Origin of the sequence: Variovorax sp. PDC80 (genome assembly GCF_900115375.1) — a bacterium.
In the GTDB taxonomy this organism is placed as follows: domain Bacteria; phylum Pseudomonadota; class Gammaproteobacteria; order Burkholderiales; family Burkholderiaceae_C; genus Variovorax.
Genome location: NZ_FOWG01000004.1, coordinates 57,672 through 167,108, shown reverse-complemented (window position 1 = coordinate 167,108; position 109,437 = coordinate 57,672). Strand labels below are relative to the sequence as shown.

Here is a 109,437-nt window from a genome sequence, read left to right as displayed (position 1 = left end):
GCGAAGGCCTGGCCCGATGCGAGGACCGCGGCGGCCGCGAGGATCAGCGATGACAGTTTCATGAGCGCTCCTTGTTGTGGATGAATGCGAACGACAGGGGCGACTGTAGTCCCTGCACGCCGCGTAAACCCTGCCCCCGAATGTCGTCGCGATGACTGAGTGCGCTGCCCGCGCCAAAAATAATGGCGCGCTCCACGAAGGACTCCAGGAACCCCGCCATGTCGAAGCGCAAAGTGATCGTGACCATCGCCCCCACCGGCGGCATGGCGCACAAGTCCCAGAACCCCCACCTCCCCACCCAGCCTGCCGAGATCGCGGCCGACGTGCTGCGCTGCTGGAACGCCGGCGCCAGCGTGGCGGCGATCCATGCGCGCCGCCCCGACGATGGCGCGACCTGCGACGCCGGGGTCTACCGCGAGATCAACAGCCGCATCCGCGCGGGCGGCTGCGACATCGTGCTCAACAACTCCACAGGCGGCGGCGTGCACGGCGACATGGTCAAGCCGCTGGCCGGCGACCGCTGGGAGATCGCGTGGGAGGAACGCATCAAGGGCATGGACGCGGGCGCCGAGATGTGCACGCTCGACGCCACCACGCTGAACCTCAGCTTCGAGGGCAGGCAGATCCTGATGGACACGCCGATCACGCGCGGGCGCGAGCTCGCCGCCGGCATGAAGGCGCGCGGCATCAAGCCCGAATGGGAGGTGTTCAGCCCCACGCACATCCTGCAGGACGCGACCACGCTGATCGGCGAGGGCCATGACGACGAGCCCTACTTCATCAACCTGGTGATGAACGTGCACCGCAACTTCCAGAACGCGATGCCCTACTCGCCACGCTTCCTGCAGATGATGGTCGACACGCTGCCCAAGGGCAGCATCTTCGGCGTCAGCGGCATCGGCACCTCGCAGCTCGAGGCCAACGTGGCCGCGCTGCTGCTGGGCGGCCATGCGCGCGTCGGCCTCGAGGACAACCTCTACTTCCGCCAGGGCGAGCTGGCCACCAACGTGCAGCTCACCGAGCGCATCGTGCGCGTGATCCGCGAGCTCGACATGGAAGTGGCGACGCCCGCCGAGGCACGCCAGCTCATGGGCCTGCCGCGCGTGGGCACGCCGCGGCCCGAGTTCGCGCTCGGCTGAACCGGCACCCGCCAGAACAACGAACGGAGACAGATCGAATGAACCTTTCCCGCACCGCCCTGGCCCTCGCGCTCGGCACCGCCCTGGCCGCGAGCGCATCGGCCCAGGTGTCCGACGACGTGATCCGCATCGGCTTCATCAGCGACATGTCGGGCCTGTACCGCGACTACGACGGCCCGGCCGGCGCCGAGGCGATCCGCATGGCGATCGCCGACATGGGCGGCGCCATCGGCGGCAAGAAGATCGAGCTGGTCACGGCCGACCACCAGAACAAGCCCGACATCGCCGCCGCCAAGGCGCGCGAGTGGTTCGACGTGCAGAAGGTCGACATGCTGATCGGCGGCGTCAACTCGGGCGCGGCCATCGCCATGGCCGGCGTGGCGGCGGACAAGAAGAAGCCCTACTTCGTGGTGGGTTCGGGCGCGTCGAGCCTCACCAACGAGTACTGCTCGCCCTACACGGTGCACTACGCCTACGACACGGTGGCGATGGCGCGCGGCACCGCGAGCGCGGTGGTCAAGGCCGGCGGCAAGAGCTGGTACTTCGTGGCGGCCGACTATGCCTTCGGCGCCGCGCTGCAGAACGACGCGACCAAGACGGTGCTGGCGAACGGCGGCACGGTGGCGGGCTCGGTCAAGCACCCGCTGGGCGCGAGCGACTTCTCGTCCTTCATGCTGCAGGCGCAGAGCTCGAAGGCGCAGGTGCTGGCGCTCGCCAACGCGGGCGGCGACACGGTCAACGCGATCAAGTCGGCGGCCGAGTTCGGCATCGCCAAGAACATGAAGCTGGCCGGCATGATCATCACCATCAACGACGTGCATGCGCTGGGCCTCAAGGCCTCGCAGGGCATGTACCTGACCGACAGCTGGTACTGGAACCAGAGCCCCGAGGCGCGCACCTGGGCGCGGCGCTTCTTCGACAAGCACAAGCGCATGCCCTCCTCGTTCCATGCCGGCGACTACTCGGCCGCGCTGCAGTACCTGCAGGCCGTGAAGGCCGCCGGCAGCGACGATGCCGACAAGGTGATGGCGCAGCTGCGCAGGACGAAGTTCGACGACATGTTCGTCAAGGGCGGCTGGCTGCGCGACGACGGCCTGATGGTGCACGACATGCACCTGATGCAGGTGAAGTCGCCCGAGGAATCGAAGGAGCCCTGGGACTACTACAAGGTGGTGGAAGCGATCCGCGGCGAAGCCGCCTGGACCACCAAGGCCGAGAGCCGCTGCGCGCGGTGGAAGTCATGAGCGCGGCGCACGGCGTACGGCGCGTTGCGGTGGTCGGCACCGGCGTGATCGGCGCGAGCTGGACCGCCTACTTCCTCGCGCAGGGCCTCGACGCCAACGCGACCGATCCCTCGCCCGGCGCCGAAGAAAGGCTGCGCCAGGCGGTGGCGCAGCACTGGCCCACGCTCGAGCGCTTCGGGCTGGCCGCGGGCGCCTCGGTCGACCGGCTGCGCTTCCACGACAGCCTGGAGGACGCGGTCTCGGTGGCCGACTTCGTGCAGGAGAACGGCCCCGAGCGCATGGACTTCAAGATCGAGCTGTTCCGCCGCATGGACGCGGCCGCGCCGCCCGACGCGATCCTGGCCTCGAGCTCATCGGGCCTGGCGATCAGCGGCGTGCAGTCGGGCTGCGCGCACCCGCAACGCGTGGTGCTCGGCCATCCGTTCAACCCGCCGCACCTGATCCCGCTGGTGGAAGTGATCGGCGGCGAGCGCACGTCGGCCGACACCATCGAGCGCACCCTGGCCTTCTACGCGGCCATCGGCAAGCGGCCGATCCACGTGAAGCGCGAGGTCAAGGGCCACATCGCGAACCGGCTGCAGGCCGCGCTGTGGCGCGAGGCCTTCCACCTGGTCGAGCAGGGCGTGGCCTCGGTGGCCGACATCGACACCGCGATCGCGCACGGCCCGGGCCTGCGCTGGGCCGTGATGGGACCGTTCATGAACCTGCACCTGTCGGGCGGCGCGGGCGGCATCGCGCACGTGCTCGCGCACCTGGGCGGGCCGATCGAGGACTGGTGGAAGGACCTGGGCGCGCCCTCGATGACGCCCGCGCTCCAGGCGCGGGTGAGCGAAGGCGTGGCGCAGGAGCTGGGCACGCGCCGCACGGACGAGCTCGAAGCCGCGCGCGACACCCTGCTGTTGAACCTGATTCGCGCCAAGGCCGACACCGGCACACTCGATTGACATGACCGACTTCCTCCAAGACGACAGCCTGATCGCCCCGCCCCGCACGGTGCGCATCGACTTCGACGACGGCTCCTTCGCGCTGCGCTCGCCGCAGGCGCTGAAGCCCTATGCGCGCTGCATCGGCGAATGGATCGAGCGCTGGGCGCGCGAGACGCCCGAGGCGCTGGCCTTCGCCGAGCGCGACGACGGCGGCGCGGACTGGCGCCGGCTCGACTACCGCGCGCTGCGCCAGGCCGTCGGCGCGGTGGCGCAGGGCCTGCTCGACCTCGACCTGCCGGCCGACGCGCCGGTCGTGATCCTGTCGGACAACGCGATCGACCACGCGGTGCTGATGCTGGCCACGATGCACATCGGCCGCGCGGCCTGCTCGCTGTCGAGCGCCTATTCGCGCATGGCCAAGGACCCCTCGCGGCTGCACGAGATGCTGCGCGCGCTGCGGCCGGGGCTGGTCTATGCCTCGGACGCCAGGGCCTACGGCGCCGCGCTCGCGGGCAGCGGCGTGGCGGCGGTCGCGGTGTTCAGCCGCAACGCCGAAGCGCACCCCGGCGCGCTGGCCTTCGCGCGGCTGCTCGCCAGCGCCGAGACGCCCGCCGTGATGCAGGCCTTCGAAGCGGTGCTGCCCGACACCCATGCCAAGTACCTGCTGACCTCGGGCTCGACCGGCAAGCCCAAGGTGGTGATCAACACCCACCGCATGCTGTGCGCCAACCAGCAGATGATGGCCCAGACCTGGCGCTTCCTCGCGCACGAGAAGCCGGTGCTGGTCGACTGGCTGCCCTGGAGCCATACCTTCGGCGCCAACCACGACCTGAACATGGTGCTGGCGAACGGCGGCGCGCTCTACATCGACGAGGGCCGGCCCGCGCCGGGACTGATCGAGAAGACGGTGCGCAACCTGCGCGAGGTGAAACCCACGCTGCTGTTCAACGTGCCGCGCGGCTACGACATGCTGCTGCCCTTCCTCGAGGCCGACGACGCGCTGGCCACCGAGGTGTTCTCGCGCCTGCGCCTGGCCTTCTACGCGGCCGCGGCGCTCGCGCCCTCGACCTGGCAGCGGCTCGAGGCGGTGGCGCGGCGCGTGCGGCCCGACCGGCCGCTGTGGCTCACCACCTCCTGGGGCGCCACCGAGACCTCGCCCGCGATCACCTCGGCGCACTGGAAGCTCGATGGCGCGGGCTGCATCGGCGCACCGCTGCCGGGGCTGGAGCTGAAGTTCGTGCCCAACGGCGAGAAGCTCGAGATGCGCGTGAAGGGCGTGTCGGTGTTCCCCGGCTACCGCGGCGCGCCGCGCGAGACCGCGCAGGCCTTCGACGCGGAGGGCTACTACCGGCTAGGCGACGCGGGCTTTCTCGCCGATGCCGCCGATCCGGCGCGCGGCGTGATCTTCAACGGCCGTGTGGCCGAGGACTTCAAGCTCTCGACCGGCACCTGGGTCTCGGTCGGCACGCTGCGCGTGAAGCTGGTGTCGCTGCTGGCGCCGCATGCGCAGGACGTGGTGCTCACGGGCCACGACCGCGACGAGATCGGCATGCTGGTGTTCGCGAGCCCGCAGGGCGCGGCGCTCGCGCCCGAGGCGCTGGCCGAGCGCATCGCGGGCGTGCTGCGCGCCTTGCGCGCGGAGGGCGCGGGCTCCTCGCAGTGCCCGGCCTGCGCGCTGGTGCTGAGCGAGCCGCCCAGCCTCGATGCGGGCGAGATCACCGACAAGGGCTACATCAACCAGCGCGCGGTGCTGGTGCGGCGCGCGGCCGAGGTGCAGCGGCTGCATGCGCGCGCGCCGGAGGATGCGCTGGTGGTGCGGCTGGGCTGAGCCTCAGGCCACCGGCAGCGCCAGCCACTGCCGCCACAGCAGCCGCGCCGTGTCCTGGTAGCGGCGCGTGACCGCGAGCAGCTCGGCACGCGGCTCGGGCGGCATCAGCTCGGCCGGCAGCAGCGGATCGCGGATCAGGTGCGCGATCACCGCGCGGCCCAGCAGCAGCGATTCGCGCACGGCCGTTTCGAGCGGCCGCGTGCGCAGGCGCTGTTCGCTGCGCTCGAGACCGGCCTGCAGGCGGCGGCATTGCGCGGCGAGCGCGCGCACGTCCCACAGCCGGCGCGCGCTCGCCTGCGCCGCCTCGTCGAGGTCGGCGAGCCGGAACACCGGCGCGCCCGGCGAGAGCCCCAGTTCCTTGAGCTTGCGGCGCTCGGCCTCGAGGCCGCCCGCGAGGTTGTCGGGCCGGATCTGCAGGCCGGGCCGCAGCGGCGCGAAGCCGCGCAGCGAGAGCGCGAGGCCGTGGCGGCGCCAGGCGGTCTTGTCGGCGCGCGCCACGCCGGCGTCGTGCACGGCCAGCCAGTCGCCGCGCCAGCCGACGGCCTGCGCCTGCTTGTGCAGCCAGCCGTCGACCGCGCGCGACAGCGCCGGGCCCTCGCGCTCGAGCCGGTAGTTGCCGCGCTCGCCGCGCGCGATCTTGCCCTCGGCCGCGAGCCGCGTGAGACCCACGCGCATCGTGGTCTCGCCGATGCCCAGCAGCGCGCCCGCGCGGCACAGCGCCTGCGAACTCAGCGTGCCGCCGTCGGCCACCAGCAGGTCGAGGATCAGGTCGGGCGCGCTCGGCAGGCTGACGGAGACATTACATATCTTGTCCATGTTTGCGAAATGATGAAATGTTTCCTACGATGACCGGGACCGATCCATTCCGTAATTTTGTGTCCGAAGGAGCCCCTCCATGGCATCCGAACAAACCCCCTGTGTACGCGCCGAATCCGATGGCGCCATCCTGACCGTCACCATCGACCGGCCTGCTCAGCGCAACGCGGTCGACGGCGCGGTGGCCGCCGAGCTGCGCGCGGCCTTCGAGCGCTTCGAGGCCGACGACGCCTTGCGCGTGGCGGTGCTGACCGGCGCGGGCGGCCACTTCTGCGCCGGCGCCGACCTCACGGCCGTCGGCGACCCCGCGCGGCGCAACGAGCTCGACCCCGAGGGCGGCGGCAGCGGCCCGATGGGGCCCACGCGAATGGCGCTGTCCAAGCCGCTGATCGCCGCGATCAACGGCTACGCGGTGGCCGGCGGGCTCGAGCTGGCGCTGCTGGCCGACCTGCGCGTGGCCGACGAGGACGCGGTGTTCGGCGTGTTCTGCCGCCGCTGGGGCGTGCCGCTGATCGACGGCGGCACGGTGCGGCTGCCGCGGCTGGTGGGCATGGGCCGCGCGCTCGACATGATCCTGACCGGCCGCCCCGTGGGCGCGGCCGAGGCGCTGGCCATGGGCCTCGCGAACCGCGTCGTGCCGCCCGGCGGCGCGCTGGCCGCGGCGCAGGAACTGGCGCGCCAGATCGCCGCCTTCCCGCAGCAATGCATGCTGGCCGACCGCCGCTCGGCCTTCGAGCAATGGGACCTGCCGCTGGCCGAGGCGCTGCGCCGCGAGGGCGCGCGCGGCGTGCCGATCGTCGCGGCCGAGGGCGAGGCGGGCGCCGCGCGCTTCGCGGGCGGCACGGGCCGCCACGGCGAATTCGGGCGCTGAGCGCGCCCCCATCGAAGAACACACAGGAGACACGGACTTGCACCCACCCACCTATCTCGAACTGATTCGCCGCGGCGCGCTGCAGCACGGCCCGCGCACCGCCATCGTGTTCGGCGAACGCAGCCTGAGCTTCACCGAGGTCGACCAGCTCAGCAGCCGGCTCGCGCAGGCGCTGCACGCGGCCGGCGCGGCGCCGCGCACGCGCGTGGCGCTGCTGCTCAACAACGGCCTGCACAGCGTGCCGCTGGACTTCGCCTGCGTGAAGGCCGGCATCAACCGCGTGCCGCTCAATGCGCGGCTCTCGCTGGCCGAGCATGCGCGCATGCTGGCCGACACCGGCTGCACCCACCTGGTGTTCGGCCCCGACCTGGCCGAGCGCGCGGCGGCGCTGCGCGAGGCGGCACCGGGCCTGGCCTGCCTGGGCCTCGGCGCGGCGCTCGAGGGCGCGCCCGACCTGCTCGCACGGGCGGCGACGCTGCCCGCCACGGCGCCCGACTTCGAGCCTTCGCCCGACGACGTGGTGCTCACGCTCTTCACCTCGGGCACCACCGGCACGCTGAAGGCCGCGCAGCACACGCAGGCCTCGTACGCGGCGATCTGCCGCAACGTGCTGCTGAACCTGCTGAACGCCACGCCCGAGGACGCGATGCTGCACGCGGCCTCGCTGATCCATGCCAGCGGCGTGTTCGTGCTGCCGTTCTGGCTGCGCGGCGGCCGCACCGTGATCCTGCCGGGCTTCGAGCCGGGCCTGTTCCTGCGCACGCTGCAGGCCGAGCGCATCACGGCGATCAACCTGGTGCCGACCATGCTGCAGATGCTGTTCGAGCACCCGGAACTGGCGGCCACCGACGTGAGCGCGCTGCGCTACGTGATCTACGGCGCCTCGCCGATGCCGCGCAGCGTGATCCAGCGCGCGATGGCGGCCTGGGGCCGGCACCGCTTCTGGCAGTACTACGGCCAGACCGAGGTGCCGCTGTGCCTCGCGGTGCTGCGGCCCGAGGACCATGTCGACGAACTGCTGGGCGCCTGCGGCCAGCCCGCGCTCGAGGTCGAGATGCGCCTGGTCGACGAGGCCGGCAACGAGGTGCCCGCCGGCACGCCGGGCGAGATCGCGGTGCGCGCGCCCTCGGCCGTGGCGGGCTACCACGATGCACCCGCGCTCAATGCCGAGACCTTCGTCGCGGGCGGCTGGGTGCGCACGCGCGACGTCGGCGTGTTCGACGCGCGCGGCTTCCTGCACCTGAAGGACCGCACCTCCGACATGATCATCAGCGGCGGCTACAACGTCTATCCGCGCGAGGTCGAGGATGCGCTGATGACGCACCCCGCGGTGCGCGAGTGCGCGGTGATCGGCCTGCCGCACGAGAAGTGGGTGGAGGTGGTCACGGCGGTGGTGGTGCTGCGCGCGGGCCAGGCCATCGACGAGGCGGCGCTGATCGCGCACGTGGCCGGGCGGCTCGCCTCGTACAAGAAGCCGCAGCGCGTGATCTTCGCCGAGGAGATTCCGAAGACCGCGGTCGGCAAGCTCAATCGGCGCGCGCTGCGAGAGCGCCACCGGGGCTGATCAGCCGCCCACGCGCTTGAGCGTGGCGCGCATCGCCTTCGCGAAGCGCGGGTCGGCCATGGCGCCGACGTTGAAGCGCGACCAGCGCGAGACCTGCGTCGAGTCGACGCTGAAGATGCGCCCCGGCGCCATCACGATGCGCCGCGGCAGCAGCTCCCTGGCGAAGGCCAGCGAATCGGCCACGCCCGGCAGCGCGGCCCAGACATAGAGCGACTGCGGACTGCGCGCGAACACCTCGGCGCCCACCGCATCGAAGAAGCGCAGCGCCTCGCGCGTGGCCTCGCCCAGGCGGTTCTGCAGCCGGTTCAGGTGACGCTGGTAGTGGCCCTCGCTGAGGATCACGTCGACCGTGCGCTCGGCGTACTCCGAGCTGCTCACGTGGATCAGCGCCTTGAGATCGGCGAGGTCGCTCGCGAGGTCGGCGCCGCAGGCGACGAAGCCCACGCGCAGCGCGGCCGAGAAGGACTTGGAGAAGCTGCCGATGTAGATCGTGCGCTCGAGCTGGTCGAGCGCCGCCAGCCGCGGCAGCGCGGTGGGCTTGAAGTCGGCCAGCGGATCGTTCTCGACGATCAGCAGGTCGTGCTTCTGCGCCAGCTGCAGCACGCGGAAGGCCTTGGCCGGCGAGATGTCGGAGCCGGTCGGGTTGTGGGCCAGCGACTGCGTGAAGAACAGGCGCGGCCGCTCGGCCACCAGCAGCTGCTCGAGCACCTCGAGGTCGGGCCCGTCGGCCAGCCGCGGCACCGCGAGCATCTGCGCGCCCGCGAGCTTGAGCTTGCCGAACAGCGGGTAGTAGCCGGGATCGTCGACCAGCACCTTGCCGCCGGGCGGCACGAAGTAGCGGATGACGATGTCCATGGCCTCGTTGGCGCCGTGCGTGAGCACGATCTGCCGCGGCTCGGCGCCGATGCCGAAGTCGGCCAGCTTGCGCACCAGGTGCTCGCGCAGCGGGCCGTAGCCGAAGCGGCTGCCGTAGCGGAACAGCGCGCCGAGCCCCGTGCGCACCACCTTCGGGTGGTACTTGTCCAGCCGCACGTCGGCCAGCCATTCGACCGGCGGGAAGCCGTCGCCCACGGCCACCGCGTCGGGCTCGGTCTTGAGCTGCTCGCGCATCAGCCACACGATGTCCATCGCGCGGCCCAGGCTGCCGGCATCGTCCTCGGGCGGCCTGGCGCTCGCGGGCTTCGGCTGCGCGCGCACGAAGTAGCCCGAGCCCCGGCGCGGCTCGACCAGGCCGCGCGAGACCAGGTTCTCGAAGGCCGCCACCACGGTGTTCTTGGCATAGCCGTGCAGCTGCGCGAGCTCGCGCAGCGAGGGCAGCTTGTCGCCGGCCTTGTAGGCGCCGCTGGCGATCTGGCGCGCGAGGGCCTCGGCGAGCGAATCGGCGATGGGAGCGGCGCGCGGGCCGCGGCTGGAAGATGCGCTCATGGCCGGCGACTGTGACACAGCGGGCACTGGACGCGCCGCACTGTCCCGACTGTCCCGCGAAACTGTGCCTGCCAAGGCTGGTACAGCGGGCCTAGATTCGCACGCTTTTGAATCCACCCCTTGCACGAACCGAAGCACGAACGATGGTCGCCGACGCCCGCCTCCCCAATTTCCGAGCCCTGACACCCGAGCAGCGCCTCGATCACATCGCGCAGGCCGCTGCGCTCACGCCCGAGGAGAAGGCGCTGCTCGCCGCGCCCGGCGCGCTCGGCATCGAGCGCGCCAACGGCATGGTCGAGAACGTGATCGGCACCTTCGAGCTGCCGCTGGGCGTGGCCGGCAACTTCACGGTCAACGGCCGCGAGTACCTGGTGCCGATGGCGGTGGAGGAACCCTCGGTGGTGGCCGCCGCCTCCTTCATGGCCAAGCTGGCGCGCGAGGGCGGCGGCTTCGAGGCCTCGAGCAGCGGGCCGCTGATGCGCGCGCAGGTCCAGCTGCTGGGCCTGGGCGATCCGCACGGCGCGCGGCTGGCGCTGCTGCGCGCGCGCGATCGCATCCTCGAGGTCGCGAACAGCCGCGACAAGGTGCTGATCGGCCTGGGCGGCGGCTGCCGCGACATCGAGGTGCAGGTGTTCGAGGACACGCCGCGCGGCGCGATGGTGGTGCTGCACCTGGTGGTCGACGTGCGCGACGCGATGGGCGCGAACACGGTCAACACCATGGCCGAGGCGGTGTCGCCGCTGGTCGAGCAGCTCACGGGCGGCACGGTGCGGCTGCGCATCCTCTCGAACCTGGCCGACCTGCGGCTGGCGCGCGCCCGCGTGCGGCTCACGCCCGCGGTGCTCAAGACCGCCGAGCGCAGCGGCGAGGAGATCGTCGAGGGCGTGCTCGACGCCTACACCTTCGCGGCCGTCGACCCCTACCGCGCGGCCACGCACAACAAGGGGATCATGAACGGCATCGACCCGGTGATCGTCGCCACCGGCAACGACTGGCGCGCGGTCGAGGCCGGTGCGCATGCCTATGCCTGCCGCCATGGCCGCTACGGCTCGCTCACGACCTGGGAGAAGGACAGCAGCGGCGCGCTGGTCGGCACCATCGAGATGCCGATGCCCGTGGGGCTGGTCGGCGGCGCCACCAAGACCCACCCGCTCGCGCGGCTGGCGCTCAAGATCCTCGGCGTGCAGTCGGCGCAGGAGCTCGGCGAGGTGGCGGTGGCCGTGGGCCTGGCGCAGAACCTCGGCGCGCTGCGCGCGCTCGCCACCGAAGGCATCCAGCGCGGCCACATGGCGCTGCATGCGCGAAACATCGCGCTGGTGGCCGGTGCCACGGGCGACGAGATCGACGCCGTCGCCAAACAGATGGCCACCGAGCACGACGTGCGCACCGACCGCGCGGTGGCGCTGCTCGAAGCCCTGCGCGCCAGGCACTGAAGCTCAGCCATCGCGGGAAGGGCCCGCACCACGGACCGCGGCCGATACCGCGGCGGCACGCGGGGCGCGTGCCGTCACACCAGCAAGAACGGAGACAAGCAATGAAGCCGAACGGCACGACGCAGGCGCGATGGCGCCTGGTGGAAATCTGGGGCGACACGGCGGACCTGCGCCATCTCGCGGGCGCGATCGCGATCGGCATCGCCGTGAGCCTGGCCGGCTTCCTGCTGGCCAACCGCCTGCTCGCGGGCGCCGTGCGTTCGCCCGAGCTGGCACGTGCCTACGCGATGCTGGCAGGCCTCGCGGGCTGCGTGATCGCGGGCCTGATCTGCGCGCTGCTGTTCGCGCCCAAGCGCGAGGTGGTGGAAGGCGGCGCGGCCGATCCGCGCTGGCGCGAGGAGGTGCTGGCCGAACTGGCCGGCGAGCATGGCGAACTCGGCGCGATGAGCGACCTGCCGCCCGCCGCGCTGCGCGAGCTCCAGGAGCTGGGCCTGCACGACCTGTTCGCCAACCACCGCCCGCGCACCCGCGCCGCCGCCGAAGGAGCCGCCTCGTGATCGACGCCGCACTGCTGAACCAGATCCTCGTCGCCACCGGCATGGGCCTCGTGGGCGCCGTGGTGTTCGCCGCCATCGGCCTGGTGTCGGGCACCGACGAGACCACCACGCTCGCGCCGTTGACCCTGCTGGTGGTGCTGCTGGGCGTGCCGCCCGAGGGCGTGTTCACCTTCTTCCTCGCGGCCGCGGTGGCCAAGCACATGACGCACGCGGTGCCGACCGCGCTGCTGGGCATCCCGGGCGACACCATGGCCACGCCGCTGCTGCAGGACGCCAACATGCTGCGCAACCTCGGCGTGCCGCACATCGCGCTGCGCAAGATGGTGTCGGGCGCGATCATCGCGGCCTTCGTCGCGGTGCCGCTGGCCGTGCTGTTCGCGGTGCTGCTCGCGCCCTACGGCGCGGCCATCACCAAGGCGGCGCCATGGATCTTCGTGGTGGCGGCCGTCGCCATCGCCTGGTTCTCGAGCGGACGCTGGGCCTCGGTGGCGACCCTGGTGCCGTTCGTGATCGTGATCGTGGCGCTGCAGTCGCTGACCGCCAAGTACGGCGTGAAGCTCAGCATCAGCTACTTCCTCGGCATCGCGATCGGGCCGCTGGTGGCCGACCTGTTCTCCGTGCTGTCGCCGACGGCCAGGGCGCGCATGGCGCGCGAGAAGGTGCGCACCTTCTCGCTGGCGCCCGACGTGAAGGGCTGGAGCGGCTACTTCCCGAATCCCTTCAAGGTGCTCGACCGCGGCCAGGTGAAATGGACGCTGGCCACCGCCACCATCTCGAGCGCCACCTTCGTGTTCAGCCCGGTCGCGATGACGGTGGTGCTCGGCGAGCTGGTCGGCTCGCGCATCAAGCATGCCTACCACCGGCTCACCACCACGCTGGCCGCGCGCAACGGCGTGACCGAGGCCACCTACGTGGCCGAGGCGCTGATCCCGCTGATCGCGATCGGCCTGCCGCTGAGCCCGGTGGCCGCGGGCCCGGCGGCGCCGCTGTTCAATGCGCCGCCGGTGTTCACCATCGACGCCGCCACCGGCCAGACCCACAACCTGCACAACCTGCTGAGCCACTGGGAGTTCCTGGGCTACGGGATGCTGGCGGTGATCCTCGCGGCGCTGGTGGCCTATCCCTTCACGATGAACTTCGCGCGCCGCGCGGCGCTGTTCGTCTCGCGCAAGGTCAGCCACGAGGCGATCATCGCCACCTTCGTCGGCCTGATCGTGGTGATCAGCGTCTGGGAAGGGCAGCTGCTGGGGCTGTTCGTGATCCTCACCATGGGCCTGCTCGGCGGGCTGCTGTCGCGCGCCATCGGCTTCAACACCGGGGTGCAGTTCATGGGCTATTACACGGCGGTGCTGACGGTGCCGGCGGTGCTGAAAGCGATCGGCTAGGGCTTGGGTTTCTTCTTCGAGCCGGGCGGCTCGTCGAGCCCGAACAGCCGCTCCACCTGCTGCCCCACGCGCGCGCCGATCGCGGTGCCCACGCCCGGCAGCACCGCGCTGCCGACGGCCGCGCCCGCGAGCGCGCCGCCGGTCAGCGAGAGCTCGGGATCGCTCAGGGTGCCGCCGATCTTCAGCGGCACGCCGACCACGCCGTCGATCAGGTCGACCGCGGCATCGCCCTGGATGCGCCGGTTGAACAGCCGCACGTTGCCGCTGGCGGTGAGCACGCCCGAACGCGCCTTGAGGTTGGTGTAGCGCAGCACGGTGCCGTCGGGCGTGGCCTCGGTGTCGAGCGTGCCGCTGAGCTCGTCGAGCGCGGTGCGCCCGCCGCGGCTGATGCCGGCGGTGCTCACGGCCTTGGCGAGGTCGAGCTTGGTCAGGGTGGCCGGGCTGACCGAGAACACGGTGCGCGTGCGCAGGCCGCGCATCAGGGCGCCGGCCTTGTCGGCCTCGGCCGTCAGCGTGGTCTGGCCGTGCAGCTTGCCGGCGACGAAGGTGCGGCGGCCGAAGGTCTGGACCAGCCCCTCGATGTCGACGTCGCGCGGCGCGAGCTCGGCCGACACGCGCAGGCGGCCGTTGTCCAGCGTCTCGAAGCGGCTGACGCCGTTCCAGCTGCCGCCCGCCACGTCGATGCGGGTCTGCCAGCGGTCGTTGCGGCCCTCGCGGTCCAGCCGCAGCCGGGCCGGTGGCGAGGCCTGCGTGCGCTCGGCCAGCGCATGGCGCGGGCGCCAGCCGGGGTCGAAGTCGATCTGGCCGTCGTAGGCCAGCTCGATGTCGCGCCGGTCGATCCAGCGCACGTCGCGCCAGCGCAGCCGCTCGAGTGGCGTCTCGGCCAGCGTCCAGGGCGCGGGCAGGGCGATCCGGCCTTTCTCGATGGTCTCGGGCGCGCGGCCGCGGAAGGCGCGGATCGATTCTCCGGGCAGCACCGCGCCCTCGACCTCGAGCGAGTCGGCCGCGACCACGCGCTTCCACAGCGGCGCGAGCTGCAGCCGCAGCGCGATGCGGTGCACGGTGACCGGGCGTGGCTGGTCGGTGGCGACGTCGGTCAGCACCAGCACCGGCATGGGCAGCAGCGACCAGTGGGCGCCGCCGATCCTGAGGCCGATGCCGTAGTGCTTCTCGAAGCCCTCGGCGATGCGTTGCGACACCTCGGCGTCGCTGGGCAGCAGCCAGCGCGCCGCCCCCCACAGCGCGAGGGCGCCCGCCAGCAGCACCAGGGCCGTGCCGGCGAGCCAGAACCGGACGCGCCGGGAGAGGGGTTTCATCCATGCAAGCTAGCACGCCTAGGCGACTGCCAGTGTCAGCCGCCGTCGCTATAGTTTCCGCCACCCTTTTTCAAGCACACCAAGACGAAAGACGAGCACGCCATGCGCATCTGGAAGAAAGACATCTCGGTCGAGGCCCTGACCCAAAGCCACGTCGGCACCACCGTGGAACACCTGGGCATCGAATTCCTCGAGGTCGGCGACGACTTCATCCGCGCCCGCTGCCCGGTCGACAACCGCACGCGCCAGCCCTACGGCATCCTGCACGGCGGCGTGTCGGTGGTGCTGGCCGAGACGCTGGGCTCGTGCGGCGCCCACTACTCGGCGCCCGACGGCGAGCGCGCCGTGGGCCTGGACATCAACGCCAACCACATCCGCTCGGCCTCGAGCGGCTGGGTGATCGGCACCGCCCGCCCGGTGCACCGCGGGCGCAGCACCCAGGTCTGGCAGATCGACCTGACCAACGAAGCGGGCGAGCTGACCTGCGTTTCGCGCATCACAATGGCGGTGCTCCAGCCCCGCGGCTGAGCACGACCGGCACCCTACAAGCCTGGACCACGACACGAGGAGACAAGCCATGAGCAATCCATTCACCTGGCGCGAAGTCGCCGCCACCGAGGGGCGCGTGGTCGCGCCCGACGAACGCCTGCCCTGGGTGCAGACCGGCTTCATGGGCGTGCAGCACGTGATCGCCATGTTCGGCGCCACCGTGCTGGCGCCGATCCTGATGGGCTTCAGCCCCAACATCGCGATCCTGATGAGCGGCATCGGCACGCTGATCTTCTTCCTGATCACGGGCGGCAAGGTGCCCAGCTACCTGGGCTCAAGCTTCGCCTTCATCGGCGTGGTGATCGCAGCCAGCGGCTACGCCGGCAAGGGGCCCAACGCCAACATCGCGGTGGCGCTGGGCGGCATCGTGGCCTGCGGCGTCGTCTACATCGTGATCGGCGCCATCGTGCAGGCCGTGGGCACGGGCTGGATCGAGCGCTTCATGCCGCCGGTGGTGACCGGCGCGGTGGTGGCGGTGATCGGGCTCAACCTCGCGAACGTGCCGATCAAGAACATGGCGGCCGGCAACTTCGACGCCTGGATGCAGGCCCTGACCTTCCTCTGCGTCGGCCTGGTGGCGGTGTTCACGCGCGGCATGGTGCAGCGGCTGCTGATCCTGGTGGGGCTGATCCTGGCCACCATCGTCTATGCCGTGCTGACCAACGGCATGGGCCTGGGCAAGCCGGTGGACCTCAGCGGCATCGCCAACGCGGCCTGGTTCGGCCTGCCGGCCTTCACCGCACCGGTGTTCACGGCCAACGCGATGCTGCTGATCGCGCCGGTGGCGATCATCCTGGTGGCCGAGAACCTGGGCCACCTGAAGGCGGTGACGGCCATGACCGGGCGCAACCTCGACGGCTACATGGGCCGCGCCTTCATCGGCGACGGCATCGCCACCGTGGTCAGCGGCGCGGCCGGCGGCACCGGCGTGACCACCTATGCCGAGAACATCGGCGTGATGGCCGCCACCCGCATCTATTCGACCGCGGTGTTCGTGGTGGCGGCGGTGATCGCGCTGGTGCTGGGCTTCAGCCCCAAGTTCGGCGCGCTGATCCAGGCCATCCCGCTGCCGGTGATGGGCGGCGTGAGCATCGTGGTGTTCGGCCTGATCGCGGTGGCGGGCGCCAAGATCTGGGTCGACAACAAGGTCGACTTCTCGCAGAACAAGAACCTGATCGTGGCGGCGATCACGCTGATCATCGGCACCGGCGACTTCACGCTGAAGTTCGGCGACTTCGCGCTCGGCGGCATCGGCACCGCCACCTTCGGGGCCATCATTCTTTACGCACTGCTGGGCCGCACGAAGAACTGAGGCGCTCCCGGGGGCGCCCGCCAAGCCCCCCAAAGTGAAACCTCGTGCAATAAATGTGCTTCCGGGGCGGCCCGGGCCGCGGCGCCGCACCGCCGCGCGCCCCGCGCCCGTTAGACTCCCAGGCTTTTCGCACCGACGTTTTCCAGACGTTTTCCAATGGCCGATGTTTCCGCCGCGCGCACCAGGGCGGTATTCGAATTCAAGAGCGCCACGCTGCCGCTGATCGCAGTCATCCTCAAGACGACCGATCTGGGCGTGCTGGCCGAGGCGCTCGACGCCCAGCTGGCGGATTCCCCCGATTTCTTCGAACAGGAACCGGTGGTCATCGATCTCTCGCAACTGCCGGAAGCCTCGGCCGAGGGCGGGGCGGGCGACGCGCTCGATTTCGAGGCCCTGCGCGGCCTGCTGGCGCGCCACCAGACCCAGCCGATCGCGGTGCGCGGCGGCAGCGAGGCCCAGCACGCCGCGGCCCGCGCCGCCGGCCTGGTGGTGACCGACATGCCCGCCGCCCCGGCCCCGCGCCCGGCCGAGCCGCCGCCGGCCACCCCGTCGCCCGCGCCGCAGATCGTGCGCGAGGTGCCGGTGCCGGCCAACGGCACGCTGCTGATCGACCGGCCGCTGCGCTCGGGCCAGCAGGTCTATGCCCGCGGCGGCGACGTGATCGTGACGGCCGTGGTGAGCCATGGCGCCGAGGTCATCGCCGACGGCAACGTGCACGTGTACGCGCCGCTGCGCGGCAAGGCGATCGCCGGCGCGCGCGGCAACACCGAGGCGCGGATCTTCTCGACCTGCCTCGAAGCCCAGCTGGTGGCGGTGGCCGGCATCTACCGGACCTCGGAAGTGCCGCTGCCCGACTCGGTGCTCGCGAAGGCGGCCCAGATCCGGCTCGATGGCAAGAAAATCGTGATCGAGCCCATTGCCTGACGGCAGGGCGGGACGACGCGGCAGCGATCCAGCAACAACCGAATCGAAACAAGAAGGAATGGCCATGGCCAAGATAGTGGTGGTGACCTCGGGCAAGGGCGGCGTCGGCAAGACGACCACGAGCGCCAGCTTCTCCTCGGGCCTCGCGCTCGCGGGCAAGAAGACGGCCGTGATCGACTTCGACGTGGGCCTGCGCAACCTCGACCTGATCATGGGTTGCGAACGCCGCGTGGTGTACGACCTGATCAACGTGATCCAGGGCGAGGCCAACCTGAGCCAGGCCCTGATCAAGGACAAGCAGTGCGAGAACCTGTTCGTTCTCGCCGCCTCGCAGACGCGCGACAAGGAAGCGCTGACGCAGGAAGGCGTGGAGAAGGTGCTCACCGACCTGGCGGCGATGGACTTCGACTACATCGTCTGCGACTCGCCCGCGGGCATCGAGACCGGCGCGATGATGGCCATGCACTTCGCCGACGAGGCGCTGGTGGTGACCAATCCCGAGGTCTCGTCGGTGCGCGACTCGGACCGCATCCTGGGCATGCTCAGCAGCAAGACCAAGCGCGCCAAGGACGGCGGCGACCCGGTCAAGGAACACCTGCTGATCACGCGCTACAACCCGAACCGGGTGGCGGGCGGCCAGATGCTCTCGCTGGAGGACATCCAGGACATCCTGCGCATTCCGCTGATCGGCGTGATCCCCGAGTCGGAGAGCGTGCTGCACGCCTCCAACCAGGGCGTGCCCGCGATCCACGACAAGGACACGGACGTGGCCCAGGCCTACAGCGACGTGGTGGCGCGCTTCCTCGGCGAGGACAGGCCGATGCGTTTCGTCGAGGCCGAGAAGCCGGGCTTCTTCAAGCGGATTTTCGGAGGCAGATAAGGCATGTCGTTCCTCTCGTTCCTCCTTGGCGAAAAGAAGAAGACTGCCAGCGTTGCCAAGGAACGCCTGCAGATCATCCTCGCCCACGAGCGTTCCAGCCTCAGCGGCAAGAGGCGGCCCGACTATCTGCCCGAACTCCAGCGCGAGCTGGTGGCGGTGATCTCGAAGTACGTGGCCATCAATCCCGAGGACATCAAGGTCCACCTGGAGACCCAGGACAACCTCGAGGTGCTCGACATCAAGATCGAGCTGCCCGACCCGGCGCCCACGCCGGCGCGCTGAGTCAGTCCGGCGCGAAGAAGCGGAAGCGGACCGTCGGGTCCGCGACCACGCGCGCCGACAGGGCGCGCTCCCACGCCAGGTAGTCGGCCCAGGCCGGGTCGCGCCGCGGCCCGAACACGCGCATCACCGAGCCCCAGTCGTCGTCGAACGGGGTCAGCAGGCGCGCCGCCTCGAGCGTGGTCGACAGCGCCCGCCCCGAGGCCTTCCAGGCCTGGGTGCCGCCCGCGAGCCAGCCGAAGCGCACGCCGGCCTCGGGCCAGCGGCGTTGCGCATCGCGCGCCGTGCGGCTCGCCGCGATGCCGTCGGGCGAGGTGAAGACCAGCGTGCGGCCCGGCACGATCCATGGAGCGAGCGGCGCCAGCGAGGCCGGCAGCAGGTAGAGCGCGCCCGGCAGGTGGCCGCGCTCGTATTCCAGGCTGGGGCCGACGTCGACCACCGTGGCGCCTTCGAGCGCCTCGGCCTCGATGGCGGGCGGGGCATCGGCGATCGCGGTGGAAGGGGCCGGCGGCAGGCCCTGGGAGGGCAGCGGGCCGTCGAACACATGCACCTCGGCCTGGCCGAGCTGCGTGAGCCAGAAGCTCGTGATGGCGGCGCGCAGCCGGTGGGCCGGGTCGTCGAACAGCACGATGCGCGCGCCGCGCGTGCCCACGAGGTTCTCGAAATGCATCAGCAACTGGCCGCCGGGCACCTGCTGCACGGCCGTGCCCGCGAAGGCCGGGTCGGGCTGCGGGCGCACGTCGAACAGGTAGAGGCTGCGCCGCGGGTCGGCCTGCCAGCGCGCGAGCTGCGCGGCATCGACCAACGGCAGGCGGTGGCGCGCGATCAGGCCGTCGGCCAGTTCGCGCAGCCGTTCGGGCGACTCGGCCGGCAGCAGGTCGGCGGGCGCGGCATTCTGCACCACGGGGCCGCCGTGCAGGCCCCAGTCCATCACGCCGTCCTCGACGAACACCGCATCGCGCGCGCGGCCCAGCAGCCTCAGGGTGGTGGCGCCGACGATGCCGCGCGTGCGGCTGAAGCAGTTGATGGCCCAGAGGTGGTCGGCAGCGGCGGGCGCATCGAAGCGCCGCAATGCGAGCTCGGTGCCGGGATGATTGCGCGCGCCCGGCAGCGAGAGGAATTCGAATTCGGCGCGCGGCCGTGCATCGACCAGCGTGGTGGGCCGCCCATCGCGCAGCCGCTCGCGCAGCGCCTCGACACCGACCGAGGGCGTGCCGAAGTGCAGCCGCGCGCGGTCGCCGAAAGCCTTGACCAGCGTGCCGTAGCCGTCGATGACCGGCAACCCCTGCGCGGCCCAGGCCTCGATGCCGCCGGCCAGCAGGCGCACATCGGTGTAGCCCAGCCGCTCGAGCACGGCCGCGGCCTCGTGCGCGGGGCCATCGGGCGCGGCGCGGTCGTCGTAGAGCACGATCGCCGTGGAACGGCGCGGCACCAGCGTGGCGATCTGCGGCTCGAGGCCGCTCAGCGGCGCATTGCGCGCGAGGTTCGGATGCCGCGCGACGTAGTGGCGGGTCTCGCGCACGTCGAGCAGCGCGAGCTCGGGGCCGTCGGCGGCCAGCAGCAGCGCATGCAGCGCCGCGGCATCGAGGGTGGGGCGGTCGTGCGCGCTCATGCTCAGTTCGGCTGGATGCCGGCCTGCTTCACCACCGCGGTCCACTTGACGGTCTCGGTCTGGATGAAGCGGGCGAACTCCTCGGGCGAGCTGCCGACCGTGAAGGCGCCGATGTCGTCGTAGCGCTTGCGGAAGTCGGCCGACTGCACGATCTCGCGCAGCTCGCGCGAGAGGCGCTGCACCAGCGGCGCGGGCGTGCCGCTGCGCACCACCACGCCGTACCACGAGGTGACCTCGAAGTCGCCGAGGCCAGCCTCGGCGGCGGTGGGCACCTCGGGCAGCCAGGGCGCGCGGCTGCGGTAGGCCACGGCCAGCGGCTTGAGCGTGCCGGCCTTGACGAAGGGGATCGCGGTCACGACCTCGTTGAAGATGAACTGGGTCTGGCCCGCGAGCAGGTCGTTGATGGCGGGCGCGCTGCCCTGGTAGGGGATGGGCGTGAAGTCGGCGCCGGTCTGGGACTTGAGCAGCTCGCCCGCGAGGTGCGAATAGGCGCCCACGCTGATGCCGTAGTTGACCTTGCCGGGGTTCTTCTTCGAATAGTCGATGAGCTCGCGCGGGCTGTTGACCGGCACCTTGGGATTGACCAGCAGCAGCTGCGGCGTCTGCACCAGCAGCGACACCGGCGTGAAGTCGCGCGCGAGGTCGTAGCTCAGCTGCTTGAACAGCGCTGGTTGCACCGTGAGGTTGGAGGCCGGCGCGAGCAGCAGCGTGTAGCCGTCGGCCGGCTGGCGCGCCACGTAGTCGAAGCCGATGTTGCCGGCCGCGCCGCTGCGGTTCTCGACCACCACGGGCTGCTTCAGGCGCTGCTGCAGCTGCTCAGCGACCTCGCGGCCGATCTTGTCGGCGATGCCGCCCGCGGGGTAGGGCACGACCACGCGCACGGTGCGCTGCGGATAGTCGTCGGGCGCGGCGGCCCGGGCCGGCAGCACGGTCGACAGGGCAAGCAGCAAGGCGGCGAGGCCGCGCGAGGGGAGGGTGTTCATGGGACGACGCAAAAAGCCAGCGAGCCTAGGGCGCGGGGGCGGCGGCGCGAACGAAGTTTCGCACCCTTGCTTATGCGGAATGGGCGCATGCGGCGCGGCCCAGGCTTCCTAGCATCGCAGGCCGGACCGCCTCCTCATGAACACCGCCGCCCGCACCTCCACCCAGCCGCTGCAACCCACGCCCGCCGTTGCGGTGGCCACCGCGCGCGGCCGCCGCCACTGGTGGTGGCATTACGAGGTGCCCACCCTGCTGCTCGCGGGCGCGCTCTACCTGGCCTGGGCCGCGCTGGTCTGGTGGCATGCGACGCTGCCGGGCTGGGCGCTGTTCGTCGCGGGCGGCTACCTCGCGCAGCTGCACTTCTCGCTGCAGCACGAGAGCATCCACGCGATGCGCCAGTTGCCGCAGTGGCTGCGCTGGGCCGTGGTGTGGCCGCCGCTCAACCTGTGGCTGCCGTACCCGTTCTACAACCGCGGCCACAGCGCGCACCACGTCAACTTCCACCTCACGCATCCCGAGCGCGACACCGAGAGCGCCTACCACTCGGCACCGGCCTGGGCCGGCTATGGACGCTTCTGGCGCTGGATCTACCTGGCGAACCAGACGGTGGCCTTCCGCGTCGTGCTGGGGCCCTTCCTGCGGCTGTGGAAGCTGGTGCGCTTCGAGACCGGCCGGGTCGCGGCCGGCGACTTCTCGCGCTTGCCGACCTGGGGCTGGCATGCGCTGAGCGTGGCGCCGGTGCTGTACTTCGTGATCGGCGTGGCCGGCATGAGCCTGGGCGAGTACCTGCTGTGCTTCGTCTACCCGGGGATGATGCTGGGCTCGCTGCGCACCTTCACCGAGCACCGCTGGGCCGACACGCCGCACGAGCGCGTGGCGATCGTCGAATCGAACGCGGTGTTCGGCCTGCTCTACCTCTTCAACAACCTGCACCACGTGCACCACCGCGCGCCGACCATGCCCTGGTACGAGATCCCGGTGTACTTCCGACGCCATCGCGCGGCGGTGCTGGCGGCCAACGGCCACTTCTACTACCGCGGCTATGGGCAGATCGTGCGGCGGCACCTGTTCCGGCCGGTGTTCGTGCCGGTGCATCCGGCTTGGTAACTGGCCCTAGCCTGCGACGAAGCCCAGCACGCGCTCGATCACCTCGGCCTCCTTGAGGATGCGGCGGTGCCCCAGCCCCTGCGTGGCGACGAGCCGCGCACCCGGGATCGCATCGCGGTAGGCCTCGCTGTCGGCGAAGCGGTTCACGCGGTCGTCGCGGTCGTGCACGATCAGGGTCGGCCGCGCGATGCGCGGGCCCACGGCGGGCGGCTCGAACTGCGGCATCAGGATGCCCTCGCGCGATTCGATGCGCCGCTGCATCGCGGCGCGCGTGCGTTCGCGCAGGCCGAACACGTGGGCGAAGTAGCGCGTGTATTCGCGCGGCGAGGCGGGCGGTGCCAGCAGCACCAGCCGGTCGGCCGGCAGTCCGCGCGCCGCCGCGTAGGCCAGTGCATTGCCGCCCATCGAGTGCGCGATGGCCGCGCGCAGCGCATGGCCCTCGGCCGCGAGCCGTGCCGCGACGTACTCGAGCGCGCGCGCGAACTGCGGCAGGTTGCTGGCCCAGCCCGCGCTGCGGCCATGTGCCGGCAGCTCGAGCAGCACCGGCCGCAGCCCCGCCGCGGCGATGGCCTGGGCCAGCGGCAGCATCTGGCCCGCATGGCCGCCCCAGCCGTGCATCAGCAGCACCACAGGCGTCTCGTCGACGGCCGAGGCCTGCGAGGCGAGGTGGTAGAGGCCGAGGCTGCCCTGCTCGAAGGCCCAGGTCTCGCGCCGCCACTCGGCGCCCGGCCCCTGGCCGCGGTAGAGCCACTTGGGTGGCAGCGGCGTGCGGAACACGCGGCTGGCCGCGCGCACGCCGAGCGCGGGCCAGAGGCGCTCGATGGCACCGAGCGTCCAGCGCACGGCACGCAGCCGGAGGCTGGCGCCGTAGTAGCCGGAACGCGCGGCGTGGGTGGAGGCCGAAGGCGTGGCGCTGCTCGTCATGCCGTGCGCCCTTCAGTACCAGACCCAGTCCTGGTTGCTGCCGGGCAGCGCACGCAGGGCTTCGCGCAGGGTTTCGACGCCGAGGGCCAGCGCGTAGACGGCCAGGCAGAGGGCGATGATCAGCATGGTGTTTCTCCTTTTTATCGCACGGTTGTGCGAAATTCAGATAAGCAAAGACGAAAGGCGTGCGCCCGGGACCTCCCTCAGGCGCGGTAATCGGAAAGGATGCGCCGCCAGCTGCGCGCGGCATGCTCGCCGGCCAGCGGGTCGCGCAGGAAGCGCGCGTCGTGCAGCAGGGTCATCACGAGGCCGTTGAGCTCGCTGACCAGCAGCGCGGCATCGGTGCCGGCCTTGAGCTCACCGCTGTCCACCGCCTGCAGCACGGTGCGGCGCAGCGCGGCGCGCCAGCGGGTGATCTCGGCGAGCAGCAGCTCGCGCAGCTCGCCCTCGCGGTCGTCGTACTCGAAGGCACCGGCCATGTAGAGGCAGCCGGTCTCGCTCTCGACGTCGCGCGTGCGCGCGATCCAGCGCTCGACGATGTCGGTCAGCCGCGCCAGGCCCTTGGGCTTCTGCATCGCGGGCACGAACACGTCGGCCAGGAAGCGGCGGCCGTATTCCTCGATGACGGCCTTCTGCAGCGCCTCGCGCGATCCCACGCGCGAGAACACGCCGCTCTTGGACAGGGCCAGCCGGCTCGCGATCGCCTGCAGCGTGATCGCCTCCAGGCCCTCGGCCAGCGCGAGATCCATCGCCGCGCCGACGATGGCGGTGCGGGTCAGCTCGCTTTTCTGGGTCTTGGCGTCCATGCGGCGCACTTTAGCACAGTCGTGCGAAATGGCAAACCAACGCGAAGGCCGCCTTGCCAGAGGGCCCAAAGATGATTTGCTCATGTGAAACCAACAAACGCATCGTTCCCCGCATAAGCCGTTGTGCAGAGAATTCCCGGTCCGTCCCGCTCCGGGACATGACCCTTCCGCGCCAGATGAACTTCCAACAACTGCGCTCGGTACGCGAGGCCGTTCGTTGCGGCTTCAACCTGACCGAGGTCGCCCATACCCTCCACACCTCGCAGCCCGGCGTGAGCCGGCAGATCCGCGAACTCGAGGAGGAGCTCGGCATCGAGCTCTTCGTGCGGGCCGGCAAGCGGCTCACCGGCCTCACCGAACCCGGCGGCCACGTGCTGCCGATCATCGAGCGCATGCTGCTCGAGAGCAGCAACCTGCGGCATGCCGGGCAGGAGTTCGTCGCGCAGCAGAGCGGCCTGCTGTCGGTGACGGCCACGCACTCGCAGGCGCGCTATGCGATGCCGGTGGCGGTGCAGGAATTCCGCGCCCAGTTTCCCAACGTGAAGCTGCACCTGCACCAGGGCTCGCCCAAGCAGATCGCGCAGATGCTGATCGACGGCGAGGCCGACGTGGGCATCGCCACCGAGGCGCTGGGCGACTACCCGCAGCTGGTCGCCCTGCCCTGCTACCGCTGGACCCATTCGGTGATCGTGCCGCCAGGCCATCCGCTGCTCGACGCACCGCTCACGCTCGATGCGCTCACGCGCTATCCGCTGATCACCTACGACACCGGCTTCACGGGCCGCTCGCGCATCGACGAGGCCTTCGCGCAGCGCGGGCTCACGCCCAACATCGTGCTGGCCGCGATGGATGCCGACGTGATCAAGACCTACGTGCAGCTCGGCATGGGCGTGGGCATCGTGGCCGGCGTGGCCTACGAGGCCGAGCGCGACACGCAGCTGCGCGCGATCGACGCGGGGCGCCACTTCGGCATCAACCTCACGAAGCTCGCGGTGCGGCGCGGCAACTACCTGCGCAAGTACGTCTACGCCTTCATCGAGTCCTTCGCGCCGACCCTCACGCGCGCTGTGGTGGAAAAGGCACTGACCGACGAAACCAGGGCTTCGCACTACGAAATCTGAAAAGCGTGGCCCGACAAGGGCTTGGCGCGCGGACTTCGCACGGCGGATGCGAGGCTTCGGTCACGATGTCGACCGAAGTGGCGAGACTTCCATACGAAAGCATGAAAAAGCTGCCAGTTGCTTCACACAAGGAGCGTACATTCGCATTCATCCCAGCTTTCCGGAACGGATCAGCAATGGCATCGATTTCGCAGCAGCACCCCACAGCGAAGGCCAAGGCCCTCAAGGCCGCCGAAGCCAGCGAACGGCGCGAACGCCTGCGACGAGGGCTGCCCGCCACGGTGGAACTGCTGCAGCAACGCCATGCCGACCGCATCGACGACAGCGACATCGATGCCTACGTGAACCTCAACTGGCTCGAATGGCACGGCGGCGGGCTGCGGCTCACGATCACGGGCCGCAACGTCTGCGCGCAGCTCGCGCCCACGGCACTCGTCTGAGACACCCCCAAGAGAAAGCCGCCGCGGCGTGAGGCCTGCGGCGGCTTTCGTGCGGGCTCCTCTCGGAGCCCTGCGGCAGTGGGCACTTGTCGTTATTGGCCAGCGATGATCTGCGAGATCACGCCCGTGGCGATCGCGGCCAGCACGAAGTCACCGCCCACGCCCATCCACTGGTAGCCGCGCGGCGGCGGCTGCAGGCGGTAGGCGCGGTAGTCGTTGACCACGTAGTTGCGCGTGCGGTACTCGCTCGGCACACGGCCGCCGCGGCGCCATTCGGCATGCGGCTGCGGGAAGCCGCGGCGATCGAACTGGCGTCCGTCGCGGAAGTCCTGGTTGCCCCAGTGGCCGGGCGGCGGGCCGCGGCGCTCCATGCGGTCATGGCCCGGAGGGCCGCCGCGATGACCGTCATGGCCGCGGCCCTGCGCGAAGGCGCTGCCCGCTGCCATGCACATGGCGAGTGCCGCGGCGGCCACGGCCATGCTCTTCGTCTTGTTGATGAACATCTGGAACTCCTTCGCGTGTTGTGATGACGAGTCCATTGTGGGCGGCCTGTGTGTCGGTCAGCCGGCGCTCAGGTAGGCGCGAAGTGAAACAAGGTAAGCGGCGGTATCCGCGCCTCCTGCACTCCTACAGCCGCGCGGCGCCATGGTGCCGTTTCAGGGCAGCCCGGGCACGTAGCGGTTGACGACGATGCCGCATTCGTAGGCGTCGGAGCGCAGCAGCGCGAGCCGGTGGCCCTTGCTGCGGTCGTTGAACACCGACAGCCCGCCGCCCACCGCGGCCGGATTGACGAAGAACTGGAACTCGTCGACCACGCCGGCCTCGACCAGCGCCGACGCGAAGCCCACGCCGCCGATCGAGAGGATGTCGCCGCCCTCCTGGCGCTTGAGCGTCTCGACCGCCTCGGCCAGGTCGCCATGGACCACCGCGGTGCGCTCCCAGCGAGAGGCCTCGAGCTTGTTCGAGAGCACCACCTTGTCGGCATTGACGATCTTCTGGGCGAAGGCGTAGTGGCGATCGGCCGGAAAGCGCTGCGCGGCGCGGCCCCAGTGGTCGAGGTAACCCTCCTCCGCGATCTTGCGGCTCAGGAGGATGGTGCCCACGCTGTCGAACACGGTGTTGAAGTCCTGCTTGAGGCGCTCGTCCCAGGGCCAGGGATCGCCCCAGCCCCAGAGCTGCCAGTCGAGGTGGGCGTGGGCCGCCGACACGTAGCCGTCGACGGACATCTGCATCTGAAGGATCAGCTTTCTCATGCGCGTTCTCCTGGTGGATCTGGAAGGGATCGAAGCGCCCTGCTTTCCGCTTGCGAATTGCAATCGGTTTCCGGCGAGCGGTTGCAGTGTCTTCCGACCGATGCAAGAATGCAAGCGGTTCCGAAAGAAAAGCGTAGGAGCGCGCCCCATGGCATCCCAGGAAAAATCCCTCTGCCCGATCAACCTCGCGCTGGAAGTCTTCGGCGACCGCTGGAGCCTGCTGATCGTGCGCGACATGATGTTCGCGGGCAAGCGCCACTTCCGCGAGTTCCTGCAGTCCGACGAAGGCATCTCGACCAACATCCTCACCGAGCGGCTCGGCAAGCTCGTCGAGCAGGGCGTGCTGCGCAAGAGCGACGATCCCACGCACAGGCAGAAGGCGCTCTACAGCCTCACGCCCATGGGCATCGACCTGCTGCCGGTGGTGGCGCAGATCGGCATCTGGGGCCGCAAGCACACGGCGGTCACGAAGGACAGCGCCGCCGATGCCGCCGCGCTCGACAAGGGCGGGCCCGCGCTCTGGAAGAAGCTGCAGGCGGAGCTGCGGCGCGCGCATGCCGAGGGCCGCGCGGCCTGAAAGACACGCGTCACGTCCGGTCACCAGACTCGCGCGGGAGCGCTGGCAGAATGCCGCCCGGCACCCAGCCAAACCCGAACGCAGCAACCACACACCGAGGGGTCCGATGACCGAACACACCGTCGCGGCAGCCGTCGTCTACGCCAAGGACGTGACGCGCCTGAGCACGTTCTACACGCGCGTCGCCGGCCTGTCGCTCGCCCATGCCGAAGGCGGATTCAGCACCCTCGAATCGCCCGCGCTGCAGCTGTTCGTGGTCGCGATGCATGGCGACATCGCGGCCCGGGTCCATGTGTCGCAGCCGCCGGTGCGGCGCGAGAACACGGCGCTGAAGTTCGTCTTTCCGGTCGAGAGCCTGCGCGATGCGCGGCGCGCGGCCGCCGAGCACGGCGGCGCATTGAAGCCGGCCGAGGCCGAATGGGCGTTCGGCGGTCATCGCTATTGCGACGGGCACGACACCGAGGGCAATGTGTTCCAGCTGCGCGAGCGCGCGGTGGCGACGGGCGACGAGGCGAACGATTGAGCGAGGCCGCACTGCCGCCCGCGGACAGCGCCGTCTGCGCGCGCGTGCGCCTGCACCCGGGCTCGCTCGAGCGCGTGCGCGCATGGGCCCGCTACATCGCCGAGCACCGCGAAGACGCACTGCGAACGCTCGCCGCGGAAGGCGTCACCATCGAGTCGGTGTTCCTCGACAGCGGGAGCGAGGGCGACTTCCTCGTCTATTACATGCGCGCCGCCTCGCACGAGAAGGCGCGGCAGGTCGCGACGCAGTCGACCGAGGCCATCGATCGCTATCACCAGGCCTTCAAGCGCGAGACCTGGGCTGAAGTGAAGCGGCTCGAGGCGCTGGTGGACCTGCGTCGCTGACCGCCCTCCTACCCTGCCCGGTTGCCGCCAGACCCGGTACGGTCTTTCAGGCGCGCGCGAAATGCGCCGCTATGCTGGCGCCCGCCTTCACTTTCGCCTACCCACGCATGAACCGACGCCACCTGCTGCAGCTCCTCGCCGGCGGCATCGCCGCCTCCACGCTCGCCGCCTGCGGCCGGCGCAAGGCCTCGGAGCCGGCCCTGAAGTCCGATGCCAAGCTGCTCGCGCTGGGCGACAGCCTGACCTTCGGCTACGGCGCGCCGCCCGGCGAGGACTGGCCCGCGAGGCTCGCGACGCTCACGGGCTGGCAGGTGGTCAACGAAGGCATCAACGGCGACACCTCGGCGGGCGCGCTGAAGCGGCTCGACGCGCTGCTCGCGGCCGACAGCTACGACGCGGTGCTGGTGGGCATCGGCGGCAACGACATGCTGCGCGGCGTGCCGCTGCAGACCACGCGCGACAACATCGCGGCGATCGTGCGCCAGGCGCGCACGCACACGCCGCGCGTGGCGCTGATCGCCACGCCCGCGCCCGAACTGCTGCGCGCGACCATCGGCGCGCTCAGCGATGCACCGCTCTACGAAGAGGTCGCGACCGCCGAGCAGGCGCTGCTGATCCCGGCGGTGTATGCGGGCGTGCTGTCCGATCCCGCGCTGCGCTCCGACCGCATCCATGCGAATGCGCAGGGCTACGAGAAGATCGCGCAGCAGATCGCCGAGCAGTTGCAGAAGGCCGGCTGGCGCTGAACGGCCCCGACGCGCCTCAGGGCGCGTTGCCCTGCGGTCCGACCGGCGGCGGTGCGGTGCGGCCGCTGGAGCCCGGCGCGAGCTTGCGGCCGAAGGCCTCGCCCACGTTGCGCACCGGGCGGCTCGCGCGCTGCGACACGTTGTCGACGCCGCGGCGCGTGGCATCGTCGGCGCGATCGATGCCGCGGCCCGCTGCATTGGTGCCGCGCTGCACGCCGCCGATCACCTTGCTGTCGCGCGGCGGCGGCTTGAGCGTGTGGGCGCGCTGCGCGCGCGGCGGGTTGTCGGCGCTCTGGGCCTGCACGGCGGCGGCCGGCAGCAGCAGCAGCAGCAGCGCGGCGAGCGACGCGGCGGCCGCAAAGCGGAAGTGAGGACGAAGGGTCATCGGAGATCTCCTCGAAACGTCGGGTTCATCGTCACGCGGGCTCGTCGCCCGCGGCCGCGGCGCGCGCCATGCGCTCGCTCTTCCAGTAGACGTCGTCGCCGCCATCGACGCGGTTGAGCACGCGCGCGAGCACGAACAGCAGGTCGCTCAGGCGGTTGAGGTACTGGCGCAGCGTGTCGTTGACCGTGGCCGTGGCGCCGAGCGCGACCACGGCCCGTTCCGCGCGGCGCGCGATGGTGCGGCACACATGGGCCTGCGCCGCGCCGCGGGTGCCGGCCGGCAGAATGAATTCGGCCAGCCGCGGCAGCGTGGCATTGTGGTCGGCCAGCGCGTTGTCGAGCTGCAGCAGGGCCTCGGGCTTGAGCAACGCATAGCCGGGCATCGAGAGCTCGCCGCCGAGGTTGAACAGCTGGTGCTGCACGTCCACCAGCAGCTCGCGCACCGCCTCGGGCAGCGGCTCGCACAGCAGCAGGCCGATGTGCGAGTTGAGCTCGTCGACGTCGCCCATGGCGTGCACGCGCAGGTGGTCCTTGGGCACGCGCGTGTTGTCGCCGAGGCCGGTGGTGCCGTCGTCGCCGGTGCGCGTGGCGATCTGCGAGAGTCGGTTGCCCATGGTGTGTCGTTCCTATGCCGAAGTGGTGGAGGCGGTCTGCGCCTCGATCTTGCCGCGCAGCCATTGCAGGCCCGCGAGGTGCTGCTGGTCATGGCTGCACAGATAGTGCACCAGGCTGCGCAGCGTGAGCGGACCATAGCCTTCGAACACCGCGGTGCGCGCGAACTGCGCGGCATCGAGCGTGCCCAGCAGCGCCAGCGTGTGGGCGCGCGCGGCGCGGAACTCGACCAGCGCGCGCTCGGCATCGGCCGCGCCGTAGGGGCGCTGCGCGTTCACGGCCTCGCTGTCGATCGAGGCCAGCACCGGGCCCTCTTCGTCGAGCGTGCGGCGAAAGCGCAGGTGGTAGCCCTCGACCTCGATGTCGCGCACATGGCAGACCTGCTGCAGCGGCGTGAAGGGCTCGCTCGGCACGCCCTCCCACGAGGCCGGCGCGAAGTCGCGCGAAGCGGCGGGGATCGCGGCGTAGTGGGCTTCGAGCTGGGCCGGAAAGGCGGCCAGTGCCTGCAGGGTCGTGGGATCGATGGTCATCGCGGCACGCGGCCCGTGCATCGCGGGCCGCGGAGAAAAGCGGGAGGAGGATTTTGCGGCATCGGCGTCCCGGGCACGGCCGCTTAACCCCCTCGGCCGACTGCCGTACGGGGATCGGCCCGATGCCGATTCGCGCCCCGCTTCGTAGAATGGTCCGTTCGCCCCCGCCCCTCTTTTCCCCCTCTTCCACAGCCAGGAGACCTCCGATGAACGCCCCGACCTCGACCTCGCATCTGCTGCCGGAGCTTCATCTGCGCGAGGTGCCGGCAGTGCTGATCGATGCGCTCAAGGCCCGCTTCGGCGAACGCTGTTCCACGGCGCTCGCGGTGCGCACGCAGCACGGTCGCGACGAGTCCTCGTTCGATGCACCGCCGCCCTCGGCCGTGGTGTTCGCCGAGAGCACGCAGGACGTGGCCGATGCCGTGAAGCTCGCGAGCGAGTACAGCGTGCCCGTCATCCCCTTCGGCGTGGGCTCCTCGCTCGAAGGCCACCTGCTCGCGGTGCAGGGCGGCATCAGCATCGACGTGTCGCGCATGAACCGCGTGCTGTCGGTCAATGCCGACGACCTCACGGTCACGGTGCAGCCGGGCGTCACGCGCAAGCAGCTCAACGAGGAGATCAAGAGCACCGGCCTGTTCTTCCCGATCGACCCGGGCGCCGATGCCTCCATCGGCGGCATGACGGCCACGCGCGCCAGCGGCACGAACGCGGTGCGCTACGGCACGATGCGCGAGAACGTGCTGGCGCTCGAGGTGGTGACGGCCGCCGGCGACACGATCCGTACCGGCACGCGCGCGAAGAAGTCCTCGGCCGGCTACGATCTCACGCGCCTGATGGTGGGCAGCGAGGGCACGCTGGGCGTGGTCACCGAGATCACGCTGCGCATCTATCCGCTGCCCGAGGCGGTGTCGGCCGCGATCTGTTCGTTCCCGAGCATCGAGGCCGCCGTGCGCACCACCATCGAGACCATCCAGCTCGGCGTGCCGATCGCGCGCGTGGAACTGATCGACGTGAACACGGTGCGCATGGTGAATGCCTACGCCAAGCTGAACCTGCGCGAGGAACCGATGCTGCTGATGGAGTTCCACGGCTCGCCCGCGGGCGTGAAGGAGCAGGCCGAGACGGTGCAGGAACTCGCGAGCGGCCATGGCGGCAATGCCTTCGAATGGGCCAGCACGCCGGAAGAACGCACGCGCCTGTGGACCGCGCGGCACAACAGCTACTTCGCCGCGGTGCAGTCGCGCCCGGGCTGCCGCGTGATCTCGACCGACACCTGCGTGCCGATCTCGCGCCTGGCCGACTGCCTGCTCGACTCGGTGGCCGAGGCCGATGCCAGCGGCATCCCCTACTTCCTGGTCGGCCACGTGGGCGACGGCAACTTCCACTTCGGCTACCTGCTCGATCCGAACGTGCCCGAGGAGCGCGTGAAGGCCGAGGCGCTCAACCACGCGCTGGTGAGCCGCGCGCTCGCGCTCGAGGGCACCTGCACCGGCGAGCACGGCGTGGGCCTGCACAAGATGGACTTCCTGGTGACCGAGGCCGGTGCCGGCGCGATCGACATGATGCGCACGATCAAGCGCGCGCTCGATCCGAAGAACATCATGAATCCGGGCAAGATCTTCCAGCTCTGAGCGCGCGTCCCGCGCGTCTGAAAAAAAACCCGGCAGCTTCGCGAGAAGCCCCGGGTTTTTTGCTGGGCGGACCCGAAGGCCCTGCACTCGATTATTTGCGGCGGCGCGCCGGCTGCTGCGGCTGCTCGGCCGGCACGTAGGTCTGCGACGGTGCCGCGCCGCCGTCCACGCCGAGGCGTCCACCGCCGCCCAGGCCCTGGCCGCGCACCGTCTGCGCCTTGTAGTTGCGCAGCGAACGGACCATCTGGTTGAACGCGTCCATGAAGGCCGCCGCGATCACCTTGCCCTGCGCGGTGTTGGTGTAGCCGCCGAGGCCGCCGCCGGCGCTGCGGCCGACGATGGAGCCGAAGGCGCCGAAGTCGGTCTTGGAGGCGCTGCCTTCGGAAGCCGCGACCTGCACGCCCGAGCGGTTGTCGATCAGGGTCAGCAGCGCCGAGGCTTCCTTGGTCTGCATGCTGCCGCCGATCGCGGCCAGCGCGCGGCCGCGGTTGCCGCCCACCAGGCCGCCGAGCGAGCCGCCGAGGCCGCCCGCATCGCTGTTGCTGAACACGATCTCGGGCGACAGGCCGTAGTCCGACGCCACCATCTGGCCGCGGCCGAAGTTGCTGCCGCCGCGCATCTCGCCCGACTGCTGCAGCGCACGCTCGCGCGTCATCGCGTTCATGCCGGCCGCGCCGCGCTCGACCACCACGAAGCAGTTCGACTGCTGCACCAGCAAACGCAACAGGTTTGCAGTAGGCGGCAGGCGGTATTCGCCCGTGAGGATGGTGTACCAGCCCGCGTTGACGTTCTCGATCAGCGAGACGGTGCCCAGCGGCGATTCGCAGCGCTCGAGCTGGCTGCTCTCGCCCGAGGTGGCGCCGCCGGCGGCACTGCCGGTGGCCATGGTCTTGGCCGACTGGCTGCCCATCTGCATGTCGGTGGTGGCGCAGCCCGTGAGCAGCAACGCGCCCACGGCCACGGCCGCGAAAGGGAAACGGGTGGTGATGAACTTCATGGAGAGCTCCCTCTGGCGAGATCGGGTGGAAAAAAGCTGCGGCGAGGATACGCGCAATGGATGACTGGAACAATCAAGCGGACGTCGGAGGACGCCGCGAAGCGGCTTAGGCCGTTCGGCGGATCCGCTCGATCAGTCCGTTGAGCGCATCGATCGAGCCGAAGTGGATCGCGAGCTCGCCGCTCTCCTCGATCTTGCCGCCGCGCTTGCTGCGCTTCTTGATCCGCACCTCGACCTCGGCGGTCAGCAGGTCGGCCAGTTCTTCCTCGACCCGCTCGAGGTCGCGCGATTTCTCGCCGGTCTGGCCGCTGCGCCGCGGCGTGGCCGTGAGGCTGAATTCGGCCGCGAGCTTCTTCACCAGCGCCTCGGCCTCGCGCACCGACATCTTCTTGGCGGCGATCTGGTTGGCCGCCGTGATCTGGGTGCCGCGGTCCAGCGACAGCAGCGCGCGTGCGTGGCCCATGTCGATGTCGCCGGCCATCAGCATCGCCTGCGCGGGCTCGGCCAGGTTGAGCAGGCGCAGCAGGTTGCTGGCGGCGCTGCGCGAGCGGCCCACGGCCTGGGCGGCGGCCTCGTGCGTGAGGCCGAACTCGCTGACCAGGCGCTGCAAGCCCTGGGCCTCTTCGAGCGGGTTCAGGTCCTCGCGCTGGATGTTCTCGATCAGCGACATCGCCGCGGCGGCCTCGTTGGGCACGTCGCGCACCAGCACCGGCACGCTCTCGAGGCCGGCCAGCCTGGCGGCACGGAAGCGGCGTTCGCCCGCGATGATTTCGAACTCGGCGTTCTTGGCGGCCGCGGACTCCTCGTCGAGGCGGCGCACCAGGATCGGCTGCATGATCCCCTGCGCCTTGATGCTCTCGGCCAGCTCGTAGAGCGCGCCCTCGTCCATGCGGGTGCGCGGCTGGTAGACGCCGGCCACCATCTGGTCGAGCCGCAGGCTGTTGGGGTTCTGCGGCGCGCCGTTCTCGCCGGAGCTGCCGTCGCCGGCGTTGTCGCTGGAAGGGGCGGCCGTCGGGCCGAGCAGCGCTTCGAGGCCGCGGCCCAGGCCCTTGGGTTTCTTGGTCGCCATCAGTTCTTTTCTTTCGACACGTCGTTCAGGAGTTGCCGGCCCTCGGGCCAGTCGCCCAGGCCGGATTCGGCATTGAGGTGGCCGCGCGCGCCAGCGTCGACGAAGCGCGCGCCCCAGTCGCTCGCCATCTGGCGCGAGCGGGCGGCCTCGCAATACGGGTCGTCGTTGGCCGCGATCAGCACGGCGGGAAAAGGCAGCGGCTGGCGCACGATCGGGGCCCAGCCCGGGATCATCTGGCGCACGTCCTCGCGCTCGAGGTCGCCGGGCGCGACCAGCAGCGCGCCGCGTACCCGCGCGGTGTGGCGCGAATGAGCGGCCCAGGCCGCCACCAGGATGCAGCCCAGGCTGTGGGCGGCGAAGACCACGTCGCCGGGCGAAGCCAGCACTTCCTCCTCGAGCCGCGCCGACCAGTCGCCGCGCAGCGGCCGCATCCATTCATGCTGTTCCACGCGGTGGTCGTGGTGCTTTTCTTCCCAGAGGGTCTGCCAGTGGCCGGGGCCGCTGTTCTGCCAGCCAGGCAGCAGGAGGACGCGGGGTTCAACGCTCATTTGCTATTATTTTTATAGCTAGCTATATAGACTGGATAAGGGTCAGACGTTGTTTTCGCTGCTGGACTTGGGTTCGCCGACCGGTGCCAGCACGTCCTCGGGAATCGGCAGGTCGGGCGAGGTACGGCCCGGTGCCGGCGGCGTGCTGGGCGCCACCGCGCCCGAAGCGAAGGCGCTCGCGGGCGGCATCTTCGCGATCAGCTCTTCGGCGAAGGCGATGAAGGCCTGGCTGCCGCGCGCCGCCGGATCGAAGACCACGCCCGGCAGTCCGTAGCTCGGCGCTTCGGCCAGCCGCACATTGCGCGGGATCACGGTGTCGAACACCTTGTCGCCGAAGTGGGCCTTGAGCTGCTCGCTGACCTGCTGCTGCAGCGTGATGCGCGGATCGAACATCACGCGCAGCAGGCCGATGATCTGCAGGTTCTTGTTGAGGTTGGCGTGCACCTGCTTGATGGTGTTGACCAGGTCGGTCAGGCCCTCGAGCGCGAAGTACTCGCACTGCATCGGCACGATCACGCCATGCGCCGCGCACAGGCCGTTGAGCGTCAGCAGGCTCAGGCTCGGCGGGCAATCGATCAGCACGAAGTCGTACTCGGCACCGACCGCGGCCAACGCGGTGCGCAGGCGTTTCTCGCGGCGGTCGAGCGCGACCATCTCGACCTCGGCACCGGCCAGTTCGCGGTTGGCGCCGAGCACGTCGTAGGCGTAACCGCCCTCCGCCAGCTTGTCGGCCTTGACCCGCGCCTCGGCCACCGAGGCCGACTCGAGCAACACGTCGTACACCGTGGTCTCGAGCTGGCGCTTGTCGATGCCCGAACCCATGGTGGCATTGCCCTGCGGGTCGAGGTCGATCATCAGCACGCGCTGGCCCACCTTGGCCAGGCCGGCGGCGAGGTTGACGGTGGTGGTGGTCTTGCCGACGCCGCCCTTCTGGTTGGCGATGCAGAAAATCTTGGCCATGGAGGAGGATCAGTTCGAGGCGGCGAGCTTGACGCCGAAGGCGATCAGGAAGACACCGGCCAGCTTCTCGAGCACGCCCGAGATCCGCGGATTGGCGCGGATGCGCTCGGCCAGGAAGTGGGTCAGCAAGGTGGAGGTCAGGCCGTAGAGGAAGGTCAGCGCCGCGATCGTGACCGCCATCGCGCCGAAGGTGACCACGCCCTGGTGGCTGGCCGGGTCGACGAACAGCGGGAAGAAGGCCATGTAGAACACGATCGCCTTGGGGTTCAGCAAGGTGATCATCAGCGCCTGCCGCATGAAGTGGCGCGGGCGGATGTTGAGGATGGGCGCGGCACCGGGCTTGGCGCGCAGCATCTTGAAGCCCAGCCAGGCCAGGTAGCCGGCGCCGAGCCACTGCACCGCCTTGAAGGCGGTCGGATAGGTGGCCAGCACGGCCGACACGCCCGCCACCGCGGCCCACATCAACACCTGGTCGCCGGCAATCACGCCCAGGGTCGCCGCCAGGCCGCCGCGAATTCCGCCTTTGCTGGTCGACGTGATCAGCGCCAGGTTGCCCGGGCCGGGAATCAGGAGGAACAGGATGATGGCGACGACGAACGCGCCGTAGTCAGCGATGCCGAACATGGGAATTGCCTCGTGGAAAGAGGGAAAGGGGAGCCGTCGAGTCTAAGCGAGGCAGGTGGCGCGGCGATTGGCCGAACGGCCGGTTTTGCGCGGCCCGCGCGTTTCTTTTGGCAAGACGACGGGTGCCGCCGTCTTGCCGGGCACGGATCAGGCCTGTTTTCGTGCCCAGACGATGCAACGTTCGGCGTCGAGGCCGGGCACGGTCAGTTGTTCCACGTGAAACACCGCGACTTCGGCGGGCAGTCCGACGAGTTCGTCGGCCGGATTCTTGCCCTTCATTGCGAGCCACTTGCCACCCTCGGCCAGCAGGTGCGAGGAGCCCGAGAAGAAATCGGGCAGCGACGCGAAGGCGCGCGAGCTGATCAGGTCGAAGCGGCCTTCGAGCTTTTCGACCCGGGCGTGAAGCCCGCGCAGGTTGGGCAGCACCAGCTCGCCGGCCACCTGCTGCACGAAAGCCATCTTCTTCGCGACCGCATCGAGGCAGGTCACGTCGAGATCAGGCCGCAGGATCGCGATGACCACGCCCGGCAATCCTGCCCCCGATCCCACGTCGAGCAGCTCGCCCTGCCCTGCCCACTCGCGCTGCAGCGGCGGAATCACGGCGAGGCTGTCGAGCAGGTGGTGGGTCAGCACGCTGTCGGGGTCGCGCAGCGCCGTGAGGTTGTAGACCTTGTTCCACTTGAGCATCAGCGCGCCGTAGGCCGTGAGTTGCTCGGTTTGGCGCTCGGACAAGGCCACGCCCAGCGTCTCTGCGCCCACGCGCAGCCGTTCGATCGTCGCCGTCATTCGGCCGACTGCGGCTCGGTGGCTGCTTCCTTGGTCGCGGAAAAGGCCTTGTGGCCGCCTTTGCGCAGGTGGATCAGCAGCAGCGAGATGGCCGCCGGCGTCACGCCCGAGATGCGCGAGGCCAGGCCCAAGGTCTCGGGCTTGTGCTTCGCGAGCTTCTGGCGCACCTCGAAACTCAGGGCCTTGACCTGGCCGTAGTCGAAATCGGCCGGCATCTTGAGGCTCTCGAAGTGGGCGGCGCGCTCCACTTCGTCGTTCTGGCGCTCGATGTAGCCCGAATACTTGGCCGAGATCTCGATCTGCTCGATCTCGGTTTCGCTGAGCTGAGCCTCAGCGCCGTACTTGCCGCCGTCCAGCGACATCAGGGTCTGGTAGTTCACATCGGGCCGGCGCAGCAGGTCGGCGAGGTTGTATTCGTGCTCGATCGCCTTGCCGAGCACCCGCACCGACTCGGTCGCCGGCAGGTTGCGCGGGTTCACCCAGATCGACTTGAGCCGCTCTGTTTCACGTGAAACAGCGTCGCGCTTGCGGCTGAAAGCATCCCAGCGCACGTCGTCGACCAGGCCCAGCTTGCGCCCTGCTTCGGTCAGGCGCATGTCGGCGTTGTCCTCGCGCAGCTGCAGCCGGAACTCGGCGCGGCTCGTGAACATGCGGTAGGGCTCGGTCACGCCCTTGGTGATCAGGTCGTCGACAAGCACACCAAGGTAGGCTTCGTCGCGGCGCGGCAGCCAGGCATCCTCGCCCCGACATTGCAGTGCGGCGTTGATGCCGGCGAACAGGCCCTGGGCCGCCGCCTCTTCGTAGCCCGTGGTGCCGTTGATCTGCCCGGCGAAGAACAGGCCCTGGATCGCGCGGGACTCGAAGCTGCTCTTGAGCTCGCGCGGATCGAAGTAGTCGTACTCGATCGCGTAGCCGGGACGCAGGATGTGGGCGTTTTCCAGCCCGGGCATCGAGCGCACCAGCTGGTACTGGATGTCGAAAGGCAGGCTGGTCGAGATGCCGTTCGGGTAGTACTCGTTGGTGGTCAGGCCCTCGGGCTCGAGGAAGATCTGGTGGCTGTCCTTGTCGGCGAAGCGGTTGATCTTGTCCTCGACGCTCGGGCAATAGCGCGGACCGACACCGTCGATCTTGCCGGTGAACATCGGGCTGCGGTCGAAGCCCGAGCGGATGATCTCGTGCGTGCGCGCATTGGTGTGCGTGATCCAGCACGGCATCTGTTGCGGATGCATCTCGACCTTGCCGAGGAAGCTGAACACCGGCATCGGCCCTGCCCCACCGGGCATGCCGTCGCCGGGCTGCTCGGTGCACTTCGAGAAGTCGATGCTGCGGCCGTCGAGCCGCGGCGGCGTGCCGGTCTTGAGCCGGCCCTGCGGCAGCTTGAGCTCCTTGAGACGCGCCGACAGGCTCACGGCCGGCGGGTCGCCCGCGCGGCCGGCCTGGTAGTTGTCGAGGCCGACGTGGATGCGGCCATCGAGGAAGGTGCCCGCGGTCAGCACCACGGTGCGCGCGCGGAAGGCGATGCCGACCTGCGTGACTGCGCCCACCACGCGATCGCCCTCGACCATCAGGTCGTCGACCGCCTGCTGGAACAGGCTCAGGTTCGGCTGGTTCTCGAGCCGGCGGCGGATCGCCGCCTTGTAGAGCACGCGGTCGGCCTGGGCGCGCGTGGCGCGCACGGCCGGGCCCTTGCTCGAGTTGAGGATGCGGAACTGGATGCCGGCCTCGTCGGTGGCGATCGCCATCGCACCACCGAGCGCGTCGACCTCCTTCACCAGGTGGCCCTTGCCGATGCCGCCGATCGAGGGGTTGCAGCTCATCTGGCCCAGCGTCTCGATGTTGTGGGACAGCAGCAGCGTCTTCGCGCCCATGCGGGCGGCAGCGAGCGCGGCTTCGGTGCCGGCATGGCCGCCACCGACGACGATCACGTCGAATTCTTCGGGATAAAGCATGAGAGGGGGCGCACTGACGCATGCGCGGCGCAAAGGAGGGCCATGATTTTAATCGGCCCACCCTGCTCGCGCCCACTGTGGGGGCAAGCTGGTCGTGCGACTCTAAAAGTCCGCCAAGCCTCTATGGGACTCGATAGTTTGCTATGTTTTTAATAGCAAACTATCTGGGGTCAAGCGGAGGTGGCCAGCTCCACCACCGGCACCGGCTTCTCGATGCCCACGAGCGCGCCGCTGGCCGGCGGTTCCACGGGCGGCGCCACGCTCTGGTCCTGCAGCTCGGTCACCACGATCTGCTTGTCGCGCATGCTCACGCTGCCGAAGATGGTGCAGAAGGCCACGTCCTTCGCATCGCGCCCGGTGCCCACGCGCACCAGGCGGTCGACCGGCGCCATGCGCGTGGCGTCGAACAACACCCAGCGCCCGCCGAGCCAGGCCTCGAACACGGCATGGAAATCCTGCGGCGGTTCCTCGAAGGCCACGTAGCCCACGACCAGCCGCGCCGGGATGTTGAGCGCGCGGCAGAAAGTGATGCCCAGGTGCGCGAAGTCGCGGCACACGCCGGCGCGCTGCACGAAGACCTCGCGTGCCGTGGTGGTCGAGTCGGTGCTGCCCGACTCGTAGGTGATGCTGTCGTGAATCCAGTCGACGATCGCCTGCACGCGGCCGATGCCCGGCGGCAGGTCGCCGAAGAGCTGGTAGGCGCAGCGCGCCATCAGGTCCGACTCGCAGTAGCGCGTCGGCATCATGTAGTGCAGCACCTCGTCGGGCACTTCGTTGACCGGCACTTCGGGCAGGTCGTGCGGCACGTCGACCTGGGTGCGCTGCACGGTCGCGGTGTAGGCGATCTTCAGCGGGCCCGGCGCCACGTCGAAGCGCAGGAAACGGTTGCCGCTGGCCTCGTCGCAGAAGACCTGCACCTCGGCCGCCGGCTCGATCGTGAGGGACTCGCGGATCACCGCCTGCGCGCCCGCTCGGGCCGCCTCGATGTTCAGCAGCAGATGGGCCGGCGCGCTGACTTCGTAGTCCAGCTGCGCCTCGATGTGCGAGATGTGCATGTGGCTTCCCTTCCCTTCTTCGCCTGGCTCAGGCGCGCCTTCGGCGCGAACGGTGCTCGGGCAACTGCCAGTGCGTCTGCGTCACCAGCAGCACCCGCAGGACGCAATGCGCGGGGCTCTGCAGCAGCAGGCGCAGCGAGCGCGTGCGCGGCCAGCGCACCGACCGGTGCCGGTGCATCAGTCGAGCGCCTTCTTCACCGCGCCCACGCCCAGCGCGGCAAGCACGATGAAGATCACGGCCAGAATGAGGAACAGGCCGAACAGCACCTTGGCAATGCCCGCGGCGCCCGCCGCGATGCCGCCGAAACCCAGCAGGCCGGCCACCAGGGAGATGACCGCAAAGATGATGGCGTACTTCAACATCGAGTGACTCCTTTGCCGCGGGTCGCAGCCCTCGGTGCCCGAAGAATAAAAAAGGGTGCGCTACGCCCCGATAGTCACCGAGCCCAAGCACCCGTAGGACAAACCCGCGCCGCCCAAACCCGCTAGCATCCGGTGCGTTCCAAAGAACCATTTCAACGATCGATTGGAGTTTTTCGCATGAAGCTGTACTACTCGCCGGGCGCCTGCTCGCTCTCGCCGCACATCGCGATGCACGAAGCCGGCCTCGCCTTCGAACCGGTGCTCGCCAGCACCAAGAGCCACAAGCTGCAGGACGGCACCGACTACTACGGCATCAACCCGCTGGGTTACGTGCCGATGCTCGAACTCGACGACGGCACGCGCCTGCGCGAAGGCCCCGCGATCCTGCAATACATCGCCGACCTCGTGCCCACCAAGAACCTCGCGCCCGCCGCCGGCACCCTGCAGCGCTACCGCCTGCAGGAGTGGCTGACCTTCATCGGCACCGAGATCCACAAGGGCTTCAGCCCGCTGTTCAACCCGGCCATGCCCGAGGAAGCCAAGACCATCAGCCGCGACAAGCTCACTTCGCGCTTCACCTGGCTCGACGGCGAACTCGCGAACAAGCAGTACCTGATGGGCGACCAGTTCAGCGTGGCCGACGGCTACCTGTTCACCGTGACCAACTGGGCCAAGCCCACCGGCGTGGACCTCGCGGGCTTCGCGAATATCCAGGCCTGGCGCGCGCGCGTGAGCGAGCGTCCCGCCGTGCAGGAAGCGATGAAGGCCGAAGGCCTGCTGAAGTAATCCAGCACCACCGGGGCGCACCATCGCGCTTCGCCCCCAACGGCCGGCACCTCGCCGGCCGTTTGCTTTTGGCGGGCCACCCGCGCAATGCCACCCGATTGCATTTGCACCGCCGCATCGCCCAGGGCCTGTTAACACGATCCAAGGGGTCGCGTTGCCCCGCAAAGGGGCTGGATGCAAGGCGCCCGCGCGCAGCAAGGCTGATGCCTTGCAAGCGCGGGCAACGCCGCAGACGGCCTCTTTGCGGGGCAACCCGGAGGGAAGCTCGCCAAGGCCCGCCCCTCCGCGTTGCGCTCCTTGCGTGTGCGGACGCACACGCGGCGTCACGCGCCTTGATGGGCGGGCCTTGGCGAGCTTCGCGACCCCTTGGATCGTGTTAACAGGCCCTAGCACCAAGACTACAACCCCGTGGCAGCAGGGTTGAGGCCCCGCCCCTACCCTTGCGCTTGCGTTCGCTGTTCACACCTTCTTTTTCCATTCCACTTCCCAAAGAGCCTCGGCCATGTCCACCCTTTTCGACCCCGTCCAAGCCGGCGACCTGAAGCTCGCCAACCGCATCGTGATGGCGCCGCTCACGCGCAACCGCTCGCCCAACGCCATCCCGACCGCGCTCGCGCCCACCTACTACGCGCAGCGCGCGAGCGCCGGCCTGCTGATCACCGAGGCCACCGCCATCAGCCAGCAGGGCCAGGGCTATGCCGACGTGCCCGGCCTCTACGGCACCGAGCAGCTCGACGGCTGGAAGAAGGTGACCGACGCCGTGCATGCCGAGGGCGGCAAGATCGTGGTGCAGCTGTGGCACGTGGGCCGCGTCTCGCACACCAGCCTGCAGCCCGACAACGGCCAGCCGGTGGCGCCATCGGCCATCACCGCCAAGACCAAGACCGTGCTGATCCATGACGGCGTGCCGACCTTCACCGAGACCTCCGAACCGCGCGCACTCGACGCCGCGGAGATCCCCGGCATCGTCCACGGCTTCGCCACCGCCGCGCGCAACGCGGTCGAGACCGCGGGCTTCGACGGCGTCGAGATCCACGGCGCCAACGGCTACCTGCTCGACCAGTTCCTCAAGGACGGCAGCAACCAGCGCAGCGACGACTACGGCGGCAGCATCGAGAACCGCGCGCGCTTCCTGCTCGAGATCACGCGCGCCGTGGCCGACGCCGTGGGCGCACGCCGCACCGGCATCCGCCTGTCGCCGGTCACGCCCGCCAACGACGTGCACGACAGCAATCCGCAGCCGCTGTTCACCTACGTGGTGAAGGAACTGGCCAAGCTCGACCTAGCCTACGTCCACATCATCGAAGGCGCCACCGGCGGCCCGCGCGAGATCGCCGACCGGCCCTTCGACTACGAGGCGCTCAAGGCCGCCTACCGCGACGCCGGCGGCAAGGCCGCCTGGATGGTCAACAACGGCTACGACCGCCCGCTCGCCGAGGAAGCCGTGAAGGAAGGCGACGACCTCGTGGCCTTCGGCAAGCCCTTCATCTCGAACCCCGACCTGGTGCGCCGCCTGCGCGAGCACGCGCCGCTCAACGAGCTCGACAAGGCCACCCTGTACGGCGGCGGCGCCAAGGGCTACACCGACTACCCCGCGCTGGCCTGAGCCCGCGGGCGACCGGCGCGCGGTGCTTTCGGGTACCGTTGCGCCATGTCGCAGATCGAGAACCAGCTGGCCGCGCGCGGCCTCGTCCTTCCGCCCGCCGTCCAGCCGCCACCGGGCGTGGTGCTGCCCTTTCGCTTCGTGCGCATCGTCGGGCGGCGCGCCTTCGTCTCGGGCCACGGCCCGCTGAATGCCGACGGCAGCATCGCCGCGCCGCTGGGCAAGCTCGGGCGCGAGCTCGACGTGGAACAGGGCTACGCGGCTGCGCGCCTCACCGCGCTCGCGATGCTCGGCAGCCTGCAGCGCGCGCTCGGCGACCTCGACCGCATCACGGCCTGGACGCGCGTGTTCGGCATGGTCGCCTCGGCCCCGGGCTTCGACCGCCAGCCTTCCGTCATCAACGGCTTCTCCGACCTCGTGCTCGAGCTCTTCGGGCCCGAGGTCGGCGCGCATGCGCGCAGCGCGGTCGGCATGGCCGAGCTGCCGTTCAACATCCCGGTGGAGATCGAGGCCGAGGTGGAGATCGCCGAATGAGCGAAGCGCCACGCTGGAGCCTGCGCCGCGCCGAAGCGGACGATGCGAACGCGATCCGCGACTGCGCGATCGCCGCCTTCAGCATCTACCTGCCGCGCCTGCCGATCGTGCCGCTGCCGATGCGCAAGGACTACGCAAGCGCCATCGAGTTGCAACAGGTGTGGGTCGCCGCCGATGTCGTGGATACCACGGAGATCGCGGCCGCGCTCGTGCTCGACATCACCGACGAAGGCTTCCTGATCGACGTGATCGCGGTGCAACCGAAGCACCAGGGCAGTGGCGCGGGCCGCGCCCTGCTCGAGCTCGCCGAGCGCGAGGCGCTGCGCCAGGGCTTCGATTCGATCTACCTGTTCACCAACGAGAAGATGAGCGAGAACCGCGCGCTCTACGAACGCATCGGCTATGTCGAATACCGGCGCCTGGTGCTCGAGAACCGCACGCGCGTCTTCCTGCGCAAGGCGCTGCGATGAACGCCACGCCCAAGCTCGCGCGCATCCACCATGCCGCGATCATCTGCTCCGACTACGCGGTGTCGAAGCGCTTCTACAGCGAGGTGCTGGGCCTGCGCATCGTCGCCGAACACCTGCGTGCCGAGCGCCATTCGTACAAGCTCGATCTCGCGCTGCCCGACGGCTCGCAGATCGAGTTGTTCTCCTTTCCCGATCCGCCGCCGCGCGTCTCGCGCCCCGAGGCGCGCGGGCTGCGCCACCTCGCGTTCGAGGTGCCCGACGTGCGCGCCGCGGCCGAGGCGCTCGAGGCGCAGGGCATTGCCGTCGAGCCGATCCGCGTCGACGAATACACGGGCCGGCGCTTCACCTTCTTCGCTGATCCCGACGGACTGCCGCTCGAGCTCTACGAGGCCGCGCCCTAGCCCTTGCGCGTGAAATCCACGCTGACCTTCAGGCCCGTCGGCTCGGCCGCCTCGAGCCGCAGTTCAGCGCCCAGCAGCTCGGCATAGCGCGCCACGATCGACAGGCCCAGCCCCGAGCCCTGCCCCAGCTTCTGCCCCGCCGGGCCCTGTGCCCAACGCTGCATCAACAGCCGCTGCGCATCGAGCGGAATGCCGGGTCCGTCGTCGATCACGCTGAGCACTTCGCCGCTGACCTCGACCGTGATGGTGCGCCCGCCATAACGCAACGCGTTGTCGATCAGGTTGTCGAGGATGCCTTCGACCAGCGCCTCGTTGGCCTGCACCGTCACGCTGTCGTCGAGGCCGCGCGCGCCCAGGTCCACGCCGCGCGCATCGGCGCGCGCGAGGTGCCGCAGCACCGTCTGCTCGGCCAGCGCATCGAGCCGCACGGGTGCGGTCTCGAGGCTGGTGCTGGCCTCGTCGGCCAGCGCGAGCGCGAGCAGCTGGTCGATCAGGTGGCTCGCGCGCTCCTGGCTCTTGGCCACCTGCTCGAGCTGCTCGCGCCACACCGAGGGCTTCTGCTGCGCGAGACCGTAATCGGCCAGCGCACGGATGCCCGCGAGCGGCGTGCGCAGCTCGTGCGCCACGTTGCCCACGAATTCGCGCTGTCCGCGCACGCTGTGGCCCAGCCGCTCGAACAGCGCATTGACCGCTTCGCCGAGCCGCTGCAGCTCGCGCGAAGTCTGCACCACCGTCACCGGCGAGAGGTCGCGCACGTCGCGCCGATCGAGCGCCTGCTGCAGGTCGCCGAGCGGCCGCAGATCGCTGCGGATCCCATGCCAGAGCCACACGGCGAGCAACATCAGCAACAGCACCTGCGGCGCCAGCGCATAGCCCAGCAGCTGCCGCACGAGCGCCGTGCGGCTCAGCGTGGTCTGCGCGATGACCACGCGATAGGGCATCGCGACACCGGGCTCGGCATCGTGCTCGAGCACCACCGCGCGCATCGGCTTGCCCTGGTAGGTGACATCGGAGAAGCGATAGCGCGCGCCGCCCACGGGCAGTGGCGCCCGCAGGTCGTCGGCACCCGAGATCAAGGTGCCGTCGAGCCGCTGCACCGAGAAGTTGACCTTGTCGATCTGGTCGAACAGCACCGTCGCCACCTCGCGTGGCGTGAGCAGCAGCTCGATGCCGCGCTCGCCCGCCTGCACGTTGGCCGACAGCGCATAGGCGTCGTCGAGCATGCCGCGATCGAAGGCCTGTTCGGAGAAGTAGTTGGCGATGACCAGCGCGATCACCGCGCCCACCATCCAGCTCAGCGCGAGCGGCACCAGCACGTTGCGCAGCACACGCCGCGTGAGCGTGGACACCGCGCGCGGCGGCCTGGGCGCGATGCGCGCGTGCGCTGCTTCGCTCTCGCTTTCGCTCACGGTCGCGGCGCGCTCAGACTTCGGCTTCGAGCAGGTAGCCGATGCCGCGCAGGGTGCGGATGCTCGCGCCCGAACCGACCAGCTTCTTGCGCAGCCGCGAGATGAAGGCCTCGAGCGCGTTGTCGCCCAGCGATTCGTCGAAGCTCGAGAGCTTGTCGGACAGCGCACGCTTGCTCACCGTGCGGCCCGGCGGGCTCATGAGTTCCCACAGCACCTCGAACTCGCGCGCCGGCAGGTCGAGCGGACCGCTCGCGGTGGAGAAGCGCCGCGCCTTGCGGTCGAGCTTCAACTGGCCCAGCAGCACGATGTCTTCCGTGCCCTTCGCGCGCCGCACCAGCGCGCGCAAGCGCGCCTCGACCTCGGCCAGGTCGAAGGGCTTGCCGAGATAGTCGTCGGCACCAGCATCGAGGCCCGCGATGCGTTCCTCGGTGCGGCCGCGCGCGGTGAGCACGAGCACCGGCGTGCGGTCGCCGCGCGCACGCGCCTGTCGCAGCGCGGTGAGTCCGCTCGCGAGACCGCTGGTCGCGCTCGCGGTGGCGGGCAGGTTCAGATCGAGCAGCACCGCATCGAAGGGCTGCACGCGCCAGAGGTGGTCGGCGTCCTCGACGTTGGTGGAAACATCGACGCGGTGACCGGCGTCCGCGAGGCTGCGAAGCATCACGTCGCGCAGCACGGCATCGTCTTCGACTAGCAGGATTCGCATGATTTTCGAGTGGGTTGAGGTGCCTATTCTTGCTCGCGGGAGGGTCAGCAGGCGGTCAGTACGACACGCGATAAACACGGCATGAGCATACGACAGCCCATCGCCGCACGGTTCCTTTTCATCGGGGCCGCATCGTCATGAGCGCACGCGAACCTTCCAGCCTGCTGAGCTTCGTGCACCCCGCCGTGCAACGCACCGCGGTCGTGCTGCTGCATGGTTTGTGCAGCACACCTGACGAACTGCTGACCGTGCAGTCCGCGCTGCGCGACGGCGGCTACGCGGTGCACCCGATGTCGATCCCCGGCTACTCCTTCGACGCCAATGCGCCGATGCAGCAGGCCGCGCCCTTCCAGCAGTGGCTCGACAGCATCGAGGCCCAGGTCACGGCCCTGCGCGAGACGCACGAGCGCGTGCTGCTCGTGGGCATCTCGGCCGGCTCCTCGCTCGCGCTCGGTGCCGCCATCCGCTGCGGCGACGCGGTCGATGCGCTGGTGCTGATGTCGACCACCTTGCGCTTCGACGGCTGGGCCATTCCGCGCACGCAGATGCTGCTGCCGCTGGCCTACTACACGCCGCTGGGCCGCTTCTGGCAGTACCGCGAACGCCCGCCCTACGGCGTGAAGAACGAGCGCGTGCGTGCCTGGATCGAGCGCGAGCTGAGGCACCGCAAGATCTCGCGCGCCGGCAGCTCGGTGATCGGCGTGAGCCACCTGCGCGAACACCATCGGCTGATCCGCCACGTGCGCGCCAACCTGCATCGCGTGCAGTGCGACCGCGTGCTCGCACTGCATGCGCAGCAGGACGAGGTGGCCAGCGTGGCCAACCTCGAGATCCTCGCGCGCGGCCTGCGCTGCCGCTCGTTCCGCAGCGTCGTGGTGAGCAACAGCTACCACATGATCACCATCGACAACGACCGCCAGCAGGTGGTGCGCGAGACCGTCGCGTTCGCCGACGAGGTCGCGCATGGCACGGGCGCCGATGCCCCGATTTCCTCTCTGAAGGCTTCCTGAAAAGGAATGCGTTCGCCACCGCGATGCCATCGATCCCACTCCACAATGAACCACGCAAGGTGACGCGGCGACGCGCGTCTTCCCTGCATTCGCAGCGCCGACCGATGGCACTTCCGCACGACGATCGTGCATCACGCTTCGCCTGAAAGGAACAAGCCCCATGTCCACTTCGCCCACCTTCAACAGCATCGCGCGCATCCTCGAGAACGACTTCCACGTCGAAGCAAACCTGGTCGCACCGCAGACCGCGCTCACCGACCTGGGCCTCGACTCGCTCGCGCTGATGGAGTTCGTCTTCGCGGTCGAGGACGCCTTCCACCTGCGCATTCCCGAGGACCGTCTCGATCCGCGCGAAGCGGGCATCACGCTGCAGCGCCTGTGCGAAGTGATCGATGCGGAAAGCGCCGCGACGGCGAACACCGCGAACGCGCCTGAGGCGGCGCACGCATGAGCAGCGGTGTCGAACATGCGGTGATCGCGGCATCGGCGCAGCGCATCGCGGCGCCGCCGGTGCGCGTCAGCGGCATCGGCTTCGTCACGCCGATCGGCCGCACGCTCGAGGCCTTCGACGATGCGCTGTTCCATGGCCGCTCGGCCGTGCGTTCGCACACGCTCGCGATCCCCGGCATGGACAGCGTCGAGATCGCGGTGGCCGCCTGCGACTTCGACTCGAACGGCGTGCGCAGCACCTCGCGCCTGCCGCTCGATCGCGGCACCGCGATGGCGCTTGCCGCCGCGCAGGATGCCGCGGCGCAGGCCGGACTGGCGCGCGACAGCGTCGACCCCGAACGGCTCGGCATCTTCTGGGGCAGCGGCCTCGCGGGCGCCGGCAGCTTCGACACCACCACGCAGGCGCTCTATGGCGAGCAGCGCCGCATGCGGCCGACGACCGTGCTCACCGTGATGCCCAATGCGGCGGTGGCCGAGCTCGCGTTGCACTTCGGCGCGCACGGCGCGGCGATCGCCTATGCCTGCGCCTGCGCCTCGTCGGCGGTGGCGATCGGTGAAGCGATGCGCGCCATCCGCGGCGGCTGGATCGACGTCGCCATCGTCGGCGGCCACGACGCCATGCTCACGCCCGGCGTGATGGCGAGCTGGCAGGCGATGCGCGTGATGGCCGCGCCGCCGGTCGGCGCACCCGAGACCGCCTGCCGTCCGTTCTCGGGCGACCGCGCGGGCTTCGCGCTCGGCGAAGGCGCCGCGGCGCTGGTGCTCGAATCGGAAGCGCATGCGCGTTCGCGCGGCGTGGCCGACACGGGCGACGGTGCGTCCTACGTGTTGGCCGGCTACGCCACCAACTGCGACGGCACGCACATCACCAACCCCGACAGCGCGGGCCAAGTGCGCGCGATGCGCGCGGCACTGCGCGACGCGGGCATCGATGCCGCCCAGATCGGCCACGTGAATGCCCACGGCACCGCGACCATGGCCGGCGATGCCGCCGAAGCCGCCTCGGTGCGCGAGCTGTTCGGCAGCGCGATGCCGGTGTGCGCCACCAAGGCGATCCACGGCCATGTGCTCGGCGGTGGCGGTGCGATCGAACTGATCGCGACCTTGCGTGCACTGGCGCACGAGGCCGTGCCGCCGATCGCCAACCTGCGCGAGCCCGACGCGGCCTTCGACCTGGCCTTCGTGCGCGGCGAGGCACGCGCCGTGCCCGGCATGCGCTGGGCGATGTCGAACTCCTTCGCCTTCGGCGGCACCAATGCCGTGCTGGTCGCGGGACGCATCGACGCACCATCTCGCTGAAACTTCGCTGAAGTTTTTTTCGCGCGCAGGAAGGCTCAAGGCAAGCAGTGCATCGGCTGGTGGTTCTCGTCGTGCCGGTGTTCGTGCTGCTGATGGCCTGCGAGTTCGCCTGGGGCTGGCTCAAGCAGCGCAACACCTACCGCTTCGCCGACACGGTCGCGAGCCTGAGCCAGGGCCTCTTGAGCCAGGCGCTCGCGGTCTGCACGCAGCTGTTCCAGATCGGCCTCTACGCGCTCGTCTATCCGCATGTCGCGCTCTGCACCGACGCGGGCTTCTGGGACAGCGCGTTCGGCTGGATCGCCGCGGTGCTGCTGTTCGACTTCTGCGATTACTGGCTGCACCGCGCGGGCCACGAATCGGCGCTGTTCTGGGCTGCGCATGCGGTGCACCACCAGAGCCGGCGCTTCAATTTCTCGACCGCGCTGCGTCAGGAGAGCACGGTCGCCTTCCTCGGTTGGGCCTTCTACCTGCCGATGGCCGTGGTGGGCGTGCCGCCCGAGCAGTTCGGCCTCGCGGGGCTGATCGTGCTGGTCTACCAGTTCTGGATCCACACCGAGCACATCGGCAAGCTCGGCTGGTTCGACCGCGTGTTCTCCTCGCCCTCGAACCATCGCGTGCACCATGCCGTCAACGACGGCTACCTCGACCGCAACTACGGCGGCATGCTGGTGGTGTGGGACCGCCTGTTCGGCACCTTCGCCGAGGAGCGCGAGCGCTGCGTCTACGGCACGCGCAAACCGCTCGCGGGCTTCGATCCGCTGCGCGCCGTGCTCGGCCCCTATGCGCCGCTCGCGCGCGATGCCTGGCACACGCGGCGCTGGCGCGACAAGCTCGGCGTGTTCTGGCGATCGCCGGGCTGGCGGCCGGCCGACGTGGCGGCGCGCTTTCCCGAACCCGGCTTCTCGCTCGAGGCGGCCGCCGCCCTCGACGATCCACCGGTCGGCCGTGTGCGCGCGATCGCAGCCACGCTGCATTTCGCGGGCTGGGTCGGCATGACGCTGGCCTTTCTCTGGCGCGCGGACGACATGGCTTTTCGCACCGGGCTCGAACTGCTGGCGCTGACGGTCGCGGGTTTCTGGGCCGTGGGCGCGGTGCTCGATGCGCGGCTGCGATTGCGCTGGGCCTGGCCCGCGCAGGTGCTGCTGCTGGCATTGGCCGGCGCCCTCCTGTTCGCGGCGGGTTGAGCGGCCGCGCGGGATTGCTATCCTGCGGACCCCTGACCGATCTCGAACATGGAGCCACCGTGCGCCGACTTGCCACTTCCCGCGACCTCGCTGCCGTCCATGCCCTCTACATGCACGAGAAGGTGGTGCGCTTCCTCGGCTACGACCCGATGCCGCGCGCGGACTTCCGGCCGATCCACGAGGAACTGGTGCGCAGCGGCTGCTTCCACATCTGGGAGGTCGAGGGCCGCATGGCCGGCTTCTACCGCGCCACGCGCTATCCGGGCCGGGTGGCGCATGTCGCCTGCCTCGGCACGCTCGCGGTGGACCCGTCCTTCCATGGCCGCGGCGTGGCGCTGGCCATGGTGAGCGATGCCATCGAGCAACTGCGCGCGGCCGGCGTCAAGCGCATCGAGCTCTATGCCGAGAGCGACAACGCGCCCGCGCTGCGCTTCTACGAGAAGCTGGGCTTCGTGCGCGAGGGCACGCTGCGCAAGTTCTACAAGCGCGCCGGTGAAGCCGACTACATCGACGATCACCTGATGGCGCTGCTGCTCGATTGAGCCGAATTCAGGAACCCTTCCAGCGCCGCAGCAGCAAGGCATTGGCCATCACGCTCACGCTCGACAGCGCCATCGCCGCCCCGGCCACCACCGGGCTCAGCAGTCCGAAGGCCGCCAACGGAATCCCCGCCACGTTGTAGGCGAAGGCCCAGAACAGGTTCTGCCGGATCTTCGCCACGGTGCGGCCCGAGAGGTCGAGCGCCTGCGCCACCAGCGCGAGATCGCCGCGCATCAGCGTGATGCCCGCGGCCTCCATCGCCACGTCGGTGCCGCCATCGGCCGGCGCCATCGCGATGCCCACGTCGGCGGCCGCGAGCGCGGGTGCGTCGTTGGCGCCATCGCCCACCATCGCGACCACGTGACCGTCGCGGCGCAACGCGCTCACCTGCTGCGCCTTGTCGGCCGGCAGCACCTCGGCGCGCACGTCCTCGGGCGCGATACCCAGCCGCGCCGCCATGGCGCGTGCGGCGCGCAGGTTGTCGCCCGAGATCATCACCACGCGCAGGCCGCGCGCACGCAGCGCGGCGACGGTCTCGGCCGCCTGCGGCTTGGGTTCGTCGGCAAAGGCCAGCAGGGCCAGTGCCTCGGCCGCGCCGCCGGCATCGAAGCGCAGCAATGCCGACACCGTGGCGCCCTGTGCCTGCAACCGGTCGACCTCGGCGGCATCGACGTCGGCATCGAGCTCGCGGCACCAGCGCAGGCTCGCGAGGGCCCAGGCCCCGGCGAATTCGCCCTCGCCATCTCCCTCTATCTCGCCGCGCACGCCGCGGCCCGGCATGGCCTGCATCGAACGCAGCGCCGGCACCGCCAGTTTCCTGTCGGCGGCGGCCACGAGCACGGCGCGCGCCAGCGGATGTTCGCTGCCGCTCTGCAGGCTCGCGGCCACGGCCAGCAGCGCATCGGCATCGACGGTCCCGACGGGCACGAGCGCGGTCAGCACCGGCCGGCCCAGCGTCAGCGTGCCGGTCTTGTCGAAGGCCACCGTGTCGACGCGGTGCGCGAGTTCGAGCGAACGCGCATCCTTGATGAGGATGCCGCGCCGTGCTGCCACGCCCGTGCCCGCCATCACCGCCACCGGCGTGGCCAGGCCCAGCGCGCAGGGGCAGGCGATGACCAGCACGGCCACCGCGTGGATCAGCGCGGTCTCGATGTCGGCGCCGCCGAGCAGCATCCAGCCGCCGAAGGTGAGCAGCGCGATCACCAGCACCACCGGCACGAAGATGGCCGCCACCTTGTCGACCAGCCGCTGGATCGGCGCCTTCGCGGCCTGCGCATCCTCGACCAGCCGGATGATGCGCGCGAGCACGCTCTCGGCACCGACCGCGCGCACCTCGACCACCAGCCGGCCGTCGCCATTGACGGCACCGCCGGTCAGCAGGTCGCCCGGGCCCTTGGGCACGGGCAGCGGCTCGCCGGTCAGCATCGACTCGTTGACCTCCGATTCGCCCTCGACCACGCGCGCATCGGCCGGCACGCGTTCGCCGGGACGCACCGCGAGGCGGTCGCCTACCATCACCTCGGCCAGCGGCACGTCGCTCTCGCCGCGCGGGCCGACCAGGTGCGCCACCTCGGGCCGCAACTGCTGCAGCGCGCGGATCGCCGAGGTCGCCTGGCGCTTGGCGCGCGCCTCGAGCCACTTGCCCAGCAGCACCAGTGTGATGACCACCGACGAAGCCTCGAAGTACAGGTGCGGCATCATCCCGTGGCCCGCGTGCTCGCCGGTGGCCGAGCGCCACCAGAGCCACAGCGAGAGCCCGTAGGCCGCGCTGGTGCCGAGCGCGACCAGCAGGTCCATGTTGCCGGTCAGCGCGCGCGCCGCATGCCAGCCCGCGCGGTAGAAGCGCGCGCCGAGCCAGAACTGCACCGGCGTCGCGAGCAGCAGCTGCAGCCAGGGGTCGAGCATCCAGTCGCGGCCGAAGAACTCGCCGACCATCGGCAGCATCAGCGGCGCCGACAGCGCGAGGCCGACCGCCACCGGGCCGAAGCCGTGCCAGGGCGAGAGCGCCGCGGCTTCCTCCTGCGCATCGGCCGCGGCGCGCGGCTCGTAGCCGGCGGAGCGCACCGCGCGGCGCAGCCGGGCATCGATGTCCTCGCCACCCTGCGCCTGTGCCACCACGCGCGCCGATTCGGTCGCGAGGTTCACGCTGACGTCCTGGACGCCGGGCACGCCCTTGAGCGCGCGCTCCACGCGCATCACGCAGGACGCACAGGTCATGCCGCCGACCGAGAGGTCGAGCGTGAGATTCGGCAACGGCCGTTCTTGTACGTTTTCCATGGTGCGAAGGCTAAAGCTTCACACCATGGCAAGGTCAAGCGCGGCAAAAAGAGTCCCTGGACTGGACGTTGACATAGTGGCAAGGTTCAGACTTCGGTTTCCGAACGGGCCAACGCCCACCTTTCCATCCACGAAGGAGCAGAAACGATGAGCCAGAAATTCCAGGTCGCGGGCATGAGCTGCGGACATTGCGTGAACGCCGTGCAGAACGCGGTGCAGACGGTCGACCCCGAGGCCCAGGTCACGGTCGATCTCGAGACCGGCCATGTCGACGTGCTGAGCCAGCAGCCGCGCCAGGATCTGGTGGCGGCGATCGAGAACGCCGGCTACCGGGTTCAATGACGGTGCCGGTCACGCACGGCCCCGTGGCGATCGGCGAGGCCGCCCGGCTGTCGGGCGTGTCCGCGCGCATGGTGCGCCACTACGAGGGCCTGGGCCTGCTGAGCGCGGTGGCGCGCACCGACAGCGGCTACCGCCAGTACGGCGATGCCGACATCCACACGCTGCGCTTCATCAAGCGCTCGCGCGACCTCGGCTTCTCGATGGAGGAGATCGCCGAGCTCGTGGGCCTGTGGCACAACCGCCGGCGCACGAGTTCGAGCGTGAAGCGCATCGCGCAGAAGCACCTCGAGGAACTGGAGCAGCGCATCGCCGACATGCAATCGATGCGCAGCACCCTGGCCCACCTGGTGCACTGCTGCCACGGGGATGCGCGGCCCGAGTGCCCGATCCTCGACGACTTGTCGAAGACCGCCTGACGGTTCAGGCGCCCCGGACCAGCGACAGCACCTTGCCCGCATCGAGCGTGCGGGCCTTCTCCTGGATCGCCGGCAGGTAGCGCGACTGCAGGCCCTGGCCTTCCTGCACCACGCCCGAGAAGGCGTCCTTGAGCATCTGCGTCGACAGCGTGCGGCCGCCCGCGTAGTAGCGCTTGGCGACATGGCCCAGCGCATAGGTGGTGGCAAAGCTCATGCCCGAACTCACGGCCTGCTTGCCGACGCCGCGCAGCAGGCCCCCGCCCACCTTGCCGAGCAGCCCGCCCAGCAGCTTGCGCCCGGCCTGCTCGAGGTACTGCGAGGTCAGGCCCACGCCCACGGTGGCGATGAAATCCTTGACGTGGCCGCTGTCGAGCTCGTAGCCGTGCGCCTTGCCGATGCGGTAGACCAGCTTCATCTGCAGCGGAATGATCGCCATGGTCGACAGCGTCTCGGGCAGCAGCTCGAGCGCGCCGTTGAGGATGGCGGCGTTGAGGATCGACTTGTCGAGCTCGGCGCTGTCGGGCGTGAGCGGCGACGCGCCCGCCGCGACGGCCGCGACGGCCGGCACCGGCGCCGCGGCCACCACCGCGCCCGCGGAGGCACCGGCCACCGCCCCGGCCGCCGCGATCTCCTCGGCCTGGTTCGAGAACTGCGTCGCCGAGGCATCGAGCCCGAGCGAGGTGCGCACGTCGGTCAGGAACATCCGCTCGGCCTGCGACTGCGCGCCGTCGGCATCGCACACGCACACCGCCATCTCGTAGGCGAGCTGCTTCGCCTCGGTGCTCTGCAGCTGCGCCGCCACCGACGGCAGCGAGACGCGCTTCATCAGCACGTCCTGGTAGAGCGTCGGCAGGTTCAGGCCGTCGGTCTGCGACAGCCCTTCGGCGATGCGCTTGATCTCCGCGCGCTCGCGTTCGTGCTTTTCGCCGTCGACGAAGGCGGCCAGCAGGCTGAGGGTCACGATGGCCTGGGTTTCGGAAGGTGTCACGGCTGGAATTTCCACAAGGTGAAGGACGAAGTTCGGTCGGAAGACCGGGGGAAGGTTCCGCCGCGCGTTCTCCCCACAAAGCGGGTGCAACTCTGTGGATAACCACAGAACTACTTTGTAGGGGCGCGGCAAGTTATTGATTTTTATGGGGAATCTACAGACCGCTTAAAAAATAGGCAATGAATTTCCTCACCCGAAAAACGCCTTTCGCAGATTTCCGGAGGGCTGTCAAAGGACAACTCTGGGGAGAGTTCTGGCACAAGCAGGTGGTTATCCACAGCGCCGGACGGATGCGCCAGGTTGTCCCTTTGGACGCGACAGCACAAAAGCACGGCTGCGCACAGTGACCGCTGTATGACAAGTGCTTGTCACATAACGAAAAAAGCGGCATGTCCACAGAAGGGGCGGACCCTTATCTACTACTACTAATTTGAATAAGAAGAATAAGAAATAGAGAGAGACCAAAGGTCGCGCCCGAAAAAAAGTCCGAAGGCCGCGCCTCGTTGCAAGGCCGTCGGCGTGGCTGGCGCCCGCCCCGTGGCGCTCGCTACCATCGCTGGATGAGCTTCAAACCGCGGATCCTGATCGCCGAGGACGAATCGGGCATCGCCGACACCCTCCAGTACGTGCTTAAGAGCGACGGCTTCACGCCGGTCTGGTGCGCCACGGCGGAAGACGCGCTGGCGCAGTTCGCGCAGGAGGCGCCGGCGCTGGCGATACTGGATGTGGGATTGCCCGACATGAACGGCTTCGAGCTGTTCAAGCGGCTGCGCACGCTGAACCAGGCCATGGGCGGACCGGAGGTGCCGATGCTGTTCCTCACGGCGCGCAGCGACGAGATCGACCGCGTGGTGGGGCTGGAGCTCGGCGCCGACGACTACGTCGCCAAGCCGTTCTCGCCGCGCGAACTGGTGGCGCGCGTGCGCACCATTCTTCGGCGCAGCGCGCGGGGCGCGCCAGGGCCCTCAGGAACGCCAGGAAGCCCCGGAACCTCCGAACAGGGGGTCCCCCATGCCGGCGCGCCCCAGGCGGCGCCTGCGGCGCGCCAGACCCCTCCAGTGCCCAGCCAGCCCTTCGTGCTCGACCAGGAGCGCATGCAGATCCGCTACTACGGCCGGCTGCTCGAACTCTCGCGCTACGAATACGGTCTGCTGCGCTTGCTGGTGCAGCGCCCCGGGCGCGTGTTCACGCGCGACGAATTGCTCGAACTCGTCTGGGACGACGCCAGCGAAAGTTTCGACCGCACCGTCGATGCCCACATCAAGACCCTGCGCGCCAAGCTCAAGGCGATCGCGCCCGAGGTCGAGCCGATCCGCACGCTGCGCGGCACCGGCTACGCACTCAACGAAGAACTGCCCGCCAGGATCTCGTGACCCGGCGCACGCGCATCTTCATCGGCATCCTGCTGATCTACACGGCCGGCATCGCCTTCCTGCTGTACCGCGTCGTCTCCGACATCGATCCGCGCTACCGCGAATCGGCCGAGGAATCGCTGGTCGAGACCTCGCAGCTGGTGGCCAGCCTGGTCGAGCAGGACGTGATCGCGGGGGCCATCAACACGGCACGGCTCGAGCCGCTGTTCCGCACGCTCTATGCGCGCGAGTTCTCGGCCCAGATCTACAACCTGCACAAGAGCCGGGTCGAGCTGCGCGTCTACGTGACCGACCGCGGCGGCCGCGTGATGTTCGATTCGCTCGGCCGGCACCTGGGCGCCGACTATTCGAAATGGAGCGACGTGAGCCGCACGCTGGCCGGGCTCTACGGTGCGCGCACCTCGCGCGACGTCGACGTCGATCCGCGCACCTCGGTGATGTACGTGGGCGCGCCGATCCGCTGGAACAACGAGATCGTCGGCATGGTCAGTGTGGGCAAGCCGGTGCAGAGCTTCGGCCAGTTCGTGGAGGACGCGCGGGCGCGCACGATCTGGGTCGGCGTGGGCTCGGCGCTGGCGCTGCTGCTGCTCGCGGTGATCGTCTCGGTCTGGCTGGTGCGGCCCTTCGGGCTGATCCGCGACTACTGGGGCTGGGTGCGCGCGCAGCGCAGCCTGAGCCTGCGGCGCATGGCGCGGCGCGCGGTCGACGCGGTGCGCAGCGGCTTCAGCGAGATGCGCGACACGCTGACCGGCCGCAACTACGTCGCCGACTACGTGCAGACCTTCACCCACGAGGTGAAGAGCCCGCTGTCGGCGATCCGCGGCGCGGCCGAGCTGCTGCAGGAACCCTCGATGCCGCACGAGGAGCGCGAGCGCTTCCTTGCCAACATCGCGCGCGAGACCCAGCGCATCCAGGAGATCGTCGACCGCATGATGGAGCTGACCGCGCTCGAGACCCGGCGTGCGCTCGAGCGCACGCAGCCGGTGGCGCTGGCCTCGCTGATCGAGGACATCGCGATCAGCGCCCGGAGCGCCGCGGCCCAGCGCAACATCCGCGTGCACGTGGACATCCGGGCCGAGGCCTCGGTCGAGGGCGATCCCTTCCTGCTGCGGCGCGCCGTCAGCAACCTGCTCGACAACGCGATCGATTTCTCACCGACCGGCAGCGAGGTGCGCATGACGCTCGAGACCACCTCGCGGCTGGCGCGCGTGAGCGTGCGCGACCGCGGACCCGGCATTCCCGACTACGCGCAGGAAAAGGTCTTCCAGAAGTTCTATTCGCTGGCGCGGCCGCACAGCCAGAAGAAGAGCACCGGGCTGGGCCTGGCCTTCGTCAAGGAGATCGCCGCGCTGCACCACGGCCGCATCGAGCTCGGCAATGCGACGCGCGGCGGCGCGGTGGCCACGCTCACGCTGCCGCTGCTGTCGCCCTGAGCTGCTACTGGCGCCCGATCAGCGCGAGGTAGTCGCGCCGCGTGCCTTCGCTGACCGAGGCGATCAGCTGCTCGTACGGGGTCTTGTGGCGCGCCAGCATGCGCGCCGAGGCCACCATCTTCGATTTGCAGAACCAGTGGCAGGTGTGCTGCATCAGGAACAGCTCGGCCGACAGCGTGTAGGCCTTGTCCTTGGGGCTGCGGCCGGCGCGGTTGTGCATCACCTCGTTGATGCCGCGCGCATGGATCGCGAAGGCCGCGCGCAGGTCGAAGGTCTCGCGCGGAAACAGCAGGTGCGCATAGGGCAGCGTTGCCAGCGGCGAGGTGCTCACGCGTGTCTGCGCGGCATCCACGCGCGCGAACTCGGCCGCGAAATTGGCGAACTGGGCCGCGAGCCGCGCCTCGGTCGCGTCCAGCACGCCCCAGATCTGCTGGCGTCGCTCGGGATCGTCCTCGCCGAGGCAGCGCAGGTAGCCCTCGGTGAGGTTTTCCATCAGCTTCTCGATCTGGTAGTTGCCCAGGTGGCGCGCCAGCAGCGCGATGCGCCGGCGCTGGTCGTGGGACTTGAGGAGGTAGGCGCCGATGGCGATCAGCGCCACCAGGGTGAGGATTTCCATGGACTTGGGAACGGGCGGACGGGAAGAAAGGGAGTGCGCCGAGTGTAGAGACCCCGGCGCGGCCCCTGCCGCCCGCGGCCCTAGCGGAAGAAGTCCAGGATGCGGTTGCGCTCCTCGGGCTGCGGCGGCGCGCCGATCGGCACGCCGGTCAGCACCTCGACCGGCTGCGGCGCGGCCTCGGGCTCGAGGCCCAGGCTCGCGACGCCGCGGCCCGGCGCGTAGTCGTCGAAGTAGAGCTCGCCGTCCACGTGCACCAGGCCCGGCGGCTCGGGCAACTGCGCCACCGGCACGCCGCGCAGCGCGGTCTGCATGTAGCCGGTCCAGATCGGCAGGCTCAGGCTGCCGCCGGTCTCGCCGCGCACGCCGAGCTGGCGCGGCGTGTCGTAGCCGATCCAGGTCACGCCGACCATGGTGGGCTGGAAGCCCGCGAACCAGGTGTCGAAGGAGTCGTTGGTGGTGCCGGTCTTGCCGAACAGGTCGTCGCGCTTGAGCGCCTGGTAGGCCTTGAAGCCGGTGCCGTTGCGCACCACGCTCTGCAGCAGCGAATCCATCAGGTAGGCGTTGCGCGCGGGGATCGCGCGGTTGCTTTCGTCGAGCGCCGGCGGCTCGGTTTCCATCAGCACCTTGTCCTTGGCATCGGTCACGCGCGTCACGAGGTAGGGATTGACGCGGTAGCCGCCGTTGGCGAACACCGAATAGCCGGCGGCCATCTGCAGCGGCGTGACCGAGCCCGCGCCGAGCGCCATCGGCAGGTTGGCCGGATGCTTGTCCTTGTCGAAGCCGAAGCGCGTGATCCAGTCCTGTGCGTAGTCGGTGCCGATCGACTGCAGCACGCGGATCGTCACCAGGTTCTTCGATTTCATCAGCGCGGTGCGCAGCGGCATCGGGCCTTCGAAACCGCCGTCGAAGTTCTTCGGCTCCCAGGGCTGGCCGCCGTTGGCGCCGGGCTCGAAGTACAGCGGCGCGTCGTTCACCACGGTGGCGGGCGTGAAGCCCTTCTCGAGCGCGGCCGAGTAGATGAAGGGCTTGAAGCTCGAACCGGGCTGGCGCCAGGCCTGCGTCACGTGGTTGAACTTGTTCTTGCTGTAGTCGAAGCCGCCGACCAGCGCCTTGATCGCGCCGGTGCGCGGGTCCATGCCGATGAAGGCGCCCTCGACCTCGGGCAGCTGCGTGATCTCCCAGCTGTTCTTGGCCGTGCGCGCCACGCGGATCACCGCGCCGCGGCGGATCTTGATGTTGGGCTGCGCCTTGGCCGCCAGGCCCGACTGCGCGGGGCGCAGGCCTTCGCCCGTGATCTCGATCGCCTCGCCGTTCGCGCGCACCGCGCTGACCTGCTTGGGCGAGGCATCGAGCACCACGGCCGCGATCACGTCGCCGTTGTCGGGATGCTCGGCCAGCGCGTCGTCGACTGCTTCGTCGACCTCCTTCGGATCGTCGGGCAGGTCGACGAACTTCTCGGGGCCGCGGTAGGGCTGGCGGCGCTCGTAGTCCATGATGCCGCGGCGCAGCGAGCGGTAGGCCGCCGACTGGTCGGCCGCCACCAGCGAGGTGTAGACCTTCATGCCGCTGGTGTAGATGCTGTCGCCGTACTGAGAATGCATCATCTGGCGCACCGTCTCGGCCACGAACTCGGCGTGCAGCCGGTTCGGGTCGGCGGCATCGCGCAGGTGCAGTTCCTCCTTCTTGGCCTCGGCTGCCTGCTCGGCGGTGATGAAGCCGGTCTCCTGCATGCGGTCGATCACGTAGAGCTGGCGCGCGCGGGCGCGGCGCGGATTGGCCACCGGGTTGTTGGTGCCCGGCGCCTTCGGCAGGCCCGCGAGCATCGCGGCCTCGGCGATCGTGATGTTGGCCAGCGGCTTGCCGAAGTAGGCATCCGATGCCGCGGCGAAACCGTAGGCACGGTTGCCGAGGTAGATCTGGTTCATGTAGATCTCGAGGATCTGGTCCTTGCTCAGCTGCTGCTCGAGCCGCAGCGACAGCAGGATCTCGTAGGCCTTGCGGCTCAGCGTGCGCTCGGAGCTCAGGTAGACGTTGCGCGCCACCTGCATCGTGATGGTGGAGGCGCCCTGCTTGCGTCCGCCCTTGAGGCTGGCCACCGCCGCGCGCAGGAAGCCCTTGTAGTCGACGCCGCCGTGGTCGTAGAAGCGCGCGTCCTCGACCGCGAGCACCGCGTCCTTCATGACCTTGGGGATCGCCGCGAAGGGCGTGAGGTTGCGGCGTTCCTCGCCGAATTCGCCGAGCAGCTCGCCGTCGGACGAAAACACGCGCAGCGGTTGCTTGGGCCGGTAATCGGCGAGTTCGGAGCTGTCGGGCAGGCGCGGCGAGATCAGGGCGATGGCGACGGCGCCCGCGACCGCGAGCACCAGCACGCCCGAGCCCGCGACGATGGCGCTCCAGACGGCGATGCGCTGCCAGCGCGGTGGTTCGGGGGCGTCGGGTGAGCGGGGCTTGAAGGGATTGAACATGAGGGAGGTCCTGCTATTGAGAGAGTCCGCGCAGGCGCGGGTTCCGGGCCAGCCGCGATGCGCTCGCGGCCAGCATGGCGGCGTCGATGGCGCCGCGGCTCTCGGCCTGCCGCGCGCAGTGCATCGCGTCGAAGTACTTGTCGTGGTCGTAGGCGACCAGCAGCAGGTCCACGCCGGCATTCAGCGCACGCACCGTGGCGTTGCACAGGCCCCGGTCGTAGGCTGCACCCATCGTGAGATCGTCGGTGACGAGCAGGCCGTCGTGCCCCCACGCGCCGCGAATCACGGACTGCACGATTTTGCGCGAGAACGAGGCCGGATGGTCGGGGTCGAGTTCTGGAACGATCACATGGGCGAGCATGACAGCCGCTTGTGTCGAAGCCGACACCTCTTGAAACGGTTTCCAGTCATGTGTTGCAAGTCGGGCCGCGGGCGTGCGCAAAAAACCGGCCGCATGGTGCGTGTCCTCGGCCACGCCGGCCAGTCCCGGGAAGTGCTTGAGCGTGCCTTGCACGCCGGCCGCTTCGAGGCCCTGTTCGTAGGCCCGCGCCACCTCGGCGACGAGTGCCGGGTCGGCCGAGATCGCGCGTTCGTCGATGCGGGTGTGCAGGTCCCAGCGGCCCGGCGCGCGGCCGGTGCGCAGGTCGACCACCGGGCTGAAGTTGAGCGTGATGCCCAGCGCGGCGAGCGCCCTGCCCTGCTGCTCTCCGTAGGCACGGGCGCGCTGCGCGAGTTCGTTCTCGGGCACGTCGGCATCGATCAGGGTGGCGAGCGAAGGCTGGCGTTCGATCAGCGGCGAGAGCCGCGACACGGCGCCGCCTTCCTGGTCGGTGGCGACGATCAGCGGCGGCAGGCCGGCCGCCGTGCGCAAGTCCTGCAGGCTCGAGATCTCCTCGCGCAGTTGCGTCGCGCTGCGGCCCATGACGTTGCGGCCGGTCACGAAGATGCCGCCGATCGCGCCGTGGCGCGCGAGCTCGCGCAGCATCGGCATCTCGGCGTTCTCGTAGCCGACGATGAAGTGCGCGCCGAGCCTGCGTGCCTGCGCGTCCGATGCGGCGAGCACTTCCGCGCGGCGCTGGCGGCTCGAGAGCTCGTCGGCCCCGCTGCAGAGCATCACCGCGCACAGCAGCCCGAGCAGCATCGGGCGCAGCGAACGGCGCGCGAAGCGCCAGACGATCGCCACGCCGCCGCCCGCGAGCGCGAGCAGCAGCGGCACCTCCCAGGCGCGCAGGAAGCGCAGGTGCGGATCCTTCAGGTGCCAGGCCCAGAAGCAGAGAGCGACCAGTGCCAGCCATCCCAGGGCACCGAGCGCGACGCGCAGCGCTTTCATGCCGGATCGGTGAGGGCCACCGGTGCGGCTTCGGGCCGGCGCGACAGCGCATACCAGTCGACCTTGCGCGTCATCAGCATCAGCGCCGAGAGCATGCCGAAGATCAGCAGCGCGCCGAGCAGCAGCGCATTGCTCTCGGAGGCCAGCAGCCCATAGAGCGCACCGTAGAGCACCGCGACGAAGCCCGCGAAACCGGCGCCGCGCTTCCAACTGCCGAGCACGGCGGCGAAGTAGATGCCCAGCAGCAGCACGCTCGCGCCGGCCGCGCCCGCATAGGCGAGCCAGAAGGCCAGCTTCTCGGACAGCGCCAGCAGCAGCAGGAAGAAGATCGCGATCGACAGGCCCACCAGGCCGTACTGCACCGGGTGCAGCCGCAGCTTGCGGAACAGCTCGAACATGAAGGCGGCCATCAGCACCAGGCCGATGAAGAGCGCGCCGTACTTGCCCGCGCGGGTGCTCATCGAATAGACATTGATCGGCTGCGCGAGCGAGACATCGAAGCTCTGCGGGTTGAAGGGCTGCGGGCCGGCGCGCACATTGCCGTTGGTCGAGGCCGCCGTCGCGTCGGCGCGGCCCGCCAGGTCGACACGCACCTGTTCGCGCGCCGAGCTCACGAGCGAGGACACGCGCCAGTGCGCATCGAAGCCCTGCGGCGTGACCTCGCGCTTGGCGGCGAGGAAGCGGCCGCCGAAGCTCGGATGGGCCCAGGGCGACTTCAGGTGCGCGCTGGTTTCTTCCGCGATCGGCACCATCGACAGGGTGTCCTGGCCGACCAGCGAGAGCTTCATATCGAAGGGCAGCGCCGCGCGCGACTGCCAGGCGGCCAGGGCCGCGCCGCCGAGCGGCGCGTGGATGCCGTTGGCGAACCAGGAGTCGTCGGGCAGGCCGGGCACGCGCTGGCGCAGCCGCAGTTCGGTGCCGTTCACCGTCAGCGCGGGCGAACCGTCGAGGCCGCGCAGGTCGCTCACGTTGAAGGCCACCAGCGGGGCCTTGAATTCGATCTTCGAATCGGGCTCGCTGTGCGCGACCGCCTCGGGGTCGAAGGCAGCGAAGCCGCCCGACAGGGTGGCGTCGAGCGTGTAGAACGGGATCTTGAAGATGCCGCGGTAGCGCTGCTGCGGCGTCATCGAACCCTCGATGTGCAGCTTGTCGGGGAACACCACGTGCGCCATCTCCTTGCTGCGCGCCTCCTGGCCGATCACCTTGCCCTGCGCGTCGCGCAGCGGCTCCATCCAGCGCTCGACGTAGGGCACCAGCAGCAGCGGGCCGACCACGGTCTGCGGGCCCGCGTAGGTGGCGGCCAGTTCGGCGGCGGCCTCGCGCTGGCTGTCGCCGCGCTCGTTGTTGATGCGGTCGATCTCGGCCAGCGGAATGCACAGCAGCAGCACCAGCAGCAGCAGCCCGCCCACCTTGGCCAGCATCGAATCCTTCAGCAGTTGAAGCATGTTTTCTCTCCTCGTTGACGACGGACCGGATGCTCGCCGTGCGATCCGAAGCCCGTGTGAAGCGTGGCGGCGCGGCGACTTCACGCGGACTTCACACAGCGCGGCGGACTTCAAGAAGCCTTCCCAATGCCTTCTCGCAGGCTGGCGACAGTGCAGGCCATCCGATACACAGAGAAGAGGACCCGACATGCACACCCCCTCCACCCATCGACCCGGCCGCTGGCTCTGGCTGGCGACGCTGAGCCTCGCGGCCGCGGGCTTCGTCGCGCTGAGCCTGAATCCCGTGCATGCGCAGGAAGCGGCCGCGCCGCGCCTGAAGACCGAGAGCCCGTATTTCTTCGTGAAGAGCGACGACCCCTCGATCGACCGGCTGCCGCTCAAGGGCACCGAGGTCTCGGTGAAGATATCGGGCGTGATCGCCGACGTGACGGTGACCCAGACCTACCGCAACGAGGGCCAGCGCGCCATCGAGGCCAAGTACGTGTTCCCGGGCTCGACCCAGGCGGCCGTGAGCGGCCTCAACGTGCGCCTGGCCGACCGCCTGATCACCGCGCAGATCCGCGAGAAGCAGCAGGCGAAGATCGAATACGACACCGCCAAGCGCGAGGGCAAGACCGCCGCGCTGCTCGAGCAGCACCTGCCGAACGTGTTCCAGATGAACGTCGCCAACATCCTGCCGGGCGACGACGTGAAGGTGGAGCTGCGCTACAGCGAGCTGCTGGTGCCGCAGTCGGGCAACTACGCGTTCGTGTTCCCCACCGTGGTGGGCCCGCGCTACAACAGCCCGCAGTCCTCGAACGCACAGGCGCCCTGGGTCGGCCAGCCCACGCTGCGCGCGGGCGTGGCGGCCGGCACCACCTTCCGGCTCAAGGCCAGCATCGACACGCCGATGGGCCTGAAGGAGATCCGCTCGATGACGCACGCCATCGCCGTGAAGAAGAGCGACGAGGACCGCCATGCCGAGATCGAGCTGGCCGCCGACGGCCGCCCGGCCGACAACCGCGACTTCGTGCTCGACTACCGCCTCGCGGGCGAGAAGATCGAATCGGGCCTGATGCTCTACAAGGGCCAGGGTGAGAACGCCGAGAACTTCTTCCTCGCGATGGTCGAGCCGCCCAAGGCCGTGGCCGCCAGCGCCATCTCGCCGCGCGACTACATCTTCGTGGTCGACATCTCGGGTTCGATGCACGGCTTTCCGCTCGACACCGCGAAGACGGTGCTCGAGCGCCTGATCGGCGGCCTGCGTCCCAGCGACACCTTCAACGTGCTGCTGTTCTCGGGCAGCAACAAGATGCTGTCGCCGGCCTCGGTGCCCGCGACCCGCGCCAACATCGAACAGGCGCTGGCGACCATCAAGAACTTCGAGGGCGGCGGCAGCACCGAGCTGATCCCGGCACTCAAGCGCGTGTATGCCGAGCCGAAGGACGAGAAGGTCTCGCGCACCGTGGTGGTGGTGACCGATGGCTACGTGACGGTCGAGCGCGAGGCCTTCGAGCTGGTGCGCAACAACCTGTCGAAGGCCAACGTGTTCGCCTTCGGCATCGGCTCCTCGGTCAACCGCAGCCTGATGGAAGGCATCGCGCGCGCCGGCATGGGCGAGCCCTTCATCATCACCGACCCGGCGCAGGCGCCCGAGCAGGCCGCGCGCTTCCGCCGCATGGTCGAGTCGCCGGTGCTGACCAGCGTGAAGGCCACCTTCGGCGGACTGGACGTGTACGACGTGGAACCGCAGGCGCTGCCCGACGTGCTGGGCGAACGGCCGGTGATCGTGTTCGGCAAGTGGCGCGGCGAAGCGCGCGGGCGCGTGATCGTCGAGGGCCAGGGCGCCGAAGGCCCGTACCGCCAGGAAGTGCGCATCGATGCGCGCACGCGCCAGGACACGGCCGCGCTGCGCACGCTGTGGGCGCGCCATCGCATCCAGAGCCTGAGCGACCAGGAAGCGCTCGAAGGCAGCGCCGCCTTCAAGGACCGCATCACCGAGCTCGGCCTCAAGTACAGCCTGCTGACCCAGTACACCAGCTTCATCGCGGTCGACAAGGTGGTGCGCAATGCCGCGCCGCAGGACAGCGCCAGCGTGAACCAGCCGCTGCCGATGCCGCAGGGTGTCAGTGATACCGCCGTGGACGGCGGCGCGCTCGGCGCCGAGGTGCCGAGCACGCCCGAGCCCGAGACGCTGGGCGCCATCGCGGTCGTGCTGTCGGTGCTGGCGATGCTGCGCCGCCGCGCGCGCCGCCACGATGCACGCCGTTTCACGGCCTGATACGGGAGCACGACCTCATGTCCCTGGCAACTCTTGCCCACCGCCATCCACGCATCGTGGATTGGGGCATCCGCATCGACCGATTCCCGGCCGCCGCCTGGCTGGCCCTGCAGTTCGCCGCGCTGGCGCCGACCTGGGGCTGGATGCTGCGGCGCATGGTCGACGGATCGGACGATCCGCTCGGGCTGCTGGCGCTGGTCGCGCTTGCGGCGCTGGCCTGGCAGTGCCGCGGCGAACTGCGCGCCGCGCCGCGGCTGGGCTGGCTCGCGCTGGCCGGCGCCGGCACGCTCGCGGCGACCGTGCTGCGCACCGGCCTCGGCAGCCTGCCCGCGCTGCCGCCGCTCGCGGCAGGCCTGTTGGCGGTGCTGTCGCTGGCGGCGGGCCTCATGGCCTTCCTGCCGCGCCGCGTGGCGGCCGTGCCGGTCGCGGGCCTCGCGGTGCTGGCGTTGCCGCTGCTCTCGTCGCTGCAGTTCTATGCCGGCTATCCGCTGCGCGTGGCGACGGCCGAGGCCAGCCGCTGGTTGCTGGCACCGGGCTTCGAGGTGGCGCGCGAAGGCAGCACCCTGCTGATCGACGGCCGGATGGTGATCGTCGATGCGCCGTGTTCGGGCGTGCAGATGGTCTGGCTCGGCTACTTCACGGCCTGCGCCGTCGCGCTGTGGGCGCGGCGCGCCGACCGTGGCTTCCTGGCCCGGCTGCCGCTGGTCGGCCTCGCGGTGCTGGCCGGCAACATCGTGCGCAACAGCGTGCTGATTGCCTGCGAGGGCGCCGGCCATCCGCTGGCGCCGTGGGCGCACAACGCGCTGGGCCTGGTCGTGCTGGCGCTGGTGTGCGGTGCCATCGCGCGGCTGATGACGCGCGAGCGAAGCGGCGCGGGCCTCGATTTCGTCATGCGGCCCGTTCCGGGCCTGATCACCACCCAGGGAGGCCGCCGTGTCGACACTGCCCATTGAGCGCTTGTTCGAACGCCTGTTCGCGAATCACTTCATCAACCGCATGGGCCACAAGACGCTGTTCGCCGTCGCGATGCTGCTGTGCATCCTGTGGTCGGGCGCCGCCGCGCTGCGCACGCCGGCCGTGGCCGCGCCGGTGGCGAGCACGATCGAGTGGCCGCGCGAATGGGACGGCGCCGCGCTGCGTCCGCTCGCGCTCAGCGAGGTGGAGCAGCGCTTCGCCGACCGCTTTCCAGGCGCCATCGGCCGCATGACCGACGGCCGCCAGACTCTGGTGATGCGCGAGGTGCGCGAGCCCACGCGCATGCTGCATCCGGCCGCCGACTGCTACCGCGCGCTCGGCTACCGCATCGCGCAGGAGCGGCTGGAGCACCAGATGCAGGCCGGCGAATCGCATTTGTGGCGCTGTTTTGTTGCGCAACGGCACGGCGGGCAAAAGTTCCGCGTCTGCGAGCGCATCGTCGACGCCGATGGCGCCGCTTTCACCGACACTTCAGCCTGGTACTGGGCGGCAGCCAGCGGCCGGTCGAACGGACCGTGGCAAGCCGTCACCGTGGCGAGACCGATGTGAACCCATTGCTGAAAAAGACCCTGCGATTTCTCCTCTTCGGCCTGCTGGCCCTGGTGATCACGGCCGGCGTGGCGATCTTCCTGATCGTCAAGCTCGCGCTGGCCCCCGCGCCCGGCGAATGGCGCACCACGGTGAAGGCCGGTCCGCTCGCCTTCGAGACCGGCGTGCCGACCGCGGTGCGCATCGCCACCTCGCCCTGGTTCGCGCCATGGCTCGACGGCCGCTCGCTCGACACCGGCCACGGCACCGTGCGCTTCGCCTGGAAGGCGGCCGACGGCCTGCTCGAACTGCACTGCGCGCCGTGCAGCGTCGAGTTGCCGGCGCTGGGCGCGCAGCCGATCCGCGTGCAGCAGCTGGTGGCCACGGTGCGCCGCGACGGCAACACGCTCAACGGCACGCTCGGCGCCACGCCGCAGGGATCGCCCGCGGGCGATCCCGCCGCCACGCTGCAAGGCAAATGGGAGGGCCGCCTCGCGCCGAAGAACCTGCAGCTCAGCGTCGACATCCAGGATGCGCCGATCGCGCGCTGGTACGCGGTGCTGGTGCCCGGCCTGCCCGAGCTGCAGCGCGCGCGCATCGGCGGCACGCTGGCATTGCGCGGCCACGTCGTGCTGCCCGAAGCCACCTTCTCGGTGCTGCCCAGCGTCAGCCAGTTCACGGTCGAGGGCCTGGGCACCGAGGCCATGCTGGGCGCGCGCACCAGCTGCGGCCCCTCGGCCAGGCTGACCAACGACAGCTGGCTCGCGCGCGCGGTCATCGCCGCGGAGGACCAACGCTTCTTCACCCACACCGGCTACGACCTGACCGAGATCCTGGCCTCGATCGACAACAACCAGAAGGAAGGCGCGCAGAAACGCGGCGGCAGCACGCTCACGCAGCAGCTCGCGAAGCTGCTGGCGACCGGCAGCGAGCGCACGGCCGAGCGCAAGCTGCGCGAGCTGCTCTACGCGGTCGAGATGGAACAGACGCTGGGCAAGGCGCGCATCCTGCAGCTCTACCTCGACAACGCGCCCTGGGGCGGCAACCTCTGCGGCGCGGAAGCCGCGGCCAAGCGCTATTTCAAGCGCAGCGCGCGCAGCCTCGAACCGGCGCAGGCGGTCTGGCTCGCGGCCATGCTGCACAAGCCGCAGGCGGTGCTCGAGCAGTGGCGGCGCGACGGGGCCATCGATCCCGACCGCGTGAAGTGGGTGGCCGAGGGCGTGCGCGGCATCAGCCGTAACCAGCGCGAGTCGCTGCTCAAGAGCGTGGCCAGCGCGAAGTTCGCGCCGCCGGAGCCGAACCCATGAGCGCCGAGGTCGAAGCGATCGAGCGCGCCACGGTCGCGGCCGTCTCGCCCGATGCCGTCGGCGCTATCGAGGGCTGGCTGCTGCCCTTCGACCACGGCACGGTCTCGCGTGCCCGCTCGGCCGTGCCGCTGCGCCATGCGCCGGCGGCCGAGGGCACGCTAGAGCGGATCGAGCAAGGCTACGCCGCGCAGGGGCTCCCGCCCATGCTGCGGTTGGCCGATCTGGAATGCTTCGACGGCCTGCGCGCCGAGCTCGAAGCCCGGCGCTATCGCGGCGCCAAGCCCACGCTGGTGCAGACCGCCACCTTGCGCCGGATGCAGGCCGTGGCACCGGCCGGCGCGCTGCCGGCCGAGGTCGACACCGCGCCCGACGACGCCTGGGCGGCGCTGTTCCTCGGCGAGGGTTTCGATCCAGTCGACGGCGCCCACCGCGTGCGCGTGCTGGCGCGTGCCCAGGGCTCGCTCTATGCGAGCGTGCGCGAAGGCGGCCGCACCGTGGCCGCGGGCGCGATGGCTTTCGGCCATGGCTGGGCCAGCGTGCACGGCATGCGCACCGACGCCGCGCAGCGCGGCCGCGGCCTGGCCGGGCGCGTGCTCGCGGGGCTGGCGCAGGTGGCGCTCGAGCGGGGGTTCGAAAAAGTGTTCCTGCAGGTCGAGGCGCAGAACGATCCCGCGCTGGCGCTGTACCGGCGCGCCGGTTTCGAAACGCGCTGGCAGTACCGGTACTGGCAGCCTTCGACCTGAAGCGGCAGGCTCAGTCGCGCGGCTCGAGTTCCAGCCCGAAGCGCACCTCGTCCAGCGCCGCGTCGACCAGCGCGAGCGGGTCGTCGAAGCCCGGCGCGAGCTTGAGGATGCCGCGCAGCCGGTGATCGATCAGCAGCACCGCGAGCCCGTGCACATAGCCCCAGGCCGAGGTCATCTGCATGGCTTCGGCGTTGCTCAGCGAGGTGGGCGGGCTGTCGGGCAGCCTCGGCGCGCCGCCGATGATCGAGGCCATCACGCGCATCGCCTCGGCGGCCGCGGCGCCCAGCACGGGATGCAGCATGTCGATCTTCTCGGTGCGGAACATCAGCCCGAACAGCGCCGGGTTCTCATGCGCGAAATGCACGTAGGCACGGCCGATCGCGTTGCGCCGCGCGCTGGCGTCGGCACCCTCGGGCGCCGAGGTGCGCATCGCGTCGGCCAGGCGATGGAACCCCACGGCGGCGAGCGAGCTCAACAAGCCGGTGGTGTCGCCGAAGTGGTGCTTGGGCGCGGTGTGTGAGACGCCCGCTTCGCGCGCGATCGCGCGCAGGCCGAGCCCGGCGATGCCGTCGCGCTGCAGCACGGTCTCGGCCGCGGCCAGCAAGGCATCGGGCAAGGCGCCGTGGTGGTAGCGGCGGGCCGGCGCGGCGGACTCGGCCGGTGTGGCCGCTGTGGCCGCTGTGGCCGGCGAAGATTCGGCGGTGGCCGGTTCCGTGGAACGGGAACGGCGCGGACGGGAAGCAGCAGGCATCCAAAAATCTTACCACTGGAAAAATCTCTTGACTTCATTGGATGGCTCGACGATATTTCCACTGGAAAGATAAGCCCTCCACGCTTTTCCAACCCTACACCGGCCCCGGCCGACGATCCGAAGGAACCCCGATGAACGATGCCGTCACCCGCAGCGCCCCGCCTTCCAACATGGGCCCGATCGACTTCGAGACCGACGTCGGTCCGCTGCCGCTGAAGGGCACGCTGCCCGCCGGCCTGCGCGGCACGCTGGTGCGCAACGGCCCGAACCCGGTGGCGCCCGACCCGCGCGCCCACTGGTTCGCCGGCGACGGCATGCTGCATGCCTTCCACATCGCCGACGGCGCGGTGCACTACCGCAACCGCTGGGTGCGCACCCAGCGCTGGCAGGCCACGGTCGAAGGGCAGGAGCGGCGCCGCGTCGGCTTCCAGAGCACCGAGGGCGAGGCGCCGAAGCGCGAGGATGACGGCACCGGCAACACCAACGTGATCGGCCATGCCGGCCGCATGCTTGCGCTCGAGGAGGCGCACCTGCCGATCGCGATGACGCTGCCCGGGCTCGACACGCTCGGCGCCACCGACCTCGACGGGCGCCTGCACGGCAGCTTCACGGCCCATCCCAAGACCGATCCGCGCACCGGCGAGCTGCTGTTCTTCGGCTACGGCACGCCCGCGCCGCTGTCGGCGGGCATGAGCTTCGGCAGCATCGCGGCCGACGGCCGCGTCACGCGCTTCGAGAGTTTCGAGGCACCCTATGCCAGCATGGTCCACGACTTCATGGTGACCGAGGGCCACGTGATGTTCCCGATCATGCCGATCACCGCCAGCCTCGAGCGCGCGCAGCAGGGCCGCCCGCCCTATGCCTGGGAGCCCGAGTTCGGCACCCGCGTCGGCCTGATGCCGCGCGGCGGCAGCAGCGCCGACATCGTCTGGTGGCGCGGCCCGGCCTGCTATGTGTTCCACGTGATGAATGCCTGGGAAGCCGACGGCAGCCTGTACGCCGACGTGATGCAGTTCGACACGCCGCCGCTGTTCCCGCGTCCCGACGGCTCGCCGATCGGCGCGGGCGATCCGCCCGCGCGTCTGGTGCGCTGGCAGTTCGAGCTCGCGAACCCGGCGCGCGAATTCACGCGCACCGTGCTCGATCCGCGCCCCGGCGAATTCCCGCGCATCGATGACCGCTTCGCCGGCCTGCCCTACCGCCATGGCTGGTACGTGCTGCGCGACGACGAGGCTTCCACCGAGGCGCGGCGCAATTTCGCGGGCCTCGCGCATGTCGACCATGCCAACGGCGAGCGCGGCATCTACAAGCTGCCGGCGCCCGACACGATGTCGGAGGCCGTGTTCGTGCCGCGCTCGGCGCAGGCCGAGGAAGGCGATGGCTGGCTGCTCGCCACCATCTGGCGTGGCGCCACCCACACCAGCGAGCTCGCCGTCTTCGATGCGCGTGCCGTGGCCAACGGCCCGCTGTGCACCGCCGCGCTGCCGCACCGCGTGCCCGTGGGCTTCCATGGCAACTGGTTCGATGCTGAGGGCAGCGTGCCCGGCGCCGCCGCGCGGGCCGATGCGCAACCCACCGTTCGCTTCGGAGCGTCGTCATGAGCATGCTGCTGGCCTTCGCGCCCTTCATCGTCTTCGCGCTGTTCGACCGCCTGCTCGGCGTGGTGCCCGCGCTCTCGGCCGCGGCGGCGCTGTCGGCCGTGCTGCTGTTGCGCGACTGGCTCACGCCGAAGCGCACGGTCAAGGTGCTCGAGATCGGCACCGTGCTGCTGTTCGGTGGCCTCGCCGTGTTCGCGCTCGCCACGCACACCGAGTGGTCGCTGCTCGGCGTGCGGCTGCGCGTCGACGCGGGGCTGCTGCTGGTGGTGCTGGCCTCGATGGCCATCGGCCAGCCCTTCACCCTGCAGTACGCGAAGGAGCAGACGCCGCCCGAGGTCTGGGCGCTGCCGGGCTTCAAGCTGGTCAACATGGTCATCACCGCCGCCTGGGCCGTGGCCTTCGCGCTGATGGTGCTGGCCGACGTGGCGATGGTCTACGTGCCCTCGCTGCCGCTGTGGGTGGGCATCGCGGTCACGGTCGCGGCCATCGTCGGCGCGATCCGCTTCACGCAGTGGTACCCCGAGCACATGCGCGCGCGCTTCGAGGCCGCGGCCGGGGGCTGAGCGCCCGCCCCCACGGGTGGCGCGGTCGGGCCATTGGTGCCACCATGGTCGGATGACCCACACGAACCACCATCATCTCCACCATCCCACCGAGCCCGTGGCCGCGCCGCGCGGCATCGACCACATCGTGGCCGGTGTGTCGGCCAGCGATGGCGACGGCGTGAAGCTCACGCGCGTGCTCGGGCAGCCGCTGCAGAAGCGGCTCGATCCCTACCTCATGCTCGATGCCTTCGGCAGCGACAACCCCGGCGACTACGTCGGCGGCTTTCCGAACCATCCGCACCGCGGCTTCGAGACGGTCACCTACATGATCGCGGGCCGCATGCGGCACCGCGACAGCGCGGGCCACGAGGGCCTGCTCGAGAACGGCGGCGTGCAATGGATGACCGCGGGCCGCGGCCTGGTGCACAGCGAATTGCCCGAGCAGCAGGAAGGCCTGATGGAAGGCTTCCAGCTCTGGCTCAACCTGCCGGCCGACGAGAAGCTGCGCGAGCCCTGGTACCGCGACATCCAGAGCGCCGAGATCCCCGAGTTCACCACCGCCGAGGGCGTGCACGTGCGCGTGATCGCCGGCGCGAGCCATGGCATCGAGGGCGCCGTGCGGCGCGAGCGCACCGAGCCGCTGTACCTCGACATCACGCTGCCGCCGGGCGCCGAGTTCGCGCAGCCGCTGCCACCGTCGCACAACGCGCTGGTCTACGTGTTCCGCGAATCGCTGTGGATCGCGGGCAGCGAGGTGCCGACGCGGCGCATGGCCATCCTCGCGAACGAGGCCGGCAGCGACGGCGTGCTGCTGCGCGCGGGCTCGACCAACCACAGCCCGGCGCGCGCGCTGCTGATCGCGGGCCACCCGTTGAACGAACCCATCGTGCAGTACGGCCCGTTCGTGATGAACACGCCCGAGCAGATCAAGCAGGCGGTCGACGACTTCCGCCAGGGCCGCTTCGGCTGAGCCTGCGCCGACGCGGCGGTGCGGCCTGCGCCTACCGCGTGTCGGCATGGAGGTCGGCGCACGAGGCCGGGCGAGGCTTCTACGTTGCCTGCATGCCCCCCACGATCCGAAAAGGACAGGCGCCCGCCACGCTGCAGCGCGCCGAGTTCCATGAACGCTTCATGCAGGACTTCCAGGACCCGGCCTTCCAGGCCGAGTCCGAATCGCTGCGGCGCATCGAGCTGATCGCCTGGGAGGCCTACCACGAAGGCCGCAAGGCACCCGTCACGCGCAAGGCCGGGCCCGGCTATGCCGATCCCGACTACGAGCTGTCGGTCGACTGGCTCGAGGCCAAGGCGCGCATCGACGCGGCGCACGCCAAGTGGGCCGACCCGCAGAGCCATTCGCGCGTGCTGCTGGTCAATGGTTCGCCGCGCAACGACGGCACCTGTCCCGGCGAGATCTCCAAGACCTGGCGGCTGACGCAGCTCGCGCGCGAGGTGCTCGAGGGCAGCGGCGTGAAGACCGACGTGCTCGACCTCAGCCTGCTGACCTCGGACTACGGCCGCGAGATCCATCCGTGCAAGGGCTGCGTCTCGACCGCGATGCCGCTGTGCCATTGGCCCTGCAGCTGCTATCCGAACCACTCGCTGCGCCAGACCGGCGACTGGATGAACGAGATCTACGAACGCTGGACCGCGGCGCATGGCGTGATCGTGCTCACGCCCGCCCACTGGTACCAGGCCACGAGCCCGCTCAAGCTGATGATCGATCGCCTGGTGTGCGCCGATGGCGGCAACCCCGATCCCACCAGCACGCACGGCAAGAAGGCCGAAGAGGCCAAGGCGCTCGAGCTCGAGGGCTGGGGCTATCCCAAGCATCTCGATGGCCGTGCCTATGGCGTGGTGGTGCATGGCGACGTGGCCGGCATCGAGAGCGTGCGGCGCAACCTCTGCGACTGGCTCGACTGGATGGGGCTGATCGACGCGGGCAATGCGGCGCAGCTCGATCGCTACATCGGCTACTACGAGCCCTATGCCACCAGCCACGACACGCTCGATGCCGACGCCGACCTGCAGGAAGAGGTGCGCAACGTCGCGCGCGCGGTGGCGCAGGCGGTGCGGCAGCTGCGCACCGGCAAGCTCAAATCGCCTGACCGGGGCCTGAAGAGGCCGCGTCCCAAGTAGCTCGCGCGCAAAAATTCACGGCCGCCCGCGCCGCCATTCACCATTCTTTACGCAGGCTCACGCGGGGCTCACGGACGGCTTACAGAAGGCTTCCACACTTCGTCTCACCAGCTGCCCATCGGCGGCGGTTCTTCGAAAGGAAGCACTCTCATGATCTCTCTCCGCCAACGCATCCTCTGGGCCGGCCTGCTGGGCTCGGCCGCCCTCGCATCGTCGGGCGCTTTCGCCCAGACGCCGGCGCCCACGACCGCGGCACCCGCCGCTGCCGTGGCGCAGGCGGATGGCGCGGCCCCGCAGCGCAAGGCCCACGCGGACCACAAGCGCATGGATCCGGCCAAGCGTTTCGAACGCATGCAGGAACATCGCGCCAAGCGTCTCGCGGCCCTCAAGGACAAGCTCAAGCTCAATGCCTCGCAGGAAAGCGCCTGGTCCAGCTACACCGGCGCGACGCAGTTCTCCGGTCCGCGTCCCGATGGCCAGCGCATGACCCGCGCCGACTTCGCCAAGCTGACCACGCCGCAGCGCATCGAACGCATGCAGGCCCGCCAGGCCGAACGCAGCGCGATGTTCGCCAAGCGCGCCGACGCCACGAAGTCCTTCTATGCCGCGCTGACGCCCGAGCAGCAGAAGACCTTCGACGCCGAGACCCTGCACTTCGGCGGTCACCGCTTCCATCGCGGCGGCCACCATGGCGGCCCCGACGCCCAACCGGCCAAGGGTTGAGCCTCGGCCCTCGGCGCTGTCGCCGAGAGTGGCCCATGACGAAGGCCCGCAACGCGCGAAGCGTTGCGGGCCTTTGTTCTGGTCGATCCGACCGATCCGATTACTTCGGCGTGCCGGTCTTCTCGGTCGGGTTGGTCGGCACCTCCGGACGCTCGCCCGGCTGGCCGAAATGCGGCTTCACCTTGCGCGCCTGCTGGCTCACCTGCCAGCGCGACTGCTCGCCGGTCGGTGCCGTCACCATGTTCGGCTGGCCGTTCATCACGGTGCTGGCCTCGCCCTTGGGCACCAGGTTGTTGGTGTTGTTGCGGTTGTGCGCACGGGCCTCGGCGCGCACGGTCTCGAGCGACACCGGCGCATTGCCGTCGGGCTGCTGCGTGGGATTGGCCACGCCGGTCGGCGATTGCGTGCTGGCCTGGCCGCCCAGTGCCGGATCGGGTGCCGCGGGCATCGAGGAGGTCTGCGCCATCGCGAAGCCGCCCGCGCCCATCAGGCCGGCCAGCAGGGTCGCTCGAAGAAGTCGTTGCTGTGCGTGTTTCATGATCGGTTTCCTTTGCGTCTCGATAAATGGTGTGAAGAAATCGCGGACGCCTTTCCCGACGTCCTGAATTCACCGTAGGAGCCGCTCCGTTCGGGCCTTGTGGGGGTGCGTCAGGGCTGCCTGTAGGAGCCGGCCGGCCGCGCGCGAAGGCGCCGCGAGCCTGTCGCGTCGGAGGGCTGGAGGCGCCACGAGAAGGTGGCGCGTTCCTACAGGCGGGCACGGATCGAGCACGTACAACCCGAAATCCGATGTCCTCCACACCGATCTTCACGAACGAATCCGTCGCCAACGCGGAAACCGCCCACGCCGTGGGCGCGAATCCGCCCGGCCCCGTCACCGCGGCCGGACTCGCGGCCGCGCCCGTGTCGCTGAAGGTCATGACGGTGAACACCCACAAGGGCTTCACCGCGCTCAACCGCAAGTTCATCCTGCCCGAGCTGCGCGATGCGGTGCGCACCGTGGGCGCCGACGTGGTGTTCCTGCAGGAGGTGCTGGGCACCCATTCGCGCCATTCGCGCCGCGTGAGCAACTGGCCCGAGGCGCCGCACTACGAATTCCTGGCCGACACCATGTGGCCGCAGTTCGCCTACGGGCGCAACGCGGTCTATCCCAAGGGCCACCACGGCAATGCGCTGCTGTCGAAGTTTCCGATCGTGCATCACCGCAACCATGACGTGTCGGTGGCCGGGCCCGAGAAGCGCGGGCTCTTGCACTGCGTGCTGCGGCTGCCGGGCCGCACGGTCGACGTGCATGCGATCTGCGCCCACCTCGGCCTGGCCGAGGCGCACCGGCAGCAGCAGCTCGAGCTGCTGTGCCACATCGTGCGTGACGAGGTGCCGGCCGACGCGCCGCTGATCGTGGCCGGCGACTTCAACGACTGGCGCGGCCGCGCGCATGCGACCCTGGCCGAGGGCGCGTCGCTGCGCGAGGTGTTCGTGCATGCGCACGGCCACGCGGCCAAGACCTTCCCTTCGCGTTTCCCGGTGCTGCCGCTGGACCGCATCTACGTGCGCAATGCCGGCGTGCACGCGCCGGTGGTGCTGCCGCGCCGGCCCTGGTCGCACCTGTCCGACCACGCGCCGCTGGTGGCCGAGATCGATCTCTGAAAGCGCATCCATCCATGAGCAACGGCAACCACTGGGTCGCGGGCAACCGCATCGAACTGCTCGAGAACGGCGAGCAGTTCTTCCCGCGCGTGTTCGAGGCGATCCGCGCGGCACGGCGCGAAGTGGTCATCGAGACCTTCATCCTGTTCGAGGACAAGGTGGGCCTCGACTTGCACGCCGCCATGTGCGAGGCCGCTCGGCGCGGCGTGAAGGTCGACCTGATGATCGACGGCTTCGGTTCGCCCGATCTCTCGCGCGAGTTCCTCGAGGAATTGAGCAGCGCCGGCGTGAAGGTGCGCGTGTTCGATCCGGGCCACCGCTTCCTGGGCCAGCGGCTCAACGTGTTCCGCCGCATGCACCGCAAGATCGTGGTGATCGACGGCGAGCGCGCCTTCGTCGGCGGCATCAACTATTCGGCCGACCACCTGATGGACTTCGGCCCCAAGGCCAAGCAGGACTACGCGGTCGAGCTCGCCGGGCCGATCGTGGCGCAGATCCACCACTTCGCGTTGCGCGCGATCGCGGTCGGCGGCAAGGGGCCGGGCTGGTTCCGGCGCCGGCTCAGGCAGGCGCCGCCCGTGGGCGACACGGTGGCCGGCGAGGCCGAGGTGATGTTCGTCACGCGCGACAACCGCCACCACACCAACGACATCGAGCGCCACTACCGCGCCGCGATCCGCAGCGCGCGCGAGCGCATCGTGATCGCCAACGCCTACTTCTTCCCGGGCTACCGGCTCATCAAGGAACTGCGGCGCGCGGCGCGGCGCGGCGTCGACGTGCGGCTGATCCTGCAGGGCGAGCCCGACATGCCGATCGTGAAGACGGCCGCGAGCATGCTCTACCACCACCTGCTGCACGCGGGCGTGCGCATCTACGAATACTGCGAGCGGCCGCTGCACGGCAAGGTCGCGCTGATGGACGATCGCTGGAGCACCGTGGGCTCGAGCAACCTCGATCCGCTGAGCCTGTCGCTCAACCTCGAGGCCAACGTGGTGGTGCGCGACGCGGCCTTCAACACGCTGCTGCACGAGCGCCTCGATCACCTGATGCAACACAGCTGCAAGCAGATCGACACGGCCGACCTCGCGAGCGAATGGAGCGGCTGGCGGCTGGTGCGCAGCTTCTTCATCTTCCACTTGATGCGCTGGTATCCCTCGCTGCTGGGCTGGCTGCCGCGCCACGTGCCGCGGCTGAAGCCGGTGGAGGTCACCGACCTCGGCGACCGGCGACGCAAGAACCACGGCGACGGCGTCGAGGGCGCGCCCGCGTCGACGGAGGCCGCATGACGACGGCGGCTGGCGGCCGCCTGCATGCGTTGCCCGCCAGCGGCTGGCGCCGCGCGTGGCCCTGGGCCAGGCGAACGCTGGTGTGGGGCTTCTTCGGGCTCGTGGCCTGGCTGCTCGTGAGCCAGGCGCGTTCCATCGACTGGCACGAGGTCGGCGACGCGATCGCCGCGCTGCCGCCCCTCACGCTGCTCGGCGCGGGTCTGCTCGCGGCCTGCAGCTTCGCGCTCTACAGCACCTACGACCTGCTGGGTCGCCACCTCACGGGCCATCCGCTGCGCGCCGGCACGGTGATGGGCGTGACCTTCATCAGCTACGCCTTCAACCTCAACCTCGGCTCGTTGGTCGGCGGCGTGGCCTTCCGCTACCGGCTCTATTCGCGGCTGGGGTTGCGCAACGACACCATCACGCGCGTGCTGGGCTTCAGCATGCTCACCAACTGGATCGGCTACCTGGTGGTGGCCGGTGCCGCGTTCTTCTTCTGGCCGCTGGGCCTGCCGCCGGCGTGGAAGGTCGATGGCGAGGAGTTGCGGCTGCTGGGCGCGGCGTTGCTGGTGCTGGCCGCGGTCTATCTGCTGGTGTGCGCCTTCGCGCATGGGAAGCGCTGGCATGTGCGCGGGCACGAGCTGCGCACGCCGACCCTGCGCATGGCGCTGCTGCAGTTCCTGCTGTCGTGCACCAACTGGTCGCTGATCGGCGGCGTGATCTGGCTGCTGCTGCAGGGCCAGGTCGCCTATCCGCAGGTGCTGGCCGTGCTGCTGGTGGCCGCGGTGGCCGGCGTGATCACGCACGTGCCGGCGGGGCTCGGCGTGCTGGAAGCGGTGTTCGTCGCGCTGCTCGCGCACCAGGTGGCCGAGGCGCAGTTGCTGGCCGCCCTGCTCGCCTACCGCGGCCTCTACTACCTGCTGCCGCTGTTGGTGGCCACGCTGGCCTACTTCGCGACCGAGCTGCGCGCGCGGCGCGGGCGCCGGGCCCGCATCGCGCATCAGAAGTGATAGGTGTAGCGCACCCGCACGAAGTTCTCGCCGGGGTTGGGCTTCTTGATGCCGCCGTTGGAGAAGTGCTGCACGCGCAGCGACAGGTCGTGTTCCCCGTGGTCGCCGAAGCTGCGGCCCACGCCGAGCACCTCGGTGAACTGGAACGCGGTGCTGAAGCTGCGGTCGGGCGTCCGGTAGACATGGTCCATCACGCTGCCGCCCACGCCGCCTTCGACGTACCAGGGCGAGCCGCCGTGCGCGAAGCGCCAGCGCCAGGTGTAGATGGCGCCGATCTGCACGTAGTCGCGCCGGCCGTCGTCAAGCGCGGGTGCGTGCCAATCGCTGAGGAAGACGTCCCAGTAGGTGGTGAGCGCGCCTTCCTGCACCGGCTGTCGCGGTGACCACGGCAGCGTCATCCCGACGGTGAAGGCATTGGTGCTGCCCATCTGGCCGTGGGGCGCGCGTCCGCCTTCCACGTAGAAGCCGCGCTGGCTGTCCTCGAAGGCGTGGGCGTTGCTGCCCAGCAAGCCCAGCAGTCCGGCCAGCGCGGCGGCACGGAGCGGGGTGGAAGCGTTGAATCTCATGATCCGGATCGTCAAAGCGAATGATGAAAACTGAAGGTCATATTCACTTTGCGTTCAGTTTCGTGTCGTGCCGCTACGCGATTTCCACGTCGAGAAGTAGGACTTCATCACCAAAGCTGCAAAACGCCACGGAATGCGCTCAGGTTCTTGTTGCACTGCAGCATTCGCCACGCGGCAGGCCTATAGTGGGCCGATCTCCCTCGCAGGCATTACGCCGCTCCCCACGATGTCGTCCACTTCTTCCCTTCCCTCCCTCAGCGTTTCGTCATGGCCGCTGTGGCCGCTGCGCGAATGGACCGAGCTCGCGCTCAAGACGCAGGAGATGCTGCTGTCCTCGGGCACCGTGATCCGCCTGCGCACCGAGCGCATCGCGCAGGCGGGGCTCGCGCCGAGTGCCGACGACCTGGTCGAATTCCGGCGCATGGGCGACGAGAAGCTCGAGGCCGCGCACGCCTCGGGTTTCGCGATGGCGCGGCAATGGCACAGCAGCCAGATCGGCCTCGCGAGCCGCATCTGCCAGCAATGTCTGCATGGCGCCGCGGCCTTCCTCTCGCTGGCCGGCAGCGTCACGCCGGCGCAGGCGGCCGAGCATGGCGATGCGCTGATCCGCGCGGCCTCGCGCGCCGCGAACGCGGCCCAGCGCTGGCCGAACAGCACGGCGCGCATCGCGAGCGAGGGATTGAAGCCGATCCACGCGGTGGCCACCGCCAACGCGCGGCGGCTCGGCGCGCAGCAGGCCGCAAGCTGAGCCTCGCTCAGCCGCGCGCCGGCATCAGCGTCAGCAGCGTGATCTCGGACGGGGCGCCGAAGCGCTTGGGCGGGCCCCAGTAGCCGGTGCCGCGGCTCACGTAGATCCACATGTCCTGCAACCGGTGCAGGCCCGCCGTGAAGGGCTGCTGCATCGGCACGAACAGGTTCCACGGGAAGAACTGGCCGCCGTGCGTGTGGCCCGAGAGCTGCAGCTGGAAGCCGGCCGCGGCCGCCTTCGGTGCGCTGCGCGGCTGGTGCGCGAGCAGCACGCGCGTGTGCACCAGCGGCGGTGCGTCGTCGAGCGCACGCTGCGGATCGCTCTCGTGCGAGGCATCGAAGTGGCCCGCCGTGTAGTCGGTCACGCCGGCCAGCACCAGCTGGCTCTCGAAGGTTTCCTCGTCGTTCTGCGCGCCGCGCACGTTGCGCGTCTGCAGCACCACGTGCTCGTTGAGCAGCACCTGCAGGCCGAGGCGGCGCAGTTCGTCGATCCAGGCATGGGCGCCCGCGTAGTACTCGTGGTTGCCGGTCACCACGAAGGTGCCGTGGCGCGCGCGCAGCCCGGCCAGCGGCGCGATGTGCTCGCGCAGTTCGGGCACGGTGCCGTCGACCAGGTCGCCGGTGATCGCGATCGCGTCGGCGCCGAGCCGGTTCACCGCGTCGACGATGCGCTGGATGTAGCTGTTGCGGATGGTCGGGCCGACGTGGATGTCGCTGAGCTGCACGATCGTGAAGCCCTTGAGCGCGGCCGGCAGGCCGCGGATCGGCACGTCGACGTGCTTCACGTCCGCGGTGCGGCGCGCATTGACGAAGCCGATCAGCGAGACGAGCGTGGCCAGCGCGAACACCGCCAGCGCGCTCCAGGGCCGCAGCGTGTCCCACGGCACCGCGAGGCCGGCCACGCGCTGCGCGACCCAGGTCAGCAGCAGGCCGGCGTCGCGCACCAGCGTCAGCACGAACAGCGACGAGAACCAGCCCATGCTCAGCAGGCCGGTCCATTGCAGTACTGCGTGCAGCGGCTTCTTGCGCGGCGCATGCCGCGACAGGAAGGGCAGCGGAATGGTCAGCGCCGACACCACCAGCGCCAGCAGGCCGATCGGCCAGGCCGGCGTGAGCCCCGCGGCCGCGGGCAGCAGACGCAGGGCGATGTAGGCATGCAGGAGCGCGGTCAGCACGCTCAGGGGACGGATCGGCATCGGGGCAATGGGTTCGGGCACTGCCCGGGACACGTCATCTGCAAGGCGCATGCCGTGCATTCAAGTCGCTGCCACGCTATTTTTTCAGTAGCGCAGCATGCCGGGATGACAGGTGCCGGGCCGCCGACGGCGACGTGAGCGCCTGCACCCGGCGTCCGTGCCGCCGTGCCTTCGTGCGCTTACTGCACCGCGCGCGTGCCGGCGGCGGCCATGTCGGTGCCCGCCGGCCAGAGGAAGGTGGCCTTGGTGGGCGTGCCGAACACCACCTGCAGCGGCTGCTTGAGCGTCTGGCCGCGCAGCGTGGCCTCGACCTGGTAGCTGCCGGGCTCGAGGCGCGCCACCATGAACGGTCCGCCCGCCACCACGTTGTCGAGCAGCGCCACGCCGCGGCCATCGCGCACCGTCACGTGCACGTCGGCCGCGAAGTCCGCGCCCTGGTGGTCCTTGATCGCGAATTCGAAGCTCGCCGGCCAGCGCGGCAGGACCGTTTCCATCAGCTTTGCCTCGTCGCTGCCGATGCCGCCGCTCATGTACTCGATGCCGTGCGACATGCGGATCGGCGGGTTGAACGCGGCTTGCGCGGAGGTGGCGAGCGCGCCGAACGCGAGGGCGCCGCACAGCAGGGCGGCGGCCAGCGGCCGCGCGCGCGGTGAAATCCGGGGGGTCATGATCAGTCCTTTCTTTCCATGCTCTCGTGGCGGAAAACCACGGCGCCACTGTGCGGCGCACGGCTTAGACAGGACTTAACGAAACGGCGCGGCGGGTGGCCGCCGGCCGTGGAGGCGGCTCGGCGCCTCAGCGCGCGGCGCTGGTCTGCGCCATCGCCTGCGTTTCGGGCTGCGGCGGCAGCACCGAGGCCATGTCGAAGTTCGACGGCCACATGAAGGTCGCCTTCGACGGGATGCCCGCGAACACCACCAGCGGCTGCGTCAGCGTGAGGCCGCCGAGCGTGACGTTGACGTCGTAGGCGCCCGGGTCGAGCCGCGCGAGCATGTACGGGCCCTGCGACAGCGCTTCCATGATCGCTCGGCCGGTGTAGCGCTCGCGCACCTCGACCTTGGCGCGGGCCGGGAAGCTCGCGCGCTGCGCGGGGCTGCCGTTGATGCCCAGTTCGATCGTGGCGGCCCAGCGCGGCGCGACCATCTGCATGAATGCAGCTTCGTCCTTGTTGGTACCGCCGCACATGTATTCGACGCCCTGGGCGGTCTGGATGGGCGGATTCGGGGCAGCGTGGGCCGGAAGGGTCGCGCCGAGGATGGCGGCCGTGCCGCACGTTGCAAGGACGGCCAGGGACCGGCGGAAACGCATGGATTTCATTGCTTCGATGTCCTCGATCAGGGTGACGCGGAATTCGTCGAGGATTTTGCTTAGCAAGACTCGGGCTAGATATAGCGTTTACGAGGAACGATCCTCGCCGAGGCTTTGAACGCTATTGTTTTAATAGCTGGTGACGGGCTTGTGACAAGCGTTTACAGCCTGTGTGGCGATCTACCCTCAGACAAACCCTTGGGTCCGGCCGCGAGGGGCCCGCGTTGCGTGCGCGCACTCCGCCGCGAAGCGGCATGGGAATGGTGCGAAGGCGGTGGGCGCGGCGATCGGGCGCCCCATGAAAAACGCCGCCGGGTGCGAACCACGGCGGCGTGACGGTGAGGGCAGAAATCGACTCAGACGTCGATGTTCGCCGCCCGCAGCGCGTTCTGCTCGATGAACTCGCGGCGCGGCTCCACCTCGTCGCCCATCAGCATCGTGAACACGCGGTCGGCCTCGATCGCGTCGTCGATCTGCACGCGCAGCAGGCGCCGCACGGTCGGGTCCATGGTGGTTTCCCACAGCTGCTCGGGGTTCATCTCGCCCAGGCCCTTGTAGCGCTGGCGCGCGGTGGCGCGCTCGGCCTCGCCGATGAGCCACAGCATGGCCTGGCGGAAATCGAACACCTTCTCTTCCTTGGCGCGCTCGCCCTCGCCGCGGCGCACCACGGCGCCCTCGGGGCTCAGCAGGTTGCGGAAGGTGTCGGCGGCGCCGGACAGCGCGGCGTAGTCGGCGCCATGCACGAAGTCCTGCGTGATCACGCTGCTCTTGATGTTGCCGTGGTGGCGGCGGCTGATGCGCAGCAGCGGCTTGTCGGTGCGGGCGTCGAACTCGTTGCTGACCTCGGCCGGCACGCCGGTGGTGTTGAGCTCGCGCAGCTTGGCCTGCAGCGCCACGGCCGAGGCCTCGGCCGCGGGCGTGGTATCGAGGTCGAGCGCCACGCCGTCGGCGATGGCGCGCAGGGCCTCGGCGTCCATGAAGTTGCGCAGCCGGTGGATCACGGCCTCGGCCACCTGGTGCTTGCGCGCCAGCTCGGCCAGCGTGTCGCCGCTGAGCGTGTGGGAGGTGGCGCCACCGGTCTCGATGCTGGCGTCCTTCAGCGCGACCTTGAGCAGGAAGGCGTCGAGCGCATTGCCGTCCTTCAGGTACTGCTCTTCCTTGCCGACCTTGACCTTGTACAGCGGCGGCTGCGCGATGTAGATGTGGCCGCGTTCGACCAGCTCGGGCATCTGGCGGTAGAAGAAGGTTAGCAGCAGCGTGCGGATGTGGGCGCCGTCCACGTCGGCGTCGGTCATGATGATGATGCGGTGGTAGCGCAGCTTGGCGACGTTGAAGTCGTCGGCGCCGCCGCCCGCGGTGGTCGCGCCGGCACGGCCGATGCCGGTGCCCAGGGCGGTGATCATCGTGAGGATTTCGTTGCTGGTCAGCAGCTTCTCGTAGCGCGCCTTCTCGACGTTCAGGATCTTGCCGCGCAGCGGCAGGATGGCCTGGAACTTCCGGTCGCGGCCCTGCTTGGCGGAACCGCCGGCGGAGTCGCCCTCCACCAGGTAGACCTCGCACAGCGCCGGGTCCTTCTCCTGGCAGTCGGCCAGCTTGCCCGGCAGGCCCATGCCGTCGAGCACGCCCTTGCGGCGCGTCATCTCGCGCGCCTTGCGCGCGGCTTCGCGGGCTCGGGCGGCCTCGACGATCTTGCCGCAGATGATCTTGGCGTCGTTCGGGCGTTCCTGCAGGTAGTCGGTCAGCAGGCGGCCGACGATGTCCTCCACCGGCGCGCGCACTTCGCTGGACACCAGCTTGTCCTTGGTCTGGCTCGAGAACTTGGGCTCGGGCACCTTCACGCTGAGCACGCAGCACAGGCCTTCGCGCATGTCGTCGCCGGTGACCTCGACCTTGGCCTTCTTGGCGAACTCGTTCTCTTCGATGTACTTGTTGATGACGCGGGTCATCGCGGCGCGCAGGCCCGTGAGGTGGGTGCCGCCGTCGCGCTGCGGGATGTTGTTGGTGAAGCAGAGCACCTGCTCGTTGTAGCCGCTGTTCCACTGCATCGCGACCTCGACGCCGATGTGCGTGCCGGGGATGCCGCCGTAGGTGTCGGCCGGCTTCTCGCCCTCGGCGTAGAACGAGTTCGGGTGCAGGACGGTCTTGCCCTTGTTGATGAACTCGACGAAGCCGCGCACGCCGCCGGCGCCCGAGAAGTCGTCTTCCTTGCCGCTGCGCTCGTCCTTCAGGCGGATGCGCACGCCGTTGTTCAGGAAGCTCAGCTCGCGCAGGCGCTTGGAGAGGATCTCGTAGTGGAAATCGTTGTTTTCCTTGAAGATTTCCGTGTCGGGCAGGAAGTGGACTTCGGTGCCGCGCTTGTCGGTGTCGCCGATGATCTTCATCGGCGAGACCTCGAAGCCGTTCACGGTTTCGAGCAGGCGGTTCTGCACGAAGCCGCGGCTGAATTCGAGCTCGTGGATCTTGCCTTCGCGCCGCACCACCAGGCGCAGCATCACGCTCAGCGCGTTCACGCAACTCACGCCCACGCCGTGCAGGCCGCCCGAGACCTTGTAGCTGTTCTGGTTGAACTTGCCGCCCGCGTGCAGCTCGGTGAGGGCGATCTCGGCGGCCGAGCGCTTGGGCTCGTGCTTGTCGTCCATCTTCACGCCGGTCGGGATGCCGCGGCCGTTGTCGGTCACCGAGATCGAGTTGTCGGAATGGATGGTGACGACGATGTCGTCGCAGTGGCCGGCGAGCGCTTCGTCGATGGAGTTGTCGACGACCTCGAACACCAGGTGGTGCAGGCCGGTGCCGTCGGAGGTGTCGCCGATGTACATGCCGGGGCGCTTGCGAACGGCCTCGAGGCCTTCGAGGATCGTGATCGAGCCTTCGCCATAGGAGGTGTCGGGCGTGACCTCGATCGGCACCGCGTTGTCGATCTCGGGTGTGTAGACCGGTTCGGTGTGCGGCACTTCCGGCTTGTTCTCTTCTGCGCTCATTCGGATATTCCTCTATCTCTCACGGATTCACGGGGTCCACGGACTCGCGGGCACCCGGTTTTTCAGGCCTCTTGAAAGCGCAAACCCGCGGGGGCGAACCGCGGGCTGTGTGCGCCAGGGCGCTGCGACGATGCGGGGTGACTAGATCCGCATCGGCATCACGACGTACTTGAAGGACGCGTTGTCGGGGATGGTCAACAGCGCGGAGCTGTTGGAATCAGCCAGGTCCAGCTTCACCATGTCCTGGCCCATGTTGGCCAGCGCGTCGATCAGGTAGGTGACGTTGAAGCCGATCTCGATGGCGTCGCCGCCGTAGTCGATGTCGAGCTCGTCCTGCGCTTCTTCCTGTTCGGCGTTGTTCGAGGCGATGCGCAAGGTGCCCGGCTCGATGTTCAGGCGCACGCCCTTGAACTTCTCGCTGGTCAGGATCGCGGTGCGCTGCAGGCTGGCCAGCAGTGGCGCGCGGCCCAGCGTGACCGAGTTCTTGTGGTTCTTCGGGATCACGCGGTTGTAGTCGGGGAACTTGCCCTCGACCAGCTTGGTGACGAACTCCATGCCGCCGAAGCTGAACTTGGCCTGGTTGTTGGCGAACTGCATCTCGATCGCGCCTTCGGCGTCCGACAGCAGGCGCTGCATCTCGAGCACAGTCTTGCGCGGCAGGATCACTTCCTGGCGCGGCACTTCCACGTCGAGCGTGGCGGAGGAGAACGCGAGGCGGTGGCCGTCGGTGGCGACCAGGCTCAGCTGCTTGCCCTCGGCGACGAACAGGATGCCGTTGAGGTAGTAGCGGATGTCGTGCACGGCCATCGCGAACGAGACCTGCGAGAGCAGGTCCTTCAGCGTCTTCTGCGGCACGCTGAACACCGGGCCGAAGTTGGCGGCTTCCTGCACCAGCGGGAAGTCTTCCGCGGGCAGCGACTGCAGCGTGAAGCGGCTCTTGCCGCCCTTGAGCACCAGCTTGCTCGCGCTCGACTCGAGGCTCACGGTCTGGTCGGACGGCATGGTGCGCAGGATGTCGATCAGCTTGCGCGCGCCGATGGTGGTGGTGAAGTTGCCTTCGTCGCCGCCGAGCTCGGCGGTGGTGCGGATCTGGATCTCGAGGTCGCTGGTGGTCAGCTGGATCTGGCCACCGGTCTTGCGGATCAGCACGTTGGCGAGGATCGGCAGGGTATGTCGCCGTTCCACGATGCCCGCCACCGACTGCAGCGCGGCGAGGACTTTGTCTTGTGTTGCCTTCAGGACGATCATGTCTTCTACCTCTTCTCTTATCTCTTTGAATCAGCTTGGTCGATCAGGGCCCCACCGCCCCGCACAGACCGCCATTCTCCGCTGTCGCGGCGTCCGGCCTGGTTGACTTTGGTTTTCAGTTTCAACCCTTGAGCGTCTGCTCGAGCACGTGAAGCTGCTGGTTGAGCTCGGTGAGCTGCTGGCGCTCGCCCGAAATCTTGCGCACCGCGTGCAGCACGGTCGTGTGGTCGCGTCCGCCGAACAGCTCGCCGATCTCGGGCAGGCTCTTCTGCGTCAGCTCCTTGGCCAGGTACATCGCGATCTGCCGCGGCCGCGCGATCGAGGCCGGGCGCTTCTTGCTGTACATGTCGGCGACCTTGATCTTGTAGTAGTCGGCCACCGTCTTCTGGATGTTTTCCACCGAGATCTGCCGGTTCTGGATCGACAGCAGGTCGCGCAGCGCCTCGCGCGCCAGGGCGATCGAGATCTCCTTCTGGTTGAAGCGCGAATAGGCCAGGATCTTGCGCAGCGCGCCCTCGAGCTCGCGCACGTTGGAGCGCACGTTCTTGGCCACGAAGAAGGCGACTTCCTCGGGCATCTCGGCGCCTTCGACGCGGGCCTTGTTGATCAGGATCGCCACGCGCATCTCGAGCTCGGGCGGCTCGATCGCCACCGTGAGGCCCGAATCGAAGCGCGAGACCAGCCGCTCGTGGATGTCCGCGAGACCCTTGGGATAGGTGTCGCTGGTCATCACGATGTGCGACTTCTTGGCCAGCAGGGCTTCGAAGGCGTTGAAGAATTCTTCCTGCGTGCGGTCCTTGTTGGCGAAGAACTGCACGTCGTCGATCAGCAGCAGATCGAGTGAGTGGTAGCGCTCCTTGAACTCGTCGAAGGTCTTGCGCTGATAGGCCTTGACCACATCCGAGACGAACTGCTCGGCGTGGATGTAGAGAACTTTGGAATCGACCCGGTCGGCCAGCAGCCGGTTGCCCACCGCGTGCATCAAGTGGGTCTTGCCCAGCCCCACGCCGCCGTAGATGAAAAGCGGGTTGTACAGATGGCCCGGCATGCCGGCCACGTGCATCGCCGCAGCGCGCGCCATGCGGTTGGCCGTGCCCTCGACCAGGGTGTCGAAGGTGAGGCCCGAATTGAGGCGGTTCTTGAAGCCGGCGGCCGGCGGTTCCTCGCCCGGGCCGGCCACGTCGCGCGGCACGTCGGTTTCGGTCATGACCGCAACCGGTGCAGCACGCACGGGGATTTCCCGAGGAGCAAGCGCTAACTCGACGACCACGGGCTGGCCATAGATCTTCTCGGCCATGCCGGCGATCTTGCCGGCGTACTGGGCCCGGATCCAGTCGAGCTTGAAGCGGTTGGCGACGAACACCGTCATGCGCGAGAGGTCGTCGGCGACCTCGGCGGTGAGGGGCTTGATCCAGGTGTTGAACTGTTGCTCGGACAGCTCCTGCGCGAGCTGATCGACGCAGGCCTGCCAGAGGCTTTCGCCGACGCCGTCAGTCGACATGGGTGCTCGGATTTTGGATGGTTCCCTCTGCCATTTTTTGCTGTTTGTATTGTGGATATTCTCTGCTGGAAGGCGCCGGGCATTCTAACTTGTCAAAACCTTATCCACATACCCCGGGCGGCCGGCGAAAGGCCCGCAAAGTCGCTCGAAGATTGTTGTGCGGCCGAATGTTTGCGATAATTGCGGGTTTCCCTGAAAACCTCTTTGCGTCTTTCGGGGTCCGACCGAAATCACCGGCCCAGCCAACAACGAAGCCGGAACCAACCGCACCCAGCGCCTTTCGCGCATTCCTCGCCCGTCGAGCCCATGGATTCCCCATGGCCCGATGACCGCGCGGAAATGCCGAAGAAACAGGGGAATCAGGAAATCTCATCATGAAACGCACCTACCAAGCATCCAAAGTCCGCCGCGCCCGTACCCACGGCTTCCTGGTCCGCATGAAGACCCGTGGCGGCCGTGCCGTCATCAACGCACGCCGCGCCAAGGGCCGCAAGCGCCTGGCCGTCTGACGCCCGACCCACGGCAGTTGCCAGCAGCAGGAACGCCGGGGCCAGCTTCGACGGCTCGCGCCAGCGGCGTGTCCAGTCCGGCTCCCATGCAGCGGCTCAAGACCCGCGCGCAATTCCAGGCCGTTCTCGCAGGTGCCACCGTGGCCCGCACTGCCCATTTCGCATTGCATCGCTGCGCGCTCGATTCCGAATCGAGCGCGCAGCTTTTTGCGTCCGACGACGTCTGGCTGGGTGCCATGGTGCCCAAGCGCTGGGCGCGCCGCGCGGTCACGCGCAATGCGATCAAGCGCCAGATCTACAGCGTGAGCGCCCTGCCCCACGCGGGATTGCCGCGCGCGGCGCACGTGGTTCGCCTGAAAGCCGCCTTCGACCGCAAGGAATTCGTGAGTGCCTCGTCCGAGCGGCTCAAGCGAGCCGTGCGGGCCGAACTCGAACTGTTGCTGGAGCGCGCCGCGCGCCCGGCACCGGCGCGCGCGCCTGCCGCGCCACCCGCACGGTCTTCTCCATGAAACGCCTGCTGATCGGCCTCGTCAAAGGCTATCGCCTGCTGCTGAGCCCCTGGCTCGGCCAGTCGTGCCGTTTCGAGCCGACCTGTTCGGTCTATTCGATCGAGGCGCTCGAGGTGCACGGCGCACTCAAGGGCAGCTACCTCACGCTGCACCGCATCGCGCGCTGCCAGCCCTGGTGCCAGGGCGGGCACGATCCGGTCCCACCGAAATCACAGCGTCGCACGAACCGGTCAGGCTCGCTGTTTTCGTCTCTTCTCTCCTCCGACAAGAAGTCTTCGTCATGAACGATATCCGCCGCACGATCCTGTGGGTGATTTTTGGGTTCTCGCTGGTGCTGCTGTGGGACCAATGGCAGGTCTTCAACGGCAACAAGCCGACCTTCCTGCCCTCGACCAAGCCCGCCGTCACGGCGCCCGCGTCCACCACCGGCGGCGCCGGCAGCAGCGTGCCGAGCGCCAGTGCCGCACCGGGCGCCAGCGCCGGTGCCGTGCCCACGCAGGCCGCCGCCGCCGCGCCGAAGGAACAGGTCACGGTCACCACCGACCTGTTCAAGGCGACCATCGACAGCGAAGGCGGCACGGTCAACTACCTCGAGCTGCTCAAGTACGACGAAAACGATCGCACCAAGCACGTGGTGCTGTTCGAGAACGGCTCGCCGGCCACGCGCTACCTCGCACAGACCGGCCTGTTGAACCAGGTCGACACCGGCGAGCGCTTCCCGAACCACCTGACGCCGATGGCGCCCAAGGCCGGTCCGCGCGAAATGGCCGCCGGCCAGAACACCCTCGAGGTCGGCTTCGAGAGCGCCCCCGTCGGCGGCCTCAAGTACGTCAAGACCTATGTGTTCCACCGCGGCGACTACGCCATCGGCGTGCGCCATGAGGTCGTGAACGTGAGCGACCAGCCGCGCGACGCGCAGCTCTACATGCAGCTGCTGCGCCACGGCACCGTGGCCGCCAGCACCATGTTCGGCACCAACACCTTCACCGGTCCGGCCGCCTACACGAACGAGAAGAAGTTCCACAAGCTCGACTTCAAGGACATCACCAAGGGCAAGGTCGAGCCCCCGCCGGCCGCCAACGACGGCTGGATCGCGATGGTCCAGCATTACTTCGTGTCGGCCTGGCTGCTGCGCGGCGACCCGGCCAGCGAAGGCCTGAAGCGCGAATTCCGCGTGAAGGACCTGGGCGACAACCTCTACACCATCGCCATGGTGGCCACGCTGCCGAAGATCGCCCCGGGCGCGACCCAGGTGGTCAACAGCACGCTGTTCGCCGGCCCCGAGGAAGAGAAGAAGCTCGAAGCCATCGCGCCCGGCCTCGACCTGGTCAAGGACTACGGCATCTTCGCGATCATCTCGAAGCCGCTGTACTGGCTGCTCAACCAGCTGCACGGCCTGATCGGCAACTGGGGCTGGTCGATCGTGGCGCTGGTGGTGCTGCTGAAGGCCGCCTTCTACTGGCTCAACGCCAAGGCCTACGCGAGCATGGCCAAGATGAAGGCCATCAACCCGAAGATCATGGAAATGCGCGAGCGGCTGAAGGACAAGCCGCAGGAAATGCAGCAGGAGATGATGCGGATCTACAAGACCGAGAAGGTCAATCCGATGGGCGGCTGCTTCCCGATCGTGATCCAGATCCCGGTGTTCATCGCGCTGTACTGGGTGCTGCTGTCGTCGGTCGAGATGCGCCACGCGCCCTGGATCGGCTGGATCACCGACCTGTCGGCACCCGACCCCTGGTACATCCTGCCGATCGTGATGACGGCCACCTCGCTGCTGCAGACCTGGCTGAACCCGACGCCGCCCGATCCGATGCAGGCCAAGCTGATGTGGATCATGCCGCTGGCCTTCAGCGTGATGTTCATCTTCTTCCCGGCCGGCTTGGTGCTGTACTGGATCACGAACAACATCCTGTCGATCGCCCAGCAGTGGGTGATCAACAAGCGGCTCGGCGTGCTCGGCAAGTAGGCCGGCGCAGCGTCACCGTTTCCCCCGAGGGGCCGCGCGAGCGGCCCTTTGTCGTTTTTGCTGAAAGAATCCGCCCATGCTCGCCCGCGCCTCCGATCCCATCGTCGCCATCGCCACCGCTTCCGGCCGCGGCGCGGTCGGCATCGTGCGGGTGTCGGGCGCGCGGCTCGCGCCGCTGATCGAGGCGCTGTGCGCGCGGCCGCTCAAGCCGCGCGAGGCCACCTACCTGCCCTTTCGCGATGCCGCGGGCGAGGCGGTCGACCACGGGCTGGCGATCCATTTCCCCGCGCCCCATTCGTTCACGGGCGAGGACGTGCTCGAGCTCCAGGCCCATGGCGGCGCGGTCGTGCTGCAGCTGCTGCTGGCGCGCTGCCTCGAGGCCGCGGCCGAGCCCGATGCCGTCACCGGCCGCCCGCGCCTGTCGGGCCTGCGCGTGGCCGAGCCCGGCGAGTTCAGCCAGCGCGCCTTCCTCAACGGCAAGATCGACCTGGCCCAGGCCGAGGCGATCGCCGACCTGATCGACGCCAGCACCGAGGCCGCGGCGCGCAGCGCCGGGCGCTCGCTGTCGGGCGCCTTCTCGCGCGAGATCCACACGCTGCGCGATGCGCTGATCCACCTGCGCATGCTGGTCGAGGCCACGCTCGACTTTCCCGAGGAGGAGATCGACTTCCTGCAGAAGGCCGATGCCGCGGGCCAGCTGGTGCGGCTGCAGGGCCAGCTCGCGGCCGTGCAGCAGCGCGCGCGCCAGGGCGCCCTGCTGCGCGAGGGCATCAAGGTGGTGATCGCGGGCCAGCCCAATGCCGGCAAGAGCTCGCTGCTCAACGCGCTGGCCGGCGCCGAGCTCGCGATCGTGAGCGCCGTGGCCGGCACCACGCGCGACGTGGTGTCGCAGACCATCCAGATCCACGGCGTGCCGCTGCACGTGGCCGACACCGCAGGCCTGCGCGAGAGCAGCGACGAGGTCGAGCAGATCGGCGTGGCGCGCGCCTGGGGCCAGATCGAGAGCGCCGATGCGGTGCTGTTCCTGCACGACCTGACGCGCGCCGCCGCGCCCGACTACGCCGCGGCCGACGCCGAGATCCTGCGCGGCCTGCGCGAGAAGCTGCCTGCGGGCGTGCCGGTGCTCGACGTCTGGAACAAGCTCGACGCGGCTGGCTCGGCGCCCGCGCCGGCCGAAGGCATCGCGCTGTCGGCCAAGACCGGCGCCGGCATCGAGGCGTTGCGCGAGCAGCTCTTGGCCATGGCCGGCTGGCAGGCCGTGCCCGAGGGCGTGTACCTGGCGCGCGCGCGCCATGTGCAGGCGCTCGGCCAGGTCGAGATGCACCTGGCGCTGGCGGCCGAGCACCTGGCGGCCCATGCCCAGTCGCTCGACCTGCTGGCCGAGGAACTGCGGCTGGCGCAGAACGCGCTCAACGAGATCACCGGCGAGTTCGGCGCCGACGACCTGCTGGGTGTCATCTTTTCGCGTTTCTGTATCGGCAAATAGCGACACTCGGCGCGGCCGGCGCCGTCATTGCGTAAACATTTGTAGCCGAAATGTGGGCCGTTCGCGGATACTCCGGCTGAACTGCCCGGGGGCAAGTGAGAGCAGCATGTCCATCCAGAACCTGAGCCGCGCGATCGCGGACAACACCAGCAACGATGCCTTTGCGCTGATCCTCAATGTTCAGCAGTGGGACACGCTGGCCGGGTATCTGCAGCCGCAGGACGTCACCGTCGGCGACGTGCTGATCGCCCAGGGCGCGCAGGACCGTTCGGTCTTCTTCCTCGAGAGCGGCGCGATCAGCGTGCACCGCGTGAGCAGCAAGGAGCAGATGCGCCTGGCGGTGCTCACCGCGGGGTCGGTGGTCGGCGAAGGTTCGTTCTTCTCGCGCCAGCCGCACGCGGCCAACGTGGTGGTCACGGGTGCCGGCCGGGTCTGGCGCCTCACGACCACCCGCTTCTCGGAAATGTCGAACCGTCAGCCGAACCTCGCGCTCGAGCTCACGATGGCGCTCGGCGCGGTCATCGCCAAGCGCATGGCGCACCGCTCCAAGCGGGTCGCGGTGACCTGAGGCGCCGCCACTGGACGACGAGCCCCCATGCGGCCCCTGCCAGCCAGCATGCCTTTCCTCGATTGCCTCACTTCGCCATGGCCTTGATCTGTCCCGTCTGCAGCGCGGAGAACCGCGAGGGCGCGAACTTCTGCATGCGCTGCGGCGAGCGGCTGACGCCGGCTTCCGCGCCGCCGGTTCCGGCCGCGCCCACGCCCAATCCGAGCACGCGCTTCGAGCGCGAATGGGCCGCGACCGCGCCCGCGCAGCTGCGCGCTCCGACCATTCCCGGCGAGCTCTACGATGCGGCCGCCGTCACGCCCGGCGGCGGCAACGGTCAGCCGCAGGATGGCGATGCCGACCGGACCGTGCTGGTCGGCGCCGGCAAGCCGAAGCGCGCGCCGAAGCCGGAAGCCTCGTCCGACGAATCCGCCGAGGCCCGGCGTGCGCGCCGCCGCGAGCGCGCGCAGGCCCAGGCAGCCCAGCCGGCGGTCGGCCGGAGCGGCATGTGGCTCTGGGTCGGCCTGCTGGTGCTGGGCGTGGCGATGATCGCGGCGGGCTGGTATGGCTTCGGCAGCCGCGGTGCCGCGCCTGCGGCGCCCACGCCGGCTGTCGTGGCGCCCGCGCCGCAACCGGTGCCGGCACCGCCGCCCGCGCCCGTCGAGCCGGCTCTTGCTCCGGCGGCGGAAGCGCCCCCGGCCCCCGTGGCACCCGCCGCGCCGGCCGTGGAGGAATCCCCCGCGCCCGTAACCAAGCCCACCGCGGCTGCCCCGCCGAAGGCCGCGCGCAAGGCGGCGACGCCCGCAGCAGCGCCGGCTGCGGCCGAGACACCCGCGGCAGCGCCACCACCCGCGGCGACTCCCGCGCCGGCACCGGTGGCCGCGCCGGCCGATCCGCAATCGCAGTGCGGCGACCGCAACTTCATCGCCAAGGCCCAGTGCATGGCCGCGCAATGCGCCAAGGCCGAGTTCCGCGGCCATGCGCAGTGCGAGGCGGTGCGGCGCCAGCAGCAGCTCGACGAAGAGAAGCGCAACCCGACGCTTGTGAACTGAGCTCGGTCGGGCTCAGCCCTTCTGCAGCCGCTCGATCGCCATCGCCAGCGCCGCCGGCTTGCCCGACAGCACCAGCGTGTCGCCGTCCGACAGCACGGTGTCCTCGGCCGGCACGCGCGGCTGGCCGTCCTGGCGCCGCAGGCTCGCCACCCGCACCCCCAGGCCCTGCAGCGACAGCCGCTCCAGCGTCTGGCCGATGGCGCGCGCGCCGGCCGTGAGCGTGAAGGTGTTGAGGCGCTCGTGGTCGAGCTCGTCGGCGTTGTCGTCGTCGGCGCCGTGGAAGTAGCCGCGCAGCAGGTTGTAGCGCGCGTCGCGCTGGTCCTGCACCACGCGGATCACGCGCCGCATCGGCACGCCGACCAGCGCCAGCGCATGGCTGGCGAGCATCAGCGAGCCCTCGATGGCCTCGGGCACCACCTCGGTCGCGCCGGCCGCCTGCAGCTTCTCGAGATCGTGGTCGTCCTGGGTGCGCACGATCACCGGCACCTGCGGCGCATGGGCGCGCGTGTTGGCCAGCACCTTCATCGCGCCGGGCACGTCGAGGTAGGTCACGACCACCGCGCTGGCGCGCGCCAGGCCCGCGGCCATCAGCGCCTGCAGCCGCGCCGCGTCGCCGAACACCACCGAGTCGCCGGCCGCGGCGGCCTGCCGCACGCGGTCGGGATCGAGGTCGAGCGCCATGTAGGGGATGCCTTCGCGCTCGAGGATGCGCGCGAGGTTCTGGCCGCAGCGGCCGTAGCCACAGATGATCACGTGGCGCGCCGTGTTGATGGTCTTGCGCGCGATGCTCGTCATCTGCAGCGACTGCTGCAGCCAGTCGCTGGCCACCAGCTTGCGCACGATCGCGTTGCTGTACATCACGATGAAGGGCGTGGCCAGCATCGACAGCACCATCGAGGCCAGCACCGGGTTGGCCAGCCAGGGCGGCAGCAGGCTGCGTTCCTGCGCCAGCGTCAGCAGCACGAAGCCGAACTCGCCGGCTTGCGCCAGGTAGAGGCCGGTGCGCAGCGACACGCCCGAGGTCGCGCCCAGGCTGCGCGCGAGCAGCGTCACCAGGCCGAGCTTGAACAGCAGCGGCACCAGCAGCAGCACCGCCACCAGCACCCAGCGCTCGACCACGATGTGCCAGTCGAGCGACATGCCCACGGTGATGAAGAACAGGCCCAGCAGCACGTCGTGGAACGGGCGGATGTCGGTCTCGACCTGGTGCTTGTATTCGGTCTCCGAGACCAGCATGCCGGCGATGAAGGCGCCCAGCGCCAGGCTCAGGCCCGCGAGCTCGGTGAGCCAGGCCAGGCCCAGCGTGACCAGCAGCACGTTGAGGATGAACAGCTCCTCGCTGCGCCGGCGCGCCACCAAGGTGAGCCACCAGCGCATCACGCGCGGCCCGCCATAGAGCAGCACGCCGATCAGCAGGCAGGCCTTGAGCAGCGCGAAGCCCAGCGCCTTGGCCAGCGCCTCGGGCGGCGCGCCCAGCGCGGGGATCAGCACCAGCAGCGGCACCACCGCCAAGTCCTGGAACAGCAGCACGCCCATCACGCGCTTGCCGTGCTCGCTTTCGAGCTCGAGCCGCTCGGCCATCAGCTTGACCACGATGGCGGTGCTGCTCATGGTGAGCGCGCCCGAGAGCGCGAGCGCGGTCTGCCAGCCCAGGCGCCAGTCGGGCGGCAGGAAGGAGGCGATCAGCAGCGCGCCCACGGTGGCGATCGCCATCGTCAGCAGCACCTGCAGCAGCCCGAGTCCGAACACGTGCTTGCGCATCGCGCGCAGCTTGGGCAGGCTGAATTCGAGCCCGATCACGAACATCAGGAACACCACGCCGAATTCGCCCAGGTGCCGGATGCCTTCGGAGTTCTGCGCCAGCGCCAGCGCATGCGGGCCGATCAGCACGCCGGCCGTCAGGTAGCCGAGCATCGGCGGCAGCTTGAGGAAGCGGCATGCCACCACGCCGATCACCGCGGCCACCAGATACAAGAGCGTGAGATCGAACGAAGACATGGTGGGCGATGCTAGAGCAAGAGCCGTGCGCGCGTGGCGAGGGGCTTACCGGGGCCTGAAGCGCCGCGGGCCCCGCGCGGCGCGGCTTTCGGGCCCATTCCGGGTCGCGGCGTAGGGGCTCGCCGGGAACCGCGGGGCGGCGGGGCGCGGCCCGTAAAATCCGCCGATGCCCTCCAGCCCCCCCACGCCCCCCGTGGTCGATCCCGCCGCGATGCTCGCGCGGGCACGCGCCACCTTCGACATCGAAGCCGAAGCCGTGCTCGGCCTCAAGGCGCGCGTGGGCGACAGCTTCGTCGATGCCGTGCGCAAGATCCTCGAGGTGCGCGGCCGCGTGGTCGTGATGGGCATGGGCAAGAGCGGCCACGTCGGCCGCAAGATCGCCGCCACCCTGGCATCGACCGGCACGCCGGCGATGTTCGTGCACCCGGCCGAGGCCAGCCACGGCGACCTCGGCATGATCAAGGCGGTCGACCTCGTGCTCGCCATCTCCAACAGCGGCGAGGTCGAGGAGCTCACGGTGATCCTGCCGGTGGTCAAGCGCCAGGGCGTGCCGCTGATCGCGATCACGGGCCGTGCCGATTCCACGCTCGCCCGGCACGCCGACATCGTGCTCGACGCCGGCGTCGCCAAGGAAGCCTGCCCGTTGAACCTCGCGCCCACCGCGAGCACCACCGCCCAGATGGCGATGGGCGACGCGCTGGCCGTGGCGCTGCTCGATGCGCGCGGCTTCGGCTCGGAGGACTTCGCGCGTTCGCATCCGGGCGGGGCGCTGGGGCGCAAGCTGCTCACGCATGTGAGCGACCTCATGCGCACCGGCGCCGACGTGCCGCGCGTGGCGCCGGGTGCCAGCTTCAGCGAGCTGATGCGCGAGATGAGTTCCAAGGGCCTGGGCGCCACCGCGGTGGTCGATGCCGAGGGCCGCGCCATCGGCATCTTCACCGACGGCGACCTGCGCCGGAGGGTCGAGACCGGCGGGGACCTGCGCGGCCTCACCGCGGCCGACGTCATGCACCGCGGTCCGCGCACCTTGCGCGCCGACGCGCTGGGCGTCGAGGCGGCCGAGCTGATGGAACAGCATCGCATCACCAGCGTGCTGGTGGTCGACGCCGAGGGCCTGCTGATCGGCGCCCTCAGCATCAACGACCTGATGCGCGCGAAGGTCATCTGATGCCCTTCGAATTCCAGCCAGAGACATTGCTCGCCGCGCAGGACATCCGCATCGCTTTCTTCGACATCGATGGCGTGCTGACCGACGGCGGCGTCTACTTCACCGAGCACGGCGAGACCCTCAAGCGCTTCAGCATCCTCGACGGCTACGGCCTGAAGCTGCTGCGCAAGGCCGGCATCCTGCCCGCGGTGATCACCGGGCGCGATTCCAAGCCGCTGCGCGTGCGGCTCGAGGCGCTCGGCATCGAGCACGTGCGCTACGGCACCGAGGACAAGCTGCCGGCCGCCGAGGCCATGCTGCAGTCGCTGGGCTTCGGCTGGCCGCAGGCCGCGGCCATCGGCGACGACTGGCCCGACCTGCCGGTGCTGGGGCGCGTGGGCTTCGCGGCGGCGCCGGCCAATGCCCACGTCGAGGTGCGCGACGCCGTGCGCTACGTGACCCGCGCGCGCGGCGGCGAAGGCGCGGCGCGCGAATTCTGCGATCTGCTGGTCACGGCCAGCGGACAGTACCGGCGCCTGCTCGACGTCGCACGGAACACCGCCCTATGAAGCAGGCCTGGAACCTCCTGCGCGACGTCCTCGATCGCGTCACCATCTACCTGCCGATCATCCTGACGGCCGCGGTCGCGCTCGGCACCTACTGGCTGGTGCGCAACGCGCCCAAGCTGCTCGAGCCGACCGCCAAGGTCGCGCCCACCCACGAGCCCGACTACTTCATGCGCGGCTTCGTCATCAAGAACTTCCTGCCCAGCGGCGACCTGCGCAGCGAGCTGTTCGGCAAGGAAGGCCGGCACTACCCCGACACCGACACCATCGAGGTCGACGAGGTGCGCATGCGCTCGGTGTCGCCGCAGGGCTTCACCACCCACGCCACCGCCAACCGCGGGCTGTCGAACTCCGACGGCAGCGAGATCCAGCTGTTCGGCAACGCGGTCGTCATCCGCGACGCGGCCGTCGGCGCCAACGGCAAGACCTCGCCGCGCCTCGAGTTCCGCGGCGATTTCCTGCATGCCTTCCTCGACACCGAGCGCGTGCAGTCGAACAAGCCCGTCACGCTGATCCGCGGCACCGACCAGTTCACCGCCGACACGATGGACTACGACAACCTGACCGGCATCGCCAACCTCAACGGCCGCGTGCGCGGCACGATGGTGCCTTCGGCCAAGGCGGCCGGCGCCGCGGGCAAGCGCTGAGCGCCGCGCCATGACCACCGCGCCGTCGCCCCTCGTCTTCATCACCGGCGCCTCCAGCGGCATCGGCCAGGCGCTGGCCGCGCGCTTCTACGACGCGGGCTACCGGCTGGCGCTGGTCGCGCGCCGCACCGGCGAAATCGAAGCCTGGGCCAACGCGCGCGGACTCGACCGCGGCCGCTACCTGATCTACAGCGCCGACGTCGCGCGCACCGACAGCATCGTGGCCGCCGGCGCCGCCTGCATCGAGCGCCAGGGCGTGCCCGACGTGGTGATCGCCAATGCCGGCATCAGCGTGGGCATCGACACGGCGGAGCGCGAGGACCTCGACGTGCTGACGCAGACCTTCGCCACCAACAACGTCGGGCTGGCCGCCACCTTCCATCCCTTCGTGCGCGCGATGGTGCAGCGCGGCAGCGGGCGGCTGGTCGGCATCGCGAGCGTCGCGGCCATCCGCGGACTGCCGGGGCACGGCGCCTACTGCGCGAGCAAGGCCGGCGTGGTCGCCTACTGCGAGAGCCTGCGCGGCGAGCTGCACGGCAGCGGCGTCAAGGTCGTGACCCTGCTGCCCGGCTACATCGACACCCCGCTCACGCAGGGCAACCGCTACGGCATGCCGTTCCTGATGAAGCCCGAGGCCTTCGCCGACCGGGCGCTGGGCGCGATCGAGAGCGGTGCCAGCTATCGCGTGATTCCCTGGCAGATGGGCGTGATCGCCAAGATCATGCGCATGCTGCCCAACGCGCTGCTCGACCGCGCGGTGCAGGGGCGCGGGCGGAAGAAGCGGCGCGGCGAAGGCTGAACCCGAGGCCGTACCGGCCGCGGCAACGAAAAAGGCTCCCGAAGGAGCCTTTTGTCTTTTTTGGAAAGCGATCAGTAGCCGCTGTTGCCGCCGCCACCGTAGCCGCCGCGACCACCGCCGCCGCCGCCACGCGGGCCGGCGCCGTAGGGGCTGCGGAAACCGCCATCGCCACCACCGCCGCCGCCACCACTGCGGCCACCGCCGCCGTAGCCACCACCGCCGCCGCTGCGACCGCCGCCACCACCACCGCCGTAGCCGCCACCACCGCCGCCGCCGTAGCCACCGCCACCACCGCCGCCATAACCACCACCACCGCCGCCGTAGCCGCCGCCACCACCGCTGCGCGGGGGACGTGCTTCCATCGGGCGGGCTTCATTGACGACCACGCTGCGGCCGCCCAGGGGTTGGCCGTTCATGCCGTTGATGGCGGCCTGTGCTTCCGCTTCACTGCCCATCTCGACGAAGCCGAAGCCCTTCGAGCGGCCGGTATCGCGTTCCATCATGACCTTGGCGCTGGTCACAGCACCGAACTGACCGAATGCCTGCTCCAGATCACCGTCGCGCACCGAGTAAGGCAGGTTGCCGACGTACAGTTTGTTGCCCATCAAGGGACTCCTATAAACACATCAAGAAAAGCGATGGAGTCCCGATTAGCATCACTCAAACGAGAGCCGCCGAGTCGCGCGAAACTGTCCGATCACCCAGTGCCTCCAACCCGAAATGAAAAGGGAGGCTCGTGCATTATGGGTGAAATACAAGAAATGCAAGCAGGAATTTGCTTCTTGCGGTAGCACGGATTTTGACTCCTGGAGTTAGCGCACGCTTACTAACCAGGCCCCGAACTGGGCCTATGACACTTAAGGGTTAGAATTCGCCCGTCATTGGGGAGTAGCCGCCTTCCGTCTACGAGAAGGGCCCGCGTCAACAGACTTGTCCTGCCCCACACAGGACATGGCGCGGGCAGTGAAGAACAACACCTGGCGAGACCATTGACCGTGCAACTTCGGGAAATTTGGCCGAAGGTGTTGCACGGTCAATTGCGTCCCTTCGGCCAAGGAACCGTTTTTTCATGGAAGCTTTTCTCGTCGCGACCGGTGTCGTCGCGCTCGCCGAAATGGGCGACAAGACCCAGTTGCTCGCCCTCCTGCTGGCCGCCCGTTTCAGAAAACCCTGGCCGATCGTGGCGGGCATCTTCGCCGCCACCGTCATCAACCACGCGCTCGCGGGCGCGGTCGGCAACTGGATCACCCACTGGCTCGGCCCCGACATCCTGCGCTGGATCCTCGGCGGCTCCTTCATCGCGATGGCGATCTGGATGCTGATCCCCGACAAGCTCGATGACGACGATGCCCCGCGCTCCTCGCACTTCGGCGTCTTCGGCACCACGGTGGTCGCCTTCTTCCTCGCCGAGATGGGCGACAAGACGCAGATCGCCACCGTGATGCTCGCGGCGCGCTTCACCGAGGCCTATTTCTGGGTCGTGGTCGGCACCACCTTCGGGATGATGCTGGCCAACGCGCCGGTGGTCTGGCTCGGCGACCGCATCGTCAAGCGCGTGCCGATCAAGCTCGTGCACTCGATCTCGGCCGTCATCTTCCTGGTGCTGGGCGTGGTCGCGCTGATCGGCTGGTAGCGCCGCCGTCCAAAGCCCGGGGCCTGCCGTCCCGGGCCCGCGGCGATATACTGCCGCTCGCGCCGATTTGCTCCAGCTTGCGGGCGCTTGATAAATACAGCTAAAGACGGATGCCGTGACCCGGCTCGTTTTTGGCGAGGCCGGGTTTTTCATTTCATGTCCTCGTTGGTCGTCACTCCCCAGTCGATGCAGTTCGCGGGCCCGCTGGCCCTGCGCAGCGGCGCGACCATCGGCAGCTACACGCTCGCCTACGAAACCTACGGCACGCTCAATGCCAAGCGCAGCAATGCGGTGCTCGTGTGCCACGCCCTCAACGCCTCGCACCACGTCGCGGGCGTCTACGAGGGCCAGGCCCGCTCCGCGGGCTGGTGGGACAACATGGTCGGGCCCGGCAAGCCGCTGGACACCGACCGCTTCTTCGTCATCGGCGTCAACAACCTCGGCTCCTGCTTCGGCTCCACCGGGCCAATGCACGTGAACCCCGCGACCGGCCGCGTCTACGGCGCCGACTTCCCGGTGGTCACGGTCGAGGACTGGGTCGACGCCCAGGCCGCGCTGCTCGACGCGCTCGGCATCCACACGCTCGCGGCGGTGATGGGCGGCAGCCTCGGCGGCATGCAGGCGCTGTCGTGGACGCTGCAGTACCCCGAGCGCGTGCGCCACGCGGTGGTGGTCGCCAGCGCGCCCAACCTCACGGCCGAGAACATCGCCTTCAACGAGGTGGCGCGCCGCGCCATCGTGACCGACCCCGACTTCCACGGCGGCCACTTCTACGAGCACGGCGTGATCCCCAAGCGCGGCCTGCGCATCGCCCGCATGATCGGCCACATCACCTACCTCAGCGACGACGTCATGAACGCGAAGTTCGGGCGCCTGCTGCGCAACGCGGTCGAGGGCGAGGCGGCTCGCGACGACGCGGCCTATCGCTACTCCACGCAGGAGATCGAGTTCCAGATCGAGAGCTACCTGCGCTACCAGGGCGACAAGTTCAGCGAGTACTTCGACGCCAACACCTACCTGCTCATCACGCGCGCGCTCGACTACTTCGACCCCGCGCGCGAGCACGGCGGCAACCTCACGGCCGCGTTCGCGCGCGCCAGCGCCAAGTTCCTGCTCGTGAGCTTCAAGACCGACTGGCGCTTCTCGCCCGCACGCAGCCGCGAGCTGGTGAAGGCGCTGCTCGACAACCGCCGCAGCGTGAGCTACGCCGAGATCGACGCCCCGCACGGCCACGACGCCTTCCTGCTCGACGACGTGCGCTACATGGGCGTGGTGCGTTCCTACTTCGAGCGCGTGGCCCAGGAGATCGCATCGTGAGCGACAACGACATCCAGCGCCACATCGCCGCGCTCGTGCCCGAGGGCTCGCGCGTGCTCGACCTCGGCTGCGGCGACGGCGCCCTGCTCGCGCTGCTGCAGCGAGAGCGCGGCTGCACCGGCTACGGCGTGGAGATCGCCGACGGCAACGTGCTGCAGTGCATCCGCCGCGGCGTCGACGTGATCCAGCTCAACCTCGACGAAGGCCTGGCGATGTTCGACGACGCCACCTTCGACGTGGTGCTGCAGATCGACACCCTGCAGCACCTGCGCAATGCCGAGGTGATGCTGCGCGAGACCGCGCGCGTGGGCCGCTTCGGCATCGTGGCCTTCCCCAACTTCGCGCACTGGCCCAACCGCATCAGCGTGGCGCGCGGCCGCATGCCGGTCACGCGGCGGCTGCCCTACCAGTGGTACGACACGCCCAACATCCGCGTGGGCACCTTCAAGGACTTCGAGGTGCTCGCGCGCAAGAACAACCTGCGCGTGCTCGATGCCTTCGGCCTGCAGGACGGCCGCGACGTGCGCTGGCTGCCCAACGCGCGCGCCAGCACCGCGGTGTTCAAGTTCGAGCACGGGGGCTGAAGGCGCCCCGCCGCCCATGGCGTTCACGCTCGCCCAGCCGGTCCACAGCGAACTGCTGATCAAGAAGAGCCGCTTCATCGGCTGCGTGCAGTCCGTGCCCGACCGCGAGGCGGCGCTGGCGGTCGTCGCCGCGCTGCGCGCCGAACACCCGGGCGCGGCCCACGTGTGCTGGGCGCTGATGGCCGGCGGCCAGTCGGCCGCCAACGACGATGGCGAGCCGGGCGGCACCGCGGGCCGGCCGATGCTCGAGGTGCTGCGCCACCAGCAGATCGAAGGCGCGCTCGCGACCGTGGTGCGCTATTTCGGCGGCGTGAAGCTCGGCGCGGGCGGGCTGGTGCGCGCCTACACCGACAGCGTCGCGCAGGCGCTGACCGGCGCGCGGCTGGTGCCGCTGGTGCGCCTGCGCACGCTGCGCTGCGAAGTGCCCTATGCGCTCGAGGGCCTGGTGCGGCGCGAGCTGGCCGCGGCCGGCGCGGTGCTCGAATCGGTGGCGCATGCCAGCACGGTGGCCTTCGTCTTCGCGCTGCCCGAGACCGCGGCCGAAGCCTTCATCGCGCGCCTCGACGATGCTGCCCAAGGGCGCGTCGCCTGGCCGCGGGCGTGAGCCGCTTGCGCGGCACGGCGGGCGTGCCCGCTTCGTCGGGCGCCAGTGCCGTCATCGCGAGCACGCCGCGCGGTGCCAGCGGCAAGGCCGCCGCGCCGCCTTCGTCGTCGTAGGGGCGGCGCGCCATCTCGGCCGTCACGATGCCGGTGGGCACCGCGAGCACGCCCCAGCCCAGCAGCATCATCACCGAGGCGATCGCGCGGCCCAGGTCGGTCTTGGGCACCAGGTCGCCGAAGCCCACGGTGGCCATGGTCGAGATCGCCCAGTACACCGCCACCGGGATGCTGGTGAAGCCGTGCTGCGGGCCCTCGACCACGTACATCAGCGTGCCCATCACCAGCACCACCAGCATCACGAAGCCGACGAACACGGTGATCTTGCGGCGGCTGGCCGCCACCGCCGAGACCAGCGCGCGGTACTCGGCCGAATAGCGCGAGAGCTTGAAGATGCGGAACACGCGCAAAAGCCGCAGGATGCGCACGTCGATCAGGTAGGCGAGCTCGGGCGTGAGGATGGCCAGGAAGGTCGGCAGCAGCGCCAGCAGGTCGATCACGCCGTAGAAGCTCAGCGCATAGCGCAGCGGCCGCTTCACGCAGGCCAGGCGGCCCAGGTACTCGAGCGTGAAGAGAGCCGTGAAGAACCATTCGAGCACGCTGAAGGTCGAGCCCCAGCGCTGGTGGATCGGCTGGACGCTGTCGAGGATCACCACCGCCACGCTGGTCACGATCACCGCGATCAGCACCAAGTCGAACAGCCGGCCCGCGCGCGATTCGGATTCGAAGATCACCGAGAACAGCGAGCGGCGCCAGCCGTGCGCGGGCTTGCCGAAGCGCGCGTCGCCGGCCGCGGCCTCGGCCGTGAGGGAAGCGATGGTGTCTCTCGAGAGGAAGGTCGTCATGGTGGCGGGTCGCTGGTGGGCTGCGGCGCATTGTCGATGCGCAGGTGCGCCGTTCGGGTCGGAGTCCGTCGCATACGGCGCGAACCAAGGGAACTTCCCGCGCTTCGCGCACCCGTGAAAGGACATCGTCCTTTGTGGTTGGCACCGCCAGCGAATCGGGCGATGATGGCGCGCGACCGATTTATTCGGTTACGCCTCTTGCGCAATGAAGTGCAGGAGGCCCCAAGCGCATTCTTACGATAGTCCTTTTCATGAGGAGCTCTCTTTTGGCCACTTCTTCCTCCCCTTTCTTCGGCAAGCGCGAACGCGAAAACGATGCATTGACCTCCAGGCCCGCGCCGCTCGTGGGCTCGGGCACCAACCTCTCGGGCTCCCCCGTCAATCCCTCGTCGTTGACCGCCCAGGCCGGCCTCAATGCCGCCGCCGCCGCACCCGCCGTGAAGGAAGGCGGCAGCAAGCTCACCGTCGGCCCCAACATCAAGCTCAAGGGCGTCGAGATCACCGATTGCGACACGCTCGTGGTCGAAGGCCTGGTCGAGGCCACCATGGATTCGCGCCTGATGCAGATCGCCGAACAGGGCGAGTTCAAGGGCTCGGCCGAGATCGACATCGCCGAGATCCGCGGCGTGTTCGACGGCAACCTCACGGTGCGCGAGAAGCTGGTGATCCATTCGACCGGCAAGGTCACGGGCAAGATCCGCTACGGCAAGATCGTGATCGAGGAAGGCGGCCAGATCTCGGGCGAGATCAGCTTCGGCGCGAAGCCCGCGGTGCAAGCCGCGGCCTGATCGGCCGTTCCCGATCGCAGCGCGGGCCGGGTCAGGCTTTCTTCGAAGCCGTCCCGGTCTTCGCTTTTTTGGCCGCCGTGCCCGCCGCCTTCTTCGCGGCAGCCGGCGGCTTCGGCGTTCTGGGCGCCTTCGGTGCCGCTGCCGGTTCTTCCGCCGGTGCCGGCGCTTCCCAGCCCAGGCGCTCGAGCAATTCCGCCGCCGCTGCCGGTGCACGCTCCTTCGCCCCGTTGATGAAATAGACGAACACCTCGCGCGGCTTCGCGGTGGTTCCGGCCCAGCCCTGCGCGCGTTCGGCCCAGCCGTCGAGCGCCTTCGCCGCATAGCCGGTCTTCTGCTTCGCGTCGGCCATCATGAGCCGCGCATAGGCGAACTCGCCCTCGGGCTCCTCGAAGGACGGGAACTTGTCGGCGTCGGTGAAGACGGTCGACACCTTGTGCTTCTTCGCGAGCGCCTTGTAGGCCGGCACGATGAAGCTCTCGTGGCGCACGTCCATCACGTGGCGCAGCGGCGTGCTGCCCTCCTTCTTCGGCAGCAGCTCGAGGAAGGCCTCGAAGTCCTCGGCATCGAACTGCTTGGTCGGCATGAACTGCCAGACGATCGGCCCGAGCTTGGGGCCGAGCTCGGTCACGCCGCTGTCGATGAAGCGCCGGATCGATTCGCCCGCGGTCGAAAGCAGCTTGCGGTTGGTCGCGAAGCGCGAGGCCTTCATCGAGAACACGAAGCCCTCGGGCGTGTCGTCGCGCCACTTGCGGAAGTTGTCGGGCTTGAAGGTGCTGTAGTAGGTGCCGTTGATCTCGATCGCGCTGACGTGGCGGCTCGCGTAGTTCAGCTCCTTCGCGTGTGCGAGCCCCTTGGGGTAGAAGTTGTCGCGCCAGGGCTCGTAGGTCCAGCCGCCGATGCCCACCTTGATCCGAGTCGTCGATGCCTTGCTCACGTCGCCCTCCAGGTTGATCGACCGCACTCTACGCGCCCGCGGCCATGGGCGCAAAATGCGGCTTTTGTCTCGCCACCCCACCGCGGAGAACCCCGATGAACGCTCCCCTGCACCGCGAAATTCCCGCCGGCCTGCTCGACGCCGAGCGGGCCCTGTCCGACGTCACCGCCCAGTGGGACGGCGACATCGTGCGCCAGCTCACCGACTACATCGCCATTCCGGCCAAGTCGCCGGGCTTCGACAAGGACTGGTCGGCCCACGGCCACCTCGAGACCGTGTTGCGCAATGCCGCGGCCTGGGTCGAGGCGCAGAAGGTCGAGGGCCTGAAGCTGGAGATCGTGCGCCTCGAGGGCCGCACGCCGGTGCTGTTCTTCGAGGTGCCCGCCACCGGCACCGACATGCGCGAGACCGTGCTGATGTACGGCCACCTCGACAAGCAGCCCGAGTTCACCGGCTGGCGCAACGACCTCGGCCCCTGGACGCCCAAGTACGAGAACGGCCTGCTCTACGGCCGCGGCGGCGCCGACGACGGCTACGCGGTCTACGCCAGCATCGCGGCGCTGCAGGCCATCAAGCGCCAGGGCACGGCCCATCCGCGCATCGTCGGCCTGATCGAGACCTGCGAGGAGAGCGGCTCCTACGACCTGCTGCCCTACGTCGACGCGCTGCGTCCGCGCCTGGGCGAGGTCGAGCTGGTGATCTGCCTCGATTCGGGCGCCGGCAACTACGACCAGTTGTGGCTCACCACCTCGCTGCGCGGCATGGCCAGCGGCACGCTCAAGGTCGAGGTGTTGACCGAGGGCATCCACTCGGGCGATGCCTCGGGGCTCGTGCCCTCGAGCTTCCGCATCATGCGCCAGGTGCTCGACCGCCTCGAGGACAGCGCCACCGGCCGGCTGCTGCCCGCGAGCTTCCATTGCGAGGTGCCGCCCGACCGACTGGCGCAGGCCAAGGCCACGGCCGCGATCCTCGGCGAGGAGGTCTACAAGCGCTTCCCGTGGGCGCACTACGACTGCGGCGGTTCCACCATGTTCGCGCTGCCGACCACCACCGACCCGGTCGAGGCGCTGCTCAACCGCACCTGGAAGCCCACGCTGTCGGTGACCGGCGCCGAGGGCTTCCCGGCGCTGAAGGATGCGGGCAACGTGCTGCGCCCCTACACCGCCTTCAAGCTGTCGCTGCGGCTGCCGCCGCTGGTCGATGCGGCCGAGGCGGTCGGCAGCCTCAAGGCGCTGCTCGAGGACAACGCGCCCTACCAGGCCCGCGTGACCTTCGAAAGCAACGGCGGCGCCACCGGCTGGAACGCGCCCACCATCACGCCCTGGTTCGAGGATGCGCTCAACAAAGCCTCGCGCGCGCACTTCGGTGCCTCCTGCGGCTACATCGGCCAGGGCGGCACGATCCCGCTGATGAACATGCTGAGCGCCGGTTTCCCGACCGCGCAGATGATGGTCTGCGGCGTGCTCGGCCCGAAGAGCAATGCCCACGGCCCGAACGAGTTCCTGCACGTGCCCTACGCCAAGAAGCTCACGGCCGCCGTGGCCGAGGTGATCGCGGCGCTGCCGGCCGCGCACCGCGCCGCGCAGGAAGCACCGGCGGCCGCGTGAACCCGTGGGCCGCGTTGCCCGAGCCGCAGCGCGTGTCGCTCGCCGCGCCCGGCGGCGAACGCTGGTGCTGCGCCGCCTGCCCGCGCCGGGCCCGGCGCGCGCCGTGGTCGTGCTGGTGCACGGCCTCGGCGAGCATGCCGGGCGCTACCACGCGCTGGCCGAGCGGCTGCACGGCTGGGGCTTCGCCGTCTGGGCCCATGACCACCATGGCCATGGCGCCTCGAGCGGCGCGCGCGGCGGCTTGCCGAGCGAGCTGCGGCTGGTCGACGACCTCGCGCTCGTGATCGACGATGCGCGCACCGCCAACCCGGGCCTGCCGCTGGTGCTGCTGGGCCACAGCCTGGGCGGGCTGGTCGCGGCGAGCCTGGTGGCGCGCGGCGTACGGCCGGTCGATGGACTGGTGCTCTCGTCGCCGGGGCTCGATCCGGGCCTGAGCGGCTTCCAGAAGCTGCTGCTCGCGGTGCTGCCGCGCATCGCGCCCAACCTGCGCGTGGGCAACGGGCTCGACGACAACTTCCTCTCGCACGACCGCGCCGTGGTCCAGGCCTACCGCGACGATCCGCTGACCCACGACCGCATCGGCAGCCGGCTCGCGCGCTTCCTGGCCTATGAAGGCGAGACCGTGCTGCGCGCGGCGCCGCGATGGCCGGTGCCCACGCTGCTGCTGTACGCGGGCGACGACCGGCTCGTGAAGCCGGCCGCGAGCCGGGCCTTCGCGCAGGCCGCCGCGGCCAGCGGGCAGGTCGAGGCGCATGGCTTCGAGACGCTCTATCACGAGCTCTTCAACGAACTCGAGGCGCAGCCGGTGTTCGATGCGCTCGAGCGCTGGCTGGCCCGGCGCTTTCCCGCCGCGGCCTGAGCGCGGGCGTTCAGGGCGCCGGCGCCCACACCGCGCGCTGCAGGTCGCGCTCGACCTCGCTCCACGCGATCGGCGCCACGTCGCCGAGGCAGCGGCCTTCGGCGCCTTCGAGCGCGACGCCCGCCACCGTCTGCTGCGCCTTGGGGTCGGCTGCGCCCTGTACGTACCAGCCCTCCTCGACCTGCAGCCAGATCGCCAGGCCTTCGCCCACCGGCTTGCCGAAGCGGTAGATCATTCCGCCGTCGCCGACCTCGCGCTGCCAGCCGCGCGCTTCCAGGCCGAGCAGGCCGGCATTCGTCACCGTGCGGCCGGTCCACTGCGGCAGCGCGCGTTGCGTGCGCAGCGCCGGATCGAGCGTGAAGTGCGCCCGCGCGAGCTGCTCGAAGGGCTGCACGATCTCGTAGTCGGCCAGCACCGAGGCCCAGGCGGTCGCCAGCGCGGGGTTGCGTGCCGCGAACTCGAGCGGGTGCGCGATGCCGATGCGCGCG

At 69.7% G+C, this 109,437-nt stretch carries 113 protein-coding genes, 1 pseudogene and 1 riboswitch (2 of these 115 running past the window's edge); of the genes and pseudogenes, 68 read left to right on the top strand and 46 right to left on the bottom strand.

Translation table 11 applies throughout. The features are described 5' to 3' along the window. Positions 1–62: the 5' end (the start) of a DUF1090 domain-containing protein gene (locus BM109_RS14220; protein WP_093343705.1), read on the bottom strand. It extends 319 nt beyond the left edge of the window; only the first 62 of its 381 coding nucleotides appear in the window; its start codon is at positions 60–62; the stop codon falls past the left edge of the window. Then, positions 59–247: a hypothetical protein gene (locus BM109_RS40755; protein ID WP_143129162.1), complete on the bottom strand. Its 189-nt coding sequence runs from the start codon at positions 245–247 to the stop codon at positions 59–61. The genes BM109_RS14220 and BM109_RS40755 overlap by 4 nt, the downstream gene beginning before the upstream one ends. On the opposite strand from BM109_RS40755, the gene BM109_RS14215 reads away from it, so the two are divergent. Genes BM109_RS14215 through BM109_RS14200 form a run of 4 tightly spaced genes read left to right on the top strand, consistent with a single transcriptional unit; the run spans position 219 to position 5,137 of the window. Beyond that, entirely contained in the window at positions 219–1,139 is a 921-nt protein-coding gene (locus BM109_RS14215) for a beta-keto acid cleavage family enzyme (protein WP_093343704.1), read from the top strand. The genes BM109_RS40755 and BM109_RS14215 overlap by 29 nt on opposite strands. Positions 1,140–1,177: 38 nt before the next feature. Next, positions 1,178–2,383: an ABC transporter substrate-binding protein gene (locus tag BM109_RS14210; RefSeq protein ID WP_093343702.1), complete on the top strand. Its 1,206-nt coding sequence runs from the start codon at positions 1,178–1,180 to the stop codon at positions 2,381–2,383. Beyond that, complete coding sequence (locus BM109_RS14205; protein ID WP_093343701.1) at positions 2,380–3,327, top strand: 3-hydroxyacyl-CoA dehydrogenase NAD-binding domain-containing protein; 948 nt, start codon at positions 2,380–2,382, stop codon at positions 3,325–3,327. The genes BM109_RS14210 and BM109_RS14205 overlap by 4 nt, the downstream gene beginning before the upstream one ends. 1 nt (position 3,328) lies before the next feature. Beyond that, entirely contained in the window at positions 3,329–5,137 is a 1,809-nt protein-coding gene (locus BM109_RS14200) for a feruloyl-CoA synthase (RefSeq protein ID WP_093343699.1), read from the top strand. Between the two features lie 3 nt (positions 5,138–5,140). Here BM109_RS14200 and BM109_RS14195 read toward each other — a convergent pair whose 3' ends face one another. Beyond that, positions 5,141–5,953 (bottom strand): PaaX family transcriptional regulator, encoded by an 813-nt coding sequence (locus tag BM109_RS14195; RefSeq protein ID WP_093343698.1) that lies wholly within the window; start codon positions 5,951–5,953, stop codon positions 5,141–5,143. 79 nt (positions 5,954–6,032) lie between these two features. Here BM109_RS14195 and BM109_RS14190 point away from each other — a divergent pair, with 79 nt between their 5' ends. Together BM109_RS14190 and BM109_RS14185 are read left to right on the top strand one after the other, a co-directional pair. Continuing rightward, positions 6,033–6,824, top strand: a complete 792-nt coding sequence (locus tag BM109_RS14190; protein ID WP_093343696.1) for a crotonase/enoyl-CoA hydratase family protein — start codon at positions 6,033–6,035, stop codon at positions 6,822–6,824. Positions 6,825–6,861: 37 nt separating this feature from the next. Further along, positions 6,862–8,388, top strand: a complete 1,527-nt coding sequence (locus tag BM109_RS14185) for a class I adenylate-forming enzyme family protein (RefSeq protein WP_177239343.1) — start codon at positions 6,862–6,864, stop codon at positions 8,386–8,388. On the opposite strand, the gene BM109_RS14180 is transcribed toward BM109_RS14185, so the two are convergent. Next, positions 8,389–9,813, bottom strand: coding sequence for an aminotransferase-like domain-containing protein (locus BM109_RS14180; RefSeq protein ID WP_093343693.1), 1,425 nt, complete (start codon positions 9,811–9,813; stop codon positions 8,389–8,391). 143 nt (positions 9,814–9,956) lie between these two features. On the opposite strand from BM109_RS14180, the gene BM109_RS14175 reads away from it, so the two are divergent. The 3 genes from BM109_RS14175 (at position 9,957) to BM109_RS14165 (ending at position 13,188) form a co-directional block, all read left to right on the top strand. After that, on the top strand, positions 9,957–11,246 hold the full coding sequence (locus BM109_RS14175) for a hydroxymethylglutaryl-CoA reductase, degradative (RefSeq protein ID WP_093343691.1): 1,290 nt from the start codon (positions 9,957–9,959) through the stop codon (positions 11,244–11,246). A gap of 101 nt (positions 11,247–11,347) precedes the next feature. After that, the gene (locus BM109_RS14170) at positions 11,348–11,803 is read left to right on the top strand and encodes a hypothetical protein (protein WP_093343690.1); all 456 of its coding nucleotides are present in this window, start codon (positions 11,348–11,350) and stop codon (positions 11,801–11,803) included. Beyond that, entirely contained in the window at positions 11,800–13,188 is a 1,389-nt protein-coding gene (locus tag BM109_RS14165) for a tripartite tricarboxylate transporter permease (protein ID WP_177239342.1), read from the top strand. The genes BM109_RS14170 and BM109_RS14165 overlap by 4 nt, the downstream gene beginning before the upstream one ends. Here BM109_RS14165 and BM109_RS14160 read toward each other — a convergent pair. Further along, positions 13,185–14,504, bottom strand: coding sequence for an AsmA family protein (locus BM109_RS14160; RefSeq protein ID WP_093343688.1), 1,320 nt, complete (start codon positions 14,502–14,504; stop codon positions 13,185–13,187). The two genes, BM109_RS14165 and BM109_RS14160, sit on opposite strands and share 4 nt — an antisense overlap. Positions 14,505–14,606: 102 nt before the next feature. On the opposite strand from BM109_RS14160, the gene BM109_RS14155 reads away from it, so the two are divergent. From BM109_RS14155 to minE, 5 genes are all read left to right on the top strand, one after another. Then, positions 14,607–15,032 carry a hotdog fold thioesterase gene (locus BM109_RS14155; RefSeq protein WP_093343687.1) on the top strand — a complete coding sequence of 142 codons (426 nt, stop codon included), beginning with the start codon at positions 14,607–14,609 and terminating at the stop codon, positions 15,030–15,032. Positions 15,033–15,081: 49 nt separating this feature from the next. After that, positions 15,082–16,365, top strand: a complete 1,284-nt coding sequence (locus BM109_RS14150; RefSeq protein WP_093343685.1) for a solute carrier family 23 protein — start codon at positions 15,082–15,084, stop codon at positions 16,363–16,365. Between the two features lie 156 nt (positions 16,366–16,521). After that, the gene (gene minC, locus BM109_RS14145; RefSeq protein WP_093343684.1) at positions 16,522–17,289 is read left to right on the top strand and encodes a septum site-determining protein MinC; all 768 of its coding nucleotides are present in this window, start codon (positions 16,522–16,524) and stop codon (positions 17,287–17,289) included. Between the two features lie 64 nt (positions 17,290–17,353). Beyond that, positions 17,354–18,169 (top strand): septum site-determining protein MinD, encoded by an 816-nt coding sequence (minD, locus tag BM109_RS14140; RefSeq protein ID WP_093344160.1) that lies wholly within the window; start codon positions 17,354–17,356, stop codon positions 18,167–18,169. A gap of 3 nt (positions 18,170–18,172) precedes the next feature. Further along, a complete protein-coding gene (minE, locus tag BM109_RS14135; RefSeq protein WP_093343682.1) occupies positions 18,173–18,451 on the top strand; it encodes a cell division topological specificity factor MinE in 279 nt (92 codons plus the stop codon). A 1-nt stretch (position 18,452) separates the two neighbouring features. Here minE and BM109_RS14130 read toward each other — a convergent pair whose 3' ends face one another. Both BM109_RS14130 and BM109_RS14125 read right to left on the bottom strand, forming a co-directional pair. Beyond that, on the bottom strand, positions 18,453–20,060 hold the full coding sequence (locus BM109_RS14130) for a rhodanese-like domain-containing protein (protein WP_093343681.1): 1,608 nt from the start codon (positions 20,058–20,060) through the stop codon (positions 18,453–18,455). A gap of 2 nt (positions 20,061–20,062) precedes the next feature. Next, a complete protein-coding gene (locus tag BM109_RS14125; protein ID WP_093343679.1) occupies positions 20,063–21,043 on the bottom strand; it encodes a Bug family tripartite tricarboxylate transporter substrate binding protein in 981 nt (326 codons plus the stop codon). A 136-nt stretch (positions 21,044–21,179) separates the two neighbouring features. Between BM109_RS14125 and BM109_RS14120 the strand changes: the two genes are divergently transcribed. Then, positions 21,180–22,148 carry a fatty acid desaturase gene (locus BM109_RS14120; protein ID WP_093343678.1) on the top strand — a complete coding sequence of 323 codons (969 nt, stop codon included), beginning with the start codon at positions 21,180–21,182 and terminating at the stop codon, positions 22,146–22,148. A gap of 6 nt (positions 22,149–22,154) precedes the next feature. On the opposite strand, the gene BM109_RS14115 is transcribed toward BM109_RS14120, so the two are convergent. Together BM109_RS14115 and BM109_RS14110 are read right to left on the bottom strand one after the other, a co-directional pair. Next, on the bottom strand, positions 22,155–23,072 hold the full coding sequence (locus BM109_RS14115; RefSeq protein ID WP_093343676.1) for an alpha/beta hydrolase: 918 nt from the start codon (positions 23,070–23,072) through the stop codon (positions 22,155–22,157). 203 nt (positions 23,073–23,275) lie between these two features. After that, positions 23,276–23,878, bottom strand: a complete 603-nt coding sequence (locus BM109_RS14110) for a TetR/AcrR family transcriptional regulator (protein WP_093343675.1) — start codon at positions 23,876–23,878, stop codon at positions 23,276–23,278. Between the two features lie 176 nt (positions 23,879–24,054). On the opposite strand from BM109_RS14110, the gene BM109_RS14105 reads away from it, so the two are divergent. Continuing rightward, a complete protein-coding gene (locus BM109_RS14105; RefSeq protein WP_057591795.1) occupies positions 24,055–24,999 on the top strand; it encodes a CysB family HTH-type transcriptional regulator in 945 nt (314 codons plus the stop codon). A 176-nt stretch (positions 25,000–25,175) separates the two neighbouring features. Continuing rightward, entirely contained in the window at positions 25,176–25,439 is a 264-nt protein-coding gene (locus BM109_RS14100) for a hypothetical protein (protein WP_093343673.1), read from the top strand. A gap of 92 nt (positions 25,440–25,531) precedes the next feature. On the opposite strand, the gene BM109_RS14095 is transcribed toward BM109_RS14100, so the two are convergent. Next, positions 25,532–25,942, bottom strand: a complete 411-nt coding sequence (locus tag BM109_RS14095) for an RcnB family protein (protein ID WP_093343671.1) — start codon at positions 25,940–25,942, stop codon at positions 25,532–25,534. Between the two features lie 153 nt (positions 25,943–26,095). Further along, positions 26,096–26,692 (bottom strand): dihydrofolate reductase family protein, encoded by a 597-nt coding sequence (locus BM109_RS14090; protein ID WP_093343670.1) that lies wholly within the window; start codon positions 26,690–26,692, stop codon positions 26,096–26,098. Between the two features lie 148 nt (positions 26,693–26,840). Here BM109_RS14090 and BM109_RS14085 point away from each other — a divergent pair, with 148 nt between their 5' ends. The 4 genes from BM109_RS14085 (at position 26,841) to BM109_RS14070 (ending at position 28,882) form a co-directional block, all read left to right on the top strand. Beyond that, positions 26,841–27,269, top strand: a complete 429-nt coding sequence (locus BM109_RS14085; protein ID WP_093343668.1) for a winged helix-turn-helix transcriptional regulator — start codon at positions 26,841–26,843, stop codon at positions 27,267–27,269. 106 nt (positions 27,270–27,375) lie between these two features. Further along, positions 27,376–27,792: a VOC family protein gene (locus BM109_RS14080; RefSeq protein ID WP_093343667.1), complete on the top strand. Its 417-nt coding sequence runs from the start codon at positions 27,376–27,378 to the stop codon at positions 27,790–27,792. Then, entirely contained in the window at positions 27,789–28,136 is a 348-nt protein-coding gene (locus BM109_RS14075) for a DUF6176 family protein (RefSeq protein ID WP_256222572.1), read from the top strand. The genes BM109_RS14080 and BM109_RS14075 overlap by 4 nt, the downstream gene beginning before the upstream one ends. Positions 28,137–28,243: 107 nt before the next feature. Beyond that, positions 28,244–28,882, top strand: a complete 639-nt coding sequence (locus tag BM109_RS14070; RefSeq protein WP_093344157.1) for a GDSL-type esterase/lipase family protein — start codon at positions 28,244–28,246, stop codon at positions 28,880–28,882. 16 nt (positions 28,883–28,898) lie between these two features. On the opposite strand, the gene BM109_RS14065 is transcribed toward BM109_RS14070, so the two are convergent. Genes BM109_RS14065 through BM109_RS14055 form a run of 3 tightly spaced genes read right to left on the bottom strand, consistent with a single transcriptional unit; the run spans position 28,899 to position 30,402 of the window. Continuing rightward, positions 28,899–29,267, bottom strand: coding sequence for a hypothetical protein (locus BM109_RS14065; RefSeq protein WP_093343665.1), 369 nt, complete (start codon positions 29,265–29,267; stop codon positions 28,899–28,901). Between the two features lie 31 nt (positions 29,268–29,298). Beyond that, complete coding sequence (locus BM109_RS14060; protein WP_093343664.1) at positions 29,299–29,880, bottom strand: cob(I)yrinic acid a,c-diamide adenosyltransferase; 582 nt, start codon at positions 29,878–29,880, stop codon at positions 29,299–29,301. 12 nt (positions 29,881–29,892) lie between these two features. Continuing rightward, positions 29,893–30,402 (bottom strand): DinB family protein, encoded by a 510-nt coding sequence (locus tag BM109_RS14055; RefSeq protein ID WP_093344156.1) that lies wholly within the window; start codon positions 30,400–30,402, stop codon positions 29,893–29,895. 212 nt (positions 30,403–30,614) lie between these two features. Here BM109_RS14055 and BM109_RS14050 point away from each other — a divergent pair, with 212 nt between their 5' ends. Continuing rightward, positions 30,615–32,039 carry an FAD-binding oxidoreductase gene (locus BM109_RS14050; protein ID WP_093343662.1) on the top strand — a complete coding sequence of 475 codons (1,425 nt, stop codon included), beginning with the start codon at positions 30,615–30,617 and terminating at the stop codon, positions 32,037–32,039. Between the two features lie 91 nt (positions 32,040–32,130). Here the strand turns inward: BM109_RS14050 and BM109_RS14045 are convergent, their stop codons facing one another. The 10 genes from BM109_RS14045 to BM109_RS14005 form a co-directional block, all read right to left on the bottom strand. Beyond that, complete coding sequence (locus tag BM109_RS14045; RefSeq protein WP_093343661.1) at positions 32,131–33,036, bottom strand: CsgG/HfaB family protein; 906 nt, start codon at positions 33,034–33,036, stop codon at positions 32,131–32,133. 106 nt (positions 33,037–33,142) lie between these two features. After that, positions 33,143–34,105, bottom strand: coding sequence for a ParB/RepB/Spo0J family partition protein (locus tag BM109_RS14040; protein ID WP_093343659.1), 963 nt, complete (start codon positions 34,103–34,105; stop codon positions 33,143–33,145). Continuing rightward, on the bottom strand, positions 34,105–34,653 hold the full coding sequence (locus tag BM109_RS14035; protein ID WP_093343658.1) for an RBBP9/YdeN family alpha/beta hydrolase: 549 nt from the start codon (positions 34,651–34,653) through the stop codon (positions 34,105–34,107). The genes BM109_RS14040 and BM109_RS14035 overlap by 1 nt, the downstream gene beginning before the upstream one ends. Before the next feature lie 42 nt (positions 34,654–34,695). Then, entirely contained in the window at positions 34,696–35,613 is a 918-nt protein-coding gene (locus tag BM109_RS14030; protein WP_093343656.1) for a ParA family protein, read from the bottom strand. A gap of 9 nt (positions 35,614–35,622) precedes the next feature. Beyond that, positions 35,623–36,237, bottom strand: coding sequence for a LysE family transporter (locus tag BM109_RS14025; protein ID WP_093343654.1), 615 nt, complete (start codon positions 36,235–36,237; stop codon positions 35,623–35,625). Between the two features lie 147 nt (positions 36,238–36,384). Further along, positions 36,385–37,023 carry a 16S rRNA (guanine(527)-N(7))-methyltransferase RsmG gene (rsmG, locus tag BM109_RS14020; protein WP_093343653.1) on the bottom strand — a complete coding sequence of 213 codons (639 nt, stop codon included), beginning with the start codon at positions 37,021–37,023 and terminating at the stop codon, positions 36,385–36,387. Beyond that, the gene (mnmG, locus tag BM109_RS14015; protein ID WP_093343651.1) at positions 37,020–38,972 is read right to left on the bottom strand and encodes a tRNA uridine-5-carboxymethylaminomethyl(34) synthesis enzyme MnmG; all 1,953 of its coding nucleotides are present in this window, start codon (positions 38,970–38,972) and stop codon (positions 37,020–37,022) included. Before mnmG ends, rsmG begins: the two co-directional genes overlap by 4 nt. A 170-nt stretch (positions 38,973–39,142) precedes the next feature. Then, positions 39,143–40,027: a transglutaminase-like domain-containing protein gene (locus BM109_RS14010; protein WP_093343650.1), complete on the bottom strand. Its 885-nt coding sequence runs from the start codon at positions 40,025–40,027 to the stop codon at positions 39,143–39,145. Between the two features lie 28 nt (positions 40,028–40,055). Next, a complete protein-coding gene (locus BM109_RS41200; protein WP_177239341.1) occupies positions 40,056–40,205 on the bottom strand; it encodes a hypothetical protein in 150 nt (49 codons plus the stop codon). After that, positions 40,205–40,390 (bottom strand): DUF1328 domain-containing protein, encoded by a 186-nt coding sequence (locus BM109_RS14005; protein ID WP_057591813.1) that lies wholly within the window; start codon positions 40,388–40,390, stop codon positions 40,205–40,207. The genes BM109_RS41200 and BM109_RS14005 overlap by 1 nt, the downstream gene beginning before the upstream one ends. A 177-nt stretch (positions 40,391–40,567) precedes the next feature. On the opposite strand from BM109_RS14005, the gene gstA reads away from it, so the two are divergent. The 5 genes from gstA (at position 40,568) to BM109_RS13980 (ending at position 44,184) form a co-directional block, all read left to right on the top strand. Then, positions 40,568–41,176, top strand: a complete 609-nt coding sequence (gene gstA / locus BM109_RS14000) for a glutathione transferase GstA (protein ID WP_093343648.1) — start codon at positions 40,568–40,570, stop codon at positions 41,174–41,176. 502 nt (positions 41,177–41,678) lie between these two features. Continuing rightward, positions 41,679–42,782 (top strand): alkene reductase, encoded by a 1,104-nt coding sequence (locus BM109_RS13995; RefSeq protein WP_093343647.1) that lies wholly within the window; start codon positions 41,679–41,681, stop codon positions 42,780–42,782. 45 nt (positions 42,783–42,827) lie between these two features. Beyond that, positions 42,828–43,313, top strand: a complete 486-nt coding sequence (locus BM109_RS13990) for a RidA family protein (RefSeq protein ID WP_093343645.1) — start codon at positions 42,828–42,830, stop codon at positions 43,311–43,313. Next, positions 43,310–43,783 carry a GNAT family N-acetyltransferase gene (locus tag BM109_RS13985; protein ID WP_093343643.1) on the top strand — a complete coding sequence of 158 codons (474 nt, stop codon included), beginning with the start codon at positions 43,310–43,312 and terminating at the stop codon, positions 43,781–43,783. Before BM109_RS13990 ends, BM109_RS13985 begins: the two co-directional genes overlap by 4 nt. Continuing rightward, positions 43,780–44,184: an SMU1112c/YaeR family gloxylase I-like metalloprotein gene (locus BM109_RS13980; protein ID WP_093343642.1), complete on the top strand. Its 405-nt coding sequence runs from the start codon at positions 43,780–43,782 to the stop codon at positions 44,182–44,184. Before BM109_RS13985 ends, BM109_RS13980 begins: the two co-directional genes overlap by 4 nt. On the opposite strand, the gene BM109_RS13975 is transcribed toward BM109_RS13980, so the two are convergent. Both BM109_RS13975 and BM109_RS13970 read right to left on the bottom strand, forming a co-directional pair. After that, positions 44,181–45,557, bottom strand: coding sequence for a sensor histidine kinase (locus BM109_RS13975; RefSeq protein WP_371268816.1), 1,377 nt, complete (start codon positions 45,555–45,557; stop codon positions 44,181–44,183). The two genes, BM109_RS13980 and BM109_RS13975, sit on opposite strands and share 4 nt — an antisense overlap. A 49-nt stretch (positions 45,558–45,606) precedes the next feature. After that, complete coding sequence (locus tag BM109_RS13970; RefSeq protein ID WP_093343640.1) at positions 45,607–46,296, bottom strand: response regulator transcription factor; 690 nt, start codon at positions 46,294–46,296, stop codon at positions 45,607–45,609. A 137-nt stretch (positions 46,297–46,433) separates the two neighbouring features. Here BM109_RS13970 and BM109_RS13965 point away from each other — a divergent pair, with 137 nt between their 5' ends. The 5 genes from BM109_RS13965 (at position 46,434) to BM109_RS13945 (ending at position 50,781) form a co-directional block, all read left to right on the top strand. Then, a complete protein-coding gene (locus BM109_RS13965; RefSeq protein WP_093343639.1) occupies positions 46,434–47,306 on the top strand; it encodes an alpha/beta hydrolase in 873 nt (290 codons plus the stop codon). Between the two features lie 160 nt (positions 47,307–47,466). Beyond that, a complete protein-coding gene (locus tag BM109_RS13960; RefSeq protein WP_093343637.1) occupies positions 47,467–47,757 on the top strand; it encodes a phosphopantetheine-binding protein in 291 nt (96 codons plus the stop codon). After that, positions 47,754–49,055: a beta-ketoacyl-[acyl-carrier-protein] synthase family protein gene (locus BM109_RS13955; protein ID WP_093343636.1), complete on the top strand. Its 1,302-nt coding sequence runs from the start codon at positions 47,754–47,756 to the stop codon at positions 49,053–49,055. The genes BM109_RS13960 and BM109_RS13955 overlap by 4 nt, the downstream gene beginning before the upstream one ends. Before the next feature lie 47 nt (positions 49,056–49,102). Beyond that, entirely contained in the window at positions 49,103–50,239 is a 1,137-nt protein-coding gene (locus tag BM109_RS13950) for a sterol desaturase family protein (RefSeq protein WP_093343635.1), read from the top strand. Positions 50,240–50,298: 59 nt separating this feature from the next. Further along, on the top strand, positions 50,299–50,781 hold the full coding sequence (locus BM109_RS13945) for a GNAT family N-acetyltransferase (protein WP_093343634.1): 483 nt from the start codon (positions 50,299–50,301) through the stop codon (positions 50,779–50,781). Between the two features lie 7 nt (positions 50,782–50,788). Here BM109_RS13945 and BM109_RS13940 read toward each other — a convergent pair whose 3' ends face one another. Continuing rightward, positions 50,789–53,056, bottom strand: a complete 2,268-nt coding sequence (locus tag BM109_RS13940; RefSeq protein WP_093343633.1) for a heavy metal translocating P-type ATPase — start codon at positions 53,054–53,056, stop codon at positions 50,789–50,791. Positions 53,057–53,203: 147 nt separating this feature from the next. Between BM109_RS13940 and BM109_RS13935 the strand changes: the two genes are divergently transcribed. After that, positions 53,204–53,398 (top strand): heavy-metal-associated domain-containing protein, encoded by a 195-nt coding sequence (locus BM109_RS13935; RefSeq protein WP_057591827.1) that lies wholly within the window; start codon positions 53,204–53,206, stop codon positions 53,396–53,398. Then, the gene (gene cueR / locus BM109_RS13930; RefSeq protein WP_093343632.1) at positions 53,395–53,814 is read left to right on the top strand and encodes a Cu(I)-responsive transcriptional regulator; all 420 of its coding nucleotides are present in this window, start codon (positions 53,395–53,397) and stop codon (positions 53,812–53,814) included. Before BM109_RS13935 ends, cueR begins: the two co-directional genes overlap by 4 nt. A gap of 4 nt (positions 53,815–53,818) precedes the next feature. Here cueR and BM109_RS13925 read toward each other — a convergent pair whose 3' ends face one another. Then, positions 53,819–54,802: a YcjF family protein gene (locus tag BM109_RS13925; RefSeq protein ID WP_093343630.1), complete on the bottom strand. Its 984-nt coding sequence runs from the start codon at positions 54,800–54,802 to the stop codon at positions 53,819–53,821. 560 nt (positions 54,803–55,362) lie between these two features. Here BM109_RS13925 and BM109_RS13920 point away from each other — a divergent pair. Next, positions 55,363–56,175 (top strand): response regulator, encoded by an 813-nt coding sequence (locus BM109_RS13920; RefSeq protein ID WP_093343629.1) that lies wholly within the window; start codon positions 55,363–55,365, stop codon positions 56,173–56,175. Further along, positions 56,172–57,608, top strand: a complete 1,437-nt coding sequence (gene creC / locus BM109_RS13915) for a two-component system sensor histidine kinase CreC (RefSeq protein ID WP_093343627.1) — start codon at positions 56,172–56,174, stop codon at positions 57,606–57,608. Before BM109_RS13920 ends, creC begins: the two co-directional genes overlap by 4 nt. Positions 57,609–57,612: 4 nt before the next feature. On the opposite strand, the gene BM109_RS13910 is transcribed toward creC, so the two are convergent. From BM109_RS13910 to creD, 4 genes are all read right to left on the bottom strand, one after another. Further along, positions 57,613–58,224 carry a hypothetical protein gene (locus tag BM109_RS13910; protein WP_093343625.1) on the bottom strand — a complete coding sequence of 204 codons (612 nt, stop codon included), beginning with the start codon at positions 58,222–58,224 and terminating at the stop codon, positions 57,613–57,615. 80 nt (positions 58,225–58,304) lie between these two features. Beyond that, positions 58,305–60,689 (bottom strand): penicillin-binding protein 1A, encoded by a 2,385-nt coding sequence (locus BM109_RS13905; protein ID WP_093343624.1) that lies wholly within the window; start codon positions 60,687–60,689, stop codon positions 58,305–58,307. A 13-nt stretch (positions 60,690–60,702) separates the two neighbouring features. Beyond that, positions 60,703–62,019: a glycoside hydrolase family 3 N-terminal domain-containing protein gene (locus BM109_RS13900; RefSeq protein ID WP_093343622.1), complete on the bottom strand. Its 1,317-nt coding sequence runs from the start codon at positions 62,017–62,019 to the stop codon at positions 60,703–60,705. Then, entirely contained in the window at positions 62,016–63,464 is a 1,449-nt protein-coding gene (creD, locus tag BM109_RS13895) for a cell envelope integrity protein CreD (protein ID WP_093343620.1), read from the bottom strand. The genes BM109_RS13900 and creD overlap by 4 nt, the downstream gene beginning before the upstream one ends. Before the next feature lie 187 nt (positions 63,465–63,651). Here creD and BM109_RS13890 point away from each other — a divergent pair, with 187 nt between their 5' ends. From BM109_RS13890 to BM109_RS13870, 5 genes are read left to right on the top strand one after another with little or no spacing between them, the layout of a single operon-like run. Then, positions 63,652–65,724, top strand: coding sequence for a VIT and vWA domain-containing protein (locus BM109_RS13890; RefSeq protein ID WP_093343618.1), 2,073 nt, complete (start codon positions 63,652–63,654; stop codon positions 65,722–65,724). Positions 65,725–65,741: 17 nt separating this feature from the next. Continuing rightward, positions 65,742–66,677 carry an exosortase Q gene (gene xrtQ / locus BM109_RS13885; protein WP_093343617.1) on the top strand — a complete coding sequence of 312 codons (936 nt, stop codon included), beginning with the start codon at positions 65,742–65,744 and terminating at the stop codon, positions 66,675–66,677. Positions 66,678–66,720: 43 nt separating this feature from the next. Continuing rightward, a complete protein-coding gene (locus BM109_RS13880; protein WP_093344153.1) occupies positions 66,721–67,248 on the top strand; it encodes a hypothetical protein in 528 nt (175 codons plus the stop codon). Continuing rightward, on the top strand, positions 67,245–68,534 hold the full coding sequence (locus BM109_RS13875) for a biosynthetic peptidoglycan transglycosylase (protein ID WP_256222567.1): 1,290 nt from the start codon (positions 67,245–67,247) through the stop codon (positions 68,532–68,534). The genes BM109_RS13880 and BM109_RS13875 overlap by 4 nt, the downstream gene beginning before the upstream one ends. Then, positions 68,531–69,277 carry a GNAT family N-acetyltransferase gene (locus BM109_RS13870; RefSeq protein WP_093343615.1) on the top strand — a complete coding sequence of 249 codons (747 nt, stop codon included), beginning with the start codon at positions 68,531–68,533 and terminating at the stop codon, positions 69,275–69,277. The genes BM109_RS13875 and BM109_RS13870 overlap by 4 nt, the downstream gene beginning before the upstream one ends. 10 nt (positions 69,278–69,287) lie before the next feature. Here the strand turns inward: BM109_RS13870 and BM109_RS13865 are convergent, their stop codons facing one another. Further along, positions 69,288–70,028: a TetR/AcrR family transcriptional regulator gene (locus BM109_RS13865; RefSeq protein ID WP_093343614.1), complete on the bottom strand. Its 741-nt coding sequence runs from the start codon at positions 70,026–70,028 to the stop codon at positions 69,288–69,290. 131 nt (positions 70,029–70,159) lie between these two features. On the opposite strand from BM109_RS13865, the gene BM109_RS13860 reads away from it, so the two are divergent. The 5 genes from BM109_RS13860 (at position 70,160) to BM109_RS13840 (ending at position 75,030) form a co-directional block, all read left to right on the top strand. Further along, positions 70,160–71,629: a carotenoid oxygenase family protein gene (locus tag BM109_RS13860; protein ID WP_093343612.1), complete on the top strand. Its 1,470-nt coding sequence runs from the start codon at positions 70,160–70,162 to the stop codon at positions 71,627–71,629. Beyond that, positions 71,626–72,189, top strand: a complete 564-nt coding sequence (locus tag BM109_RS13855; RefSeq protein WP_093343611.1) for a hypothetical protein — start codon at positions 71,626–71,628, stop codon at positions 72,187–72,189. The genes BM109_RS13860 and BM109_RS13855 overlap by 4 nt, the downstream gene beginning before the upstream one ends. 52 nt (positions 72,190–72,241) lie before the next feature. Then, on the top strand, positions 72,242–73,141 hold the full coding sequence (locus tag BM109_RS13850) for a pirin family protein (protein ID WP_057591842.1): 900 nt from the start codon (positions 72,242–72,244) through the stop codon (positions 73,139–73,141). Between the two features lie 92 nt (positions 73,142–73,233). After that, the gene (locus BM109_RS13845; RefSeq protein WP_093343610.1) at positions 73,234–74,307 is read left to right on the top strand and encodes a flavodoxin family protein; all 1,074 of its coding nucleotides are present in this window, start codon (positions 73,234–73,236) and stop codon (positions 74,305–74,307) included. A gap of 150 nt (positions 74,308–74,457) precedes the next feature. Then, entirely contained in the window at positions 74,458–75,030 is a 573-nt protein-coding gene (locus tag BM109_RS13840; protein WP_093343608.1) for a Spy/CpxP family protein refolding chaperone, read from the top strand. A gap of 100 nt (positions 75,031–75,130) precedes the next feature. On the opposite strand, the gene BM109_RS13835 is transcribed toward BM109_RS13840, so the two are convergent. Continuing rightward, complete coding sequence (locus tag BM109_RS13835) at positions 75,131–75,568, bottom strand: serine/threonine protein kinase (RefSeq protein WP_093343607.1); 438 nt, start codon at positions 75,566–75,568, stop codon at positions 75,131–75,133. 377 nt (positions 75,569–75,945) lie between these two features. On the opposite strand from BM109_RS13835, the gene BM109_RS13830 reads away from it, so the two are divergent. Genes BM109_RS13830 through BM109_RS13820 form a run of 3 tightly spaced genes read left to right on the top strand, consistent with a single transcriptional unit; the run spans position 75,946 to position 78,952 of the window. Next, positions 75,946–76,674: an endonuclease/exonuclease/phosphatase family protein gene (locus BM109_RS13830; protein WP_172705372.1), complete on the top strand. Its 729-nt coding sequence runs from the start codon at positions 75,946–75,948 to the stop codon at positions 76,672–76,674. Positions 76,675–76,688: 14 nt separating this feature from the next. Further along, positions 76,689–77,960 (top strand): cardiolipin synthase ClsB, encoded by a 1,272-nt coding sequence (gene clsB / locus BM109_RS13825; RefSeq protein ID WP_093343605.1) that lies wholly within the window; start codon positions 76,689–76,691, stop codon positions 77,958–77,960. Continuing rightward, positions 77,957–78,952: a lysylphosphatidylglycerol synthase domain-containing protein gene (locus BM109_RS13820; RefSeq protein ID WP_093343604.1), complete on the top strand. Its 996-nt coding sequence runs from the start codon at positions 77,957–77,959 to the stop codon at positions 78,950–78,952. The genes clsB and BM109_RS13820 overlap by 4 nt, the downstream gene beginning before the upstream one ends. On the opposite strand, the gene BM109_RS13815 is transcribed toward BM109_RS13820, so the two are convergent. Next, a complete protein-coding gene (locus BM109_RS13815) occupies positions 78,943–79,518 on the bottom strand; it encodes an acyloxyacyl hydrolase (protein ID WP_093344148.1) in 576 nt (191 codons plus the stop codon). The genes BM109_RS13820 and BM109_RS13815 overlap by 10 nt on opposite strands. A gap of 226 nt (positions 79,519–79,744) precedes the next feature. On the opposite strand from BM109_RS13815, the gene BM109_RS13810 reads away from it, so the two are divergent. Beyond that, positions 79,745–80,266 (top strand): polyhydroxyalkanoate granule-associated phasin, encoded by a 522-nt coding sequence (locus BM109_RS13810; RefSeq protein WP_093343602.1) that lies wholly within the window; start codon positions 79,745–79,747, stop codon positions 80,264–80,266. A gap of 7 nt (positions 80,267–80,273) precedes the next feature. Here the strand turns inward: BM109_RS13810 and BM109_RS13805 are convergent, their stop codons facing one another. The 6 genes from BM109_RS13805 to dnaA form a co-directional block, all read right to left on the bottom strand. Beyond that, on the bottom strand, positions 80,274–81,521 hold the full coding sequence (locus tag BM109_RS13805; protein WP_093343601.1) for a metallophosphoesterase: 1,248 nt from the start codon (positions 81,519–81,521) through the stop codon (positions 80,274–80,276). 119 nt (positions 81,522–81,640) lie between these two features. Beyond that, complete coding sequence (locus BM109_RS13800; protein WP_093343599.1) at positions 81,641–82,129, bottom strand: hypothetical protein; 489 nt, start codon at positions 82,127–82,129, stop codon at positions 81,641–81,643. A 127-nt stretch (positions 82,130–82,256) separates the two neighbouring features. Next, positions 82,257–82,778, bottom strand: a complete 522-nt coding sequence (locus BM109_RS13795) for a hypothetical protein (protein WP_093344147.1) — start codon at positions 82,776–82,778, stop codon at positions 82,257–82,259. A 347-nt stretch (positions 82,779–83,125) separates the two neighbouring features. Further along, the gene (gene gyrB, locus BM109_RS13790) at positions 83,126–85,747 is read right to left on the bottom strand and encodes a DNA topoisomerase (ATP-hydrolyzing) subunit B (protein WP_093343598.1); all 2,622 of its coding nucleotides are present in this window, start codon (positions 85,745–85,747) and stop codon (positions 83,126–83,128) included. Positions 85,748–85,888: 141 nt separating this feature from the next. Continuing rightward, entirely contained in the window at positions 85,889–86,995 is a 1,107-nt protein-coding gene (gene dnaN, locus BM109_RS13785; RefSeq protein WP_093343596.1) for a DNA polymerase III subunit beta, read from the bottom strand. Positions 86,996–87,116: 121 nt separating this feature from the next. Next, complete coding sequence (dnaA, locus tag BM109_RS13780; RefSeq protein ID WP_093343595.1) at positions 87,117–88,496, bottom strand: chromosomal replication initiator protein DnaA; 1,380 nt, start codon at positions 88,494–88,496, stop codon at positions 87,117–87,119. A 374-nt stretch (positions 88,497–88,870) separates the two neighbouring features. On the opposite strand from dnaA, the gene rpmH reads away from it, so the two are divergent. The 7 genes from rpmH (at position 88,871) to BM109_RS13745 (ending at position 94,568) form a co-directional block, all read left to right on the top strand. After that, positions 88,871–89,005, top strand: coding sequence for a 50S ribosomal protein L34 (gene rpmH, locus BM109_RS13775; RefSeq protein WP_007834827.1), 135 nt, complete (start codon positions 88,871–88,873; stop codon positions 89,003–89,005). 86 nt (positions 89,006–89,091) lie between these two features. Beyond that, complete coding sequence (locus BM109_RS13770) at positions 89,092–89,514, top strand: ribonuclease P protein component (protein WP_093343593.1); 423 nt, start codon at positions 89,092–89,094, stop codon at positions 89,512–89,514. Further along, a complete protein-coding gene (gene yidD, locus BM109_RS13765; protein WP_093343592.1) occupies positions 89,511–89,798 on the top strand; it encodes a membrane protein insertion efficiency factor YidD in 288 nt (95 codons plus the stop codon). Before BM109_RS13770 ends, yidD begins: the two co-directional genes overlap by 4 nt. Next, positions 89,795–91,483: a membrane protein insertase YidC gene (yidC, locus tag BM109_RS13760; protein WP_093343590.1), complete on the top strand. Its 1,689-nt coding sequence runs from the start codon at positions 89,795–89,797 to the stop codon at positions 91,481–91,483. The genes yidD and yidC overlap by 4 nt, the downstream gene beginning before the upstream one ends. Positions 91,484–91,559: 76 nt before the next feature. Continuing rightward, positions 91,560–92,969, top strand: a complete 1,410-nt coding sequence (gene mnmE, locus BM109_RS13755; protein WP_093343589.1) for a tRNA uridine-5-carboxymethylaminomethyl(34) synthesis GTPase MnmE — start codon at positions 91,560–91,562, stop codon at positions 92,967–92,969. Positions 92,970–93,075: 106 nt separating this feature from the next. Further along, complete coding sequence (locus tag BM109_RS13750; protein WP_093343587.1) at positions 93,076–93,537, top strand: Crp/Fnr family transcriptional regulator; 462 nt, start codon at positions 93,076–93,078, stop codon at positions 93,535–93,537. Between the two features lie 77 nt (positions 93,538–93,614). Continuing rightward, positions 93,615–94,568 (top strand): zinc-ribbon domain-containing protein, encoded by a 954-nt coding sequence (locus BM109_RS13745; RefSeq protein ID WP_093343586.1) that lies wholly within the window; start codon positions 93,615–93,617, stop codon positions 94,566–94,568. A gap of 12 nt (positions 94,569–94,580) precedes the next feature. Here BM109_RS13745 and BM109_RS13740 read toward each other — a convergent pair whose 3' ends face one another. Continuing rightward, the gene (locus tag BM109_RS13740; RefSeq protein WP_093343585.1) at positions 94,581–96,566 is read right to left on the bottom strand and encodes a monovalent cation:proton antiporter family protein; all 1,986 of its coding nucleotides are present in this window, start codon (positions 96,564–96,566) and stop codon (positions 94,581–94,583) included. Positions 96,567–96,732: 166 nt separating this feature from the next. Between BM109_RS13740 and BM109_RS13735 the strand changes: the two genes are divergently transcribed. Genes BM109_RS13735 through BM109_RS13720 form a run of 4 tightly spaced genes read left to right on the top strand, consistent with a single transcriptional unit; the run spans position 96,733 to position 99,725 of the window. Further along, positions 96,733–97,734, top strand: coding sequence for a KpsF/GutQ family sugar-phosphate isomerase (locus BM109_RS13735; RefSeq protein ID WP_093343583.1), 1,002 nt, complete (start codon positions 96,733–96,735; stop codon positions 97,732–97,734). Next, complete coding sequence (locus BM109_RS13730; RefSeq protein WP_093343582.1) at positions 97,734–98,282, top strand: KdsC family phosphatase; 549 nt, start codon at positions 97,734–97,736, stop codon at positions 98,280–98,282. The genes BM109_RS13735 and BM109_RS13730 overlap by 1 nt, the downstream gene beginning before the upstream one ends. Further along, complete coding sequence (gene lptC / locus BM109_RS13725; RefSeq protein ID WP_093343580.1) at positions 98,279–98,926, top strand: LPS export ABC transporter periplasmic protein LptC; 648 nt, start codon at positions 98,279–98,281, stop codon at positions 98,924–98,926. Before BM109_RS13730 ends, lptC begins: the two co-directional genes overlap by 4 nt. Before the next feature lie 10 nt (positions 98,927–98,936). Continuing rightward, positions 98,937–99,725, top strand: coding sequence for an SDR family oxidoreductase (locus tag BM109_RS13720; protein WP_093343579.1), 789 nt, complete (start codon positions 98,937–98,939; stop codon positions 99,723–99,725). A 71-nt stretch (positions 99,726–99,796) separates the two neighbouring features. Here BM109_RS13720 and BM109_RS13715 read toward each other — a convergent pair whose 3' ends face one another. Continuing rightward, complete coding sequence (locus BM109_RS13715; protein WP_093343577.1) at positions 99,797–100,330, bottom strand: RNA recognition motif domain-containing protein; 534 nt, start codon at positions 100,328–100,330, stop codon at positions 99,797–99,799. 266 nt (positions 100,331–100,596) lie between these two features. After that, positions 100,597–100,786: riboswitch (yybP-ykoY riboswitch) on the top strand. 8 nt (positions 100,787–100,794) lie between these two features. Between BM109_RS13715 and BM109_RS13710 the strand changes: the two genes are divergently transcribed. From BM109_RS13710 to BM109_RS13695, 4 genes are all read left to right on the top strand, one after another. Further along, on the top strand, positions 100,795–101,358 hold the full coding sequence (locus BM109_RS13710; RefSeq protein ID WP_057597363.1) for a TMEM165/GDT1 family protein: 564 nt from the start codon (positions 100,795–100,797) through the stop codon (positions 101,356–101,358). A 156-nt stretch (positions 101,359–101,514) separates the two neighbouring features. Beyond that, positions 101,515–102,675 (top strand): homoserine O-succinyltransferase MetX, encoded by a 1,161-nt coding sequence (locus tag BM109_RS13705; protein WP_093343576.1) that lies wholly within the window; start codon positions 101,515–101,517, stop codon positions 102,673–102,675. Next, positions 102,672–103,259: a methionine biosynthesis protein MetW gene (gene metW / locus BM109_RS13700; RefSeq protein ID WP_057597361.1), complete on the top strand. Its 588-nt coding sequence runs from the start codon at positions 102,672–102,674 to the stop codon at positions 103,257–103,259. Before BM109_RS13705 ends, metW begins: the two co-directional genes overlap by 4 nt. A gap of 16 nt (positions 103,260–103,275) precedes the next feature. Beyond that, the gene (locus BM109_RS13695) at positions 103,276–103,863 is read left to right on the top strand and encodes an IMPACT family protein (protein ID WP_093343574.1); all 588 of its coding nucleotides are present in this window, start codon (positions 103,276–103,278) and stop codon (positions 103,861–103,863) included. On the opposite strand, the gene BM109_RS13690 is transcribed toward BM109_RS13695, so the two are convergent. Next, a complete protein-coding gene (locus BM109_RS13690) occupies positions 103,808–104,761 on the bottom strand; it encodes an ion transporter (protein WP_093343572.1) in 954 nt (317 codons plus the stop codon). The genes BM109_RS13695 and BM109_RS13690 overlap by 56 nt on opposite strands. 266 nt (positions 104,762–105,027) lie before the next feature. Here BM109_RS13690 and BM109_RS13685 point away from each other — a divergent pair, with 266 nt between their 5' ends. Then, positions 105,028–105,549 (top strand): bactofilin family protein, encoded by a 522-nt coding sequence (locus BM109_RS13685; protein ID WP_256222563.1) that lies wholly within the window; start codon positions 105,028–105,030, stop codon positions 105,547–105,549. 31 nt (positions 105,550–105,580) lie between these two features. Here BM109_RS13685 and BM109_RS13680 read toward each other — a convergent pair whose 3' ends face one another. Continuing rightward, entirely contained in the window at positions 105,581–106,483 is a 903-nt protein-coding gene (locus BM109_RS13680; protein ID WP_093344145.1) for a DUF72 domain-containing protein, read from the bottom strand. A 95-nt stretch (positions 106,484–106,578) separates the two neighbouring features. On the opposite strand from BM109_RS13680, the gene BM109_RS13675 reads away from it, so the two are divergent. Continuing rightward, on the top strand, positions 106,579–108,090 hold the full coding sequence (locus BM109_RS13675; protein ID WP_093343569.1) for a M20 family metallopeptidase: 1,512 nt from the start codon (positions 106,579–106,581) through the stop codon (positions 108,088–108,090). Positions 108,091–108,122: 32 nt separating this feature from the next. Continuing rightward, positions 108,123–108,949 (top strand): annotated as a pseudogene (locus tag BM109_RS13670) (lysophospholipase). Between the two features lie 10 nt (positions 108,950–108,959). Here BM109_RS13670 and BM109_RS13665 read toward each other — a convergent pair. Then, positions 108,960–109,437: the end of a DUF4132 domain-containing protein gene (locus BM109_RS13665; protein ID WP_093343568.1), read on the bottom strand. 2,465 nt of this gene lie beyond the right edge of the window; 478 of the gene's 2,943 nt are visible here — the last part of the coding sequence; the start codon falls outside the window, past its right edge; it ends in the stop codon at positions 108,960–108,962.

Excerpts from the sequence above, each read along its gene's own strand:
- BM109_RS14215 (WP_093343704.1), top strand. The coding sequence starts at position 219 with ATGTCGAAGCGCAAAGTGATCGTGACCATCGCCCCCACCGGCGGCATG.
- BM109_RS40755 (WP_143129162.1), bottom strand. The coding sequence starts at position 247 with ATGGTCACGATCACTTTGCGCTTCGACATGGCGGGGTTCCTGGAGTCC.
- BM109_RS14210 (WP_093343702.1), top strand. The coding sequence starts at position 1,178 with ATGAACCTTTCCCGCACCGCCCTGGCCCTCGCGCTCGGCACCGCCCTG.
- BM109_RS14205 (WP_093343701.1), top strand. The coding sequence starts at position 2,380 with ATGAGCGCGGCGCACGGCGTACGGCGCGTTGCGGTGGTCGGCACCGGC.
- BM109_RS14200 (WP_093343699.1), top strand. The coding sequence starts at position 3,329 with ATGACCGACTTCCTCCAAGACGACAGCCTGATCGCCCCGCCCCGCACG.
- BM109_RS14195 (WP_093343698.1), bottom strand. The coding sequence starts at position 5,953 with ATGGACAAGATATGTAATGTCTCCGTCAGCCTGCCGAGCGCGCCCGAC.
- BM109_RS14190 (WP_093343696.1), top strand. The coding sequence starts at position 6,033 with ATGGCATCCGAACAAACCCCCTGTGTACGCGCCGAATCCGATGGCGCC.
- BM109_RS14180 (WP_093343693.1), bottom strand. The coding sequence starts at position 9,813 with ATGAGCGCATCTTCCAGCCGCGGCCCGCGCGCCGCTCCCATCGCCGAT.
- BM109_RS14175 (WP_093343691.1), top strand. The coding sequence starts at position 9,957 with ATGGTCGCCGACGCCCGCCTCCCCAATTTCCGAGCCCTGACACCCGAG.
- BM109_RS14170 (WP_093343690.1), top strand. The coding sequence starts at position 11,348 with ATGAAGCCGAACGGCACGACGCAGGCGCGATGGCGCCTGGTGGAAATC.
- BM109_RS14160 (WP_093343688.1), bottom strand. The coding sequence starts at position 14,504 with ATGAAACCCCTCTCCCGGCGCGTCCGGTTCTGGCTCGCCGGCACGGCC.
- BM109_RS14155 (WP_093343687.1), top strand. The coding sequence starts at position 14,607 with ATGCGCATCTGGAAGAAAGACATCTCGGTCGAGGCCCTGACCCAAAGC.
- BM109_RS14150 (WP_093343685.1), top strand. The coding sequence starts at position 15,082 with ATGAGCAATCCATTCACCTGGCGCGAAGTCGCCGCCACCGAGGGGCGC.
- minC (WP_093343684.1), top strand. The coding sequence starts at position 16,522 with ATGGCCGATGTTTCCGCCGCGCGCACCAGGGCGGTATTCGAATTCAAG.
- minD (WP_093344160.1), top strand. The coding sequence starts at position 17,354 with ATGGCCAAGATAGTGGTGGTGACCTCGGGCAAGGGCGGCGTCGGCAAG.
- minE (WP_093343682.1), top strand. The coding sequence starts at position 18,173 with ATGTCGTTCCTCTCGTTCCTCCTTGGCGAAAAGAAGAAGACTGCCAGC.
- BM109_RS14130 (WP_093343681.1), bottom strand. The coding sequence starts at position 20,060 with ATGAGCGCGCACGACCGCCCCACCCTCGATGCCGCGGCGCTGCATGCG.
- BM109_RS14125 (WP_093343679.1), bottom strand. The coding sequence starts at position 21,043 with ATGAACACCCTCCCCTCGCGCGGCCTCGCCGCCTTGCTGCTTGCCCTG.
- BM109_RS14120 (WP_093343678.1), top strand. The coding sequence starts at position 21,180 with ATGAACACCGCCGCCCGCACCTCCACCCAGCCGCTGCAACCCACGCCC.
- BM109_RS14115 (WP_093343676.1), bottom strand. The coding sequence starts at position 23,072 with ATGACGAGCAGCGCCACGCCTTCGGCCTCCACCCACGCCGCGCGTTCC.
- BM109_RS14110 (WP_093343675.1), bottom strand. The coding sequence starts at position 23,878 with ATGGACGCCAAGACCCAGAAAAGCGAGCTGACCCGCACCGCCATCGTC.
- BM109_RS14105 (WP_057591795.1), top strand. The coding sequence starts at position 24,055 with ATGAACTTCCAACAACTGCGCTCGGTACGCGAGGCCGTTCGTTGCGGC.
- BM109_RS14100 (WP_093343673.1), top strand. The coding sequence starts at position 25,176 with ATGGCATCGATTTCGCAGCAGCACCCCACAGCGAAGGCCAAGGCCCTC.
- BM109_RS14095 (WP_093343671.1), bottom strand. The coding sequence starts at position 25,942 with ATGTTCATCAACAAGACGAAGAGCATGGCCGTGGCCGCCGCGGCACTC.
- BM109_RS14090 (WP_093343670.1), bottom strand. The coding sequence starts at position 26,692 with ATGAGAAAGCTGATCCTTCAGATGCAGATGTCCGTCGACGGCTACGTG.
- BM109_RS14085 (WP_093343668.1), top strand. The coding sequence starts at position 26,841 with ATGGCATCCCAGGAAAAATCCCTCTGCCCGATCAACCTCGCGCTGGAA.
- BM109_RS14080 (WP_093343667.1), top strand. The coding sequence starts at position 27,376 with ATGACCGAACACACCGTCGCGGCAGCCGTCGTCTACGCCAAGGACGTG.
- BM109_RS14070 (WP_093344157.1), top strand. The coding sequence starts at position 28,244 with ATGAACCGACGCCACCTGCTGCAGCTCCTCGCCGGCGGCATCGCCGCC.
- BM109_RS14065 (WP_093343665.1), bottom strand. The coding sequence starts at position 29,267 with ATGACCCTTCGTCCTCACTTCCGCTTTGCGGCCGCCGCGTCGCTCGCC.
- BM109_RS14060 (WP_093343664.1), bottom strand. The coding sequence starts at position 29,880 with ATGGGCAACCGACTCTCGCAGATCGCCACGCGCACCGGCGACGACGGC.
- BM109_RS14050 (WP_093343662.1), top strand. The coding sequence starts at position 30,615 with ATGAACGCCCCGACCTCGACCTCGCATCTGCTGCCGGAGCTTCATCTG.
- BM109_RS14045 (WP_093343661.1), bottom strand. The coding sequence starts at position 33,036 with ATGAAGTTCATCACCACCCGTTTCCCTTTCGCGGCCGTGGCCGTGGGC.
- BM109_RS14040 (WP_093343659.1), bottom strand. The coding sequence starts at position 34,105 with ATGGCGACCAAGAAACCCAAGGGCCTGGGCCGCGGCCTCGAAGCGCTG.
- BM109_RS14035 (WP_093343658.1), bottom strand. The coding sequence starts at position 34,653 with ATGAGCGTTGAACCCCGCGTCCTCCTGCTGCCTGGCTGGCAGAACAGC.
- BM109_RS14030 (WP_093343656.1), bottom strand. The coding sequence starts at position 35,613 with ATGGCCAAGATTTTCTGCATCGCCAACCAGAAGGGCGGCGTCGGCAAG.
- BM109_RS14025 (WP_093343654.1), bottom strand. The coding sequence starts at position 36,237 with ATGTTCGGCATCGCTGACTACGGCGCGTTCGTCGTCGCCATCATCCTG.
- rsmG (WP_093343653.1), bottom strand. The coding sequence starts at position 37,023 with ATGACGGCGACGATCGAACGGCTGCGCGTGGGCGCAGAGACGCTGGGC.
- mnmG (WP_093343651.1), bottom strand. The coding sequence starts at position 38,972 with ATGCTTTATCCCGAAGAATTCGACGTGATCGTCGTCGGTGGCGGCCAT.
- BM109_RS14010 (WP_093343650.1), bottom strand. The coding sequence starts at position 40,027 with ATGCACATCTCGCACATCGAGGCGCAGCTGGACTACGAAGTCAGCGCG.
- BM109_RS41200 (WP_177239341.1), bottom strand. The coding sequence starts at position 40,205 with ATGCACCGGCACCGGTCGGTGCGCTGGCCGCGCACGCGCTCGCTGCGC.
- BM109_RS14005 (WP_057591813.1), bottom strand. The coding sequence starts at position 40,390 with ATGTTGAAGTACGCCATCATCTTTGCGGTCATCTCCCTGGTGGCCGGC.
- gstA (WP_093343648.1), top strand. The coding sequence starts at position 40,568 with ATGAAGCTGTACTACTCGCCGGGCGCCTGCTCGCTCTCGCCGCACATC.
- BM109_RS13995 (WP_093343647.1), top strand. The coding sequence starts at position 41,679 with ATGTCCACCCTTTTCGACCCCGTCCAAGCCGGCGACCTGAAGCTCGCC.
- BM109_RS13990 (WP_093343645.1), top strand. The coding sequence starts at position 42,828 with ATGTCGCAGATCGAGAACCAGCTGGCCGCGCGCGGCCTCGTCCTTCCG.
- BM109_RS13985 (WP_093343643.1), top strand. The coding sequence starts at position 43,310 with ATGAGCGAAGCGCCACGCTGGAGCCTGCGCCGCGCCGAAGCGGACGAT.
- BM109_RS13980 (WP_093343642.1), top strand. The coding sequence starts at position 43,780 with ATGAACGCCACGCCCAAGCTCGCGCGCATCCACCATGCCGCGATCATC.
- BM109_RS13970 (WP_093343640.1), bottom strand. The coding sequence starts at position 46,296 with ATGCGAATCCTGCTAGTCGAAGACGATGCCGTGCTGCGCGACGTGATG.
- BM109_RS13965 (WP_093343639.1), top strand. The coding sequence starts at position 46,434 with ATGAGCGCACGCGAACCTTCCAGCCTGCTGAGCTTCGTGCACCCCGCC.
- BM109_RS13960 (WP_093343637.1), top strand. The coding sequence starts at position 47,467 with ATGTCCACTTCGCCCACCTTCAACAGCATCGCGCGCATCCTCGAGAAC.
- BM109_RS13955 (WP_093343636.1), top strand. The coding sequence starts at position 47,754 with ATGAGCAGCGGTGTCGAACATGCGGTGATCGCGGCATCGGCGCAGCGC.
- BM109_RS13940 (WP_093343633.1), bottom strand. The coding sequence starts at position 53,056 with ATGGAAAACGTACAAGAACGGCCGTTGCCGAATCTCACGCTCGACCTC.
- BM109_RS13935 (WP_057591827.1), top strand. The coding sequence starts at position 53,204 with ATGAGCCAGAAATTCCAGGTCGCGGGCATGAGCTGCGGACATTGCGTG.
- cueR (WP_093343632.1), top strand. The coding sequence starts at position 53,395 with ATGACGGTGCCGGTCACGCACGGCCCCGTGGCGATCGGCGAGGCCGCC.
- BM109_RS13920 (WP_093343629.1), top strand. The coding sequence starts at position 55,363 with ATGAGCTTCAAACCGCGGATCCTGATCGCCGAGGACGAATCGGGCATC.
- BM109_RS13910 (WP_093343625.1), bottom strand. The coding sequence starts at position 58,224 with ATGGAAATCCTCACCCTGGTGGCGCTGATCGCCATCGGCGCCTACCTC.
- BM109_RS13905 (WP_093343624.1), bottom strand. The coding sequence starts at position 60,689 with ATGTTCAATCCCTTCAAGCCCCGCTCACCCGACGCCCCCGAACCACCG.
- BM109_RS13900 (WP_093343622.1), bottom strand. The coding sequence starts at position 62,019 with ATGAAAGCGCTGCGCGTCGCGCTCGGTGCCCTGGGATGGCTGGCACTG.
- creD (WP_093343620.1), bottom strand. The coding sequence starts at position 63,464 with ATGCTTCAACTGCTGAAGGATTCGATGCTGGCCAAGGTGGGCGGGCTG.
- BM109_RS13890 (WP_093343618.1), top strand. The coding sequence starts at position 63,652 with ATGCACACCCCCTCCACCCATCGACCCGGCCGCTGGCTCTGGCTGGCG.
- xrtQ (WP_093343617.1), top strand. The coding sequence starts at position 65,742 with ATGTCCCTGGCAACTCTTGCCCACCGCCATCCACGCATCGTGGATTGG.
- BM109_RS13880 (WP_093344153.1), top strand. The coding sequence starts at position 66,721 with ATGGGCCACAAGACGCTGTTCGCCGTCGCGATGCTGCTGTGCATCCTG.
- BM109_RS13870 (WP_093343615.1), top strand. The coding sequence starts at position 68,531 with ATGAGCGCCGAGGTCGAAGCGATCGAGCGCGCCACGGTCGCGGCCGTC.
- BM109_RS13865 (WP_093343614.1), bottom strand. The coding sequence starts at position 70,028 with ATGCCTGCTGCTTCCCGTCCGCGCCGTTCCCGTTCCACGGAACCGGCC.
- BM109_RS13860 (WP_093343612.1), top strand. The coding sequence starts at position 70,160 with ATGAACGATGCCGTCACCCGCAGCGCCCCGCCTTCCAACATGGGCCCG.
- BM109_RS13855 (WP_093343611.1), top strand. The coding sequence starts at position 71,626 with ATGAGCATGCTGCTGGCCTTCGCGCCCTTCATCGTCTTCGCGCTGTTC.
- BM109_RS13850 (WP_057591842.1), top strand. The coding sequence starts at position 72,242 with ATGACCCACACGAACCACCATCATCTCCACCATCCCACCGAGCCCGTG.
- BM109_RS13845 (WP_093343610.1), top strand. The coding sequence starts at position 73,234 with ATGCCCCCCACGATCCGAAAAGGACAGGCGCCCGCCACGCTGCAGCGC.
- BM109_RS13840 (WP_093343608.1), top strand. The coding sequence starts at position 74,458 with ATGATCTCTCTCCGCCAACGCATCCTCTGGGCCGGCCTGCTGGGCTCG.
- BM109_RS13835 (WP_093343607.1), bottom strand. The coding sequence starts at position 75,568 with ATGAAACACGCACAGCAACGACTTCTTCGAGCGACCCTGCTGGCCGGC.
- BM109_RS13830 (WP_172705372.1), top strand. The coding sequence starts at position 75,946 with ATGACGGTGAACACCCACAAGGGCTTCACCGCGCTCAACCGCAAGTTC.
- clsB (WP_093343605.1), top strand. The coding sequence starts at position 76,689 with ATGAGCAACGGCAACCACTGGGTCGCGGGCAACCGCATCGAACTGCTC.
- BM109_RS13820 (WP_093343604.1), top strand. The coding sequence starts at position 77,957 with ATGACGACGGCGGCTGGCGGCCGCCTGCATGCGTTGCCCGCCAGCGGC.
- BM109_RS13815 (WP_093344148.1), bottom strand. The coding sequence starts at position 79,518 with ATGAGATTCAACGCTTCCACCCCGCTCCGTGCCGCCGCGCTGGCCGGA.
- BM109_RS13810 (WP_093343602.1), top strand. The coding sequence starts at position 79,745 with ATGTCGTCCACTTCTTCCCTTCCCTCCCTCAGCGTTTCGTCATGGCCG.
- BM109_RS13805 (WP_093343601.1), bottom strand. The coding sequence starts at position 81,521 with ATGCACGGCATGCGCCTTGCAGATGACGTGTCCCGGGCAGTGCCCGAA.
- BM109_RS13800 (WP_093343599.1), bottom strand. The coding sequence starts at position 82,129 with ATGACCCCCCGGATTTCACCGCGCGCGCGGCCGCTGGCCGCCGCCCTG.
- BM109_RS13795 (WP_093344147.1), bottom strand. The coding sequence starts at position 82,778 with ATGAAATCCATGCGTTTCCGCCGGTCCCTGGCCGTCCTTGCAACGTGC.
- gyrB (WP_093343598.1), bottom strand. The coding sequence starts at position 85,747 with ATGAGCGCAGAAGAGAACAAGCCGGAAGTGCCGCACACCGAACCGGTC.
- dnaN (WP_093343596.1), bottom strand. The coding sequence starts at position 86,995 with ATGATCGTCCTGAAGGCAACACAAGACAAAGTCCTCGCCGCGCTGCAG.
- dnaA (WP_093343595.1), bottom strand. The coding sequence starts at position 88,496 with ATGTCGACTGACGGCGTCGGCGAAAGCCTCTGGCAGGCCTGCGTCGAT.
- rpmH (WP_007834827.1), top strand. The coding sequence starts at position 88,871 with ATGAAACGCACCTACCAAGCATCCAAAGTCCGCCGCGCCCGTACCCAC.
- BM109_RS13770 (WP_093343593.1), top strand. The coding sequence starts at position 89,092 with ATGCAGCGGCTCAAGACCCGCGCGCAATTCCAGGCCGTTCTCGCAGGT.
- yidD (WP_093343592.1), top strand. The coding sequence starts at position 89,511 with ATGAAACGCCTGCTGATCGGCCTCGTCAAAGGCTATCGCCTGCTGCTG.
- yidC (WP_093343590.1), top strand. The coding sequence starts at position 89,795 with ATGAACGATATCCGCCGCACGATCCTGTGGGTGATTTTTGGGTTCTCG.
- mnmE (WP_093343589.1), top strand. The coding sequence starts at position 91,560 with ATGCTCGCCCGCGCCTCCGATCCCATCGTCGCCATCGCCACCGCTTCC.
- BM109_RS13750 (WP_093343587.1), top strand. The coding sequence starts at position 93,076 with ATGTCCATCCAGAACCTGAGCCGCGCGATCGCGGACAACACCAGCAAC.
- BM109_RS13745 (WP_093343586.1), top strand. The coding sequence starts at position 93,615 with ATGGCCTTGATCTGTCCCGTCTGCAGCGCGGAGAACCGCGAGGGCGCG.
- BM109_RS13740 (WP_093343585.1), bottom strand. The coding sequence starts at position 96,566 with ATGTCTTCGTTCGATCTCACGCTCTTGTATCTGGTGGCCGCGGTGATC.
- BM109_RS13735 (WP_093343583.1), top strand. The coding sequence starts at position 96,733 with ATGCCCTCCAGCCCCCCCACGCCCCCCGTGGTCGATCCCGCCGCGATG.
- BM109_RS13730 (WP_093343582.1), top strand. The coding sequence starts at position 97,734 with ATGCCCTTCGAATTCCAGCCAGAGACATTGCTCGCCGCGCAGGACATC.
- lptC (WP_093343580.1), top strand. The coding sequence starts at position 98,279 with ATGAAGCAGGCCTGGAACCTCCTGCGCGACGTCCTCGATCGCGTCACC.
- BM109_RS13720 (WP_093343579.1), top strand. The coding sequence starts at position 98,937 with ATGACCACCGCGCCGTCGCCCCTCGTCTTCATCACCGGCGCCTCCAGC.
- BM109_RS13715 (WP_093343577.1), bottom strand. The coding sequence starts at position 100,330 with ATGGGCAACAAACTGTACGTCGGCAACCTGCCTTACTCGGTGCGCGAC.
- BM109_RS13710 (WP_057597363.1), top strand. The coding sequence starts at position 100,795 with ATGGAAGCTTTTCTCGTCGCGACCGGTGTCGTCGCGCTCGCCGAAATG.
- BM109_RS13705 (WP_093343576.1), top strand. The coding sequence starts at position 101,515 with ATGTCCTCGTTGGTCGTCACTCCCCAGTCGATGCAGTTCGCGGGCCCG.
- BM109_RS13695 (WP_093343574.1), top strand. The coding sequence starts at position 103,276 with ATGGCGTTCACGCTCGCCCAGCCGGTCCACAGCGAACTGCTGATCAAG.
- BM109_RS13690 (WP_093343572.1), bottom strand. The coding sequence starts at position 104,761 with ATGACGACCTTCCTCTCGAGAGACACCATCGCTTCCCTCACGGCCGAG.
- BM109_RS13675 (WP_093343569.1), top strand. The coding sequence starts at position 106,579 with ATGAACGCTCCCCTGCACCGCGAAATTCCCGCCGGCCTGCTCGACGCC.